Source organism: Bradyrhizobium sp. KB893862 SZCCT0404 (genome assembly GCF_018130885.1).
In the GTDB taxonomy this organism is placed as follows: domain Bacteria; phylum Pseudomonadota; class Alphaproteobacteria; order Rhizobiales; family Xanthobacteraceae; genus Bradyrhizobium; species Bradyrhizobium stylosanthis.
In genome coordinates this window covers 509,334-621,755 of sequence record NZ_JAFCLT010000002.1, presented here as the reverse complement: position 1 = coordinate 621,755, position 112,422 = coordinate 509,334, and the positions used below count along the sequence as shown (strand labels likewise).

Genomic DNA, 112,422 nt, shown 5'->3' with positions numbered 1-112,422 from the left:
GGACTCGCCCTATCACGACAAGACGCTGGCCAGGGACAAGACCGTGATCCTCTATTGCGCGTCCGGCGGCCGTTCTGCGCTCGCCGGCAAGCTGCTTCAGGACATGGGCTACGGCCATGTCTACAACGTCGGCGGCTTCAAGGACTGGGTCGATGCCGGAGGCGCGACCGAGAAGACGTAGCAAGGGCGGCGGATGGGGGAAGGCCTAGCGCTGGCCGATCTTCTCCCACAGCCACTTCGCCACGGCATCCGGCGACGAATTCGCGTCGTTGCCGCTGGCGCGCAAATTCGCCTCGCGCATGGTGGCGATGTCGATCTTGCCGAGCAGCGGTTGCAGCGCCGACTTGAGGCGCTCGTCGCCGGCGCGCTTCGGCGCCAGCAGCAGGATAGCGTCGTAGGGCGGGATCGCGTGCTTGGGATCGTCGAGCGCTGTGAGATCGTATTTCGCAATCAGGCCGTCGCTGGTATAGCCGGCGATGACGTCGACCTCGCCGCTGGCGACCGCCGCATACATGAAATCCGGCTGCATCTGGCGCTGGGCACGGAATTGCAGCCCATAGGCCTTCTGCAGCGCCGCCCATTCGGGGCGTGAGAAGAATTCGTAGTCGCCGGCAATCGAGAGCGTCGATGCATGCGCGGCGAGATCGGCGATGCTGCGGATGCCGAGCGCCTCCGCGCGCTTCCTCGGGATCACCAGCGCATAGGCATTCTCGAAGCCGAGCTCGCCGAGCAGGGTGATGTTGTCCCTGGCGAGCGCCGTCTTCAATTCCGCCACCAGCTCCGCGCGCGGCTTGATGTCGGTCCGATGCAGCTGGTTGGCCCAGAGCGTGCCGGAATAATCGACATAGAGATCGATGTCGCCGGCCTTCAGCGCCTCGAAGATCACGCTGGAGCCGAGACCGGACCGCGCCGTGGCCGAGAGGCCCGCCGCCTGCAGGCGGTCCCTCATCAACGCCGACAGCACATATTGCTCGGCAAACGTCTTGGCGCCGACCACATAGCCCGACGACGAGCGCGCCATGGTCGGCACCAGCGTGGCCGCCACCAGCGCTGCGATCCCGACGCCGCCGAGCGCCGTGCGCAAGCGGCTGCGGCGACGCAGGCCGCTCTCGATCAGGCCGAGCAGCTGATCGACGGCGAGCGCGAGCAAGGCCGAGGCAGCGCAGCCGAACAGCACGAACACCCAGTTCTGGGTCTGCAATCCCGCGAAGATGTAGTTGCCGAGGCTGGTCTGCCCGATCGGCGTCGAGAGCGTCGCGGTGCCGATCACCCACACGGCAGCGGTGCGGATGCCGGCCATCATCACCGGCAGCGCCAGCGGCAGCTCGACCATCACAAGCGACTGCCGCGGCGTCATGCCGACGCCCTTGGCGGCTTCGATCAGGGCGGGATCAATGCCGTTGAGACCGGTGATGCCGTTGCGCAGCACCGGCAGCATCGAATACAGCGCCAGTGCCAGCATCGCCGGCAGGAAACCGAAGGCGGAGAAGGAAACGCCGAACCAGGCGAGCGTGACGGAGGCGGCCAGCAGCAGCAGCGGATAGAACAGCGCGAGCAGCGCCAGCCCGGGCACGGTCTGCACGATGCTGGCGAGCGCAAGCAGGAGGGCGCGCGGAACCGGACGGTTGCGCGTCAGGATCGCCAGCGGCAGGCTGACGGCGAGGCCGATCGCGAGCGCGGCGAGGCTCACCCGCACATGGCTGCCGAGATAATCGGGCAGATGCGACAGCGCCTCGCCCCAGCGCGGATCGGAGAGCAGGCTCATGCCGCACCGCTCGCCGGCAGAAGCGCGTTCAATCGCTCGACCTGGCGCCGCGGCGTGCGCAGCAGCTCCAGCACATAGGCCTCGCTGCTGTTCGACAGCTCCGCCGGCGTTCCCTGGGCGAGCAGCCGTCCGCCGCGCATCACCGCGATACGGTCGGCGAGCAGGATCGCCTCGGTCATGTCATGCGTGATCATCACGGTGGTCAGGCCGAGCTTGCGGTGAAGCGTGCGGTAATCGTCGCCGAGCGCATCGCGGGTGAGGGGATCGAGCGCCCCGAACGGCTCGTCCATCAGCACGATGCGGGGTTTTGCCGCGAGCGCCCGCGCCACGCCGACGCGCTGGCGTTGACCGCCCGAGAGGGCTTCCGGAAGCCGGTCGCGATGCGCGGTGCGGTCGAGCTGCACCAGCTCCAGCAGCTCGTCGACGCGCGCAGCGATCGCGTTTGCCGGCTCGCCCAGCAGTCTCGGCGTGATCCCGATATTGTCGGCCACGCTCAAATGCGGAAACAGGCCGCCGCTCTGGAAGACGTAGCCGATCCGGCGCCGCAGCGCGACCGGATCGACGTCCCGCACGTTTTCGCCCTCCACCGTGATGGTGCCGGCATCGGCCTCGATCAGGCGGTTGGCGAGCCGCAGCAGCGTGGTCTTGCCCGAACCGGAGCCGCCGACGATGGCCAGAAACTCGCCCTCGGCGACGTCGAGTGACACGTCGTCCACGGCCGTCAGGGAGCCGAAGCTTTTGGTGACCTTTTGGTAGCTGATCGCCAGTTTGGAGGGCATCGCGGGTGGGCTCGCTCTTTCTGACCCTCCCCCTCCGGGGGAGGGTCAGAGCACGGCAAGACCCCATGCGTAGCACGCTTGGCGCCTTGATTGAACTTGGCGGCGCGAGAGGCTAAGGCATCGAGCTGAGTTCGGAGGAAACACATGACAACGCCCACGGCAGTGGCGCTGGAAGATGCCAAGGTTGCGTTCCGCCTCGGAGACGGCCGGGTCTATACGGCGGTGGAGAAGGCTCATCTTGAGGTCGCGCAGGGCGAGTTCGTGGCCATTGTCGGTCCGACCGGCTGCGGGAAATCGACGCTGCTCAACGTCGCGGCCGGGCTGCTCAAGCCTGCCGCCGGCAGCGTCAGGATATTCGACCAGCCGCTCGCGGGGCTGAACCGGGATGCCGGCTATTTGTTCCAGGCCGACGCGCTCTTTCCCTGGAAGACCGCGCTCGACAACGTCGCGATCGGGCTCGAGATCAAGGGCACGCCGCGCGCCGAGGCGCTGCCGCGGGCGCAGAAATGGCTGACCTCCGTCGGCCTCGGCGCCTTCGCGGGGCGCTATCCGCACATGCTCTCCGGCGGCCAGCGCAAGCGCGTGGCTCTGGCGCAGGTGCTGATCCGCGACCCCAAAATCCTCCTCATGGACGAGCCGTTCGGGCCGCTCGATGCGCAGACGCGCCAGGTGATGGGCAACCTCCTGCTCGACTTGTGGAGCGCCGACCGCAAGGCGGTGCTGTTCGTCACCCACGATCTCGAAGAGGCGATCGCGCTCGCCGACCGCGTCGTGATCATGTCGGCCGGGCCCTCCTCGCGCATCATCGGCGACTGGAAGGTTACGCTGCCGCGGCCGCGCGACATCTTCGAGGTGCGGCTCGACAAGGAGTTCCACGCGCTTCATCGCGAGATCTGGAGCGTGCTGAAGGACGAGGTGATGAAGGGCTACGCGCAGTCCACCCACGCGGCGGAGGCGGTGTGATGTCGCGCCCGACGCTGTTTGCGCTGCAAGTGCTGGTCGCTGTGGTCTGCATCGTGCTGTGGCAGGTGCTGTCGACCGTCCCCGTGTTCGGCAAGATCCTGCTGCCGCCGTTCTTCTTCTCCAATCCGCTCGACGTGTTCAGCCAGATCGTGAAGTGGTTCGCCTCCGGCGTGATCTGGAAGCATCTCGGCATCACGCTGGCGGAATCGATCCTCGCCTTCGTCATCGGCTCGCTCGGCGGCGTGCTGGTCGGCTTCTGGTTCGCACGCCAGCCGATCGTTGCCGCGGTGTTCGACCCCTACGTGAAGATGGTCAACGCGTTGCCGCGCGTGGTGCTGGCGCCGATCTTCGCGCTGTGGCTCGGCCTCGGCATCTGGTCCAAGGTCGCGCTCGGCGTGACGCTGGTGTTCTTCATCGTGTTCTTCAACGTCTATCAGGGCGTGAAGGAAGTCAGTCGCACCGTGCTCGACAACGGCCGCATGCTCGGCATGAGCGAGCGGCAGCTGATGCAGCACGTCTATTGGCCGTCGGCGCTGTCCTGGATGTTCTCCTCGCTGCACACCTCGGTCGGCTTTGCCGTGGTGGGCGCGGTCGTCGGCGAGTATCTGGGATCGGCCGCGGGCCTCGGCTATCTGATCCAGCAGGCCGAGGGCGTGTTCGACGTCGCCGGCGTGTTCGCCGGCATGTTCGTGCTGTCGGCCTTCGTCATCCTGATCGACTACGGCGTGACGCTGGTCGAGCGGCGGCTATTGGTGTGGCGGCCGACCGCGTCGGATGGGCGCGGCTAGGGCGCATCAGTTTCTGATTGCGGGCCACAGAAAACGTGCACTCCCTCTCCCGCTTGCGGGGGAGGGCTGGGGTGGGGGTATCTCCACGAGCGAGAACCCCCAAGAGAGAGAACCCTCACCCGCGCCTTCGGCGCGACCTCTCCCGCAAGCGGGAGAGGTGAAGAGAGCTCAATCCAGCAGCTTGGTATCGTCAGGGGCCTGCGGCGGCGTCTTGATGGCGATCGCCTTGACCTGCCCGGAGATCGGCTTGGTGCCGCCATGCGGCGTGCCCTTCGGGATGATGACGAGGTCGCCGGGCTTCACCGTGACCTCCTTGTCGCCGAGCCAGATCGTCCCGGTCCCGTCCAGGATGTACTGGATCTCGTTGGTGTTGGGATGCATGTGCTTGGGCACATTGCCGACCTGGATCGAGATGGTGGCGCCGTCGGCGCTCGCGAACATTTTCGAGCGGTAGCCGACATTGTTGGCGGGCCCGAGCGCATCGCCCTCCATCTCGCCGGTGTGGATGATCTGCGCGGTGACGTTCTCGGCGGCCAGCGCCGGCCGGAGCAGCTGGTTGGCGCCGCATCCGGCGGCAAAGGCGGCGGCAATCGAAAGCCCGGCAACGAGGCGGTTCATGGTTGATTCTCCCCATCTGGAATTGTTCTTGTCCGGGCATGCTATTGCGCCAAAAGGCTGATGGCCAGCCCACTTAGGCAGCGCTTCTCAAGCCAGTCCCGCTGCTCTATGGTGCCGCCGGCCGAACGGAGGAAACCAATGAAGAACACGATTGCCAGGCTCGCCGGCGCGCTGCTCGCGCTGACGCTCACCACCGGTTTTGCCGCGGCGCAAAGCAAGGTCACCATCGCGGTCGGGGGCGGCTCCTGCCTGTGCTATCTGCCGACGGTGTTGGCCAAGCAGCTCGGCGAATACGAGAAGGCCGGTCTGAATGTCGAGCTGGTCGACCTCAAGGGTGGCTCGGACGCGCTCAAGGCCGTGCTCGGCGGCAGCGCCGACGTCGTCTCCGGCTATTTCGATCATTGCGTCAACCTCGCCGCCAAGAAGCAGGAGCTGCAGGCGTTCGTGGTCTATGACCGCTATCCCGGCCTCGTGCTGGTGGTCGCGCCCTCGCGCACCAACGACATCAAGTCGGTCAAGGACCTTGCCGGCAAGAAGGTCGGCGTCAGCGCCCCCGGCTCGTCCACGGACTTCTTCCTGAAATACATGCTCAAGAAGAACGGGCTCGACCCCACCAGCGCCGCCGTGATCGGCGTCGGCCTCGGCGCCACCGCGGTCGCCGCGATGGAGCAGGGGCAGATCGATGCGGCCGTGATGCTCGATCCCTCCGTCACCGTGCTTCAGGGCAGCCACAAGGACCTGCGCATCCTCAGCGACACCCGCACGCAGAAGGACACGCTCGAGACCTTCGGCGGCGAATATCCCGGCGGCGCGCTGTACTCGACGGTCGCTTGGATCAACGGTCACGAGAAGGAGACGCAGGCGCTCACCAATGCGATCCTGGCCACGCTCGCCTGGATCCATTCGCATACGCCTGAAGAGGTCATGGCGAAGATGCCGGAAGAGGTGGTCGGCAAGAACAAGGACCTCTATCTCGCCGCGCTGAAGAACACGATTCCCATGTTCTCCGAGACCGGCAAGATGGACCCGAAGGGCGCCGACGCCGTGCTCGCGGTGTTCAGCGTCGGTTCGCCCGAGGTTGCGAACGCCAAGATCGACGTCAGCAAGACCTTCACCAACAAGTACGTCGAGCAGGCCAAGAAGACCACGGGGAGCGCCAAATAGCTGACGCGAAGGCGTGGTAACCAGGCGTCATGACGTCACCGCTCATTCATCGCGTCACGACGCTTGATCTTGCCGTGCGGCCGGTCGTGTGGCCGTTCGCGGAGGAGCGGCGCGCCGAGATCACGGCGCATTTCGCCGAGAAGCAGCGCGAGCGGCCGAAGCTCTGGAACGGCCGCGTCCTGCTCGGGCGCGACGCGGTGTTCACCGGCGGCCATCTCTCCGCAACCTATTTCGAGACCGATTTCGCGAGCTTCCTCGCCTGGCGCGACTGGGGCTTTCCCGACAAGGCCGTATTCAACGGCTTTGGCATGGGCGCGCTACTTGCCTCCGACGGCGCATTCATCATGGGCGAGATGGCAGCCCATACCGCCAATGAGGGCCGCATCTATTTCCCGTCGGGCACGCCCGATCTCGACGACGTCGTCGACGGCACGCTCGACATTGCCGGCAGCGTCGTCCGCGAGCTCGGCGAGGAGACCGGGCTGACGGAAGCCGACTACCGGATCGAGCCGGGCTGGCATTGCGTCGTCACCGGCCCTACGCTTGCAATGCTGCAGGTCATCAACCTGGATATGCCGGGCGACGTGGCCCGCGCCCGGATCGAAGCCAATCTCGCACGCGAGACCGAGCCGGAGCTGTCGGCCATCCATATCGTGCGCGGGTTGAGTGATCTCACGCCGGCCATGCCGCGATTTGTCACGGCCTTCGTCGAGCAGCAGTTCACCTCGCGCTGATGCGCAAGGCTTGACATCGCCGCCCGCAGCCCATGTGATGGGCGAAAAAGCAAAAGCAAGAAGACTGCAATGCACAATCGTCCAGGGAGGTTTAGATGCGCCTGCGCATGGCTGCCCGCTTGGTACATGGGCTGTTGATCGCGATGTCAGCGACGGGCTTGGCGGCTTCGGCCGAGGCCCAAGAGAAGAAGATCAAGATCGGCGTCGTTTTCGATTTGACCGGGCCACTCGCGGGCGGCGGCTCCGAGCTGAACTATGTCGGCACGAAGATCATCCTCGACCATTTCGCCAAGTCCGGCGTCGAGGGCTACAAGATCGAGGCGGTCTACGCCGACGCGCAGAGCAAGCCCGACATCGCCATCAACGAATCCGTCCGCCTGCTCGAGCAGGAGAAGGTGGACATGGTGCTCGGCTTCTTCTCCTCCGCGCAATGCGTGCCGGTCGCCTCGCGCGTCGAGCAGCTCAAGAAGTTCATGTGGATGACGACCTGCATCTCGTCGGCCGTGTTCAACGAGAAGGGCTACAAATACGTCTTCCGCCCGCAGGCCAGCGGCGACCAGTTCGGCATGATGACGATGGACTTCATCGCGCAGAACGCCAAGGCGAAGCTCGGCAAGGAGCCGAGCGAGCTGCGCGTCGCCATCATCCACGAGGACGGCGCCTATGGCGTCGACGTCTCCAGGGGCAACGAGGCCGGGGCGAAGAAGGCCGGCTTCAACGTCGTGCTCAAGGAAGGCTATTCGGCGACCGCGCCGGACCTCTCTGCGCTGGTGACCAAGCTCAAGCGCGCCAAGCCCGACGTCATCTTCCACACCGGCTACAACCCCGACATCACGCTCCTGCTGCGGCAGGCCCGCGAGCAGGGCTTGAAATTCGGCGCGCTGATGGGGCACGGCGCCGGCTACGGCGTCTATGAGAAGCTGAAGGAGGGCATGGGCGCGGACGCGACCTACATCTTCAACACCGATCCGATCTCGATCTGGCTCTCCAACCAGAAGACCATGGATCCGAAGCTTCCGCCCGTCATCAAGATGGTCGGCGAGGAGTTCGACAAGATCAAGCCGGGCGTTGCCATCCGTTCGGCGCATGTCGGCATCGGCGCGTCCAACACCTATGTGTTCATGAGCGACGTGCTGCCGCGCGCGATCAAGAAGTATGGCGGGGTCGATCCGGAGGCGCTGCGCAAGGCGGCGCTCGACACCGACATTCCCGAGGGCGGCACCATGCTCGGCTTCGGCGTCAAGTTCTACGGCGAGGGCACGCCGATGGCGGGCCAGAACGAGCGCTCGTTCCCCGTGGTGATCCAGTATCTCGAAGACAAGTCCCATGTGGTGTGGCCCAAGAGTCAGGCGCAGCGCGAAGCCGTGCTGCCGCTGCCCAAGGGCACCACCTACAGCAACCAGTAGCGGAGCAGGCGGTGCTGGAAGTCAGCGGGCTGGTGAAGCGGTTCGGCGGCTTCACCGCCGTGAACAACGTGTCGTTCCGGGTCGACCAGGGCGAGATACTCGGCCTGATCGGCCCCAACGGCTCGGGCAAGAGCACGATCTTCAACATGCTCTCGGGCACGCTCGCCCCGACCGCCGGCTCGATCCTGTTCGGCGGCTCCGAGATCGCGGGCCTTGCGCCGCACCGGATCATCAACAGCGGCATCGGCCGGACCTTCCAGATCCCGCGGCCGTTCCGTCGCCTGACCATTTTCGAGAACGTCGCGCTCGCCGGCTTCTACGGCCAGGGCCGCCACAGCCGCGTCAAGGCGGAGGAGGCGGCCGAGCGCGCGCTGGCGATGGTCGGCCTGCCGACCGATCGCCACGCCAGCGTCGATGGTCTCGGCGCTGCGGGCCTGAAGAAGCTCGAGCTGGCCAAGGCGCTCGCCACAGCGCCAAAGCTGTTGCTCGCCGATGAAAGCCTCGGCGGCCTCGACGAGGCCGAGATGGACCAGGCCGCCGACATGCTGCGCAACATCCGCGACGAGCTCGGCATCACCATCATCTGGGTCGAGCACATCATGGGCGTCCTGATGCGCGTCGTCGACCGCGTCATGGTGCTCGATCACGGCGAGAAGATCTCGGAAGGCCTGCCGAGCGCGGTTGCCGGCGATCCGCGCGTCATCGAGGTCTATCTCGGCACCGATGCCGAGACCACGCAGGCCGCGGCCGCCGAAGCGCGCCGCCGCGCGGGAGGCCAGTGATGCTCGAACTTCGCGGCGTCAACGCCGGCTATGGCACTTTCCAGGCGCTGTTCGACGTCAATCTCGATGTGAAGGCGGGCGAAGCCGTCGGCGTCATCGGGCCGAACGGCGCGGGCAAGACCACCCTGATGCGCGTCATCTCCGGCCTGATCCGGCCCACGCGCGGCTCGATCACGATGGAGGGCGTCGACGTCGTGGCGACGCCGGCACACAAGATCGTCAGCCTCGGCATTGCGCATGTGCCGGAGAACCGGCGGCTGTTTCCGCAGCTCACGGTCGATGACAATCTCAAGATGGGCGCCTTCATGAAGGAGGCGCGCGGGCACTATGCCGAGCGGCTGGACGCCGTGTTCGACCTGTTCCCGCGCCTGAAGGAGCGCCGCCACCAGATGGCCGGTACCATGTCCGGCGGCGAGCAGCAGATGTGCGCGATCGGCCGCGCGATGATGTCCAATCCGAAGCTGCTGCTGCTGGACGAGCCGTCCGCCGGGCTGGCGCCGGTGGTGGTGCAGCAGGTGTTCGAGCTGGTGAAGCGGATCCGCGCCAGCGGGCTGACCGTGCTGATCGTCGAGCAGAACGTGCAGCAGGTGCTGAAGGTGGTGGACCGCGCCTATCTGATCGAGGCAGGCACGATCCGCGCCTCCGGCACCTCGGCCGAGATGCTGGCGAGCGACACGGTCAAGGAAGCGTATCTCGGGGTGTGATGGGCATGCAGGCGTTCCTGGACATTTTCGACATCTACCTGCTGGAGGCCGTGATCAACGGCATCCTGCTCGGCGGCGTGCTGGCGCTGCTCGCGCTCGGGCTGAACCTGATCTTCGGCGTCATCGACGTGACCTGGATCTGCTACGCCGAGCTCGTCATGATCGGCATGTACGCCATGTACTTCATGGTGCAGTATTACGGCGTCAGCTATTTCGTCGCCGCGCCGCTCACGATCCTGCTGGTCGCGATCCTCGGCGCGCTCCTGCATTATCTCGTGATCGCGCCGCTGCTCACGGCGCCGCCGATCAACCAGCTGCTCGCGACCGGCGGCGTGCTGTTCGTGCTGCAGAGCTTCGCCACCGTCGCCTTCGGCATCGACTTCCGCAATCTCGGCATCCGCCTGCCGGTGCTCGCCTTCGGCGACATGAATTTCAGCTACGCACGACTGTTGTCGTTTCTGGCTGCGCTGGTCGGCATGGTCGCGGTGTACCTGTTCATGACGCGCACCTTCACCGGCACCGCGATCCGCGCCATCTCGCAAGACCGGCAGATCATGGCGCTGATGGGCGTCGACACCAAGCGGATCTATATCATCACGTCCGCGCTCGGCGGCGCGCTGGCCGGGCTCGCGGCGTGCCTCTTGGTGCTGCAATACGACGTGCACCCCTTCGTCGGCCTCTCGTTCGGGCCGATCACCTTCCTGATCTGCGTGCTCGGCGGCCTCGGCAATTTCATCGGCGGCTTCATCGCGGCGTTCGTCTTCGCCGAGATCATCTCGCTCGGCGGCCTGTTCTCCGACCTCGAATGGGGCTACGTGCTGGCCTTCGCCTTCTTCATCGTCATGATGTTCATCCGGCCCGCGGGCCTGCTTGCGAGGCGCCGATGAATGGACAGGGACGTCTTGCGACCTGGGGCATCGGGCTGGCGGCGCTGGTCGCGCTGCCCTTCGTCTATCGCGACCCCTATCATCTGCACATCCTGGTGCTGATCCTGATCTGGTCGTTCGCCTATACGTCGTGGTCGATGATGGGGCGGTTCGGCCTGGTCTCGCTCGGACATGGCGGCTTCATGGGGATCGGCGCCTATGTCACCGCGCTCCTGTGGAATCACCTGGGGCTGTCGCCCTGGATCGGCATTCCCATCAGCATGGCCGCGGCCGGCGCGCTGGCGCTGATCGTCGGCTATCCCTGCTTCCGCTTCCGCATCACCGGGCACTATTTCGTGCTGGTGACGTTGGCGCTGTCGGGCATCGTGCTCCAGGTCATCACCGCGACGCGCGACTATACCGGCGGCTCGCTCGGCTACACGCCGAACCGCGCGACCGGCAACAAGCTGCTGGCGCTGCAATTCGACGACAAGATCACCTGGTACCTGATCGCGCTCGGGGTCTGGCTGTTCGGGATCGTGGTCTGGCACTGGGTGGACCGCAGCATGGCGCGCTATGCGCTGGAGGCGATCTCGGAGGACGAGGATGCCGCCGCTGCGGCCGGCGTCGACGTCACCGCCGAGAAGCTGAAGATCACCCTGCTCAGCGCGCTGATGACCGCGCTCGCGGGCGCGATTTACTGCCAGTACCAGATGTTCATCACGCCCGATACGGTCAGCGGCATCGCGGTGTCGCTGCAGATGGTGTTCGCGGCGATCGTCGGGGGCCTGTTCGTCTCGCTCGGGCCGACCGTGGGCGCCGTCATCACCATCCTGCTGGCGGAGACCCTGCGGATCGGCTTCGGCACCAAGGCGGTCGGCTGGGACAACCTCGTTTACGGCGTGCTGCTCGTGCTTTTCATCATATTCCTTCCCAAGGGCATCCTTGGTAGCTTGCTCGACCGACTGAAGCCGCAACGCAAGGTGCCCCGCGCTCATGAGCAAGAAGCCGTCCAAATCGCTCGCCCAGGAACTTGACCGCTACATCACGCCGTTCCGCTACGATGGCGCGGGCAAGTTTCACCTCAAGGAGCACAAGACCGACGAGAAGGGCGACCTCGACAAGGAGAAGGCGCAGGCGCTTCTCGATGCCAACAAGAAGCGGCTGATCGAGTTTCAGGAGAAGCTCTATGCCCAGGACCGCTGGTCGCTGCTGATCGTGTTCCAGGCCATGGACGCCGGCGGCAAGGATTCCGCGATCAAGGCGATCTTCGAGGGCATCAATCCGCAGGGCTGCGAGGTCACGGCCTTCAAGGCGCCGAGCAACAAGGAGCTCGACCACGACTTCCTGTGGCGCCATGTCGTCGCGCTGCCCGAGCGCGGCCATATCGGCATCTTCAACCGGTCGCATTACGAGGAATGCCTGGTGACGCGGGTGCATCCGGAGATTCTCGCCAAGGAGAAGCTGCCGCAAAAGCTCGTCACCAAGAACATCTGGAAGGAGCGGTTCGAGGACATCGCCGCCTTCGAGCGCTACCTCTGCCGCAACGGCACCGTGGTGCTGAAGTTCTTCCTCAACGTGTCCAGGGACGAGCAGCGCGAGCGCTTCCTCGACCGGCTGGAGGATCCGTCCAAGCAGTGGAAGTTCTCGATGGACGACATCAAGGAGCGCGCGCTGTGGCCGCGCTACCAGGCGGTCTATCAGGACATCGTACGGCACACGTCCACCTCGCACGCGCCGTGGTACGTCGTGCCCGCCGACCACAAATGGTTCGCCCGGGTCGTGATCGGATCGGTGATCAACGCGGCGCTCGAAAAGCTCGACCTGCGCTTTCCCCGCGCCGACAAGGCTTCGCTCGAGGAGTTCAAGGCCGTGCGCAGGGCGCTCGAGCGCGAGGGAAAGGGGAAGCGGTGATGTTGAAGCTTGTTCTCGCACTCGCTGTTCTCGTGATAAGCGCGCCGGCGCGGGCCCAGACCTACGCGCCGGGTGCGCCGGTCTGCCTGCACGTCTTCGGCGAGCTGGAGGGCGAGCGGATCGATTGCATCTTCGCCTCCTTCGCGCAGTGCCAGGCCGCAGCTTCGGGGCGGCCTGCGACGTGCGTGATGAATCCCTACGCGGCGCAGGCCCAGCCGGCGAGGGCGGGGCGCCGCGTCCGCTAGGTGCCGGCGGGCGGCAAAGCCCGCTGCGATACAAAAGTGCGAAAACAACCCCATGCACAGTAGCCGGCGACAATGGAATCAAGGGCTTGGCGTCGGGTGCGAGGCTCTTGCGGATTTTTCGAATCGATTTGACGCGTCGGGCAAAACAGGGGCGATGATGTCACCATCGCCGGAGGCTGCCGTCTTCAACATCCGGCCCTCATCAGCAGCGGACATCTGAAGCAGACATCAGCAACAGCGTCATCTCGTCGGCATCGGCGAGACGCGCGAGTGCAATTCGAGATTGGCGTTTCGCGCTTACGAGATCGAAGACGGAGCGGGACTCGCAGGCATAACGACCGCGCGCACGACGGGCATCTTGAGGTTGCGAGAAGGAACCGGATTACGCCTTGCGTTCCCGCATCAAATCTCGTGATTGCGTCGTCGTTCCTGCTTGACAGTTTTATGGCACAGGAGGACCATACCAACGGTCGCGAATACGCGACGCGCAACGTCCACCACATGAGCAAGGGGAGGTCTATGACACCACCTCCGCAGATCCAGCCGCGTTAAGTGCGATGGAGCTCGTTCGGACTATCGCATAGCGGCAGAAACCGCGAACGGCACGCCGGGCACAGGTCTAGTGGGCTGCATCAGTGAGGCATAGCCCCTACCTGCCCGGCGCTGTATTTTTCACGCGCTTCGCATTGCGCGGCCCTGCCGAGGTCGCGGCGTGCGGTTGCCCTCATGCTTCTCTCTTCTCCTCCTCGCCGTCATTCCGGCGTCAAAACCGGAATGACGGGAGAGGTTTTGGCGTGAGCATCGTGTTCCATCTGGGCACGATCGCCTGAGCCTGCTTCCTGCATTGCGGCAAATGCCAAGAGAATGTCGCCTGATCGGCCAACTTCCGACACAGCGCCGGGGCGAATAACGGCAATCCGACATGACGTACGTGCTTCGGCGGTGACGCTCCCGTCGCCGCCGGCGCATTCATTTTTGGGAACTCCGCGTGTCGCACAAGTCTGCTCCGGCGCTCGTCGCCGCGCTCTTCCTCGCAATCTTTTCGTTCTCCACAGCGCGCGCCGAGACGGCCGCGCCTGCGGCCAACCATGCGGCCACAGTATCGCCTGACGAGGCCAGACGCGCGCTGGATACCCTGCAGGACGACAAGAAGCGCGCGCAGATGATCGACACGCTGCGCGCCATCGCGAACGCGTCCGGCCCGCAGCAGCCCGCGCCCGAGCCGAAATCGCCGATCCCGCTGTCGGCCGACGGCCTCGGCGCGCAGCTCCTGCTCACGGTGTCCGAGCAGATCGGCGAGATCTCGGGCGAGATCGCCAGCATGGCGCGGACGCTCACGCACTTCCCGGCCTTCTACTACTGGATCATGCGCACCGCGAACGATCCGGCGGCCTACAATCTCCTGATCGAGATCGCCTGGAAGCTCGCGCTGGTGCTCGGCTGCGCGCTCGCGGCCGAATGGGTGATCTTCCGCCTGATCCGGCGTCCGGTCGCGTTCCTGGAAGGACGCGTGCCGCACAGCGCCCGCCTGCCGGTGCAGGCGCTGCCGATCGCCGATCCGCCGTCGTCGGTCGCCGACGTGACGCCGGCACCTGAACTGCAAAAGCGCCGCAATAGCCTCGCTCGGATCTGGCAGGTCATGCTGCGCCTGCCCTTCGTGCTCGGTCGTTTCGTGCTCGAGCTGCTTCCCGTGTTCGTCTTCGTCGGCATCGCCACCGCGTTGCTCGGAACGGAGATCGGCGAACCCACGACCGTTCGTCTCGTGATCCTCGCCGTCGTCAACGCCTATGCATTCTCGCGCGGGCTGATCTGCCTGGTGCGTGCGCTGGCCGGGCCGTTCGGCCTGTTTCCGGTGCGGGCCGAGACCGCGGCCTATATCGAGATCTGGGCGCGCCGTATCGTCGGCGTCGGCGTCACCGGCATCGCCTTTGCCAACGTGGCGCTGCTGCTCGGCCTGCATCGCGGCGGCTATGCCGCGCTGCTGCGCATGGTGATGCTGGTGGTGCATCTCTTCATCGTCGTCATCATCCTGCAATGCCGCCGCCAGGTCGCCGAAGCCATCCGCGCGCCGGGCGATCGGCAGGGCGTCGCGGCCGGCCTGCGCAACCGCATCGCCGGCGGCTGGCACTATCTCGCCATCGTGCTCGATCTCGCGCTGTGGGCGGTGTGGGCGCTGAACATCCGCAACGGCTATTCCCTGCTGCTGCAATATTTCGTCGGCACCGTCGTGGTGGCGCTGATCACGCGCGTCGCCATCATGCTGACGCTGGGCCTGATCGACCGCGGCTTCCGCATCAGGCCGGAGATCCTGCAACGCTTTCCGGGGCTGGAGGTCCGTGCCAACCGCTATCTGCCGCTGCTGCGCAAGATCGTGTCCGGCGTGATCGCCTTCATCGGCTTCGTGGCCGTGCTCGAGGTCTGGGGCGTGGATGCCATCGTCTGGTTCTACGGCGGCCAGATCGGCAGCCGGCTGATCTCGGCCGTGGTGACGATCGGCATCGCCGTGTTCGTTGCCGCCGCGATCTGGGAAATCAGCAACGCGCTGCTGGACCGCCAGATCAATACGCTGTCGCGGGACGGGCATTATGCCCGCGCCGCGCGCTTACGCACCTTCCAGCCGATGCTGCGCACCGCGCTGCTCTGCCTGATCGCCACCGTCGTCGGCCTCACGGCGCTCAGCGAGATCGGTGTCAATGTCGCGCCGCTGCTGGCGGGCGCCGGCATCGTCGGCATCGCCATCGGCTTCGGTTCGCAAAAGCTGGTGCAGGATCTCATCACCGGCCTGTTCCTGCTGCTGGAGAACACGGTGCAGGTCGGCGACAATGTCAGCGTCTCCGGGTTGACCGGCGTCGTCGAGAACGTCTCGATCCGCACGATCCGGCTTCGCGCGGGCGATGGCGCCGTCCACATCGTGCCGTTCAGCGCGGTCACGACCATCACCAATGCCAGCCGCGGTGCCGGCAACGCCTCGGTCAGCGTCAACGTCGCCTACAAGGAGGACACCGACCGTGCCGGCCAGATCCTCAAGGACATCGTCGACGAGATGCGGCGCGAAGCGGACTTCCGCGCACTGATCCGCGGCGATCTCGAACTCTGGGGCGTCGACAAGGTCGATGGCGCGATGGTGTCGATCGTCGGCCAGATCCGCTGCACCGAGGCCGGGCGCTGGCCGGTGCAGCGCGAATTCAACCGCCGCATGAAGCAGCGCTTCCAGCAACACGGGATCGAGGTCGCCTCCGCGACCCAGACCATCCTGATGCACGTGGTGCCGCCGGCCGATCACGCCGCGAACCTGACGCCGCGGCGCGCCGCCGGATAAAGGTCCGGTCAACTTACCGCTTGCCTCCAATCCTCCGGCAGCGTTCACTCCGGCCCCAGCCCGCGGACAACATGCGGGCGGCAAAAAGGGTGGGAGAGACCGATGCGGGGGCTGTGGGGCGGACTACGCGGTCATGTGATCGTCATCTGCGCGTTGATCGGATGTGCTGTGGGGGCGCCGCCGGCGAGCGCCCAGTCCTCGCGGCCCGTCACCCTGGTGGTGCCGTTCGCGGCGGGCGGCCCGACCGACACGCTGGCGCGGATCCTGTCCGAGCGGATCGCGGCCGAGCTCCACACCACGGTCGTGGTCGAAAACGTGGCGGGCGCCTCGGGCAGCATCGCGGGCGCCCGCGTCGCGCGCGCAACGCCCGACGGCACGACTATCACGATTGGTCATTGGGGCACGCATGTGCTCAACGGCGCGATCTTCAAGCTGCCCTACGACGTGCTCGCCGATTTCGAGCCGGTCGCGACCATCGCGATGGGCACGCAGCTCATCGTCGGCCGCAAGTCGCTCGAGGCCAACACTTTGAAAGACATGATCGCGTGGCTGAAGGCCAATCCCGGCAAGGCCACCGCGGGCACGGCCGGCGCGGGCACCGGGGCGCATGTCGCCGGCGTCTTCTTCAAGGAGAAGACCGGCACCGACTTCCAGTTCGTGCCCTATCGCGGCGCCGGGCCCGCCATGATCGATCTCGTGGCCGGACAGATCGACATCATGTTCGACCAGGCCTCGAACTCGCTGCCGCAATACAAGAACGGTGCGATCAAGGCGTTTGCAGTGACATCGCCGACACGGCTCGCATCCGCGCCCGACATTCCGACCGTGGACGAGGCGGGGCTGCCCGGGCTCTATATCTCCTACTGGCACGGTATCTGGGCCCCGAAGAACACGCCGAAGGACATCGTCGCAAAGCTCAATGCGGCCATCGTCACCGTGCTCGCCGATCCCGCCGTCAAGCAGCGCTTTGCCGAGCTCGGTCAGGAGATACCGCCCGTTGCCCAGCAAACGCCCGCGGCGCTCGCGGCCTTCCAGAAGGCCGAGACCGAGAAATGGTGGCCGATCGTGAAGGCCGCCGATATCAAGCCGGAATAGCTGCGCGGCACCACAAGCACTGCTCCTCATCCTGAGGAGGCCGCTTGCTCCGCCTCTCCCGCTTGCGGGAGAGGCCGACGCGCTCGTAGAGCGCGGCGGGTGAGGGTTCTCGCCGCGCAGGGGTATTCTCTGCAATCCTCACCAATCCCGACGCGGAGACACCCCCACCCCAGCCCTCCCCCGCAAGCGGGAGAGGGAGTCCAGTGCCGATGCCGCAGCATCGTGCACACCAAGTGCGATTGCCCGGCCTTCATGGATCGCCCGGCGATGCGCAGCATCGTCCGGAGACGGCGCTGCGCGCCTCCTCACCATGAGGGGTGAGAGTCTTGCGCCGTTAACCTCTTGTCGTTTGCAAAAATCTCGCTGCGGTGCGAGATCACAATCGCGGTCGGAATTTCTACGTCCTTGATCTCGGGGGAGCGCTGGCCGACAATGCGTGCCCTTCAATAAGAAACTCCCTGGGGGATTTCGTGAATAGACCTGCTCGGGTCAGCGACCATTCGACATCATCCGACACCGCACATGGCATGACGCTGCTGCGCGATCCCTTGCTCAACAAGGGCACCGCCTTCACGGAAGCGGAGCGCCAGGCGCTCGGCCTGCGCGGCCTGCTGCCGCCCTGCGTGCTGACCATGGAGACCCAGGTGGAGCGCGTGCTCACCAATCTGCGCACGCTGCCGACCGATCTCGAAAAATACGTCGCGCTGAATGCGTTGCATGACCGCAACGAGGCACTGTTCTTCCGCGTCGTCGTCGACAATATCGACGAGATCCAGCCGATCATCTACACGCCGACAGTCGGGCTTGCCTGCCAGAAATACGGCCTGATCTTCCAGCGGCCGCGCGGCATGTTCATCTCCTCGCGCGATCGCGGCCAGATCGCGGAGATCCTGAAGAACTGGCCCTATCCGGCCAAGCTGATCGTCGTCACCGACGGCGAGCGCATTCTGGGTCTCGGCGATCTCGGCGCCAACGGCATGGGCATCCCCGTCGGCAAGCTCTCGCTCTATTCGGCCTGCGCCGGCGTGCATCCCGAGCACTGCCTGCCTGTCGTGCTCGACGTCGGCACCAACAACGAAGAGCTCCTGAACGATCCCTATTATCTCGGCCTGCGCGAGCGCCGGCTGACGGGCGAGGCCTATGACAGCTTCGTCGACGAATTCATGCAGGCGGCGCGCAAGACGTTCCCGGGCGTGCTGATCCAGTTCGAGGATTTCGCCAATCACTCCGCGTTCAAGCTGCTGCACAAATACCGGGACGAGACCTGCGTCTTCAACGATGACATCCAGGGCACCGCGGCGGTCGCGCTCGCCGGCCTGTTCTCGGCGCTGCGCATCAGCGGCGGCAAGCTGAAGGACCAGAAGATCCTGTTCCTCGGCGCGGGCGAGGCGGCGACCGGCATCGCCGATCTCGTGGTTTCCGCCATGATGGCCGAGGGCGCCACGGAGGCCGAGGCGCTCCGCCGCAACTGGCTGGTGGATTCCCGCGGCCTCGTCGTCGGCGGCCGCGAGGGCCTTCACGGCCACAAGCTGCGTTACGCTCACGCCGATCAGGCGCCGATCGCCGACTTCCTCACCGCGATCAAGACGTTGAAGCCGACGGCGATCATCGGCGTTGCCGCGGTCGGCGGTGCCTTCACGCCCGAGGTGCTGAAGACGATGGCCGAGCTCAACGCGCAGCCGATCGTGTTCGCGCTCTCCAATCCGACCTCGAAGGCCGAATGCTCGGCGGAGGACGCCTATCGCTACACCGAGGGCCGCGCGCTGTTCGCCTGCGGCAGCCCGTATGACCCGGTCACGCTCAACGGCCGCACCTTCGTGCCGCGCCAGGGCAACAATTCCTACATCTTCCCCGGCGTCGGCCTCGGCGTCATCGCCAGCCGCTCCAGGCTGGTGACCGACGAGATGTTCATGGCTGCCGCGCACACGCTCGCCAACAGCGTCGGGAAGGAAGATCTCGCGCAGGGCAGCCTCTATCCGGCGCTGCCCCGCATCCGCGAGGTCTCGGCCAGCATCGCCGCCGCCGTGGCGGATGTTGCCTATCAGCGCGGGCTCGCGGACGGACCGGCGCCTAACGACGTCAGGGCCCTGGTCCAGTCGCAGATGTACGAGCCGAAGTACTGAAGTACCCACCCGACATGACACTGCCTGTCCCGATTCAGGACAGGCCAGTGTGGTGGAATCGTCACAGCTGATGCGCAAACGCAGGCGGCCCCAGGGCCGCTTTTGTTCCGACAAGGTTCTGCCCTCATTGACCGCCGAAAATCCCGGCAGTTCGGAGGGCGCATCATGTCTTGCATTGCACGTGCCGAAACTGCCCGGATGTCGCTGGCAACCTCGAGCCGGTTGCTGCTCGCAATCATCGGTGCCGCATCGCTCGCCGCGTGCGCCCAGTCGCCGGTCGGCCGTCAGAAGGCCGATCTCGCCGGCACAAGCCGGCAGGCCGCCGTCGAGCGGCCGTACCGCGTGGCGGCGCTGCATCCGCGGCCGATCAGCCGGGCGCGCATTCCCGACGGTGAGGCGAAGCGAACCGCCTCGCATGGCCTTGCCAGCTTCTACTCGGACACCGAGACCGCGAGCGGCGAGAAGTTCGACAAGAACGAGCTGACTGCAGCGCATCCCACGCTGCCGTTCGGCACCAAGCTCCGCGTCACCGACGTATCATCCGGCCGCTTCGTCACGGTGAGGGTCAACGATCGCGGCCCGTTCGTTCGCGGGCGCGTGGTCGACATCTCGCCGTCCGCGGCCGAGGCGCTCGGCATGGTCGACAAGGGCCTCGCCAATGTCCGGCTCGACGTCGTGCGATAAAGCGCGCAGCGGTTTTCGGAAGGGATCATGCTCAGACGATCAAGCCGCGTTTCGTCGAGCTGAAGCTCTGCGCTTAACCGGCTGTTAGGCGCTTCTCAAGCACCATGACTGCCCAAACAATTCGGGGCTCCTGTCGGGTCCTTGCGGAGGCGGCGCTTGAACACGATCCAGTATCTCGAAGATCAGGCCGCACGCGCCGAGCGGCTCGCCAAACGGATCACGGATACGCTGACGATCGAAAAGCTCCTGACCTTTGCCGGCGAACGCCGCCGCGAGATCGAGGTCATCGCCGGCAGGTACCCGCGCGCATAACGTTTCCAAACCATGCACTGAACGCATCCGGCCTCGTCTCCGGACGCGGAACTTCTTCTCGCCTGCTGCGTCATCTGGGCAGTGAATGAGGAGGAGGACATCATGGGCTTTGGACGAGGTGCTTTGCTTTGGCTGCTTGGCGTGCCGCTGCCGATCATTCTGCTGCTGGCATTGTTCTGGCACCACTAGAGCATGATCCGGAAAAGTGTAGAGCGGCTTTCCGATAGGATCATGCTCAAACGCTAGAGTTCGACCAGCGAAAAGCGCCGCGGAAGCGGCGCTTTTTTATTGTCCGGGATTTGAAACGTTCGGGGCGCGATTGCGCGCTCAGCTATGGCTCTCGACGAAATCGCTGAGATAGTCGGGCAGCGTCACGCCGTCGATGTCGCAGCGGGCGCGGATCTCGCCGGCGACATCGGTCGAGATGTCCTTCATCCAGTGCTCGAGCGTGTTGAACGAGATCACCTTGATCGGATCGTTGAAGCAGCCGGCAACGAGCTCGCCGATGGTCGTTTCGAGATCGCTCCGCTCGATGCGGATTTCGGTCGCCTTGTCGCGGCGATCGATCACCACGAACAAGGTCTGGTCTGCGCCATAGGGCACGACGGGGGAAGGTACGCCAGCTTCAAGCATTGTCGTCACTCACGCCTTGGCATCCGATCCCCGTTAACGGGAAAAACCGGAAGAAGGTTCCTGCCAGGATGAGAAGCTTGTCGCGCGCGTGCAGCCGGCGCCTCTGCACGCAATCAGAGAAATTCGCGCCAGCGCGAGAGCTCGGTGACGTGCTCAGGCGAGAGGATATCCGTGACCAGCGGCGGCTGTGCCGCCGTGCGGATCTCATAGAGGTGGCGGGTTGCCGCCGGCTTCTTCATGAAGGCCGAGATGCACTCGTCGAGCGTGCCCTCGCTCACCTGGTAGGGCTCGCGATCCGGCCTGCGCTGGTTGGCCAACGACGGCCATTTACGCAGCGCCGCAAGTGCGCCGAAATCGACTTTTGACTCAACGACAACGTCCCCCATGGTCCCGCCTCACGCAAACAAGAACCCCAGCGCGCGAATCTGCGCACCGGGGCCCATTACCTATCGCTGCATCTCAATGCCACGCCACCTCAACGCAGCAGCCGGGAAAAGGTTCCCGGCTGCGGTGCTGTGGTCAGCTCGCGGCCGCCGCGATCTTGTGCCCCGGGCTGGTGTGGCCCTGGCTGTGTTCGTCACCGCGGCTGACCTCCGGCGGCAGCCCGGCAAAGCGCCGCAAGGCTTCGGCCATCTGCACGCGGCCCTGCACACCGGTGATCACCACGTCCACCATCGTGAAGGACGAGTGGAAATGGCCGTGCGCCTTCAACTGTTCGACCGGGACGCCCGCCGCCGCCATGGCCTCGGCATAGGCGATGCCTTCGTCGCGCAGCGGATCGAACTCGCAGGTGGCGACGAAAGCCGGCGGCAGCTTCTCGACCTTGCCGCGCAATGGCGAGACGCGCGGATCGGTGCGGTCGGCCGGCGAGCAATAGAGGTCCCAGAACCAGTACATCAGCGACCGCGTCAGGAAATAGCCGGTCGCATTGTCGTTGTAGGAGGGACGGTCGAAGGTGCAGTCGGTGACGGGACAGATCAGGAGCTGGCCCGCAATCTCGGGTCCGCCCCGGTCGCGCGCGAGCTGGCAGGTGACGGCGGCGATGTTGCCGCCGGCGCTCCAGCCGGCGACCAGCACGGGGCCGGGCTTGCCGCCGAGCTCGGCGGCGTGCTCGGCGATCCAGCGCGTTGCCGCATAGCCGTCTTCCGCCGCGGCCGGGAAACGGTGCTCGGGGGCGTGGCGATAACCGACGCTGACGAACATCATGCCGGTCCTGCGCACCATGTCGCGGCAGAACGGCTCGTCCGACTGCTCGTCGCCGAGCACCCAGCCGCCACCGTGGAAGTAGACCACGACCGGATGCGGGCCGGGCGTTGCAGGCTTGAAGACACGATAGGGCAGCGGGCCGTCGGTGCCGGGCAGGGTGCCGTCGACGATCTCGCCGATCAAGCGTCCGGCGGGGCGGCCCTTGTTGAACTCGTTGACGAACGCGCGCGCGCCCGCCGCGCCCATCGACTCGATCGGCGGCAGGTTGAGCGTGGCCAAGAGGTTCAGCACCAGCCGCACGTCCGGCTGCAGGCGCACCACCTCGCCGTCATTGCACTGCGCGGCACCGCCGGGACCGGTGAGCTTGAAGCCGAGCATGCCGCGGCTCGTCACCTCGTCGCAGATGCTGCGATAGGGGCCGACGCCGCCGGTATAGGGCATCAGGCCCTGCACCTTGCCGGGCACGTTGGCGCCCGTGTACCAGGTGTTGGCGAGCCGGTGCAGCGTCAGCATCGAGCAGTCGGCCATGTGCCTGTTCCAGCCGGCCTGCGCCATTTCGGTCGGCTCGATCGTGGTGAAGCCGGCATCGCGCAGCGCGGCGAGGCGATCGACGACCCAGTCGACATGCTGCTCGATCGAGACCGCCATGTTCGACAGCACCGATGGACTGCCGGGTCCGGTGATCATGAAGAAGTTCGGGAAGCCTTCCACCGTGAGCCCGAGATAGGTCTGCGGACCGTGGGCCCAGACATCGGTGAGCGACTTGCCGCCGCGCCCCGTGATCGGATGCACGGCGCGGATCGCGCCGGTCATGGCGTCGAAGCCGGTCGCGAACACGATGACGTCGACGTCGACGTTGCGGCCGTTCGTGGAGATGCCGCTCGCGGTGATGGCCTTGATCGGCTCCTGGCGCAGATTGACCAGCGTGACGTTCGGCCGGTTGTAGGTGGCGTAGTAATTGGTGTCGAGGCAGGGACGCTTGGCGCCGAAGGGATGATCGTGCGGTGTGAGCGCGGCGGCGGTCTCGGGATCCCTGACGGCGGCGCGGATCTTCTCGCGGATCAGGTCCTGGACGATCTTGTTGCCGTCGACGTCGACGGCCTGGTCGGCCCATAGTTGCGTGAGAATGTGGACGAGGTCGCCGGCAGCCCAGGCACGCTCGAACCGCTCGCGACGCTCGGCATCGCTCAATTGCCAGCTCACCACCGTCTGCTGCGGATAGGGCACGCCGGCCATCGACTGGCGCGCCTGCTCGCGATAGGCCGCGCGATCGGTTTCAAAGAAGGTCTTGCGATCCTCCGGCGCCGGACCATTCCCCGCCGGCAACGCGAAATTCGGCGTGCGCTGGAACACGGTGAGATGCGCGGCCTGCTCGGCGATCAGCGGGATCGACTGGATCGCCGACGAGCCGGTGCCGATCACGGCGACGCGCTTGCCGGCGAGGTTGACGCCCTCATGCGGCCAGCGCCCAGTGAAATAGACCTGGCCCTTGAAGTCCTTGACGCCGTCGATCTCCGGCGGCTTCGGCGCCGAAAGGCAGCCTGTGGCCATGATGTAGTGACGGCAAGAGACCGGCGCGCCGTTGTCGGTGGTGAGCTGCCAACGCTCGGCCGCCTCGTCCCACCTGGCTTCGGTCACCTTGGTCCTGAAGCGGATGTCGCGGCGCAGATCATAGCGGTCGGCGACGAAGCCGAGATAGCGCAGGATCTCGGGCTGGGTCGCGTATTTCTCCGACCAGGTCCAGGCCGTATCGAGCTCGGGATCGAAGGTGTAGCTGTAGTCGATGGTCTGGATGTCGCAACGCGCGCCGGGGTAGCGGTTCCAATACCAGGTTCCGCCGACATCGCCGGCCTCTTCGAGGGCGACGGTCGAGAAGCCCGCCTTGCGCAGGCGATGGAGGAGATAGAGGCCGGCAAATCCGGCGCCGACCACGGCGACGTCGACCAGCTGGGCAGATTTGGGGGCGGTATCAGAGGCGCGCGCAGCGACCATTGCTTCAGGCATGGTATTTCCTCCCGTGCATTTTGTTTTGCCGGCAGGCTAATCCTGCAGGCTCGGCTTGTCATCAGAGCAAGTGCAATCTTCGGTAGTCGTTTACGGCTTCACCGTGGCAGCGCGAAGCTTGCTCCAATGCACGCATCGCGATGCACCATGGCCGTGATTACCCGGGCTAATCATGGACGATCCGTCTGTGTATGCTTGCGGTTACAAGCCACGCGTATGACCGGGCGTCATGACTGAGTTGAGTGAGCGAACCAAAGCCAACATGGACGTCGTCCTGGAGGAGACGTGCCGCCAATTGCCGCATGGCGGCGACCATGACAGCCGCAGGTTCATCGCCGAGCGCCTGATCGAGGCGGCGCAGGCGGGGCACGCCACGCTCGGCGAGCTCGGCATCATCGCGCGCCGCGCGCTGGCGGAGATCGTCGCGAAGGGCGGTTAGGCGCCGGCCGCGAGGCTTGCCTCGCCGGCGGCCCTGGACATAACCTTGCAGACAACCTGTCCGCGCATCGAGATGCCAAGAGATGCGGTTCCTGCTTGCGCTCATTGCGGCTTCCGCATGTCTTTGCTCGACCGGCCCGGCCGCGGCCCAGCAGGTCGGACAGTTTCCGTTTGCGCTGACGCGCGAAGGCCAGATGCTCGGCGCCGTCGAGGGCGAGGTGGCGTCGTTCAAGGGCATGGCCTACGCGGCGCCGCCGGTCGGTCCGCTGCGCTGGCGTCCGCCGCAGCTCACGCCTGAGAAAAGTTCGGAGATGCGCACGGCCTATGAATATGCTGCGCCATGCCCTCAGCCGTCGGTGTCCGGGACGAGCGAGGATTGCCTCACGCTGAACGTGTTTCGTCCCTTCGGCGTCGACGGTCCGCTGCCGGTGATGGTGTTCATCCATGGCGGCGGCTTCGTCCGCGGCACCGCCAACGATCCGCTGTTCGACGGCGCCAGGCTCGCGCAGGCCGGGCTCATCGTGGTGACGGTGAATTATCGCCTGGGCATGCTCGGCTGGCTCGGTCATCCCGCGTTGTCGGACGGCGGCTCCGGCAATTACGGCCTGATGGATCAGGTCGCGGCGCTGCGTTGGGTCCACGACAACATCGCGGCATTCGGCGGCGATCCGCGCAACGTCACGCTGTTCGGCACCGGCGCGGGCGCGACCTCGATCGCGCTGCTGATGCTGTGCGGCGAGGCGCGCGAGCTGTTCCAGAAAGCGATCCTGCAATCGGTGCCGGGCCGCGTGCGGCTGCGCTCTCGCCCGGACGCGGAAGCCTCGGGGCTGCAATTCGCCGCGACGCTCGGGAAGGATGGCGCGGACCTGCGCGCGGTCTCGGTGACGCGGCTGCTTGCCGCCGAAGGCAAGCTGCTCGCGAAATCCCCGCAGGCTTTTGCGCCTTCCATCGACGGAAGCCTCGTGACGGAAGATATCGCCGCGGGCTTTGCCGCCGGACATGAAGGCCGGATTCCGCTGATCGTCGGTGCCAATGATGACGAGACCGGTTTCGACAGTGAGCCTGACATCGCGGAGGCGCTGGCCTCGTCAGGCGCGACAGCCGAGCAACTCTATCCCGACCTCGCCAAGTCCACGGACGTTGCAGCGCGCTTCTATACGGACAAGGTGTTCTCCGAACCGGTGCGGCTGCTCGCGCGCCTGCACGCCGCAAGCGGCGCGCCGACCTATCGCTATCGCTTCGGCTATGTGCCGGAGGCGCGGCGCGCCAATCCCGAGGGCGGCCAGGGGCGGGAGCTGCAATTCATCTTCGGCGCGGAAGGCGTGCCCGGTGCCGGCATCCTGTCGCGGCGCGACCGCGAGGTCGCCGGCCGCATGCGCGCCTACTGGATCAATTTCGCCAGGAGCGGCGATCCCAACGGTCCCGAGCTGCCGCGCTGGGACGCGGCGGCGGGCAGCGACCGCCTGCTGCTGATCACGAACGACGGCATCGCGAGCGGCGACGATCCCCTCGCGAAGCGTCTCGACCGGCTCGCGCGCTAGCGCGACGAAGATGAAATCGGTGCTAGGCGGCGAGCTCGACGCGGGGGGCCGGGCTCAGCCGGTCTTCCTCGAGATAGTCCATCGCGCCGTCCTTCTCGACGGCATAGAACTGCTGGCCTTCGCGTGACCTGTAGGCGGCGCGAACGACGCCGCGGCGGCCCTTGTCACTGTTGACGACGTCCCCCAGCGAAAACTTCCTCATCTCACGTCCTCGTCTTCTGGCCGACTGCTTCGGCCAATGCGGGGATTTTGGAAGGCAAATCGTTAACGACTTGCTAACCATACGGCTTTGCCTATGCTCGGCCTCGCGCGGGCCGTTCGCACGCGCCGGTCAACGAGACAAAACCCCATGACGCGATTTCCGACCCTGTTCCTGTCGCATGGCGGCGGCCCCTGGCCGTTCATGGAGGACAGGCGGGTGCAATATGCGAAGACCGCCGCGGAGTTTGCCCGGCTGCCGCAGCTTCTGCCCGAGCGGCCGAAGGCCGTGCTCGTCATAACCGGGCATTGGGAGGCGGACGCCTTCACCGTGTCGACCTCGGCCCATCCGCCGATGGTGTACGACTATTACGGTTTCCCCGAGCATACCTACCGCCTGAAATATCCGGCGCCGGGCAGGCCCGAGCTTGCCGCGGAGGTGAGGGCGCTGCTCAAGCATGCCGGCCTCGATTGCCGCGAAGATCCCAACCAGGGCTTCGATCACGGCACCTTCGTGCCGCTCGGACTGATGTATCCGAACGCCGACATGCCGATCGTGCTGCTGTCGCTGAAGTCCGCTTACGATCCGGCCGAGCACATCAGGGCCGGGCAGGCGATCGCATCGCTGCGCGACGAGGGCATCCTGATCGTCGGCAGCGGGCTGACCTATCACAACATGCGCGGCTTCAACCGTCCGGAGTCCAAGCCGGTCTCGTATGATTTCGAGGCCTATCTGAACGAAGCGATCAGCAACCCCGATGCGGCGCGGCGCAACGCCATGCTGGTCGACTGGGAGAATGCACCGAGCGCGCGCCTGGCGCATCCGCGCGAGGACCATCTGCTGCCGCTGATGGTGGCCGCCGGCGCCGCCGGCAGCGACACGGGTCACCGCGTGTTCGTGGACGAGGTCGCGAGCGTTGCGATGGCGTCGTATAAGTTTGGGTAATTGTAGGGTGGATTAGCCCGCGCGAAGCGCGGTGCGCTGGCATAATCCACCATCTCGCGCGGGGAGAGTTGGTGGATTACGCCTTCGGCTAATCCACCCTACGCACCTCCCGCAAAGAGGAGAGGCACTACCCGTAGCGTAGCTTCATCACCAGGATGCCGCCGGCGAGCAGCATGGTGACGGCGTTCGACGCGATCAGCGGCGCATCGCCCGAGAGCAGGCCGTAGATCAGCCAGAGCGCGAGGCCCAGCACCATCACCAGGAACATGCCGAGCGAGATGTCGCCGGTGGAGCGGGTCTTCCACACCTTGATGGCCTGCGGCGCGTAGGCCACGGTGGTGCAGGTGGCGGCGGCAAAGCCGATCAGCTTGATCACGAGAGGGTCCATGCCGGCTCTATAGCATGGATTCGACGCCGGTCATGCCTTCGGCCGGGGGCATCGGACGGGACGTCTCGGCGGCAGTTTGCGCGCGCCTCGTCCTACGAGACGGCGCTTACGCGCCTCCTCAGGATGAGGCTGAGCAGCACCGTGCTGCCGGAATTGTTGCCGCATACTCCGCCCTCATCCTCAGAAGCCCGCGGAGCTGGCGTCTCGAAGGATGGGCCGCAGCGAGGCTGCTATCCAGCTACGATAGCCCTGCTGCCTCACGCGCGCGAAGCCATGAGATCGCGATAGAGCGCGGCATAGTCGCCGGCACGGTTGCGCCAGGAGACGTCGGTCGCAAGGCCGCTCAGTTGCAGGCGGCGCCAGGTCGGCTTGTCGTGGAAGGCGGCGTTCGCCTTGCGCAGCGCGCCGGCGAAGGCATCCGCGGTGACTGGGCCGAACTTGAAGCCGGTCGCATCGCGGCCCGATGTGCCGGCCTCGCCGATATCGACGATGGTGTCTTCGAGGCCGCCGACGCGCGCGACGATCGGCACGGCGCCATAGCGCAGCGCGCAAAGCTGGGTCAGCCCGCATGGCTCGAACCGCGACGGCACCAGCAGCGCGTCCGAGCCGGCCTGGATCAGATGCGCCAGGATCTCGTCATAGCCGATCATCACTCCGATCCGGCCGGGATTGGCGCGGGCGACGGCCTTGTAGCGGTCCTGGAGATCGCGGTCGCCGCTGCCGAGCAGCGCGAGCTGCATGCCTTCGGCGAGAATGGTCGGGATAGCTTCGAGCAGCAGGTCGAGGCCCTTCTGCCAGGACAGCCGGCTGATGACGCCGAGGAGCGGCGCTTCGTCCGATGAATCGAGATTGAACTGCTGCTGCAGCACCGCCTTGTTGGCGGCCCGGAACGTGAGGTCCTGCGCGCCGAAGCGATAGGCGATATGCGGATCGGTCTGCGGATTCCACACCTCGATGTCGATGCCGTTGAGGATGCCGCTCAGCACGCCCGCGCGTTCGCGCAGCAGGCCGCCGAGCCCCATGCCGCCTTCGTCGCTCTGGATCTCGTGCGCGTAGGTCGGCGACACCGTCGTGATGCGATCGGCAAGCTGCAGCCCGGCCTTGAGGAAGCTGATGCCGCCGAAATATTCGAGGCCATGGACGTCGAACGACGATTCCCAGGGCAGGCCGATCGCGCCGGTCAGCTCGCGCGCGAACTTGCCCTGATAGGCCATGTTGTGGATCGTCATCACGGTGCCGGGCCGCGGACGGTTGTCGTAGTGCAGATAGGCGGGGGCGAGCCCGGCCTGCCAGTCATGCGCATGCACGACATCGGGCACGAAGGCCGGCACGAGACCGTGACCGATGTCGGCGGCGATGCGCGATAACGCCGCAAAGCGCACGCCGTTGTCGGGCCAGTCGACACCGTCGGCCGTGACGTAAGGATTTCCCGGCCGGTCGTAGAGATGCGGCACGTCGAGCACGAACAGGTCGAGCCCGTCATGCGAGCCGGCGAGCAACCGGCCCGGTCCGCCGAAATAATCCGGCCAGCGTCGGATTTCGGTCGCGCCCGCGAGCAGCCGCATCACGTCGGGGTAGCCCGGCATCAGGGTGCGCATCTCGACGCCATGCGCCTTGAGCGCAAGCGGCAGCGCGCCGGCGACATCCGCGAGGCCGCCGGTCTTGACGATGGGATAGACTTCGGAGGCGACCGCGAGGACGCGAACAGGCTTCATTTATCGAGCCTGTCGAGCATGGTCTGGGTGATGAGCGAAATGCCCTGCTCGGTGGTGCGGAAACGCTGGGCATCGTGGGCCGGATCCTCGCCGACGACGAGACCTTCGGGGATATCGACACCGCGGTCGATCACGACGTTCTTCAGCCGCGCGCCGCGACCGACAGTCACGTAGGGCATGATCACGGCGTTCTCGACATTGGCGTAGGAGTTGATGCGCACGCCGGTGAACAGCAGCGAGCGGCGCAGCGAGGCGCCGGAGATGATGCAGCCGCCCGAGACCAGCGAGCTCACGGCCTGGCCGCGCCGGCTCTCCTCGTCATGGACGAATTTCGCAGGCGGTGTGATCTCGGCATAGGACCAGATCGGCCAGGCGCGATCGAACAGATCGAGCTCCGGCACCACGTCGGTGAGGTCGATATTGGCGGCCCAATAGGCATCGACCGTGCCGACATCGCGCCAATAGGAGCGGGGGTCGTCGCCGGAGCGGACGCAGGAGCTCGAGAACTGGTGCGCGATGGCGCGGCCGTTCTTGACGATATAGGGAATGATGTCCTTGCCGAAATCGTGGTTGGAGCTCGGGTCCGCGGCGTCGCGCTTGAGCTCCTCGTAGAGGAATTTGGCGTCGAACACGTAGATGCCCATGCTGGCGAGCGAGACGTCAGGCTTGCCGGGCATCGGCGGCGGATCCTTGGGCTTCTCCAGGAACTCCTGGATCCAGCCGTTCTCGTCGATATGCATGATGCCGAAGCCCGAGGATTCCACGCGCGGCATTTCGAGGCAGCCGACCGTGACGTCGGCGCCGCTGTCGACGTGCTGGCGCAGCATCACCTCGTAATCCATCTTGTAGATGTGGTCGCCCGCGAGCACCACGATGAAGCGGGCGTTGTGGGACTCGATGATGTCGATGTTCTGGTACACGGCATCCGCCGTGCCGACATACCACATGTTCTCCGAGACGCGCTGGCTCGCGGGCAGGATGTCGAAGCTCTCGTTGCGCTCGGGGCGGAAGAAATTCCAGCCCATCTGCAGATGTCGGATCAGGCTGTGCGCCTTGTACTGGGTTGCGACCGCGATGCGGCGGATGCCGGAGTTCACCGCGTTCGACAGCGCGAAATCGATGATGCGCGACTTGCCGCCGAAATAGACGGCCGGCTTGGCGCGGCGGTCGGTCAGCTCCAGCAGCCGGCTGCCGCGTCCGCCGGCGAGGACGAAGGCAAGCGCCTGGCGGGCAAGCGGCTCGGGTCTCGCACTCATGTCGTCCTCCCAAAACTCCAGCGCTTGGCGAGATGCCTCCCGGCCGCGCCCCATTGGAACCGATAGTAGCGGTACGAATAGTAAATCAGGAAGACGGTTGTTGGTTGCGAACGCGCGGGAAGCTTAATGCTTTGCCGTGAGGACCGGCCTTGAGTGTCGCGTGTCTGTCACACCGGCGGGGGTGCCGGTGACCCAGGAATAGGCAGGCACGACCAGGCAGGCATGGGAATAGGCAGGCATGGGCCCTCTTGTGCGCCGCACGCAAAATCGAGGCTTTGAATTAACGCAACGATGCCCGATCATATGCCTGCAATCCATTTTCCAAGCGAAACGTCAGACAGGGAGCAAGTCGATGAGGATCTGGACAACGGCAATTGCCTGTTCACTGGCGGGCGCGGTCATGGTCGGCCAAATCGGGCAGACCGCAGCAGCCCCGCTGCCGACCAATGTCGCGACCATGAAGGCTGCGGTCGGCGACGACGTCACTCAGGTGCATTGGCGCGGCGGCGGATGGGGCTGGGGTCTCGGCGGCCTCGCAGCCGGCGCGATCATCGGCGGCGCCATCGCCAGCAGCGCGCCGTATGGCTACGGCTACTATGGCGGCGGCCCGTACTATGGCGGTTATGGATATCCCGGCTACGGCTATGGTTATGCCCCGGCCTATTATGGCGGCGGCTACGGGCCGGGTTACGGCGGCTACTACGTACGGCCCCGCTATTACGGCTATCGGGCGTATCGTCCTTACTACGGCTACTACCGGCCTCGCGCGTACTATCGGCCCTACTACCGCGGATATTGGTGAAGACCTCGCCGAGCTAGAGCGAGAGCCACACCATCAGGCTCATGCATGCGAAATGCGCGAGCACGATCACGGCGAGATGCAGCGGGCCGGCGTCGAGGCGGGGCGTATGCATCTTGCTGCTCTCTTTCGAGTGTGAGCGACTGAAGCCGAATTGCGTTCGGTCAACAGCAGTGCTCTCTCCGTTCCCTCCCCCCTTGCGGGGGAGGGGCAGGGAGAGGGGTGCCCCACGGGGATTCTTTCCATCGCGCACCTGTCCTCGCTGCATGATCAACGACAGTCACCCTTTCCTGGGCTACCCCTCTCCCTAGCCCTCCCCCGCAAGGGGGGAGGGAACACACTGTCGCTGAGGCGTGCAGAGAGCTTCTAATTCGCTAATTCGACCCCGCGGCCGCCGCCGTAAAGCTGCGGTCGACGGCTTTGCTGACGTCGAGCGTCTTCGGCAGGATGCCGTAGCGCGTCGAGCGGTCCGAGGCGGCCTGGATTTCCTTCACGACGCTCTCGTCGATCACGATCGGGCTGGTGCGCTGTGCGGTGTAGGCCGAGAGCAGCACGTCCTCCGGCAGCTTGGTCAGCTCGGCCGAGCTCTTGGCATATTCGCCGAGGTGATCGAGCGACCACAGCCGCGCCTTGTTCAGCCGCTGCACGAGGTCCTGCACCGCCGCACGCTTGGTGGCAATGGCGTTGTCGGAGGCGACGATGAAGGTGATGGTCGGCGTCAGGCCTTCGCCGTCGGCGATCACGCGCGCCTTGTCCTTCAGCGTCGCGAACGAGACGTAGGGCTCCCACACCGCCCAGGCGTCGATCGAACCCGCGACCAGCGCGATCTTGGCGTCGACCGGGCCGAGCGGCGCGAAGGTCGCATCCTCCAGCTTGATCTGTGCCTTCTCCAAGGTCGCGTCGATCAGGAACTGCCCCCAGCCGCCGCGCGTGCCGGCGAGGCGCTTGCCCCTGAGGTCGGCCGCCGACTTGATCGGCGAATCCTGGCGCACGAGGATGGCCTGCGTCTTCGCATCCGAACGCGTGCCGCCGATCGCCTTGATCGGCGCGCCCGCTGCATAGACCGAGAGGAAGGAGAGGTCGCCGGTGTAGCCGACGTCGAGCGCCCCGGCATTGAGTGCTTCGAGGATTGGTGCTGCCGCAGGAAATTCCGACCATTCGATCTTGTAGGGCAGGTCCTTCGCGAAGCCCGAGATGTCGAGCAGCGAGCGGTTGCCGCCCTTCTGGTCGCCGACGCGCAGCACGACGGTGTCGGCGGCGAACGAGGCCGCAGCCGTCGACAGCGTGATGGCGGCGGCCAGCAGGGATGCGGCGAGCCGGCGGGTGATGGGATGGTCGTGGGAGTTGATGCTCATTGGCCTGTCTTGTTGCTTTGCTCACGGCGCGTGAGCGAACGATGCAGCGAGACGGTCAAGTCTATGAGCGCGTGATGCGCAGTCAATGAAATGGCCGTTCGTATTGCGCACGCATCGGGCAAGGACGTTTTCGCGAAGCCATGCTTTCGAGAACGAGCGACGTTCGCGGCCGAAGATGCGCAAGGATGAGGCAGGAGATGGAGTCGCGGGTATCGCTGCGAGGCGATGCATCGACGAAAATCGTTTCATCGCTACACGGCGCGCCGATGGAGAGATTGACCTCGCTTCACGCCACATTCGAAATTCCATTTCATTGACGATGCGACACGCGCGCCGCATGATTTGCGCATCGCATCAAAGCGGCGCGTGAGGCGCCGACGAAAAACATTCTCTCAACGCAGCTCCATACGGAACATGCGCAGCGCGGAGCGCTGCGCGAACGGCGGAGCTGTGCCAACTTCAGGAGTGGGGCTGATGGACAACAAGAACAAGAACGGCGGATCGGGCATCGACCGGCGTCATCTGCTCCAGGCGGGGTTGGCCGCGGCGTTCGCTGCGCCGCTTGGTGCCTTCGGTGCGGCCCAGGCGTTTGCGCCGCAGGCGATCGCGCCCGGCGTCGATCTCTCGGAGTTTCCGCTGTGCCGGACGGCATCCGATGCGCCCGCGCTGACGGGCGCGCCGCGCAAGCTGAAGCTGTCGTGGAATGCCGGTGCGGTGTGCCTTGCGCCGGTGCCAGTCGCCATCGAGCACGGCTTCTTCCAGAAGCACAATCTCGATATCGAGCTCATCAACTATTCCGGCTCGACCGACCAGCTGCTCGAGGCGATCGCGACGGGCAAGAGTGATGCCGGCCTCGGCATGGCGCTGCGCTGGCTGAAGCCGCTCGAGCAGGGCTTCGACGTCAAGATCGCCGCCGGCACCCATGGCGGCTGCATGCGCGTTCTGACCCGCGCGGACTCCAGTGTCAGCAAGCTCGCCGACCTCAAGGGCAAGATCGTCGCGGTCGGAGATCTCGGCGGCCCCGACAAGAACTTCTTCTCGATCCAGCTCTCCAAGCTCGGCATCGATCCCATCAAGGACGTCGACTGGCGCGCCTATCCCGGCAACCTCCTCAACGTCGCGGTGGAGAAGGGCGAAGTGCAGGCGTTCCTGTCGTCCGATCCGCTCGGCTATCTCTGGCTCAAGGACAGCCAGTACAAGGAAGTCGCCTCCAATCTCGACGGCGAATACCGCGACAAGAGCTGCTGCATCCTCGGCCTGCGCGGCTCGCTGGTGCGCGAAGAACCTCAAGTCGCGCGCGCCCTCACGCAGGCGCTGCTCGATGCCGCGATGTTCACCGCGCAGAACCCGGTCGTGACGGCAAAGTCGTTCCAGCCCTACGCGCCGAAGACGGCCACGCTCGCCGACATCGAGGGCATGGTGCGCTACCACACCCATCATCATCATCCCGTCGGCGAAGTCCTGAAGCGCGAGCTGAAGGGTTATGCCGACGACCTCAAGAGCGTGCAGGTCTTCAAGCAGAGCACCGACACGGCCAAATTCGCGGAGCGCATCTATGTCGACGTATTCGCTGTCTGACGGCCTCGCCTCGGGCGCGCCGCGGAGTGCGCCCGTATTCGCAGGCTGGGTGCGCGATTCCGGTGTCGGCGTTTTTGCCAGCGTCACGTGGATCGCCTTCGGCCTGTCCTGCCTGTGGTGGGAGGATGTCGGCGACTGGTCGCGCACGCATTCGCTCGGCATCGCCGCCTTCATCATCGCGGCGGTGGCGCTGTTCGGCACCGTCGGTGCCGATTATCTCGGCTCGGCCGGAAAAGCCCTGCGTCAGCGCGCGCCCTGGCTCGTCGCGCTCGGCGCCTTCCTGACGGTGTGGGAAGTGGCCACCGCAAAATTCGCCTGGCTGCCGCTGCCGTTCTTCCCGCCGCCGCAATCGATCATCGAGGTCTATACCGACGACCTGCCGAAGCTGCTCGATAGCGTGTTTGCCTCGGTCAAGCTGCAACTCGGCGGCTATCTGATCGGCGCAACGGTCGGCTTCCTCACCGGCGTCTCGATCGGCTGGTCGCGCGCGGTCGGCTATTGGGTGCATCCGGTGCTGCGCTTCATCGGCCCGCTGCCGGCCACCGCCTGGCTACCGATCGCCTTCTTCACCTTCCCGTCGAGCTGGAGTGCCTCGACCTTCCTGATTGCGCTGGCGACCGGCTTTCCCGTCACCGTGCTGACCTGGTCGGGCGTCGCGAGCGTCAGCAACGCCTATTACGACGTCGCGCGCACGCTCGGGGCCAAGCCTTCATTCCTGGTGCTGAAGGTGGCAATCCCGGCGGCGCTGCCGCACGTCTTCGTCGGCCTGTTCATGGGGCTCGGCTCGTCCTTTGCCGTGCTCGTCGTCGCCGAGATGATCGGCGTCAAGGCGGGCCTCGGCTGGTACCTGCAATGGGCGCAGGGCTGGGCCGCCTACGCCAACATGTATGCGGCGCTGATCGTGATGTCGCTGCTCTGCTCGGGCGCGATCACGCTGCTGTTTGCGATCCGCGACCGCCTGCTGGTCTGGCAGAAGGGGACCGTGAAATGGTAGCTGCAACTGCACTGGCCGAAGCCGCCGCTCCATCCGCGGCAGGCGCCGCGCTCGATATCGAGCAGGTCAGCCACGGCTTCGACATCGACGGGACCGAGCTTCCGGTGCTCAGCGACGTCAGCATCTCGGTCGCATCAGGCGAGTTCGTCGCGCTGCTCGGCCCCTCCGGCTGCGGCAAGTCGACCTTGTTGCGGCTGGTCGCCGGGCTCGACAAGCCCAAGGCGGGAACCCTGCGCGAGGACGAGGCGCGCATCACCCGCCCGCATCCCTCGCGCGTGGTCGTGTTCCAGGATCCGACCCTGTTTCCGTGGCGGTCGGTCTGGGACAACGTCGCCCTGGGCCTCGAGGCCCAGGGCATTCTAAAAAGCCAGCGCCACCGCGTCGACGACGCGCTCGATCTCGTCGGGCTGGCCTCGTTCCGCAATGCCTATCCGCACCAGCTCTCCGGCGGCATGGCGCAGCGCGTCGCGCTGGCGCGGGCGCTGGTCAACGATCCCAAGATCCTCATTCTTGACGAGCCCCTGGGAAAGCTGGACTCGCTCACCCGCATCACCATGCAGGCCGAGCTGGTCTCGCTATGGCAGCGCAAGGGCTTTACCACCCTGCTGGTGACGCATGACGCCGAGGAGGCGCTGGTGCTCGCCAACCGGGTCATCGTGTTCAGCGATCGCCCCGCGCGCGTGAAGGCTGACATCCGCGTCGACCGGCCCTATCCGCGCCATCGCGGCGATCCGTATCTGGCCGATCTGCGCAGGCAGATCCTCGGCCTGTTGGGATTGGATGCCACATGGTGACCTCCGTAGCGAAGGGACGCACGGTCCACAGCGAGCCCGATTACATCGCGCGTGCCGAGGCCCTTGCCGAAAGGTTTGCGGCACGGGCCGGGGAGCACGACCGCACCGCCAGCTTCCCGTTCGACAATTTTCGCGAGCTCTCCGAGGCCGGGCTGCTGTCGCTGACGGTGCCTGCCGCCTTCGGCGGTGCCGGCGCCGGTGCGAGATATGCGGCGCGCGTTCTCGGCATCGTCGGCAAGGCCTGCGCGTCGACGGCGTTGGTGCTGTCGATGCACTACATCAATCATCTCGTCATGGCGCGCAGCCAGACCTGGCCGGCGCGGCTGTCGCGGAAGCTCGCGCAGGAGACCGTCGAGGGCCTCGCGCTGATCAACGCGCTCCGCGTCGAGCCCGAGCTCGGCTCGCCCGCGCGCGGCGGCCTGCCGGCGACCATCGCGCGCCGCACCGAAACCGGTTGGCGGCTGTCCGGCCACAAGATCTATTCGACGGGATCGCCGATCCTGAAATGGTACCTGGTGTGGGCGCGGACCGACGAGGCCGAGCCGCGCGTCGGTCAGTTCCTGGTGCCGGCGGGTCTGCCGGGCACGCGCATCGTCGAGACCTGGGACCATCACGGCCTGCGCGCGAGCGGCAGCCACGACGTGATCTTCGACGACGTCGTGATCCCGCTCGATGCCGAGGTGGATGTCCGCAAGCCCGCCGACTGGCGCACGCCGGATCCGGCGCAGGCGACCGTCCACACCATCTTCGTCGCGGCGATCTACGACGGCATCGCCCGTGCGGCACGGGACTGGCTCGTCACCTTCCTGAAGTCGCGGGTGCCGGCCAATCTGGGCGCGCCGTTGGCGAGCTTGCCGCGCGCGCAAGAGATTCTCGGCGGCATCGAGGCGCGGCTCGCGGTCAATGCGCGCCTGATCGACAGCTTCGCCGCCGATTTCGACGACGGCCTGCCGCTGAGCGCGATCGAGTCCAACATCGTCAAGCTCACGGTGACCAACAACGCCGTGGCCGCCGTGGAAGACGCCTTGTCGCTGACCAGCAATCACGGCCTGTCGCGAAAAAATCCGCTGGAGCGGCATTACCGCGACGTGCTGTGCGGCCGCGTCCACACCCCCCAGGACGACACCACCAAGATCATCGCCGGGCGCACCGCCCTGGGCCTCTGACCTTTCACCTCAAGGAGTTCTAGATGTCGGTCGAGTTCATCGGCTTTATCGCCAACAGCAATGCTTCCGAGACCATCGTGCGCCAGGGACCGGTGCTCGATCCCGCCTATATCGAGACGGTCGCCAAAGCGCATGAGCTCGCCGGCTTCGACCGCGCGCTGCTGGCCTTCCATTCGACGACGCCCGATGCGCTGCAGGTTGCCCAGCACGTGCTGACCATCACCAAGAAGCTCAAGGTGATGATCGCGCAGCGTCCGGGCTTCACGGCGCCGACATTGCTGGCGCGCCAGCTCGCCACGCTCGACCAGCTCTATGGCGGCCGCGTCTCGCTGCACGTCATCACCGGCGGCAACGCCATCGAGCTGCGCCAGGACGGCAACACGCTCGACGACAAGGACGAGCGCTACGCCCGCACCAGCGAGTTCCTCGACGTCGTGCAGCTGGAATGGACCAGCGAGAAGCCGTTCAACTACAGCGGCAAATACTACACCGTCGAGAACGGCTTTTCGCAGGTGAAGCCGCAGCAGGCGGGCGGCATCTACACCTTCGTCGGCGGCGGCTCCGATGCCGCGATCGAGGTCTCGGGCAAGCATGCCGACACCTTTGCGCTGTGGGGCGAATCCTATGCGCAGGTGCGCGACGTCACCGCGCGGGTGCGTGCGGCGGCCGCCAGGCATGGGAGGCCAAGCCCGCGCTTCAGCCTGTCGGTGCGGCCGATCCTCGCCGATACCGAGGAGAAGGCGTGGAAGAAGGCCGACGAGATCCTCGAACGCGCCACCGCGCTGCAGGACCAGACCGGCTACCGCCGGCCCAATCACGCGACCGACGGTGCCAAGCGCCTGCTGGCGCTCGCCGACCAGGGCGCGCGCATCGACAAGCGGCTGTGGACCGAGGTCGCAAAGCTCACCGGCGCCAACAGCAACAGCACGGCGCTGGTCGGCACGCCCGAACAGGTCGCCGAAGTGTTCGGCGACTACTACGACCTCGGCGTCAGCCACTTCCTGATCCGGGGTTTCGATCCGCTGCCCGATGCCATCGACTATGGCCGCGAGCTGATCCCGCTGACGCGCGAATTGATCGCCAGGCGCCAGGCCGTTCGCGGCGAGGCGGCGGAATGATCCGTCTCGTGCTGGCCGGCGCGCTGCTGTTTGCCTCATTTGGGCAGGCGTCGGCGCAAACCACGCTGCGCGTCGGCGACCAGAAGGGCAATTCGCAGGCCGTGATGGAAGCCGCCGGCGTGCTCAAGGATCTCCCGTACAAGATCGAGTGGAAGGAGTTTCCGGCAGCAGCGCCGCTGCTGGAGGCGCTCAGCGCCGGCGCGATCGAGACCGGGCTCGTGGGCGACGCGCCCTTCACCTTTGCCGCTGCGTCCGGTGCGCCGGTGAAGGCGATCGCCGCCATCCGCCAGACGCGCGAGGGGCTCGCGATCCTCGTGCCCGAGAATTCGCCGATCAAGAGCTTTGCAGATCTGCGCGGCAAGAAAATCGCGACTGGCCGCGGCTCGATCGGCCATCAGCTCATTCTCGCCGCGCTGGAGAAGAACGGCTGGGCGGCGTCCGACGTGCAGATCGCGTTCCTGGCGCCGTCGGATGCCAAGATCGCCTATACGCAAGGGTCGGTCGATGCGTGGTCGACCTGGGAGCCCTATGTCAGCCAGGAAGAGGTGCTGTTCAGGTCGAGGCGGATCATCACGTCGGAAGGGCTGACGCCGGGCCTGAGCTTCCAGGTGGCGCGGCCGGATGCCATCCGCGACAAGCGCGCGGAGCTGACGGATTTCGTGCGGCGGCTGACCGCCGCGCGGGCGTGGTCGCTGAACAATATCGACAGCTATGCCGCGACCTGGGGCAGGCTGATGAACATCCCGACCGCCGTGCCGCAGAACTGGCTGTCGCGCGCAAAGATCCGCATCGCGCCGATCGACGACGGCGTGGTCGCGGACGAGCAGGGCACGATCGATCTCTATTTCCGCTGGGGCCTGATCAAGCAGAAGCTCGATGCCGCCGAGATCGTCGACCGCTCGTTTGCAGACGCGATCGCGAGGGCGGGGCTGTAGAGCCTCTACGCACACTCTCGTGTCCCGGACGCGCTGCAGCGCGCAGCGCTGCTGCGCAGAGCCGGGACCCATAGCGTCCGGATTGCTCTCAGATGTGGGCCCCGGCTCTGCAGCGCACCACTGCGTGACGCGCTGCGTCCGGGGCACGAGACTTCACAAGGCTCTCAAGCAAGCGTGAAGCGGAGAGAGCGCTTTCCAATCCCGGTGCTCTCCCCGAAGCATTCCTTCTACTCCATGCGCGGGTTGCGATAGCTCCATTGCTATTTGCACTCCCTCCCTTGCGCGCCGCCGCATCCCCTCAAAAATCAATCCGACGACCACATCGGGAGACCGGCCATGGGCCTGCAAGAAACAAAAATCGAATCGCTTCCCTTCGTCACTGCCGAACTCAACTATCTCGCGCCTGTTACGGGCAAGCCGCGCACCTATGCCTTCGATCCGCCGCCGGGCGAGCCCAAGAGCACGTCGCTGCCGGAGCCGCATCAGGTGCCGGTGTTCGATGCCCGGCTGATTGCTGACAATTTCTCGCTCGATCGCGAAGGCTTTGCGCTGGTGCGGCATCCGACCCGGGTGAAGGACTTCTACAACGAGGAGGAAATCCGCGCCGTCTACTACCCCGCCGTCGAAGCGTTCCTGCGTGCGACGCTGAAGGCCGACCGCGTCGTCATTTTCGACCACACCGTCCGCAGGCGTGTCGAGGGCGCGCCGGATATCCGCGACGGTGGTCCGCGCCAGCCGGCGACGCGCGTCCATGTCGACCAGACAGATGTCTCCGGCGCCAATCGCGTGCGCGAGCACCTGCCTGACGAGGCCGAGGAGCTGCTGAAGGGGCGCGTGCAGGTGATCAATCTGTGGCGGCCGATCCGCGGACCTTTGCGCGATTCACCGCTGGCCATGGCCGACGGCACGACGGTTAAGCCCGATGATCTCGTCGCCTCCGACCTGATCTATCCCAACCGCCGCGGCGAGACCTATTCGGTGAAATACAATCCGAACCACCGCTGGTTCTATTTCCCGGAGATGACGCCCGACGAGGCGCTGCTGCTCAAGTGCTACGATTCCGCAACCGACGGCCGCACCCGTTTCGGGCCGCATACCGCGTTCGTCGATCCGACCACGCCTGCCGATGCGCCGCCGCGCGAAAGCATCGAGGTCCGCACGCTGGTGTTCCACAAGTCGTAACAAAGTGTGATGGCCCTGCCGGGTCCTTCCCGGCAGGGTTCCTGGAACCGCGGGGAACAAAACCGCGTTTGCAGCGCCGGGCAGGGCCAACCGGGAGCGGTGCCGTGCGAGCGCAAACGATAGTCGTGCTTTGTTTGACCACTTCATCTCTCGCCTTCATCTCCGTTGCAAATGCCGAAAGCGGGCTGGCCTCCTATTACGGATATGGACGGGCCGGCAAAGGCGGTGAGCTGACCTGCGCGCATCGCACGCGTCCGTTCGGCACTGTCCTGAGAGTGTCCTACAGCGGGCGCACGATCCAATGCCGCGTGAACGATCGCGGTCCGTTCATCCGCGGCCGCATCGTCGATCTCTCGGTGCCCGCGGCCCGCGCGCTCGGCATGATGAGCGCCGGCGTGGTGCGGGTCTCGGTGGATTAGGCCTGCGAGCGCGCTATAGTGCCGCCCAAAGCAGGGGGGCACTATGGCCAGGATCAGGGTGGGACTCGTCGGCTGCGGCTTCGTGTCGGAGCTGCACATGTATGCATTCCGGCGCGTCTACGGCGTGGACGTCGAGGTCGCGGCGGTCGCCGCGCGCGGCGACAAGGTCGTCGAATTTGCCCGGCATCACAATATTCCGAGGGTCTATCGCAGCTTCGCGGAAATCATCGCCGACCGCGAGCTCGACGTCATCGACATCTGCACGCCGCCCAACCTCCATGCGGAGATGATCGTCGCCAGCATGCAGGCCGGCAAGCACGTGATCTGCGAAAAGCCGTTCGCCGGCTATTTCGGTCGGGACGGGGACAAGCTGCCGATCGGCAAGCACGTGCCGAAGGCGCTGATGTACGAGCGCGTGATCGAGGAGATGGACAGGACGCGGGCCGCGATCGAGCGGACCGGGAAACTGTTCATGTATGCCGAGGACTGGATCTACGCGCCGGCGGTGACCAAGACCGCGGAGATCATCAGGGCCACCAGGGACAAGATCCTGTTCATGAAGGGCGAGGAAAGCCATTCCGGCTCGCACGCCGCGCATGCGGCGCAATGGGCGATGACCGGCGGCGGTTCGCTGATCCGCATGGGCTGCCATCCGCTCTCGGCCGTGCTCTATCTGAAGCAGGTCGAGGCCAAGGCGCGCGGCGAAAACATCCGCGTCGCCAGCGTCACCGGTGATGTCGGCAACGTCACCGCCGTGCTCAAGCCCGAGGAGCGCGGCTACATCAAGGCCAATCCCGTGGACGTTGAGGACTGGGGCACGCTGACCGCGACGTTCTCCGACGGCACCAAGGCAACCGTCTTCTCCGGCGACATGATCATGGGCGGCGTGCGCAATCTGATCGAGACCTACACGTCCGGCGGCTCGCTGTTCGCCAACATCACGCCGAACACGCACCTGATGAGCTACCAGACCAGCGAGGAAAAGCTCGCCAGCGTCTACATCACCGAGAAGGTCGACCGTAAAACCGGCTGGCAATATGTCTGCCTGGAGGAGGAGTGGACGCGCGGCTATCTCCAGGAGATCCAGGACTTCATGGAATGCGCCGCGACCGGCCGCCAGCCGCTGTCGGACCTCGCGCTGGCCTACGAGACGATCAAGGTGAACTATGCCGGCTACTGGGCTGCGGAGGAGGGGCGGCGCGTGGTGTTGTAAAATGCCACCACGCGCTTGATGCTGGGCGAACTTGTCGCCTACCAGGTCCCGATAGCCATCATGATGACAATGGTCATGCACGAAAGGCAGGCAACCGATACGGTATAGAATTCAGGTGTGCTCATTATTGCCTCCTGAAAAATGCCCCCTTCGTGAAATGCTGCTGACGACGGGTGAAGCGTCTATTTCTTGACGCGCTTCAGTGCCGGGTCGTGCGGTTCATCCGTTCCGTCGACATCGCCGGAATCGGTGGGGTCATTGTCCGCCGCGAAGAGTTCGGCATGCTTGCCCGTCAGCAAAAGCTGCTTGCGCATCTCGGCAAGGCGGGCGCGGCAAAACTCCTTGTAGAGCAATTCGAATATGGCGGGCATTGGCACCCCCATCGCTGGAATTCACGTTCTGAAAATTTCCGATGTCTGCCGGATGGCTCCGCAATGCGAGCTGCATCCTGTAAATGCGATCATCGGACAAGAATCGAATTATGGCGTGAAATCAGCGTGAAACGAAATCGCGATGGGGTAAGAGAGCACCGGACGCGGGGAAAAAATAGACGAGAGGTTCGCGCGTCGCGTGAACCTCTCGTCGGCTTCTCCGATCTCGCGAGCCAATCACCACTATAGGGTGAGGCGCGCAGTCATTGCGCTACGCGCCGTAGGTCGAGCCCTTCGGCAGCGGAAACACCGGGTCCTGCGTGCGGATGTTGGTCGGCCACACCACCGAGATGCGTTCGCCTGCGTTCTGCATCACGACGGGAGTCGAGCGTTCGTTCTGCCCCGACATCGGCGTGCCCGGCGGAAAGAATTTGACGCCATAACCCTGAACGGTGCCGCCCGCGGGAATGTCGACGTCGAGTGCAGCCTTGCGGACCGCCTCGGGTTCGAAGCTGCCATACTTCTCCTTGGCCACCGGCAGCACGTTGTTGAGCAACAGCCAGGTCTGGTTGAAGCCCATCGAGCAGTGCGGCGGCACTTCGGTGGCGCCGGTCGCGGCCTTGTAGCGCGTGACCATGGCCTTGGTCAGATCGCCGATGCCCGGCGCGAGTTTTGCGGGATCGAGCAATTGCGCCGGCACCGGATCGATGTTGCAGAAATTGTCGATGTCGGCGCCGAACGTGGCGCGCAGCTTGTCGAGCTGGCTGTAGCCGGCACCTGCCCCGAACAGCATCTTGAAGCGCAGCCCGCTCTCGCGCGCCTGGCGCAGGAACAGGGTGATGTCGGGGTTGTAGCCGGCATGCGAGATCACATCGACCTTGGCGCGCTTGAGCTTGGTGACGAGCACCGAGAGATCGGGCGCAGACGCCGAATACCCCTCGCGCATCACCACCTGGATGCCGGCCTCCTTGGCATAAGCCTCGTCCGCCGCGGCGACGCCGACGCCGTACGGACCGTCCTCATGGATCAGCGCGACCTTGACCTCCTTGGGCTCCATGCCGAGCTTGGCTTTCGCATGCTCGGCGAGGAAGCCGGCGAAGGCCTGGCCGTATTGATCCGAATGGATCTGCGCGCGAAACACGTATTGCAGGTTCTTGTCCTTGAACACAGCGGTCGAGACCGCGGTCGTGATCCAGAGGATCTTCTTCTGCTGCTCGACCTTCGCGGCCATCGGCACCGCGTGCGCGCTGGAATAGACGCCGTTGATGATGTCGATCTTTTCCTGGTTGATCAGGCGTTCGGCCTCGTTGATCGCAACATCGGCCTTGCTCTGGGAGTCCGCGGCGACGGGCACGATCTTGGTCTTGCCGCCGATGCCGCCCTTCTCGTTGACGAGATCGATGGCGATCTGCGCGCCGACCGAGGAGGCAACCGAGCCGCCGGCCGCGAACGGGCCGGTGAGGTCGTAGATCAGCCCGATGCGTAAACTCTCGGCTTGCGCCTGGGCCCGTGTCCAATCGAGGCTGAGTGCAGCGGCGGCAGCCGCCGAGCCCTTCAGCAGCTGCCTGCGAGAAGTCGGCATCCTATCCTCCCTCAAAACCCGTCTGTTTGATTGGTCTTGTTATTTTTTTGCGAATTATGGCGAGCGGGGTTGCGGAAAGTCAACAAGGCGAAAGTCGGGGGCGGCCCTCCCAGGGAGCCTCAGTGCGAGCGCGATCGTCGGTCCCTCCCGCGTCATGGCCGGGCTTGTCCCGGCCATCCACGCCTTGCCCACGCGGCACACAACGTGGATGCCCGGGACAAGCCCGGGCATGACGGCCTCCGTGACGTTCGAACGCTATCGACGCCCCGGACGCAAATGCGAAATGATCGACGATGAGAACGGACGCTATTGCTCCAGGCGGCGGGCGAGATAGCGCGCCGTCTTCCCACCGGCCTTGCCGCCGCTCCTGGCGACCTGATGCGGCGTTCCCGACGCGACGATATGGCCGCCTTCGTCACCGGCACCGGGACCGAGATCGATGATCCAGTCGCTGTGGCAGATGACGTCCATGTCATGCTCGACCACGACCACGCTGTTGCCGGCGTCCACGATCCGGTCGAGTTGGGCGATCAGGCGCTCGACGTCGCGCGGGTGAAGACCGGTGGTCGGCTCGTCCAGAACATAGAGCGTGTGTCCGCGTTGCGGACGCATCAGCTCGGTCGCCAGCTTGATGCGCTGCGCTTCGCCGCCGGACAATTCGGTGGCGGACTGGCCGAGGCGGATATAGCCGAGGCCGACTTCGCGGACGACCGACAGCGACCGGTTCAGCGCGGCATCGCCCTCGAAGAAGTCGAAGGCCTCGTCGACCCGCATGGCCAGCACGTCCGCGATGGATTTTTCGCGTATCTTCACCTCGAGCGTCTTGTCGTTGTAGCGCGCGCCCTTGCAGGTCGGGCAGGGCGCATAGACGCTGGGCAGGAACAGCAGCTCGACACAGACGAACCCTTCGCCCTCGCAGGTCGCGCAGCGGCCCTTCGTGACATTGAACGAGAAGCGCCCGGCGTCGTAGCGGCGGGCCTTGGCCTGGGGCGTTGCCGCGAACAGTTTCCGCACGTGGTCGAACAGGCCGGTATAGGTCGCAAGGTTGGATCGCGGCGTGCGGCCGATCGGCTTTTGATCGACGACAACGAGGCGATCGACCTTGTCGAGGCCGGCGACGATCCTGCCGCCCAATGTCTCGACGGTGGGGGCCAGGCTGTCGTCCTCGGACTCGGCGGCAAGCGCGTGGCCGAGATGTTCGGCCACGGCCTCGACGAGGAACTGGCTGACGAGGCTCGACTTACCGGAGCCCGATACGCCGGTGACGCTGGCGATCACGCCCAAGGGAATATCGACGTCGAGGCCGCGCAGATTGTTGCGGACCACGCCCCTGATCTTCAGATGCCCCTTCGGCTCGCGACGCGTCGTCGGCAGCTTCCGGCGCGGATGCGCGAGATAGGTCGCGGTTCGCGATTGCCCGATCTCGCCGAGCCCTGCCGGCGGCCCGCTATAGAGGATGCGTCCGCCGCCGTCGCCGGCATCGGGCCCGACATCCACCAGCCAGTCGGCGTGCCTGATCACCTCGATCTCGTGCTCGACCACGAAGATCGAATTGCCGGCGTGTTTCAGGCGATCCAGCGCCCGCAGCAGCGCCTCGGTATCGGCGGGATGCAGGCCGGCGGACGGCTCGTCCAGCACGTAGACCACGCCGAACAGGTTGGAGCGAACCTGCGTCGCCAGCCGCAGGCGCTGCAGCTCGCCCGGTGACAGCGTCGGCGTGCTGCGCTCGCAGGCGAGATAGCCGAGGCCGAGGTCGAGCAGGACGGCGAGGCGCGCCGACAGATCCTCGCAGATGCGCCGGGCGACGACGGTCTTCTCCGACTTGTCCGGGGATGGCTTTGCAAACGGCTTGATCAGCTCGTGCAGCTGCTTGAGCGGCAGATGCGACATCTCGGCGATGTTGAGCCCTGCGAACTTTACCTTCAGCGCCTCGGGCTTCAGCCGCGTGCCATGACAGGTCGGGCAGTCCCGCGTGACCATGAATTGCGCGACGCGGCGCTTCATCATCGCACTCTCGGACTTGGCGTAGGTCTGCATCACGTAGCGCTTTGCGCCGGTGAACGTGCCCTGGTAGCTCGGCTCCTCCTTGCGGCGCAGGGCGCGCTTGACCTCGGCGGCATCGTAGCCGGCATAGACCGGTACGGTCGGCTGCTCCTCGGTGAACAGGATCCAGTCGCGGTCCTTCTTGGGCAACTCGCGCCAGGGCTTGTCGACGTCGTAGCCGAGCGTGGTCAGGATGTCCCTGAGGTTCTGGCCCTGCCAGGCGCTCGGCCAGGCCGCGACGGCGCGCTCGCGGATCGTCCTGGTGTCGTCGGGCACCATGGATTTCTCGGTGACGTCGAGCATCCTGCCGATGCCGTGGCAGGTCGGGCAGGCACCCTCCGGCGTGTTCGGCGAGAACGCCTCCGCATAGAGCATCGGTTGTCCCCGCGGATAGTCGCCGGCGCGGGAATAGAGCATCCGAAGCAGGTTGGAGATGGTCGTCACGCTGCCGACGGACGACCGTGTCGTCGGCGCGCCGCGCTGCTGCTGCAGCGCCACGGCGGGCGGCAAGCCCTCGATGTCGTCCACTTCAGGGATCTGCATCTGGTGGAAAAGGCGCCGGGCATAGGGCGACACCGATTCCAGATAGCGCCGCTGGGCCTCGGCATAGATCGTCCCGAAGGCGAGCGAGGATTTGCCGGAGCCCGAGACGCCGGTGAACACGACGAGGGCATTCCGCGGAATCCTGACGTCGACGTTCTTGAGGTTGTGCTCGCGCGCGCCCCGGACCCGGACGAAGCCGTCGTCCTGCATCAGGCCGTCAGTTTGCTTTGGTCGATCGTCCATCCGGCGCCTCCACCCCGATTTGGGGATTAACGGCAAGATCGCAGGATGGGTCCTGTCAGGCCAGCGCCCCAGTTCCGTTCTGCACAAAACAGAAAGGTCCGCCGCTTGGCAGCGGCGGGCCTTGCAAGGACGATGACGCTGTCCGGCTACGAGCCGGTTACTGCGACAGCTTCACGAAGTTCGGAAACTTCATCTTGCCTTCGGCGATCTTCTCCGGCCAGACCACGACCTGCTTCTGATCCTGCCACTGGAAGACGAGGCCCGTCACCGTACCCGGGCCGGACTTGATGCCGTGGGTGAACTCGTCGTTCTTGCCGTAGAACTGGATCTGGCCGATCGTGCCCTCGTAGTCGGTCTTCTCGAGCTCGGCCACCATCTTGTCGGGGTCGGTCGAGCCGGCGCGCTTGATCGCGTCGGTGATGATGTAGACCTCGTCATAGGCGGTGTAGCCGGTATAGGCCGGCGGCGTGCCGAACTTGGCCTTGAAGGCGGCCGCGAATGGCTTCGTCTTCGAGGTCACGGAGACATCGGGGGTTGCCACCGCGAGCGACGGGATGCCGTCGGCGGCGCCGTTGGTGTCCTTCCAGAAGGTCGGGCTCAGCGCCTGCGCGCTGATGCCGAACATCGGGATCGGCACCTGCTGGTTCTTCCACTGCACCGTCGGCTGCACGCCGACATGCGAGATGCCCGTCACGATCACGTCGGGCTTCTTAGCTTCGATGTTGTTGAAGATCGGCGTGAAGTCGGTGGTGTCGGGCGAGAAGCGCACATGCTCGACCACCTTGAGCCCGGCCTTGGGCAGGCAGGCTTCGTAGCCGACGTCGAGCGGCTTGGTCCAGGCGGCGTCCTCGCTCATGATCGCGACCGTCTTGAACTTGAGCTTGTCGACCAGCAGCTCCTTGGCGGCGTCGCAGACGAGCTGGGCCTGGGCTGCCGAGGTCAAATAGCCGTGGAAGGTGTACTTGTTCTTCTCATAGTCGTTGTGGATCGCCTTGGTGATCTCGTTCGAGGCCGCTCCCGGCGTGATCAGCGGCATCTTCAGCCGCGCCGCCCAGGGCTCCAGCGCCAGCACGACCTCGGAGATGTAGCTCGCGATCACGGCGGAGACCTTGTCCTCGCTCACCGCGCGCTGGAAGGCGCGCACCGAGTCGGCCGAGGAGCTCTTGTTGTCATAGGTGACGATCTCGACCTTGCGGCCGAGGATGCCGCCCTTGGCATTGATCTCGTCGGCGGCGATCTGCGCGCCGCCCGGGGTCGCCGCACCCGCGATCGACTGCACCTCGGCAATGACGCCGATCTTGATCGGATCGTTCGACTGCGCGTAGGCCGGCGCGGCAAGGCAGAGCGCCAGTGCCGAGGCGATGAAGCTGCCGCTGAGAACTGAAGTTCGCATGGTCGTTTCCCTTTCTATGCTTTTTGTTGATGTCGACGGGCTTACAGAAAATCGGCGCCGGCTTCGCTCGCGAAGCGGGCGGGATCGCCCTCCCAGACGATCCTCGCATGCTCCAGCACATAGACGCGATCGGCGTGCGGCAGGGCGAAGGTGACGTTCTGCTCGCCGAGCAGCACCGTGATCGCCGTGGTCTGCCGCAGCCTGGTCAGCGCCTTGGACAATTGCTCGAGGATGACGGGAGCAAGGCCCAGCGTCGGCTCGTCCAGGATCAGGATCTGCGGCTGCATCATCAGCGCGCGGCCGATCGCGAGCATCTGCTGCTCGCCGCCCGAGAGCGTCTGCGCCATCTGGCCCTGGCGCTCCCTCAGGATCGGAAACAGCTCGAACAGCCAGGCGAGCTGCGCGGCGCGCTTGTCGTCGGCGAGATGCTGCCCGCCGAGATCGAGGTTTTCCCGCACGCTCATCTCGCCGAACAGCTCGCGCGACTCAGGGCATTGCACGAGGCCGCTGCGCGCGATCTTCGCAGGACTCGTGCCGCGCAGCTTCTCGCCGCCGCGCACGATCTCGCCGCTATAGGGCAGGAAGCCGGAGATGGTGTTGAACAGCGTGGTCTTGCCGGCGCCGTTGAGGCCGACCACGGAGACGAACTCGCCCTCGTGGACGTGGATCGAGACGTTCTCCAGCGCCTGGGCCTTGCCGTAGAACACGCTGACATTCTCGACCTGGAGCAGCGGCACCTTGTCCTTGAAGCTGGTCTCGGGCCGCGCATGGGTCTCGATGGCGCCGCCGAGATAGACCCGGCGGACGGTCTCGTTCTTCATGACGTCTTCGGCCTTGCCGGTGACGATCTCCTCGCCGAGATACATCGCGAGCACGCGGTCGACCAGCGCGGCGACGCTCTTGACGTTGTGGTCCACCAGCATCACCGCGCGGCCCTCGTCGCGGAAGCTGCGGATCAGGTCGGAGAAGATGTCGACCTCGGCCCGCGTCAGCCCGGCAAACGGCTCGTCCACCAGCACGACCTTGGGATCGCGTGCGATCGCCTTGGCGAGCTCGAGCCGGCGCAAATCGGCGAAAGGCAGCGTCGGCGGTCGGCGGTTCATGACGCTGCCGAGCCCGACGCGCTCGGCGATCCACTTGGCGCGCTCGACCAGCGCCTTGTCCGGAAACAGCATGAACAGGCTATCCGGCAGCAGCGCGACCAGGATGTTCTCCAGCACCGTCTGCCGGTTCAACGGCCGGGAGTGCTGGAACACCATGCCAAACCCCTTGCGCGCGATCTTGTGCGCGGGCAGGCCGGCGACGTTCTCGCCTTCGAAGATGACGTCGCCCGCGGTCGGGCGCTCGATCCCCATCACGCTCTTCATCGCGGTCGACTTGCCCGAGCCGTTCGGCCCGATCAGGCCGAAGATCTCGCCGCTGTTGACCTCGAAGCCGAGGTTCTTCACCGCGGTCAGTCCGCCGAAGCGCTTGGTCAGGCCGCGGACTTCGAGCACGGCGCGGTTTGAAAGCCTCATATCCATCACGAACGAGCCTCGCGCGAGAGGGCCGCCCCGAGGAAGCCGCCGGGGAAGAACAGCACGACGAGAAGCGCGACCGCCGAGACGATGAAGGTCGCGAGCTCGCCGGTCGGCCGCAGGAACTCGCCGGCCACGATCAGGAAGATCGCGCCCAGCGCCGCGCCGAGCACGGTGCGCCGGCCGCCGAGCACGGCCGAGACGATCACGTTGACGCCGACCGCGACGTCCACGACGGTGCCGACCGAGGCGGTGCCGAAGTAGAACACGAGGAGCGCGCCCGAGAGCCCCGAGAAGAACGCCGAGACGATGAAGGCGGCGAGCTTGTGCTTGACGATGTTGAAGCCGAGCGCGCCGGCCTGCACCGGGTCCTGGCCGCTCGCCTGCAGCACGAGGCCGATCGGCGATTGCGACAGGCCGTAGAGGATCGCCGCCGAGATCGTCATGAAGCCGAGCGCGATCCAGTAATTGGTGCCGGCATTGATGCTGATGACGTCGGGGATGGTGAGGCCGATCTCACCGCCGGTGAGGTCGGCGAACACAACGATGAAGTTCTGCAGCATCAACACGGCGACCAGCGTGGTCAGGCCGAAATAGGGGCCGCGCACCCTGAGCGCCGGCAGCGCTAGCACGAGGCCGGCAACGACGGAGGCGCTCGCGCCGAGAACGATGCAGAGATACACCGACCAGCCGAACTGGGCATTCAGGATGCCGGCCGTGTAGGCGCCGACGCCGATCAGGAAGGTCGGGCCGAAATTCACCTCGCCGGCGAAGCCGAACAGCAGGTCCCAGGCCATCGCGAACACGCCGAAATAGAACGCGACGGTGAGCAGGCCCAGCACGTAGCCGGAGACGTAGAAGGGCAGCGTCGCCGCGAGCACGACCAGCACAAGCGAGATGAAGAACAATCGCGAGGAGAAGAAGGTGGACATCTCAGCGCCTCCCCAGAAGGCCCTGGGGCCGGATGTACATCACGAAGACGAGCAGCAGCAGCGCCGGAATGGTGCGGTAGGCCGGCGAGACCAGGTAGGCGGTGAGCGTTTCGAGATAGCCGACCACGAAGGCGGCGATCAGCGAGCCGGAGACGCTGCCGAGGCCGCCGAGCACGACGATCGAGAACGCGCTCGCGGTCAGCGGTCCGACGCTGTAGGAGCTGACGCCCAGGAACATGCCGAGCAGCACGCCGGCGATGCCGGCGAGGATGCCGTAGATCGCCCAGACCACGATGTAGATATTGGTGAGCTCGAGCCCGAGCAGCGTCACGCCGCGCGGGTTCATCGAGGCCGCCAGCACCGCCTTGCCGGTGCGGGTGCGGTTCACCAGCAGCCACAGCAGTGCGATGACGAGGCAGCACACGATGGCGGTGAAGATCTCGTTCTTCGGCGTGCGCACGCCGAGGATCTCGACCACGCCCTCGACGATCGGCAGCACGGTCTTGGCGTTGTTGGTGAAGAAATAGGCGATCAGCTCCTGGATCATGATGCCCCAGAGCAGCGTGCCCGTGAGGACGAAGATCTCCTTCTCCTCGTTCGGAATGCGCCGGGAGTCCTGAATGGGCTTCACCACTGCGAAATAGGTGGCAAAGGCGGTGAGGAGCGCGACGCCGACACCGATCAGCGCGCCGGCATAAGTGCCGACATTGAGCACGCTGGCGGCGGCCCAGGCTGCGACCGCTGCGGCCACCATGATGGCACCGTGGGAGAGGTTGAGCACGCCCGAGACACCGAAGATCAGTGTGAAGCCGGTGGCACCGAGGGCGTAGAGGGCGCTGATGGCAAAGCCATCGATCAATATCTGGAAAGCTCGCATCTATGATTGGCCGGATGGCAGCCGGGCTGCCGCTTTGAGGGAAGGTGCTGCGCCAGGACGCATGTGGAAGCTCCCGGGAGGTCGTCCCGGGAGCATGTCCTCGCTAGTTGCTGAGCTTGATGAAGCTCGGGAACTTGACGTCCACCTTGGCGACGTCCTTGGGCCAGACCGCGCTCTGCTTGCCGTCCTGCCATTGCAGCATCAGCCCGGTGATCAGGCCCTTGCCGTATTTGATCGAGTGGGTGAACTGATCGTCCTTGCCGTAGAACTGGACGCGGCCGATCGTGCCTTCCCAGTCGGTCGCCTCCAGTGCCGTGACGAGCTTGTCGGCCTCGGTCGAGCCCGCACGCTTCACCGCATCGGCGATGTAATAGACCTCGTCATAGGCGGTGTAGCCGGCATAGGACGGATAGTTGCCGAACTTCTTCTTGAAGGCTTCGGCGAACGGCACCGACTTCGGCGTCACGGCGACGCCCGGTCCGGAGACGCCCTGGTAGAGCACGCCTTCGGCGGCCTGGTTGGTATCCTTGCCGAAGGTCTCGTTGGTCGCCTGCGAGGAGATGCCGAACATCGGAATCGGCACCTGCTGGTTCTTCCACTGCACCGTCGGCTGCACGCCGACATGAGAGATGCCGGTGATGATGACGTCGGGCTTGGAGCCCTCGATCTTGTTGAAGATCGGCGTGAAGTCCGTGGTATCGGGCGAGAAGCGGATGTGGTCGAGGACCTTCAGCCCGATCTTGGGCAGGCATTCCTCGTAGCCGATGTCGAGCGGCTTGGTCCAGGCGGCGTCCTCGCTCATGATCACCGCCGACTTCATGTGCATCCTGTCGACGAGCAGATCCTTGGCGGCGTCGCAGACCGAGAGCGCGAGCGCGGCCGAGGTCAGATAGCCGTGGAAGGTGTACTTGTTCTTCTCGTAATCGGCATGAACGCTCTTGCTGATCTCGTTGGAGGCAGCACCGGGCGTCACGAACGGCGTCTTCAGACGAGAGGCCCACGGCTCCAGCGCCAGCACGACCTCGCTGATGTAGCTGGCGATGACCGCGTTGACCTTGTCCTCGTTCACCGCGCGCTGGAATGCGCGCACCGAATCCGCCGAGGAGGAATGATTGTCGTAGGAGATGATCTCGATCTTGCGGCCGTCGACGCCGCCTTTGGCGTTGATCTCGTCGGCGGCGAGTTGCGCCGCCTGTGGAATGGATGCACCGGCAATCGCCTGCGCTTCCGCGATCACGCCGATCCGAAGCGGATCGGCTGCAAGTGCCGCGCCCGATGCCGTCATCAGCACACCGGCGGCGGCCGTACCGAGTGCTATTCGCAACGCAACAGAGAGTCGTTTTTTCATGTTGTTCTCTCCCTTTGAACAGGCCTCTTGTGAGCCATTATGTCGCGACTATACCGGCCGAGGCCTTCTCGGCAAGTGAAACCGCGTTCAGGATTGTGAGAAGAACTAAAGTCTAGAGCATGCGCAAATCGCAGGCAGACAAGATGCGAGACACGCATCGCGAACGCAGGCATGCAGATTCCGCCGACAGGCATGCGTGAGTATCAACGGCCTCAAGCAATCGACGGTTGACGATCCGCGATGCCGTCGAGCGGTTCGAAGTGCGTGCATCTCCCGTAGCCGGATGGAGCGAAGCGCAATCCGGGGTCTTTACATGCAGCGCACTCAGTCCCGGATTACGCTGCGCTCCATCCGGGCTACGAAAGCAACGCTGGATCGAGCGGCCTCAGCCGCGCAGGATCGAACGGCGCGAGATCCACCTCGCGCGTTGCGCCGTCGGCGATCAACTCGGCCAGCGCTTCGCCGGTGGCGGGTGCATTGAGGATGCCCCAGACATTGTGTCCGGTCGCAACATAGAGGCCTTCGCTGTGCGGCACCCTGCCGATCAGCGGCAGGCCGTCCTGCGTCACCGGCCGGAAGCAGGCCTGCTGCGCGATGATCCTCTCGGGGCGGAAGAGCGGCGACATCCGTTCGGACATGGCTTGCAGCCGCGCGATCGCATCGAGGTCCGGCGTCACGGCGGCGGGATCGAGCGGCAGCGGCGCGATGTCGGAGAGGGCCGTGATGTGGGTGCTGCCATCCGCGCGCGGAAAGACCTCGATCGAAACCGCGCTGCCGTCCTCTTCATACTCCAGGAACAGCGCGTCGGCCGGCACGTCCGCGGCGGTGTCGTAGACGATGCTCGGACTGCGCTGGCCGTAGACGGCGGGCAGGCTCATCCATTGCGCCGCCAGCAGCGACCATGGCCCCATCGCGATCACGACGGCATCGGCCGCGATGACGCTGCCTTCGACCTCGACACCCCCAGCACAATCGCCATCGCGCGCGATGCCGGTGACGCGGCCGGAACGAAGCTCGGCGCCGAGCGCGAGGGCGGCGTCCATCACGGCCGCCGTGAACTTGCGGGGATGGACGATCGCAGTCGTCTTCGCCGTGCCGATGCGCTGCGTGATCACGACGCCGTCATTGAGCCAGCCGAGCGCGGACGGCGTGTCCCGGCGCGCATCGCCGTCGGGCGCAACGAAGCCGCTATAGGCACTCATCGGCCGGTGGCCCCAGTCGCCCGCGATCTCGCCGGGCAGTTGCGCATGAAGCGCAAAGCTGCGCCGGGCCAAGGCATCGAGCGGCGAGCCGGCGCACCAGTCCTGGGCCAGGAAACCGCCGGCCTTGCCGGACGCGGCGGCTGCGACCTCGGTGCGTTCCACGACCGTCACGTCGATGCCGCGGCGGCGCAGGAAATAAGCGGTGCAGGCTCCGATCACGCCGCCGCCGCAGACTACAACGCGCATGATGTCTTCCTGGCTCGCTTCACGTCCCGGGGCACCTTGCTCCCGCGCGGAGACAACCTAGCTCGCGTAGCCCCGTTCCAGCGATTGCCGCTGCCGGTGCCGGTCCAGCGCGAGATCGACGAGGCGGGTCAGCAGCTCGCCATAGGGCACGCCCGAGGCCTCCATCATCTTGGGATACATGCTGATGGAGGTGAAGCCGGGCAGGGTGTTGATCTCGTTGAAGCAGAACGCGCCGCTCTGCCGGTCGAGGAAGAAGTCGACGCGGGCGAAGCCGCTGCATTCGAGCGCGGCGAACACTTGTGTCGCCAGCGACCGCACGCGTTCCATCTGCGCGGCATCGAGCCTCGCGGGCAGGTCGACCCGTGCGCCGTCGGGATCGAGATACTTTGCCTCGTACGAATAGAACTCGTGATGGGCATTGGGATTGAGCTCGCTGGCGAGGCTGGCGAACAGCGTCTCGCCCTCGAGCACGGCGACCTCGATCTCGCGCGCGTCGATGCCTTGCTCGACCAGCACCTTGACGTCATAGCGAAACGCATCGTCGAGCGCAGCTCCAAGAGCATCCCAGGACTTCACCTTGTGAATGCCGACGCTGGAGCCCATGTTGCACGGCTTGACGAAGACCGGCAGGCTCAAGCCCTCGGCCGCCTTCGCGAGCGAGGTGGCGCGATCCTGTGTGAATGCCTTGCGCGTGAGCACGCGATAGGGCGCGATCGGAACCCCGGCGAATTCGGCGAGCCGCTTGGCGACGTCCTTGTCCATGCTGACGGCGGAGGCGAGAACGCCCGATCCGACATAGGCGATTTCGGCGAGTTCAAGCAGGCCCTGCATGGTGCCGTCCTCGCAGAGCGGACCATGGATCACGGGAAAGACGACGTCGATTTCGAGCGGCTGCATCGTGCCGGCGGACATCGGCACGAGAGAGACGCGTCCATCGACGTCTCGGGCGAGCCGTGTCTCGGGCGCGTCGGGCAGGATCGGCAAGGACGCCGTCTGCGCCAGGTCGAGAGCACCGAGGTCGTTCCATTGCCAGCGGCCGGCCTTGTCGATGGAGACCGGGATCACCTCGAAGCGGGTGCGGTCGAGATGCCTGAACACCGAGGCTGCCGATTTCAGCGAGACCTCATGCTCACCCGACCTGCCGCCATAGAGGACAACGACGCGAATTTTTTCTGCCATGGCTCAATTATCACGCGCCCGGTCCGGAAGTCACCTCCGTTGCCCCCGGTCGGCACGCGGGCCAAAACAGTTCGGCGCCGGCGAGGCCCGCCGGCGCCGTGTCGTGATAACACCTGCCGCGCTTCAGCCCGGCCCTGCGCCTTGCGTGGCCGTGTACACCGCGTAGAGCGACTGGCTCGCGGCCATGAACAGGCGGTTGCGTTTGGGGCCGCCGAACGTGATGTTGCCGCAGACTTCCGGCAGGCGGATGCGGCCGAGCAGCTTGCCGTCCGGTGACCACACCGTGACGCCGCTATAGCCGACGGCGCGGCCGGCGTTGCTGGAGGCCCAGACATTGCCGTTGACGTCGCAGCGTAGCCCATCGGGCCCGCACTTCACGCCGTCGATCACGCAATCGCTGAACTTCTTTGGGTTCGAGAGCTTGTTGTCCGTGCCGACGTCGAACACGAAGATCTCGCCCTTGCCGCCGGGCCCGGTGTCGCCCGGTCCCTTGCCGGTCGAGGCGATGTAGAGCTTCTTGTAGTCGGGCGAGAAGCACAGCCCGTTCGGATCCGGCACCTGGTCCTCGGTGACGACGAGGTCGATGCGGCCGGAGGGATCGATGCGATAGCAATTGGTCGGCAGCTCGCGCTTGCCCGGCACGAAGCCCGCGGGCTGGCCGATCCGCGGATTGAGCTTGCCGCCCGCATTGCTCGGGCCGCCCGCGACGTCGGGCTCGCCTTCGTAGAGCTGGCCGCCATAGGGCGGATCGGTGAACCAGTAGCTGCCGTCGGGATGCGCCGCGATGTCGTTCGGCGAGTTCAGCCGCTTGTCCTGGTATTTGTCGGCCAGCACGGTGGCGGTGCCGTCGTGCTCATAGCGCGTGACACGCCGGGTCAGATGTTCGCAGGAGAGCTGGCGGCCCTGGAAGTCGAACGAGTTGCCGTTGGAATTGTTGGAGGGCGTGCGGAAGACGCTGACGCGCCCGTCGTCCTCGGTCCAGCGCATTTGCCGGTTGTTGGGAATGTCGCTCCACAGGAGATAGCGGCCTTGCGCGCTCCAGGCCGGACCCTCGGCCCACAACAGGCCGGTATAGAGGCGCTTGATCGCGGTGTTGGGCTGGGCGAGGTCGTTGAAGGACGGATCGACCGCGATGATATCGGGGTCCCAGAAATAGGTGGTCGGCGCGCCGTTGGGGCTGAAATCGCGCGGCGGCGTGGTGATCGTGGTCGGCGGTGCGGCAGGCCCGGTCTGGGCCAGCGCGGGGCCGGCGACGGTGGCGGCGGCGCCGAGCGCCAGTCCCCGGACAAGCGTACGTCGTGAAAGCGCAGCATCGTGCTCATGCGGCTCGTGGTCACGAGCCTCCTTGAGTGTCATCGCGTCCTCCCGGTCATGTTTGGCTGGCCGGTTGATCCGGCCGAGCGCAAGAAGGTTAGTCCGGTCTGATGACGGTTGCGAGGGGGAGATACGCAGCCTCCGCGTGATGTCGCGAGATCGCCGCACCATTGCCGCATTGCGCTTGTGCGCAGCGACAATTCGTCCTGTGCATGAGCGCGAGACCGGAGCTGGTTTTGAAGCCTGTCAAGCCTTGACCTCGCGCGCCATGCTGGCAGAACGGTGCCGGGGGAGAAGAGGCCTGAACTTATGGCGGTAGCTGTCGTCGTCCTGATCATGTTGCTCGCGATCGCATTTGCGGCGGGCTATTTCACGCGCGACTACCTCTCCCGCAAACGACGGGAGCAGGCGCGCCGCTGGCGCGGCTACACCGGGCCGAGCTGGCTCGCCTCTGAGCCCGCCAACACCAACGAGGTCGCGAACACCAACGCGGCCGTGCCGGTGCCCCCCGGCGAGCTCGGCCAGATGCTGGACCGCTGGGAGACCAGGGCGCGCGCCCGCCGGGCCGGCTAGCCGCAGGCCGCCACGCGGGCTCCATAGGTCACCTATGCTGACCATCTTTTGGCGTTGCAGTTGCGCCCGTTTCTCGTCTAGAAACGGCCCTATCGGGCCTCCCAGCAACCAACCGTCAACGGTTTTCGCCGAGGATTTGGGGCTCAAAAGGGTCTGGCAATGCTGATTCGCGGCCAAATCGATGGGATTTCGGGGGAGGTGGCTCTGGCCGCCGCCACGATCCCGGCCGCGCTGCTGCCCACCCTCCTTATTGGCGGCCTCCTTCTTACTTGCCCCTGAGGGCCGGCTGGGCGCCATGCGCCTGGGCGCTCAGGGGTTGGTCGAGATCACCGGACACCTCAAGCGCCCAGCACACTGACGGCGCAAAAGCTCAAAAGGAAATTTGCAATGGCCCCCGCGAACAAGTCCGACAAGGACCGCGTCATCATTTTCGACACCACTTTGCGCGACGGCGAGCAGTGCCCCGGCGCCACCATGACCTTCGAGGAGAAGCTCGAGGTCGCCGAGCTGCTGGACGATATGGGCGTCGACGTCATCGAGGCCGGCTTCCCGATCACCTCGCAGGGTGACTTCGAAGCGGTGAGCGAGATCGCCCGCCGCTCCAAGAACTCCGTCATCGCCGGCCTGTCCCGCGCCCATCCCGCCGACATCGACCGCTGCGCCGAAGCGGTGAAATTCGCCAAGCGCGGCCGCGTCCACACCGTGATCGCGACCTCGCCGTTGCACATGCGGGTGAAGTTGAACAAGACGCCGGAAGAAGTGCTCGAGACCTCGGTCGCCATGGTCGCGCGCGCCCGCAACCAGATCGACGATGTCGAATGGTCGGCGGAGGACGGCACCCGCAGCGAGATGGATTTCCTCTGCCGGATCGTCGAGGCCGTCATCAAGGCCGGCGCCACCACGGTGAACATCCCCGACACCGTCGGCTACACGGTGCCGGAGGAATACACCCACTTCATGAAGACGCTGATCGAGCGCGTGCCGAACTCGGACAAGGCCGTGTTCTCCGTGCATTGCCACAACGACCTCGGCATGGCCGTGGCGAACTCGCTGGCCGGCATCGTCGGCGGCGCGCGCCAGGTCGAGTGCACCATCAACGGCATCGGCGAGCGCGCCGGCAACGCCGCGCTCGAAGAGATCGTGATGGCGATCAACGTGCGCAACGACAAATTCCCGTACTGGAACAAGATCGACACCACGCAGCTGACCCGCGCCTCGAAGGTGGTGTCGGCGGCGACCTCGTTCCCGGTCCAGTACAACAAGGCCATCGTCGGCCGGAACGCGTTCGCGCATGAGAGCGGCATCCACCAGGACGGCGTGCTGAAGGACGCCTCCACCTACGAGATCATGCGGCCCGAGATGGTCGGCTTGAAGCAGTCCTCGCTGGTGCTGGGCAAGCATTCCGGCCGTCACGCCTTCGTGCACAAGCTGGAGGAGATGGGCTACAAGCTCGGCCCGAACCAGCTGGAAGATGCGTTCACGCGGATGAAGGCGCTCGCCGACCGCAAGAAGGACATCTACGACGAGGACATCGAGGCCCTGGTCGACGAGGAGATGGCGGCGTCGCACGACCGCATCAAGCTGACCTCGCTGACCGTGATCGCCGGCACCCATGGTCCGCAGCGCGCGACCATGAAGCTGGACGTCGACGGCCAGATCAAGATCGAGGAGGCCGAGGGCAACGGTCCGGTGGATGCGGTATTCAACTGCATCAAGCGCCTGGTGCCGCATGAAGCCAAGCTCGAGCTGTACCAGGTCCACGCCGTGACCGAAGGCACCGATGCGCAGGCGGAAGTCTCGGTTCGCCTGTCGCAGGACGGTCGTTCGATGACGGCGCGCGCGGCGGACCCGGACACGCTGGTGGCCTCGGCCAAGGCCTATCTGGGCGCGCTCAACAAGATCGTCATGAAGCGCCAGCGCGACAATGTGACGACGGCGGCGGCGAGCTGAGAAGCACCGCTGCGAGTTGTTGCACCTCTCCCGCTTGCGGGAGAGGTCGACGCGAAGCGGCGGGTGAGGGTTCTCTCCTCTGGGGGAATGTCCCGTTGCGGAGACACCCTCTCCACAACCCTCTCCCGCAAGCGGGAGAGGGGGCGCAGCGCCATTCATGATGAATAGCTGCCCTGCTAACGGCCAATAGCACCTGCCCCTGCTTCCCTATAAAGCTGCCTCCCAAGAAATGAAGGCTTGGGGCCGGCGGTCCGCGCCCCACAAAAACGTACTGGAGGAAGCATGCGGAAACTGATTTGGGCTGCGGCATCGATTGCGGCTTTGGCGCTGACCGGGTCGGCATCGGCGCAGTCGCCGATCATCATCAAGTTCAGCCACGTCGTCGCCACCGACACGCCGAAGGGCAAGGCCTCGGAGAAGTTCAAGGAGCTCGCGGAGAAATACACCGGCGGCAAGGTCAAGATCGAGGTCTACCCGAACTCGACGCTCTACAAGGACAAGGAAGAGCTCGAGGCGCTGCAGCTCGGCAGCGTGCAGATGCTGGCGCCGTCGAACTCCAAGTTCGGTCCGCTCGGCATCCGCGAGTTCGAGGTGTTCGATCTGCCCTACATCCTTCCCGATTTGAAGACGCTGCGGAAAGTGACGGAAGGCCCGCTCGGCGCGCGCCTGCTCAAGCTGCTCGAGCCCAAGGGCATCACCGGTCTCGCCTACTGGGACAACGGCTTCAAGCAGATGAGTGCCAACAGGAAGCTCGTCACACCTGCCGACTACCAGGGCGTCAAGTTCCGCATCCAGTCCTCGCGCGTGCTGCAGGCGCAGTTCAAGGCGCTCGGCTCGCTGCCGCAGGTGATGGCGTTCTCCGAAGTCTACCAGGCGCTGCAGACCGGCGTGGTCGACGGGCAGGAGAACACCTGGTCGAACATCTATACCCAGAAGATGCACGAGGTGCAGAAGTACATCACCGAGACCAACCACGGCTACATCGGCTACGTCGTGATCGTGAACAAGAAGTTCTGGGATGATCTGCCGGCGGATATCCGCGAGCAGCTCTCGAAGGCGATGAAGGAAGCGACCGACTTCAACAACGCGCAGTCCCAGAAGGAGAACGACGACGCGCTGGCGGAGATCAAGAAGAGCGGCAAGAGCGAGATCATCAAGCTAACGGCGGAGCAGGACGCTGCGATGCGCAAGGCGATGGAGCCGGTCTACAAGGACGCCGCGAGCCGCGTCGGCCAGCCGCTGATCGACGAATTCCAGAAGGAAGCCAAGGGCGCGACGAACTGATCGTCACGACGAACTGCTCACGCCCTGCGCGGAAAAATAATGCATGAACGAAGGGCTTCCGTGCACTGCACGGAAGCCCTTTTGTTGCAAATCGTTTCAGTATGCATCTGAATGGACATTCACGGCAGTTACATCTCTGTAAGAACGCCCTCCCTGTCCAAGTTGTAAGTTGCGCGTCAGCCTGCGCGCGCTCATCCTCACGTCCATCCTTCCAGAGGAGGTACGTCATGAGGAAGTTCACCATCGCCGCCATCGCCGTGCTCAGCATCGCCGGCTCGGGCGCGGTCTATGCCCAGTATCATCGCCCGTGGATGGAGCACTTCCGCCACATCCGCATGAACCCGGAGGATCGCGCCGCGTTCGTCGACGCGCGCATCGCCGCCGTCCATGCCGGGCTGAAGCTCAACGCCGACCAGGAGAAGCTCTGGCCGCCGGTCGAGGCCGCAGTGCGCGACTTCGCCAAGCTGCGTCTCGATCGCGCCAACGCGCGCATGAACGCCAGCCCCGGCGATGCCGCCAGCGCCGACAAGCCGGATGATCCGATCGCCCGCCTGCGCCAGCGCGCCGAGGACATGGGGGCGTCCTCCGCCGCCCTGAAGAAGATCGCCGATGCCGCCGACCCGCTCTACAAGACCCTGGACGAGGGCCAGAAGCGGCGCCTCGCCGTGCTGACCCGTCACCGCGGCCCGTTTGGCGGCGGCGAGGACGGCCCGCCCCGCCACTTCATGGAACGGGGCATGGACCGCATGATGGAGCGGGGCATGGAGCACTTCCGCCGCGACCATTTCGACCGCGACGGCGGCCCGGACCGGGATCGCGAGGGCCGTCTCTGAAACACCCGGGATTTCCCGGGGGAATTAACCCTGGCGAAGCCGCTGGAATCCAGCGGCTTTTCGCATTTCCGGGGCTGTGGAAGAACATTGGAAAACATGCGCCGCATCGCTTGCCAGACCCGGATCGCTTTGCTAAACGACCGGCCTCGCAAGGCTTTGACCGGCCTTCGGGCGCATAGCTCAGTTGGTAGAGCAGCTGACTCTTAATCAGCGGGTCCCAGGTTCGAGCCCTGGTGCGCCCACCATTTCAAAGCCCTGCTGCTGCGGGGCTTTTCAATTCCAGGCAGAAGCAAAGAGCGTTCCGTGCAACGCTTTTCGCCGTGCGGGCGGGCGACCTTTTTCTTTGCTTCTGCAGCTCGACCCATTCGATAGAGCGCGCAGATGCGATGGTACGGGTCGATCATGTCCCCGTCGCAGAACGGGACACCAAGGCGAGCAAGACTGTGAACGTGTGATCGAACACCCCTGCGTTGATCATTGGGGGCACTCCCTCTCCATGATCGCGCGAGCCAGCTCCGACGGATTTTCGACAGCTGAGAAGTGGCCGGTCTTCTTGAGCGTCACCATCCGTGATGCAGGAATCAGCGATCGTGTGCGTTCGCGTTCGTCCGGCCGAGACCAATCGCTGTCGCCATAAATGAGCGTCACGGGCGCTGAGATCTGCTGATAGTAATCGCGTGCCTTGCTCCAGGATCGCCAGCCTGCCAGTACCTTGCGGGCGCCCCGCTTGTATCCGGGGCGACGAGCTACTTCATCGAACTCGGCAAGCAAATCCGCCGGCAGTTTGCGTGGGTCGTGATATCCGCCGCCCATGATCTTGCCGAGGACGATCTTGTTTTCAAGCGAAGCATTGATCGCGCCGAGCACCGGGATCTGCAGGCTTCCGATGATGAAATTCGCGAACCGGTTGCCACGTCGAATGCCGTCGCCGTAGCGGGTCTCGTAGTCGTACGGGTTGATTGCAACGACCCGCTGCACCCGCTGCGGAAGCGATGCCGCTACGGTGAGGACCAATGCGCCCCCGATCGATTCGCCAACGAGCGTCACGTTGGAAAGGTCCAGCTCCTCGATGAAGCGTATGACGGCTCGCCTGAAGTAGGGTTCATCGAAGCTCGCGCTTGGATCGATGGGTGAGTGTCCGTGACCCGGAAGGTCAATGGCGTACACCGTGTGCGATCCGGCGAGGAGGGGCGCAAGAGCGCGGAAATATTCGAGCTGAGTCCGGATCGTATGTATGAGGAGCAACGGAGGCCCGCTGCCGGTCTTTTGAAAACGTACGCTCAACCTATCCGATATCTTCAGCAAACTTGTTTGGGCTTCGGTCATACCGAGCATTCGATCTCTCCGTGCTTCGAGGGCGCACGCTTTCAAGCGGCAGTGACGCCGCGAACCTGTTCGGCCGCTGCATCCAAAAGGGCCTGAGCCAGATCAGGGTCGTTGACGACGCGCGATAGCGTCACCGCGCCGACCATCGTCGCGAGAATGGCCATGGCTTTGCCGCGCGAGACTTCGTCGGTCCCGGCGATGAAGCGGCCGATCACGTCGAGATGCGCTTTGATTCCCGCTTCGAATTCCGCCTTCACGTCAGGCCCCTGTCGGGCCGCATCTGCGCCGAGTGCCACGATCGGGCAGCCGTCCATCTTCTCTCCGCGATGGCCGTCACTGAGGTAGAACCCAATCACCGCGCCGAGCGGATCGTCTGGATGTGCCGCGGCTGCGTCTGACCATCGTCCTGATGCGCTCTCCAACGCGCGCTTGGACGCCTCTACCGCCAGATCCTCTTTTGATGCGAACTGCTTGTAGAAGGCGCCTTGGGTCAGCCCGGCACCCTTCATCAGGTCCTTGAGGCCGATGCCATCGAAGCCGCGCTCCCTGAAGAGGCGGCTTGCCACATTGATCACGGTTTGGCGGTTCTCGGCCGCCTGAGTGCGACTGACTCGCATCGCGGATCTCCATTTGGATTTCGTTCGACTTCTATATTGCATATAGAGTTCGAATGCAATCTATCAATCCCTAAGGCTGGAGTGCGGCGCCTGGACCAATGGGCATTGGGATCACGTTCCCGTTAGCCTCAGAAAATAGATTGCGATCGACATCTAAAATGAATATAGAGGTCATACGAAATCTAAAATCCAGAGGAGATGGGTCATGATGAGGGGAATTGCGGTGCTTGCAAGTATCTTGGTGCCGGCGGGAGTGGCGACCTTCGTTGCTCTTGCGATTCCTGCTCATGAAGCCTCTGCGGTCAGCGACCCAAGGCAGGAGCCCCCGATGGTTCGTCTGGTCACGGCTGCCCGAGTCGGCGGATCTGAGCGCGGTTTCACCGGGATCATCGGCGCCAGAGTGGAAAGCAATCTCGGCTTTCGCGTCGCCGGGAAGATCGTCGAACGATTGGTGAATGTCGGTGAGCAGGTCAGATCCGGCCAACCGTTGATGCGGATCGACGAAACCGACCTGCGCCTTGCGGTGACAGCAAAGCGCAACGCCGTCGCAGCTGCGCGTGCCGTTGTCGTTCAGACCGACGCCGACGAGAGGCGCTACGCCAATCTGGTGAACGACGGATGGACTTCCAAACAGCGCTACGAGCAGGCGAAGGCCGCATCGGATACCGCAAAAGCGCAGCTCGCCGCAGCCGAAGCCGAAGCAGGGGTCGCCGAGAACCAGGCGACCTATTCTGTCCTGGTGGCGGATGCGGATGGAACGGTCACCCAGACGCTTGGCGAGCCCGGCCAAGTCGTCGCCGCCGGCCAGGCGGTGGTTCGGCTGGCACAGTCCGGTCCTCGCGAAGCTGTGGTGGCGCTTCCCGAAACGACCCGGCCGGCGATCGGATCGCTCGCCGACGCGAGCCTGTATGGGAGCGACCGGCGCCGCTTTAGCGCGCATCTGCGCCAGTTGTCGGATTCCGCCGATCCCCAGACCCGCACTTACGAGGCCCGCTATGTGCTCGATGGCGACGCCGCGGCGGCGCCGCTGGGCGCAACGGTCACCATTCGGCTTGCAAGCCAGGATCATCAGCCGGAAGTCCAGGTGCCGCTGGGAGCCGTGCTCGATGACGGCAGAACGACAGGCGTTTGGGTCTTCGAGAACGCGACCTCGACCGTACGGCTCCAGCCCGTCAAGCTTCTGCGTGTGACCAGCGAGACGGCGGTTATTTCAGGATCGAACTCCGGTGACCAGATCGTTTCCCTCGGCGCTCACCTCCTGCATGAGGGCGCGCGTGTCAGGATTGCCTCTGAAGCCAGGAGCAACTGATGAGCTTCAATCTTTCCGCGCTCGCCGTTCGCGAGCGGGCCGTCACCCTGTTCTTCATCCTCTTGCTGGCGGCCGCGGGCGTCTACGCCTTCATCATGCTCGGACGGGCCGAGGACCCGTCCTTCACCATCAAGACCCTGACGGTCACCACTGTGTGGCCGGGCGCGACCGCACGCGAGATGCAGGACCAGGTCGCCGAACCCCTGGAGAAGCGGATTCAGGAACTGACCTGGTATGACCGGGTGGAGACGACGACGCGGCCCGGTTATGCGTACATGACGGTGACGCTGAAGGACAGCACACCGCCGTCGAGCGTGCAGGAGGAGTTCTACCAGGCCCGCAAGAAACTCGGAGATGAAGCGCGCAAGCTGCCCTCCGGCGTGCTCGGCCCCTTCGTCAACGACGAATATTCGGACGTGAGCTTCGCTCTCTATGCCCTCAAGGCCAGGGGCATGCCGATGCGCGAGCTCGCCAGGCAGGCCGAGGTCATCCGTCAGGACCTCCTGCATGTGCCCGGCGTCAAGAAGATCAATATCCTCGGCGAGCGTCCCGAACAGATCTTCGTCGAGTTTTCCTATGCCAAGCTGGCAACCCTCGGCGTATCGGCTACGGATATCGTCGCCGCCCTGCAGCGGCAGAACACGGTGACACCGGCAGGCTCGATCGACACCAAGGGGCCGCAGGTCTTCATCCGGGTCGATGGCGCCTATGACAGCGTCCAGGCGATCGCCGACACGCCGATTGTCGCTGCCGGGCGAACGCTGAAGCTGTCCGACATTGCCGAGGTCCGCCGCGGCTACGAGGATCCTCCCACCAACATCATCCGGCACCAGGGCGAGCCCACCATCATGCTCGCGGCGGTGATGCAGGAGGGCTGGAATGGTCTCGCCCTCGGCAAGGCGCTGGAGGAGAGGTCGGCAGCGATCGCGCGCACACTGCCACTCGGGATGACACTGGCCAAGGTCAGCGACCAGGCCGTCAACATCACCTCGGCAGTTGACGAGTTCATGATGAAGTTCGCGATGGCGCTCGGCGTGGTGCTGCTGGTGAGCCTGCTCAGCCTCGGCTGGCGCGTCGGCATCGTCGTCGCGGCGGCCGTGCCCCTGACGCTCGCCGTCGTGTTCCTGATCATGCTCGAAACCGGCAGGTTCTTCGACCGCATCACGCTCGGCGCCCTCATCCTGGCGCTCGGTCTCCTCGTCGACGACGCCATCATCGCGATCGAGGTGATGGTGGTGAAAATGGAGGAGGGCATGGACCGCATCAGCGCGGCGGCCTACGCGTGGAGCCATACTGCGGCGCCGATGCTGTCCGGAACGCTCGTGACGATCGCAGGCTTCCTGCCGGTTGGCTTCGCGCGCTCGACCGCCGGGGAATATGCCGGCAACATCTTCTGGGTCGTGGGGTTCGCCCTCATCGTCTCCTGGATCGTCGCGGTGATCTTCACGCCCTATCTGGGCGTCAAGATGCTGCCCGCGATCAAGCCGGTCGAAGGCGGTCATCATGCGATTTACGGCACGCCCAACTATCAGCGTCTGCGCGGACTCATCACCTTCGCCGTCCGCCACAAGTTCCTGACCTGCAGCATCGTCGCCGTCGCCTTCGCGCTTTCCGTCGTCGGCATGGGTGGCGTCAAGCAGCAGTTCTTCCCGACCTCCGATCGCCCGGAAGTGCTGGTGGAAGTCCGCCTGCCGGAAGGCACCAGCATCGAGACGACGACGGCCACCGTCGAGAAGCTCGAGGGTTGGCTGCACGATCAACCCGAGGCCAAGATCATCACAAGCTATGTCGGTCAGGGTGCGCCGCGCTTCTTCTTCGCGATGGCGCCCGAACTGCCCGATCCGGCCTTCGCGAAGATTGTCGTCCTGACGCCTGATGCAGAGGCGCGCGAAGCCTTGAAGCATCGGCTCCGACAGACCGTGTCGCAGGGCTTTGCACCCGAGGCCAATGTGCGCGTCACCCAGCTTGTGTTCGGACCTTACACGCCTTTCCCGGTGGAGTTCCGGATCATGGGGCCGGATCCCGCTCAATTGTACGCCATCTCTCAGAAGGCTCTCGAGGTCATGCGCGGCGTTCATGACGCGCGGCAGGCAAATCGGGATTGGGGCGATCGCACGCCCGTGCTCCGCTTCATCCCGGATCAGGACCGGCTGAACCTGATCGGCCTGTCGCCGGCCGAGGTGGGGCGGCAACTCCAGTTCCTGCTCACCGGCATCGCCGTGACGCAGGTTCGCGAGGACATCCGCAATGTCCCGATCGTGGCACGCAGCGCCGGTGGCGAGCGGCTCGATCCGGCGCGTCTGGCCGATTTTTCGTTGATGAGCCGGGACGGCCGCTCGATTCCGCTCGACCAGGTCGGCCATTCGGAAATCCGACTCGAAGAGCCAATCATGAAGCGGCGCGATCGCACCCCCGTCATCACGATACGCTCGGATATCAACGAGGCAACCCAACCTCCGGAGGTCTCCAAGGAGATCAAGACGGCCCTCCAGCCGCTTATCGCATCCCTACCGGCCGGTTATCGTATCGACCTGGGCGGATCGATCGAGGAAGCAACCAAGGCCAACGACGCGTTGGCGACGATCTTCCCCGCCATGATCGCCGCGATGCTGATCGTCGTCATGCTGCAGGTGCGGTCCTTCTCGACGATGGCGATGGTCGTCCTGACGGGACCACTTGGCCTCGTCGGCGTCGTGCCGATGTTGCTGATCTTTCACCAGCCCTTCGGATTCAACGCGATTTTGGGCCTGATTGGACTGGCGGGCATCCTGATGCGCAACACTCTCATCTTGACTGAACAAATCAAGGAGAACCTTGCCGCCGGCCTTGATGGCTATCACGCCGTCATCGAGGCCACGGTGCAACGCACGAGGCCTGTGATCCTGACCGCATTGGCTGCCGTCTTGGCCTTCATTCCGCTCACGCATTCCGTTTTCTGGGGATCGATGGCCTACACGTTGATCGGCGGCACCGCGGTCGGAACGGTACTGATCCTGCTGTTCCTACCTGCGCTTTATGCCGCGTGGTTCCGGATCAAGCCGACTGAGATCCATCGGCATTCGACGGCGGAGCCTGAATTAGGTTCAGCCATGGCCGCCGAGTAGCGCCATAGCCGGTGCGGACAGCAGCGCGATCAGGCCGCCGCCGGCGCACCGGTCAATCCGTCAAGGCATTCGTTCGATGTGGGCCCGGATCGCGGCTTGCTCGGAATCGATCCAGCCGTGCTCGCGCGCCTTGGCCACCATCTCGGCGTAATGCCGATCCCAGGCCGCATCGTCGGGGCGACCCGCGAGCGTGGGGACCAGGTCGATCGATACCAGTGCGTTGCGCTCGTCCAGCAACGTGATTCCCTTCCACTGCATCGTCGGCGATGTCGTCGGGTGAAGAACCAGCTTGAATTTGCGGAAGTCGGACGGTTCCGACAGCCGGACCTCGCCGCCGTCGAAGCATTCGATGATCACGATATCGGTCCTTCCCAGAGTCCGGCCTGTTGCGATGGAGCGCGTCGTGCCGATCGCAAGGCGATCATACCTGCGGCAGGGCGCGTAGAGCACCCTGGAAGTTGACCAGCGGATCGCCGTTGCCGCCGCGCGTCGCCACGATCCTGCCGATGAAGAGACCGTGCGTGCCGACGACCTGGTGATGATGCAACACGCATTCCAGCGCGCCGATCGCGGGCTCCAGCAGCGGCACGTCGAGGACGCCTTGCGCCCACGGCGCCGTCGCGAAGCGCTCGACGCCCTTGATGCCGCCGGCAAACCGCAGCGCCAGGTCCTCCTGCCCCCTGCCGAGCAGGCTGACCCCGAAACGCCCATTGGCGAGGATCGCGGCGTGCGTCTCGGAGCTTGAATTGACGCCGACGAGAAGGCAGGGCGGATCCATGCACAGCGAGGTGACGGAGCTGACCGTCAGGCCTCGCCGGGTGGTTTGCGTTCCCGTCGCCACGATGGCGACGCCGCTCGCGAGGTTGCGCATGGCCAGCCGGAATTCGGCGGCTTCGACCGACCGGACATCGGTCATCTGAGACATCTGGCATCCCATGACGTGCCTCCGAACCTCGCCTCGCCGGGTGCGCCTACGCCGACACCGCTTCGCCCGCGACCTTGCCGCGGCCGGATCTCAGCTCCTTGCGGATCGCCGGAATGATCCTGCTGCCCCACAATTCGATCTGCTTCAGCATCGTGCGCTGGTCGAAATCGCCGAGCTGGGTCTGCAGCGCGATGTGGCTCGGCTTGAGAATGCTGATCTCCTCCAGCATGCGGTCGATCACCTGGTTGACGCTGCCGACGGGCAGGTTGCTGCGCATCGTCTCCAGGCTCATGTCGTTCGGTCCGGCCTCTTCCTTGATCAGATAGCCGTCGTCGCTCTGGGCGCGGCGGAACTTCAGGCTTTCGGAGAGCCGGCGCTGGAAACGCGCATTGTCGAGATAGGACTGGATCTCGCTGTCGTTGTCGCTGGCATAGGCGCAGCGCAGGAAGCCGACATGCGTGTCGTCGATGGAGCGGCCTTCCTTCGCAGCGATCCCTTCGAGACGTTCGCGCAGGGCCTTGATGGCGTCGAGGCCGTTCAGGAGCGCGGTGACGAAGAGATTGTGGTTGTCTCGAATGGCGCGGCCAAGCGTCTCGCCGTGGCCGGACGTGACCCAGATCGGCGGCATCGGCTTCTGCACCGTGCGCACCGCGATCGCCGTCGGCGGCATCTTCAGGTGCTCGCCGTCATAGGAGAAGATGCGCTCGCGCATGCCGGCCTCGAGCACGTCGTAGAACTCGGCGAACAGCGCATGCGAATGGTCGAGGTCGACGCCGAAACGGTCGAACTCGAATTTCTGGTAGCCCGAGCCGATGCCGAGATCGAGGCGGCCGTTCGAGACGGTGTCGGCAAAGCCGATCTCGCCGAGCAGCCGCGCCGGATTGTACAGCGGCAGCACGCAGACCGCAGTGCCGAGGCGGATGCGCCGGGTGAGGCCGGCGCAATGCGCGACCATCATCAGCGGCGAGGGGCAGAGGCTGTAATTGTTGAAGTGATGCTCGGCGTACCAGGCCGTATCGAAGCCGGCCTGCTCGGCGATCACGGTCTGCTCGACGGCGTTGTTGATGACCTGCTGCGAGCTCTGATGATAGCCGCGCTGCTGCGCCAGAATGAATACGCCGAATTCCATCGATTGCTTCCTCCGCCTCGCGGTCGCATTTGCGATCCGCTGGTCGCTCTTGCGACGCGTTCTCATGACGTTAGGGGCTTGAGCATTTTCGAACAATTGACGTAATCTGATCATGTCCTTTGCAAAATCTGAAAAGATCGATGAATCGCCTCCAGGCCATGGAATTGTTCGTCAGCGCCGTCCGCGAGGGCAGCTTTTCGGCCGCCGGGCGCCGCGTCGGGCTCTCGCCGGCCTCGGTGTCGCGCTATATCGGCGAGCTCGAGGCGCAGCTCGGCGTGCAGCTGCTGAACCGCAGCACGCGCCATCTCGGATTGACCGATGCCGGCAAGATCTTCTTCCAGCGCACCGAGCAGGTGCTGCACGGCATCGAGGATGCCGAAGCCGCCGCGCTTTCGTTGCAGACCGCGCCGCGCGGCACGTTGCGGGTGCATTCGCGCACGCTGTTCGGCATCAAGGTGCTCACGCCGCTGATACCGGGCTTCCAGAAGCTCTATCCGGAGCTGAAGGTGGAGCTGCGCCTGTCGGAGCGGCGTCCCCAGCTTCGCGAAGGCGAATTCGATGTCGACTTCCAGATCCAGGCGCCCACGGACCCCGGCCTGATGCAGCGAAGGCTGCTGCGGAGCGAGCGGATTCTCGTAGCCTCGCCCGACTATGTCGGCCGGATGCCGAAACTGCGCGAGCCGGAGGATATCACCCGCCACAATTGCCTGACCTACTGGATGGGTCCCGACGATGTGGTCTGGAAGTTCATGCGCAGGAACAAGCTGCGCGAGATCGTGGTGCCGTCGTCCTTCAGCAGCAACAACGGCGTGGTGCTATGCGATCTCGCCGTCACCGGGCACGGCATCGCCCTGCTCGACGACTACACCGTGGCGGAGGAGGTGAAGAGCAGGCGGCTCGTTCGCCTGCTGCCGGGCTTCCGCGTGACGAACTCCACCTTCGACGAGGGCATTTACGCGACGTTTCTCCAGAGCAGCTATCGGCCGGAGAAGATCAGGGTGTTCGTCGATTACATGGCGGAGAACGTGCCCAAGCAGGTCAAGCGGTCGGCGCAATAGCCGGGCGGCCGGTCAGGGCGCGCCAAACCTGTGCGCCGGCAAGCCGCGCACGCCGAGGCCCTCGACGGCGAACAGGCCGCCGGCATCCGGATGATCGTCGGCGAGCGCGTGGCTGCGCGAGATCGACGTCACGTAGAGCACGTCGAGATCGGGCCCGCCGAACGTCACGCTGGTGGGGTGACGGACCGGCATGTCGATCGTCCGTACGATCCTGCCATCGGGCGAAAACCGCGCGATCTTGCCGATGCGCACCAGCACGGACCAGAGGTGACCCTCAGCATCGACCGTGGCGCCGTCGCATCCGGATCCTTGCGCTTCCGTGTCGGCGAAGATTCGTTTGCTGGCGAGCGGGCCGTCCGCCCTGTAATCATAGGCCCAGATGATCCGCCTTGCACTGTCGGCGAGGTAGAAGGTGCGTCCGTCCGGGCTGAAGCAGGGGCCGTTGCTCACGGCGAGGTCGCTCTCCAGCAATTGCAGCGCGCCTGAGACGTCCAGCCGATAAAGACCGCCGAGTGGCGCCTCGTCCGCTGCGCGGTCGCCATGCATGGTGCCTGCGAGGAAGTTGCCGTGGGGATCGGCCTTGCCGTCGTTGAGCCGCACCTTCGGGTGATCGAGCCCGATCGAGGGGCCGTGCGTCAGGGCCCGCCTGTCGAAATCGTAAGTCGCAAATCCGTTGCGCAAGGCGAGGACCGCGCCGCTGTCGCCTCGCAATGCCAGCGAGCCGATCGGGGCGGGCGCGCTGAACTGCTCGGCCGCGCCGGTCGCGGGATCGAGCACGTGAATCAATCCGGCCAGGGCGTCGATCCAGAACAGGCGCTGCCCGCGCTCGTCCCACACCGGGCTCTCGCCGAGCTGGTCCCTGGTTGCGCCGATGCGCCTGGTGCGGATTGCGCTCATGGTTCCTTCCGCGGGATTCGCCGGGCTTGACCGATCGGTCGGTGAAAACCTAGGTTCATTCTAAAGACTCGCTGGCTGATGAATGGATTGCGGAGTTCATGACTGAACTGTCAACGATGAAGGATGGCGTTGCGAACCAGGCCGAGGCCTCGGACCGCGTGCTGCAGATCCTCGCCGAGGCCGGCAGGCTGTTCGCCAGCAAGGGTTTCGAGGGCACCTCGATGCGCGACATCGCGCTCGCCTGCGGCATATCCAAGTCGCTGCTCTATCATCACTTCTCCAACAAGGACGAGATCTACGCGCGCGTGGCGGTCGGCTCCACGCTCGAGCTCTATCTGTTCGTGCGCGACCGCATTCCCGATGGGCCGCCGTCGCAGAAGATCCGCGCCTTCATGGTCGCCACCGCGGAATATTTCCGCCGCTACCGCTGGGCCTGGATCGCCTCGACCACCGCGTTCTGGAACGATCCCGATCGAAGCAGGCACAAGGAGCGGTTGACGCGTCGCGACCGTTTCGAGAATTTCCTGCGCGGCCTGATCCAGGAAGCCATCGATGCCGGCGAAATCCGCAAGGTCGATGTGCCCATGACCGGGCGGCTGATCCTGTCCTCGCTCAACTGGATGCATCGCTGGTACAATCCCAACAAGTCCGCGACGCCCGAGCAGATCGCCGACGTCTTCTTCGACATGATCTTCAATGGCCTGCGCAGCGGCGAGCTGGTCGCGCTTCCCGGGGCGGAGCCGCCCAAGGCCGGCCGGCGCAAGTCGCGCTGACCGGCGGGCGGCGCCGCGCACGTCGCCTCATTCCAGAACGATGTTTTGCGCCTTGATCACCGGCCCCCAGAGCGCGGCGTCCTTGGTCAATTGGGCGTCGAGCCGTTCCGGCGCGCCGGTATCGACCATCAGGCCGTCGGTCTCGAGCTGCTTTGCGATCTCCGGCTTCTGCATCGCCGCGTTTGCTGCCGCATTCAGACGCGCGATGACGTCGCGCGGCGTGCCCGCGGGCGCGTGCAGCGCGGTCCAGAACGAGGCCGTCAGATCAGGATAGCCGGATTCGGCCAGCGTCGGGATCTCGGGAAGCGTCGCCATGCGCTTGTCCGATGAGACCGCGAGGATGCGGAGCTGGCCGCCGCGCGCGTGCTCGATCACGGCGGCAGGCGTTGCGAAATTGAGATCGCACTCTCCCGACAGCGTCTCCATGATGGAGGCCGGGTTGTTGCGATAGGCAACCTCGGTGACGGCAAATCCCATCGACTTGCCCATCATGATCCCGAACAGATGCGTGACGCTGCCGGGCCCGAGCGTTGCATAGAACAGCGGCTTGTCGCGGCCCTTGGCGTAGGCGACGAAGCTCTTGACGTCGGTGGCGGGCGTGCGCGCGTTGACGGTCAGCGACAGCGGCCCGTTGCAGAGCATGGCGACGGAGGCGAAGTCCTCGAGCTTGTAGGGCAGGTTCTTGCGCAGCAGCACGTTCAGCGAAATCGGCCCGGTGCCGCCCGCCAGCAGGACCGATCCGTCCTTCGGCGCGCGCGCCACATATTGCGAGCCGACGATGCCGTTGGCGCCGGGCTTGTTGTCGACCAGCACCGGCTGGTCGAGGCTTTCCGCCATGACCTTCGCGATCGAGCGCATCAGGCTGTCGATCGAGCCGCCGGGCGCATAGGGCACGATGATGAAGATCTGCGATCCGCGCGCCCTGACGATCGCGGGTGCGCCAAGCGGTGCGGCGAGAGCGCCGGCGATCAGAGCTGTCGCCTGGCGTCGGCTGATCCTGGGCATGGGAATCCTCCTCAAAGGTCGTTCTTGCTTGCCGCGGAAACTAACGGCTGACCGATCGGTCGGTCAATAGGACTACGAGAGGATATTGCAAGCGGCCATGGTTGGTGTTATCAGCACGAAAAGCTGACCGATCGGTCAGGCGTCGCGATGCGACCACAAGCAAGACGAACAGAAACCAGGAGGAAGCCCATGTCAGGAGATATCGTCACCCTCGAAGTGTCCGACAACATTGCGCTGGTGACGCTGAACCGGCCTCCGGTGAACGCGCTCGATCGCGCCATGCGCGACCGCATCGTGGCGGTGTTCGACGAGATCTCCGAGCGCCAGGACGTCAGGGTCGCGATCCTGACCGGCGCCGGAAAGGTGTTCTGCAGCGGCGCGGATCTGAAGGACCGCCCGGACCCGACCAAGGTCGGCGCGTTTCACAGCCATAACCGCATCACGCGCGAGACAGGCAACTGCATTCGCGAATGTTCGAAGCCGGTGATTGCCGCGATCAACGGCGTCGCGCTCGGAGCAGGCGTCGGCCTGATGGCCTCCTGCGACATCTTCTACGCCTGCGAGGAAGCCGTGTTCGGCATGCCCGAGATCAATGTCGGGCTCGCCGGCGGCGCTGCGATGCTGAACACGTTGTTCGGCCGCTCCCTGATGCGCCGGATGTTCTTCACCGGCTATCGCGTGCCGGCCGCCGAGCTCTATCGTCTCGGCATCATCGAGGCCTGCACCACCAAGGAGAACCTGCTTCCCGAGGCGATGAAGCTTGCGCGCGAGATCGCCTCGAAGAGCCCGATCGCGATGGAATACGCCAAGAACGCGGCGAACATGGTCGAGCTGATGCCGCCGCGCGATGCCTACCGCTTCGAGCAGAACATCACGATGGCGTTGTCCAAGACCGAAGACGCCAAGGAGGCGCGCATGGCGTTCCTGGAGAAGCGCGCACCGGTGTTCAAGGGGCGCTGAGATGCGGCCGGGAGAAGGGCTCGATGCGCTGATGTCGCCGCGTTCGATCGCGGTCATCGGCGCCTCGCAGGAAGCGACCAAGATCGGCGGCCGGCCGGTCGATCTGCTGCGCCGGCACGGCTATGCGGGCCGGATCTATCCGGTCAACCCGAAGGCCGCGACGGTGCAGGGGCTCAAGGCCTATGCGTCCGTCACCGAGCTGCCGGAAGCGCCTGACCTCGCCATCATCGCGGTCGATGCGGAGCGCGCAGGCGAGGCCGTGGAGCAGTGCGCCGCCCGCGGCGTCCGCAGCGTCGTCGTGTTCTCGTCGGGCTTTGCCGAGCTCGGCGAGCAGGGCTGCGCGATGCAGGACCGGCTGCGCGTTGCCGCTCAGAAGAGCGGCATGCGCCTCCTGGGTCCGAACTGTCTCGGTGCGGTCAGCATCGCCGAGAAGAGCATCGCGACCTTTTCGATCGTGCTCGAGCACGGCATGCCGGCCGCGGGCTCGCTCGGCATCGTCTCGCAAAGCGGCAATCTCGGCAGCTACACCATGCGCCTCGCCAGCGAGCGCGGCGTCGGCGTCAGCCGCTTCATCACCACCGGCAACGAGTGCGACATCGATATCGCCGACGGCATTGCCTGGATGGCGCGCGATCCCGCGACGAAGGTCATTCTCTGTGCTCTCGAAACCTGTCGCGACGCCGGCCGGCTGATCACCGCGCTCGAAGAGGCGCGCGATGCGGGTAAGCCCGTCATCGCCATCAAGATCGGAACATCCGAGGCCGGGCAGGCTGCCGCCGCCTCGCACACCGGAGCGATGGCGGGGTCGGACGCCGTGTTCGACGCGCTGTTTGCCCGTTGCGGCGCGGTGCGCGTGCGCAGCCTCGACGAGCTGATCGATCTCGGCCACGCTGCATCGATCCTGCTGCCGGACCGGTTGCCGAAGGGGCCGGGCATTGCGATCCTCACCGCATCGGGCGGCTTTGGCGTGCTGCTCGCGGACGCCGCGCAGTCGGTCGGGCTGACATTGCCGGAGCTCGGCGCGGAGACGCAGCGAAAAATCCTCGAGCTCGTGCCGTTTGCATCGGCCCGAAACCCCGTCGACGCCACCGCGCAGATGTCGAGCCGTCCCGATCTCTTGGAGAAGATCATGACCGCCGTCGTGGCGGACGAGCGGACCGATACGGTGATCCTGCCGCTGCCGTTCTCGCTGCATCTGCCGCGCCTGCGTTCCATCTACATGGACACGCTGCGCAACATGCGTGCGCAGTTTCCCCACCGTCCGATCGTCCTGTGCGTCGACGGCCCGCCCGATGCGCTGACCGAGCTGCATGCCCTGGGCTTTCCGACCATCGCCAGCTTCGACGGCTGCTGCGCCACCGTCGCCGCGCTGGTGCGGTTGCACGCCGCGGCGCAGCGACCGCAGGACAGGCCGGCGGCCGTCGCGCAAGGGGCGCCGCTTTCGGCCGATGCCTTCCGCCACGAGCTCGGCGCCAAGCAGGCGCTTGCCGACGCAGGCGTGCCGGTGCTCGCCGAGCGTCTCGTGCAGGATGCGGACGCCGCCGCGCGTGCCGCCACCGAGATCGGCTATCCCGTGGTGCTGAAGATCGCCTCGCCCGATCTGCCGCACAAGACGGAGGTTGGCGGGGTGATCGTTGGCCTCGGCTCCGAAGCCGAAGTCCGCCGCGCCTATGCGCAGATGCGCGACCGCGTCGCCAGCAATGCCCCGAACGCTGCGATCGACGGCGTGATCGTGGCGCCGATGGCCAAGGGCGTCGCCGAGCTGATCCTCGGCAGCCGTATCGATCCCGTGTTCGGCCCGGTGGTGATGGTCGGTCTCGGCGGCATCTTTGCCGAGATCCTGCAGGACTCCGCCGTGCAGATGGCACCGGTCAGCGAGGCTCAGGCCATGGAGATGCTGACATCGCTCAAGGCGTTCGCCGTGCTCGACGGCGCGCGGGGGCGGCCGCGCGCCGACCTCGACGCCGCGGCCCGGGCCGTCGCCGCATTGTCTCGCTTCGCCGCCGCCAATGCCGGCACGGTTGCCGAGATCGATGTCAACCCGCTGCTGCTCCGCGCCAGGGGCGAGGGCGCCGTGGCGCTCGATGCGCTGCTGATCCCGCATGGCGCGCGGCCGGCCCAGGGCCACTGAAACCAACGACAAGAGGCCGCACAAGCGGACCCAGAGGAAACGCAAAGGAAGCAGGAGGATAGGATGATGAGATCGGTGATCGCGGCGCTCGGCATGATGGCCCTGCTGCTGACGAACGCGCCCCTGGCCGCGCAGGGCATCACGGGCGACGTGGTCAAAATCGGCATCATGAACGACCAGAACGGCCCCTATGCCGACAATTGCGGGCTTGGTTCGGTCGCGGCCGCCAAGCTCGCGATTGCCGATTTCGGCGGCATGGTTGCCGGCAAGAAGATCGAGCTCGTCATCGCCGACGACCAGAACAAGCCCGACGTCGGCGTCGCCATTGCCATGCGCTGGCTCGACAATGAGGGCGTCGATGCCATCGTCGGCTGCTCGGCCTCCTCGATCGCGCTGGCCGTGCAGGAGATCACGAAGAACCGCAGGAAGCCCTACATGCTGGCCGGCACGGCGGGCTCGTTCTTCACCAACGACAAATGCTCGCCGATGACCACGCAATGGGTGGTCGACACCTATGCGCAGCCCAAGGCCACGGTGAAGGCGCTGCTCGCACAGGGCGTCAACAGCTGGTTCTTCCTGACCGTCGACTATGCCTTCGGCAAGGCCTGGCAGTCGGATGCGACCAAGTTCATCGAAGCGGGCGGCGGCAAGGTGGTCGGCTCGGTGCTGCATCCCCTGAATGCGTCGGATCTGTCCTCGTTCCTGCTGACGGCGCAGGCCAGCGGCGCCAAGGCGATTGCGCTCGCCAATTCGGGCTCCGATTTCGCAAATTCGATCAAGCAGGCGCAGGAATTCGGCCTGACCAAGTCGCAGCTGCTCGTTCCGCTCGGCCTCATGATCAGCCAGACCCACGGGATTGGTCTGAAGGACCTCCAGAACGTGCGGCTGACGACGCCCTTCTACTGGGACATGACGCCGGAGAGCCGGGCCTTTGCCAAGCGCTTTGCCGACGCCACCAACGGCCAGCTCCTCAACGAAGGCAAGTCGGCCACCTACAGCGCCATCTCGCACTACCTGAAGGCGGTCGCTGCCGCCGGTTCCGACGATGGCGATGCCGTGATGCGGCAGATGAAGAACACGCCGGTCAATGATTTCGAGATGAAGAACGTCAGCATCCGCGCCGACGGCCAGGTGATGCGTCCGCTCTATGTCGCACGGATCAAGACCCCAGCGGAATCCAAATACACCTACGACTATTACGAGATCACCGGCACGATCGCGCCCGAGGATGCGTGGCGGCCGGCATCGGAGAGCGCCTGCGACCTCCTGAAGTCGCAGTGACGAACAGGCGGCGCGGCATGACGGCAAGTCTAGCGAAAGCGGGAAGCAGGCGATGAGTGTACTTCAGGCGGTATCGGCGCAATCCATCGTGAGCGAGAGCCTCGTGGGCGAGGCCTATCGCGATGCGATGCATCGCTGGCTAAATGCCAATCTGCCGGCCAGCTTCCGCAGCGACAGCGCCGCGTTCGCATCGCCGACGCTGCAGCAGTCGGTTGCCTGGGAGGCGGCGATGTACCGCGCCGGCCTCACCGGTATCACCTGGCCGCAGGCCTATGGCGGGCATGGCCGTTCCCTGCGCGAGCATCTCATCGCCAATCAGGAGATCGGCCGGCTCGCGATGCCGGAGAGCGTCAACTCGATCGGCAAGGAGCTTGCGGGCCCGATCATTCTCGCGGTCGGCACCGAGGAGCAGAAGCGGCGTTTCCTGCCGGCGATCCTCGAGATGCGCAACATCTGGTGCCAGGGCTTTTCCGAGCCCGAGGCCGGCTCCGATCTTGCGGGCCTGCGCACCCGCGCGACGCGCGACGGGGACGGTTGGCGGATCACCGGCCAGAAGATCTGGACCAGCGGCGCCTATCGCGCGCACCGCTGCCTGGTGCTCGCCCGCACCGGAGCGCTGGAGGACCGCCATCGCGGCCTCGCCATGTTCGCGGTGCCGCTCGATGCCAAGGGCGTGCGCGTGCGCACCATCAAGTCGATCGACGGCCGCGAGAGTTTTTGCGAGGTGTTCTTCGACGAGGTCGAGGTCGCCCAGGCTGACGCGATCGGCGCGCCCGACGAGGGTTGGGCCGCGGCTATCCGCGTGCTGGAGATCGAGCGCGCGACCAACCGCATGTACCGCGCCTGGCGCTTCGAGAACGAGCTGCGTCACCTGATTTCGGCCTGCAAGGCCGACACAGCGCTGTCGGCGATGGTGGCGGACCGGCACTACGCGGTCAGGCTCGGCGAGGTCGCCGTCGAGATCGAGGTGCTGAAGGCGCATGTCGAGACCGCCGTCGAGGCGCTCGCCAGGGGTGACAAGATCGGCGCGCGCGGCAGCCTCGCCAAGCTCTATTGGAGCGAAGCGCATCAGCGCTTTGCCGCGCTCGCGATCGAGTTGTTGTCGCAGGCCTCGCTGCCGCAGACCCAGGCGATCAAGGTGGCGCGGCGGCGGTTCGAAGCCATTTACCTGCAGGCGCGTGCCGAGACCATCTATGCTGGAACGACCGAGATCCAGCTCGGCATCATCGCCGACCGGATCCTCCAGCTCTCGCGAGGCAAATGATGGTCGCGGGCCTGCTGCACGATCGTCTCGTCGTGGTGACCGGCGCGGGCCAGGGGATCGGCCGTGCCATCGCGCTCGGTGTCGCCGCTGCCGGCGCGAAGGTGGTCGTAACCGATCTGCAGCAGGCGCGAGCCGATGCCGCGGCGCGCGAGATCAGGGATGGCGGCAGGGAGGCGGCCGCCTATGGCCTCGATGTGACGGATGCGCAAGCCTGTCGTGACGTGGCGAGCCGCGTGGACGAGGAGATCGGCCCCGCGGACGTCGTCGTCAACAATGCCGGCATCATCATCCGCGAGCCGATCGACAGCCCGCGCGCCCACGAGAACTGGCGCCAGGTGTTCGACGTCAATGTCAACGGCACCTTCAACGTCGTTCATGCCTTCATTCCCGCGCTACGCAAGTCGCGGGGATCCATCATCAACGTCGCGTCGGTCGCGGCCTTCGGCGGCATGAACGGTGCGCTCGGCTATTCGCCGTCCAAGGGCGCGGTCAGGCTGTTCACGCAGGCGCTTGCCCGCGATCTCGCGCCCGACGGCATCCGCGTCAATGCCGTCGCGCCCGGCATCATCGCGACCGAGATGAGCGAGAGCACGCGCGACAATCCGGCGAGGCTCTCCGGCCTGATGGCGCGGACGCCGATGAAGCGCGTGGGGCAGCCCGAGGAGATCGCGGGACCGGTGGTCTTTCTGGCGTCGGCGATGGCCTCCTACGTCAATGGCGTCATCCTGCCGGTCGACGGCGGTTATCTCGCCTAGTGAGCGATCGCAGGCGCAAGGCTTTTGGAGAGGACGATGATGAGCATGGCCGAAGGACTTCAGCCCGACGAGTTCGCGGCAACCGCGACACGCGCAGTGACCGCGTGTGCCGGCTTGAGCATACGCGAGCAGGCGAAAAACCTTGCCGGCGATGGCCTGCTCGGCGTCATCGCGGATGAGGATGTCGGTGGACTGGCGCTGCCGCTCGGTTTCGCGGTGCCGGTGATCGCCGCCGCCCATTCGGGATTGCTCGGCTTTCCGCTGCTTGAGACCATCCTCATCGGCCGGCTGCTGCAGTCGTCGCTGACGCGTCTTGCCGCCGCGATCGTGTCCGGCGAGAAGCTGGCGACGATCGCCTGGCAGGGCGAGGCTGCGGCCGAGCGGGACGGCGGCTTGCTGGTGCTGAACGGTGCGCTCGCGCGCGTACCGTGCGCGGCGTCGGCCGACCATCTTCTGGTGCGGATGAGCGGCGGTGCCGCGGCGCTGATTCCGGCCAATGCCAAGGGCGTCGTGATAGAGGACGCGGCGGGCCTCGATCTGACGGTGCCGGAACACGCGGTACGGCTGGAAGCGGTCGAGGTTCCCATCGGCTCCATTCTGCCGCCCGGCACCTGGGATCTGCTGAGCTCTGATGCCAATGTGCTGCGCGCCGCGGCCATCCTGGGATCGGCCGAAGCGTGCCTGGCGCTCGCGCAGGAGCATGCCTCGACGCGCCGCCAGTTCGGTCACGCCCTGTCCTACAACCAGGCCATCCGCCATGCACTGGCGCGCCAGAAGCTCGGCCTCGAGAGCATCCGTCATGCGATCACCCGCAGCCTGTCCGGGGACGGCGGGCCGGTGCAGCGCGATGCCGCGTTCCTGGCGGCCGCGACCTATGGCAGCTCGATCAGCGAAGGCGCGCTGCAGATCCATGGCGGCATGGGTTTCACGTGGGACGTGCCGGTGCATCGCCATCTGCGCCGCATCCGCACGCTGCAGGCACAGGGTGATGCCAGCGGCCTGATCGGCAGGTTCGGCCGCAATTACGTATCGGAAGTTGCTCCGTTTGCCGAGGCAGGAGCGTGAGGGAGACAGCCATGACCGAAACCAGGGATCAGACGCTCGCAGGCCGCGTCGCACTCGTCACCGGCGCCGGAAACGGTATCGGCCGCGCGACCGCGCTCAAGCTCGCCGCGCGCGGCGCCATCGTCGGCGTCAACGATTTGAAGCCGGAATTCGTCGACAGCACCGTGGAGGCGATCAAGGCGGCAGGCGGCAACGCCGTTGCCGTCACGCAGGACGTCGCCAGCCGCGACGGCATGCGGCAGGCCGTACTCGGACTGGCGGAGAGCCAGAGACGTTTCGACATCCTCGTCAACAATGCGGCGTGGGTGCGCTATCAATCCGTTCCGGACATCGCTCCGGAAACCATCGATCGCATGCTCAACATCGGTTTCAAGGCGATCATCTGGGGAATCCAGGCCGCCGCGGAGGTCATGGACGCGGAGCGTGGTGGCGCCATCGTCAATGTCGCTTCGGTCGCCGGCCTGATCTCGGCCAAGAACAGCATCGTCTACAGCGGCATCAAGGCCGGCGTCATGGGCATCACGCGGGCGGCCGCCGCCGAGCTCGGCGAACGCAACATCCGCGTCAATGCGGTGGCGCCCTCGGCGATCCCGACCGAAGGAACGATGCGCAACCGCAATGCCGAGCTCGACGCGCGCCGCGTCGCGCGGACGCCGCTCGGCCGGCTCGGCACGGTCGACGACATCGCCAAGGCGATCTGCTTCCTCGCCGGCGACGAGGCCGGCTTCATCTCGGCGCAGGTTCTCACCGTCGACGGCGGCATCACCCTGACCAACATTGCCTGACGGGACAAACGCGATGTCCGACCTGACGCCGGAACAGCAGGTGCTGAAGCAAGCCTATATCAAGGCGCGCGGCTATTGGCGGCCCTGGACCGAGGGGCTGCTGCGGTTCGATCCGGCGTTTCTGGAAGCTTACGGCAAATACGGCGGCTATTCCGCGGAGAACGGACCGCTGTCGGCCAAGATGCGCGAGCTGATCTACGTCGCGCTCGACGTATCGGCAACGCATCTGTTCCGCTCCGGCCTCGCGCTGCACCTTCGCCTCGCGCTGAAGGAGGGCGCCACGGCGCGGGAGATCGTCGACGTGTTTCGCCTCGCGACGATGCAGGGGCTGGACGGCTGCAACCTCGGCATCGGCATCCTTGCCGAGGAGCTGGCGAGCGCCGGTCTTCAGGCCGATCGTGCCGAGCTCACGAAAGAGCAGCACGCGTCGCGCGATGCCTACATCGCGCAATTCGGCGACTGGCCGGATTTCTGCGAGCAATGGCTGCGGTGCGATCCCGGTTATTTCGCCGTCCTGCTGGATCTCCTCGTCGACCGGCCCGGCGGCGACGGTCTCGACCGGCGCTCGCAATGCCTGATCTCGCTTGCGCTGAACGGCTGCTTCACCGCGCTCAACCCGCAAGGGCTGCGCGTGCAGATCAGGCGGGCCTTACGGCTCGGCATCGGCCAGCGGGACATCCGCCAGGTGCTGCAGATGACCGCGCATCTCGGCGTACACGCCTGCGCCCTCGGCGTGCCGGTTCTGATGGAGGCGCTCGGGGAGGGCTCCCCGAAGGATGAGGAGGGAGCACCGGAATGAAGGGATTGGCGATCCGCAATCACAGGGCCTTTGCCTCCGGCGCCCTGTTTCTCGCCTTTGCGATCTTCTTCTTCGTGACGGCGCTGCAATACCCCGCAGGCACGGCAGCGAAGATGGGGCCGGGCTATTTCCCGCGCCTGCTCGCGATCATCCTTGCGGCCATCGGACTTGTCGTGATGTTCGGCGCGATGACGCCGGCTGCGGGCCGCGAGGCGCTGCGCAAATGGGACTTCAAAGGTCTCGCCTGGATCACGGGATCCGTCATCCTGTTCGGTGCCCTCCTGTTTCCGCTCGGCCTGGTCGGCGCGCTGTTCGTCCTGATCATGGTGTCGAGCCGGGCCAGCCCCGAGTTCACCTGGGCGGGCGCGCTGGCCAATGCGGCGGTGCTCATCGTGCTGTGCCTTGCCGTCTTCGTCTATGGTCTCGGGCTGCCGTTGCCCGTCTGGCCGTCCCTTCTCAACTGAGCGAGCCGGTCGATGGATCTGTTCCACAATCTGGCGATCGGCTTTGCCACAGCAGCCCAGCCCGCCAATCTGTTCTACGCGTTTCTTGGCTGCCTGCTCGGCACCCTGATCGGCGTGCTTCCGGGCCTTGGCCCGCTCGCCACCATCGCGATGCTGCTGCCGATCACCTATGCGCTGCAGCCGGACGCCGCGCTGATCATGCTCGCCGGCATCTATTACGGCGCGCAATATGGCGGCTCGACCACGGCCATCGTGGTCAATCTGCCCGGCGAGTCCTCCTCCGTCGTAACCACGATCGACGGCTACCAGATGGCCAAGCAGGGCCGCGCCGGCGTCGCGCTCGCGACCGCCGCCATCGGCTCCTTCTTCGCCGGATGCGTCGCGACGCTTGCCCTTGCGGCTCTCGCGGGGCCGCTGACCGCAACCGCGCTTTTGTTCGGGCCGAAGGAGTTCTTCGCGCTGATGATCCTCGGCCTGATCCTCGCCTCGGTGCTGTCGAGCGGCCCCTTCATCGAGGGCATCGGCATGGTCGTGCTCGGCATGCTGCTGAGCCTCGTCGGCACCGACCTCAACAGCGGCAGCCAGCGTTTTGCCTTCGGCATCCCCCAGCTGTTCGACGGCCTCGATTTCGTGCCGCTGGCGATGGGCATCTTCGGCTTTGCGGAGATCGTCAAGAATCTCGAGCAGGACGACAAGCTGTCGCTGGTGACGCAGAAGATCACCAATCTGTTTCCGACCCGCGACGACGTCCGTCGCATGGTGCCGGCGATGCTGCGCGGTACGGCGCTAGGCACGCTGCTCGGCGTTCTGCCCGGCGGCGGAGCGGTACTGTCGTCCTTTGCGTCCTACACGCTGGAGAAGAAGCTGTCGCGGCATCCCGAGAAGTTCGGCAAGGGCGCGATCGAGGGCGTTGCGGGCCCGGAATCCGCCAACAATGCCGGCGCCCAGACCTCGTTCATTCCGCTGCTGACCCTGGGCGTGCCATCCAACGTCGTGATGGCGCTGATGGTCGGCGCCATGAACATCCACAACATCCATCCGGGCCCGGAGGTGATGACCAAGAACCCGACCCTGTTCTGGGGCCTGATCGCCTCGATGTGGGTCGGCAATCTGATGCTCTTGATCCTCAACCTTCCGCTGGTCGGCCTCTGGGTGAAGCTGCTCACCATTCCCTATCGCTATCTCTTCCCCGCGATCATGGTGTTCTGCTCGATCGGCGTCTATTCCATCAACAGCGGAACGTTCGAGGTCTATGAGGCCGCATTGTTCTGCGTGTTCGGCTACGTCCTGATCAAGCTGCAACTGCCGGCGGCGCCGCTGCTGCTGGGCCTGGTCCTGGGCCCGGCCATCGAGGAAAACTTCCGCCGCGCCATGGTGCTGTCGCGGGGCGATGCCACCGTGCTGCTGACCTCGCCGCTCTCGGCCAGCCTCCTGGCCGCGGCTGCCATCGCGATCATCCTGATCATGCTGCCGACGATCCGCGCGCGCCGCGAGGAGGCGCTCCAGGAATGAGGGACGTCGGAAGGCTCGTGCGGTGACCCATCAACCTGCCGCCTTCGAGGCCGTAACGGCGCCTGTGGCCGGTTTCGGGATAGAGAAGACGCGTCCCGCAACGGAAACGAAAGGGCCGCGCTTGCGCACGGCCCCGCCGATCCGTTCCGCTCGGTAGCCGTTCAGGCCGCGCTGGAAGCCTTCGCGTTGACGCCCTTGCGCAAGGCTACCGTGTTGAGCTTGGTGTTCGCGGCCTTCTCCTCGTTCAGATTGGTCGTGAGGAAGCGCACGATCTCGTCATGCCCAAGCTCCTCGGCCCAGGCGATCAGCGTGCCGTAGCGGCACATCTCGTAGTGCTCGACGGCCTGCGCGTTCGCGACGATCGCGGCGTCCAGCACGGCCTTGTCCTCGATCTCGCCCGCGGTCTCGTCGGCCTCCTTGATGATGCCGTCGATCGCCGGGCACTTCGTGCCGCCGGGCTCCTTGCCGAGCTTGGCGAATGCCTTCTCGAGCCGCTCGACCTGCTTGTTGGTCTCCTCGAGGTGGGTCTTCAGGCCGGTCACGAGGTCGCGGTTGGTCGCCTTGTCGATCATCTTCGGCAGCGCCTTCAGGATCTGCTGCTCCGCGTAATAGATGTCCTGCAGACCGTGGATGAGCAGGTCGTCCATCGATTTGATGTCCTTGGTGAACAGTCCCATATCGTCAATGTCTCCGTTGCCAAATAATGGGTTTGGAACGCGGGCATGCGCCCGCAGTTCCTATCCCTGGGGTATGAGAGTGAGGCTCGACATGGCGGACGAACGCTTTGCTTATCTGCTGGGGCAGGCTGCCATGGACGTCTGGGGTGATATGCCGCGCGACGTCCAGGAGGCGCTGTTCGAGACGGCGATGAAGGGGCATGCCTCGGAGCGGGAGGCGCTCGCGCGACTGCTGCACGATCGCCATCCGCGCACCGCGCATCCTGCCAAACCCGGTTGAGCGGGGTACGAGCGTCTCGATGATCGGGGCGTGCTGCGAGTGTTGACCATGGAGCCGATGGAAGCCGAATCCGTCACCGAGCTTCCCCGCGGCGGGCAATGGCAATACGAGCCGAAATGGGATGGTTTCCGTTGCCTGCTCGTTCGCGACGGCCGCGGTGTTCGCATGCAGTCGAAAGGTGGCCGCGACCTCGTCCGCTATTTTCCGGAGGTCGCTGCCGCCGCATCGGCTCTGTCCGCCGCGTCCTTCATGCTCGACGGGGAATTGGTCATCGAGCTCGACCAAGGCTACGCGTTCGACGCCTTGCTCCAGCGCATCCATCCGGCAGCCAGCCGGGTCAAGCGCCTTGCCCGGGAAACGCCCGCGCGCTTCATTGCCTTCGATCTGCTGCGATCGGCGGACGTGGACGTCGCAGCGCTGCCGCTGGCGAGGCGGCGGCCAGCGCTGGAAAAGTTCGCGCGACGCCATTTCAAGGGCAGCGAACTATTCGAGCTTTCGCCGGCGATCCGCAATTTTGCCGAGGCGAAACGGTGGCTCCAGCACATCGAGGACGGCCACGACGGCGTCGTGGCAAAGCGGCTGGACCTTGCCTATCGCAGCGGCACGCGCGACGGGATGCAGAAGATCAAGCTGCTGCGATCGGCCGATTGCGTGGTCGGCGGCTTCAGATATGGCGAGAAGAAGCAGGGCAGGCGCAAGGTGCTCGGCTCACTGCTGCTCGGACTCTACGACGAGGCAGGGCTGCTGCACCATGTCGGGTTCACCTCGGCGATCAAGGCGTCCGACAGGCCCGGCCTGACCGACAAGTTCGAGAAGATCATCAGCAAGAGCAGCTTCACCGGCAAGGCGCCGGGCGGGCCCAGCCGATGGTCGACCAGGCGATCCGCCGAATGGCAGCCGGTGCGTCCGGTTCATGTCGTCGAGGTCTGCTACGACCATGTCTCCGGCAACCGGTTTCGTCACGGCACCAGGATCCTGCGCTGGCGCCCCGACAAGAAGCCGTCGCAATGCCGCATGGATCAGCTCCGGCAGAAATCGGCCAACAGATAGCAGCGCGCGTCCGCCTGGAACGCGACCTCCCGGAACAACGTTGGAAGCATGAGCAACAAAGGGAGGAGACACATGACGGACTCGATGGAGGATCGCATCCGGACGCGCGCGCATCAGCTCTGGGAGCTGGCCGGCAGGCCGGAGGGGCGGGACGACGAGTTCTGGCGCGAAGCGGAACGGGAGCTGTCCGGCGATCCCACCATCAACGCCGACGAGGCATCGGACAAATTCACGGAATAGCGCGATCCGCGCGCAGTCGCCGCTCCTGCCTCGTTAGGAACGGGCGGGGTCTTTCGCGATTAGATCGGCACATCGCAAGATGGCGGACCCGGCTCCGCCAAACCCCAGCCGGTGAAAGCGAGGAAGGAGATTGTCATGCTTGGAAAATCAATGCTGGCCGGCGTCCTGCTGGCGCTCAGCTCGACCATTGCACTCGCCGGCCCCTGCAACACGGCCGATCGCGATGCGGGCTCCGGACCGGTGACGACAGGGAAGGCAGGTGAAACGACGGGCGTTGCATCATCGAATGCCAAGGAGCATCCGCCGACCTCGGCGATGAACAAAGCGACCGAGAGCACCGCCACCTCGTCGCAGGACGCCCAGCGTCAGATGCAAAGCCAGCCGACGGCTGCCGAACAATCGTCATCGTCCAAGACTGCCGCGGCCGACGACAAGGGCTGCTGACGCGCAGCTCGTCTTTCTCCAATGAAGAGGGGCGCCCCGTAACCGGAGGCGCCCCAATAGCAAGTCAAGTGCGAGCAAGTCGGTCTTGATCGCCGTCGTTCAAGGCATGGACGACGGCGTCTCGGCCGGGTAGCTCGACCAGCGGTTCGAATGTGTCATCCAGGAGGAGAGTGGCCGGCCATCTCTGTGCCGACCGCCTGCCGCGGCGCCCGCCCATGCGGCGACGGCTCCGAACAGCAACGCAGCGGCGGCCGAGAAAGCGAGGATGATGCTCGCCGCGCGCGCCTTGGAGATGGCGCTCTTGGCGTTCCCGATCGTCGCATCGACTCGCTTCTCCGCGTCCGGACCGGTGAGGCCGGTCAGCGCGGTGACCTGCTGGACAAGATAGGTCCGATCCTCAGGCGCGACCCCGTTGTGGCTCGATGACGTCATCAGCACGCGCGCAGCTTCGGCTCTTTCGGCGCTCAGATCGACGTTCGGCGGCCGACGCGGCGCGCGGAACAGATGATCGAGCTCGAAGCTCAGAACCGAGGGTTCAGACGAGGACGGCGGGTGCATCGTCGATGATGGCTTGCTCGCGGCCCATGCAACCAATGCCGTCAAAACCGCGCCGATCAGGACAGCGAGCGCCCAGGAGGCGACACCGTGCATCCCGTCGCGGGTTGCGACGTCCTCGTTGAGCGACGTGTAGGGCGCCCGGACACGTCCGGCAAAATAGCCGCCGCAACCAAAGCTGACGAGAGCCTGAAAGATCAGATAGATGCCCGAGAGCAGCCAAAGCGCAAACGATGTGTCTCGCCATGTCGGGGCAGCAGAGGCGACACCGAGTCCGAGTGAAGCTGCGAACGAAATCAGGATCAGCGAAAGAGCCGACGCTGCCAAGGCGCCGGCAATGATCGGCGTCCACTGCAGGCCCCAGGGCGGCACCCGCCCTTGCTCCCGCAGCGTCGCGTTTTCGGCCGTAACAAGCGTTTCCATCATCGTCACCGCAAGCCGAACAGCGACAGGATGAACATGACGATCACGATCAAGCCGACGAGATAGATGATCCCATCCATGGGAATTCCTCCGAATTTGTGCCCTGACAATTCGGTGTGCTCCCGGGGGTTCCTAATCAAAGGAACGAGGGCGATCGAAGATCGCCCGCCGTTTTCGCGGGGGAGCCGGCTTCGAGCTGGTTCCCCGCAGCCTGGTCCTAGCTAGGGCCAGACGATCGGCGTGAACTTCACCCCGCGCAGGGCAAGTTCGGCCTGCAGGCCCTTTGCCCGGTGCTCGGTGGCTTTGCCAACCAGACGGTATCTGCCGCCAAGTGCCCTGTCGGCTTCGACTTGTTGTCGAATGCCCTCATAGAGCCGCAACAGGCTGGAGTCGCTGAGATGATCGAAGCTGGACGTCATTGAAAAAGGGACTCGGACGCGCAATGCCGGCACGAGGTCCCGATATGGATGCGCGCCATCTCCTCGTCCCCGCCGGCAAAAGCTCTGGCTGTGCCAACGAAGCAGTCTGCCGCATGTTCCTGGAGCCCCCGGTGCCCCCGCGAAAGCGGCCGCGGGCCGCCCGAAAGGCCCTGCCCGAGGTGAGGAATCACCGCTATGAAAGCGCGACGAACGATGCGGGGCATCCGGCCATCGCCTCTGTTGAGACTGGAGTACTGCGATGACGCAAGCCGAGACCCGATTTCCGCTCGATGGCCGAACCCGGAAGATGTTCGTCGACGGTGCCTGGGTGGAGGCGCGTTCGGGGCAGGTCTTCGAGACGCGCAATCCCGCGACCGGCGAGATCATCGGCCGTGTCCCGCGCGGCGAGGCGGCCGACATCAACGTTGCGGTCGCGGCGGCCCGCCGGGCCTTTGCGGGGCCATGGAGCCGCTTCAAGCCGTTCGAGCGGCAGGCGCTGCTGCTGCGGATCGCCGACCTGTTCGAGAAGCACTGGGAAGAGATCAGCCAATCCGATACGGCCGATATGGGAATGCCGATCGCGCGGACGCGGGCGAACAAGCTTCGCGTGATCGGCATGCTCAGATACTACGCCGGCATGGCCACCGCGCTCCACGGCCACACCATCGACAATTCGCTTCCCGGCGACATCGTCTCGTTCACGCGCAAGGAGCCCATCGGCGTGGTGGGCGCCATCATCCCGTGGAATGCGCCGACGGCCGCATCGGTCTGGAAGATCGGACCCGCGCTCGCCACCGGATGCACGATCGTGCTGAAGCCGTCCGAAGAGGCGCCGCTGACGCCGCTGCTGATCGCGGATCTGATGAACGAGGCCGGCGTGCCGCCCGGCGTCGTCAACGTGGTGACGGGAACGGGGACGGAGGCCGGCGCGCCGCTTGCCGAACATCCCGGCGTCGACAAGATCGTCTTCACCGGCTCGACCGCGACCGGCCAGGCGATCATCCGCGCTTCGGCCGGCAACCTCAAGCGCGTGTCTCTCGAGCTCGGCGGGAAGTCGCCGGTCATCGTCTGCGCCGACGCGGATCTCGACAAGGCCGTGCCGATCGCCGCGATGGCCGCATTCGCCAATTCGGGCCAGATCTGCATCGCCGGCTCGCGGCTGTTCGTGGAGCGGGCCATTCATGACGAACTGGTCGAGCGGCTCGGGAAGTTTGCCGCAGCCCTGAAGATCGGCGACGGCGCGGATCCCGCGACGGAGATCGGGCCTCTCGTGTCCCAGCGCCAGCTCGACAAGGTCGAGGGCTTCCTGCAAAGCGGGCGCGCGGAGGGAGCGAAAGTCGTCGCCGGCGGCCGGCGCATCAGGGAAGGCAATCTCGCCAAGGGCAATTTCGTCGAGCCCACAGTGTTCGCCGGCGTCTCCGACGACATGCAGATCGCCCGCGACGAGATCTTCGGCCCGGTCATTTCCGCGCTGCCGTTCGACAACCTCGACGAAGCCGTGGAACGGGCCAACGCGACGCCGTACGGGCTCGCCGCGGGTGTCTTCACGCGCGACGTGAGCAAGGCCCACATCATCTCGCGCAGCTTGCGCGCGGGATCGGTGTGGGTGAACACCTATCATGCGCTGGATCCCGCCATGCCGTTCGGCGGCTACAAGATGAGCGGATATGGCCGCGAGGGCGGCACCGAGCACCTCGACGAATATCTGCAAACCAAGGGCGTCTGGATCAAGCTGGATTGACCCGGGACTCGCCGAGCGAGCCCGGGCTGGGTGTCCGCTATTGCCGCGCGGCGGTGGCGGTCATCTCGAGCCTGACGCCCGGGCCGAGGTCGGCCACGCCGATGGCGGCGCGCGCCGGCAGATGAGCTGCCGCGAAGTGCGCCTTCCAGGCGGCATTGAACGCGGCCTTCTCCTTCAGGTCGGTCATGAAGATCGTCACCTGCAGGACCCTGGAGATGTCGGACCCTTGCGACTTCAGCAGCTGCGCGAGCTGCTTGAGGACGTCGTTGGCCTGGCCCGCCATGTCGAGGCTGGTGTCCTCGGGGACGATCCCGCCGATGTAGAGCACACCATTATGCTCGACCACCTCGTGGAGCAGTCCTTCGTAGGGCAAGACGCGATTTATCATGATGAGACCGATGCTGCTGTGGAACGGGCGGCATATCGCACATTTCCATGCCGCTGTCGTTTGAAGAGATGCTGCGCGGGCGAACCGAAGGATGGATCGTGGCGGCCCCGTAATGCATTGGTAATACGCGAGAAAAAGGCTTCGCTCGCCGTCGCGCGTTGCATCGATGTTGTCCTTGCGCGCAGGAGCCCAGCATTTCCGCTGGCCCTGATCGCGACGACATCGGGTTATGGATCGGTATACTGCCACCCCCGATCGCGGTGGGCACGACTCAGCGTCCGGCACCGGAACAAGGATCAGACGATGGACGATACGATTGGCTTCCCCGACCCCGGCCTCGACCTGTCCGACGGCTTCAGGCCGCACACCTCGCATTGGGGCGTGTTTTCCGCGCGTCAGGGCAAGGCCGGTCTCGAGGTCAGGGCCTATGCGGGCGATCCCGATCCGAACGGCATCATCGACAATTTCCCCGGCGCGCTGCGCCACCAGGCGCGCATTGCCCAGCCGGCGATCCGGCGCGGCTGGCTCGAGCGCGGGCCCGGTCCGGACGATCGCCGCGGTCGCGACGAATTCGTCTCCGTGAGCTGGGAGAAGGCGCTCGACCTGCTCGGCGACGAGCTCGGCCGCATCCGCGACACGCGCGGTCCCGGCGCCGTGTTCGGCGGCTCCTATGGCTGGTCCAGCGCGGGCCGCTTCCATCACGCCCAGAGCCAGGTGCATCGCTTCCTCAACATCGCGATGGGCGGCTATGTGCGCTCGGTGAACACCTACTCCTCCGGCGCGTCCTCGGTGCTGCTGCCGCAGATCCTTTGCGGCTATGAGGACATCACCAAGCGCAACGTCACCTGGGAGCAGATCGCGGGTCATACCGACATCGTGCTGGCGTTCGGCGGCATGGCGCTGAAGAACTCGATGGTGGCCGGCGGCTCGATCAGCAAGCATGTCGAGCGCGGCGCCATGGAAGCGGCGCGCCGGCGCGGCTGCGAGTTCATCCTGGTCAGCCCGCTGCGCGACGATCTTCCCGTCGAGGCCGGCGCCGAATGGATGACCTGCCTGCCCGGCACCGACACCGCCCTGATGCTCGGCATCGTCCACACGCTGGTCGCGGAAAACCTGCACGACCAGGCCTTCCTCGATCGCTACACCGAAGGCTGGCCCGTCTTCCTGCGCTATCTGAACGGGGAGAGCGACGGGCAAGCGAAGCACGCCGAATGGGCCGCCGCGATTTGCGGCGTCGCGGCGGAGACGATCCGCAAGCTTGCGCGCCGTGCCGCCGGCAAGCGCGCGCTGATCACCGTCTCGCATTCGCTCCAGCGCGCCGAACATGGCGAGCAGCCGGTATGGATGGGCATGGTGCTCGCGGCGGCGCTCGGCCAGATCGGTCTTCCCGGCGGCGGCTACGCCTATTCGCTCGGCGCGATCGGCTATTACGGTCGCCGCGTCAACGACGTGCCGGGACCGACGCTGGGGCAGGGCCGCAACGGCGTCGCCGATTTCATCCCGGTGGCGCGCATCGCCGACATGCTGCTCAATCCCGGCACCACCTATCGCTACAATGGCGAGACGCGCACCTATCCGGACATTCGCCTCGTCTACTGGGCCGGCGGCAATCCCTTCCATCACCACCAGGACATCAACCGCCTGCGCAAGGCCTTCGCGCAGCTCGACACCTTCGTCGTGCACGAGCTCGCCTGGACCGCGACGGCGCGGCATGCCGACATCGTGCTGCCCTCGACCATGACGCTGGAGCGCGAGGACATCGGCTATTCCACCAACGATCCCCTGATGGTCGCGATGCACCAGATCGCCGAGCCGTTCGGCCTGTCGCGCGACGATTACGACATCTTTGCCGATCTCGCCGAGCGTCTCGGCGCGCGCGAGCCCTTCACCGAAGGACGCACGTCGCGGCAGTGGCTGGAGCATCTCTACGAGCCGACCCGCGCCTCGCTTGCGAAGCGCGGCCTGGAGGCGCCGAGCTTCGACGAATTCTGGCGCCGCGGCAGCCTGGTGGTGCCGCAGCAGCCCGACGACGGCGGCCGGCTGCGCCGCTTCCGCGAGGATCCGGTCGATCACGCGCTGCCGACGCCGAGCGGCCGCATCGAGATTTTCTCACAGAAGATCGCAGGCCATGGCGATGCGGATTGTCCCGGCCATCCGGTTTGGCTGGACAAGACCGACATGCCCAAGCCCGGCGCGCCGTGCTTCCTCGTCGCCAACCAGCCGGTGACGCGCCTGCACAGCCAGCTCGATTTCGGCGGACATTCGCTCGGCGCAAAGCATCGCGGCCGCGAGGTCGCGCGCATGAACCCGGTTGATGCCGACGCGCGGGGCATCAAGGACGGCGACATCATCCGCCTGTTCAACGCGCGCGGCGCCTGCCTTGCCGCCGTCCACGTCACCGACGGGATTGCGGCCGGTGTCGTGCAATTGCCGACCGGCGCCTGGTACGATCCGATGGACCCCGAAGACGACGCCCCACTCTGCGTCCACGGCAATCCCAACGTGCTCACCCGCGACATCGGCACCTCGTCGTTTGCGCAGGGCTGCACGGGCCAGCTGACGGCGGTGGAGGTGGAGAAGTTCACCGGCAATCTGCCGCCGATCCGGGCGTTCGATCCTGTGTAGGGGCGTTTGCCCCTTGCTCCGTCATTGCGGGTGCGCCCCCCGTCAACAGCCAAGAAAAAGGGCCGCCCTGTGTGGGAGCAGGACGGCCCCGAGTGGCTCGGAGGCCCGGGAGGACAAGGGCGCGAGCCGGCGCATGTGGCAGGGCACTTGCGCCGAAGGCGAGACGAACGAGTTGCGTAGTCCGTAGTCCATTCCTTCCGCGCGAGACGACAGGCTATGCCGCCGCGCTTGCGGCCCAGTCCCTGTCCGCAGCAGGCCGGCGCCGCGGCTGTGCCTCGATCTCAAAGGGCTCTCTCTTGCTTGTGAGCCGCCACCGCGCCGGCGACTGGGCGGTGATGCGCTTGAAGACGGTCGAAAAATGCGCCTGCGTGCTGAAGCCGACGGCGAGGGCGATTTCGGCCAGCGGCCGCCCGGTCGTCGCCAGCAGCGTCTTTGCATGCTCGATCCGGTAGTTCAGCAGAAATTCGCGCGGACGATAGCCGGTCGCGGCACGGAACTGCGCCGCAAAGTGCATCCTGGAAAGACCGGCGACGCTCGCGAGCTCGGACAGGCTGATGCTGCGGTCGAAATGATCGGCGATGTGCTGCTCGACGCGCCGCAGCCGCCATTTCGGCAAGGCGTTGACCCGCGCGCGCGGCGGCTCCAGCCGCGCAAGATGCATCGCCAGCGTCTGGCCGATGCAGCGCGCGAACTGACGGTCGGCGGCATCGCCATGATCGGTCAGCGCCTTGGCGAGCTCGGCGGCCAGCGGGTCGCGCAGCAGGACGAGGTCGCCGAGGAGATCGCGAAGCCCGTCGCCTGCAACCGACTGCGCCGGCAAATGGTCGGCGGAGATGTGGAAGTGCAGGAAGGCGCAGGGCGCCTGGAATTGGGCACTGAGGGATTTCGACGGCGCGCTGACATAGAGCGTGCCCGCGGGCATCGTCCCGTCGAAGATGACCTGGCGGTCACGCGTCAATTTCGCGCGGGTGGTCTTCAGGGCAATGCCGACGAAATAGCGGTCCTCGGGCGTCGTGGCCTGATGCGACGAGGAATCCCTCAAATCCTCCCATCGCGAAATCGTGATGTCCTCGATCGCGGCATCCAGGTCGCCCTCGAGCCGCCGCCATCCGTTCTCCTTGTGGATCGCCTGTGCCTGACGGATCTGGTGATCCCGCGGGCCCGCCTGAAGACCAATCCAGGCATGTGCCACCTGCAAGTCGGTAAACATCGCTCGTCCTCTCTGCATCACGGTCGCTGGTGGCGACCGGCAAACCCCCAAAACCCAAAGCCGTCGACAAAGGCTTTCGAGAAGGCTCTCCATGCTCGAAGGATAGGCGCGCCCCCTGCAAGAAGCCCGTTAGTGATGATTAGGATGTGTTAGATTTTGTGCGAGCGCATATGGTGTGACAGCCCGCCGCAGGCGTCTGACTTCGTTAAACTTTTCAACTCCTTGCGTTGGCCGCAGCGGTGCGAGGAGGACGCGCGAGATGGCGTGTGATCAAGGCACCAATGCAGGGCTCGCGGCCTGCCTTCACTGGACCTCGCCTTGGTGCTGGCTATAGTCGCCGCGAATTTCGAGGATTTGGACGTGGTGGCAGGATGAGCGGGACGTGACCGGGCTCTCGGCAGGACATGGCTCCCGCAGCAATGCCACTGGAGCGAATCTCGATCTCGAGGCCGTCTCGTTCGGGCCGTTTTCCCTGAGGTCACGGCTGCTCGAGAAGGACGGCGCTCCCGTCAAGCTCGGCAGTCGCGCGATGGATATTCTGCGCCTGCTCGTCAGCCGCGCGGGCGAGGTGGTGCCGAAAAACGAGATCCTCAGCTACGCATGGTCGGGGCTTGCGGTCGAGGAGATCAGCCTGCGCGTCCATGTCGCCGAGCTGCGCAAGGTGCTCGGCGACGGCAAGGACGGCGCGCGCTACATCACCAACATCCCGAGCCGGGGCTATTGCTTCGTTGCGCCCGTGCAGCGCGGCGCGCCCGCAGCGGCGCCGGCGCCCGCGCCGAGCCCTGAACGCACGGCGCCGCCGCCATCTTTGCCGCATCGGCTGGACCGGATGATCGGACGGGACGATGTGCTGCCGGAACTGTCGGCGCGCCTGCTCAGCGACCGCTTCGTGACGCTGCGCGGGCCGGGCGGCATCGGCAAGACCACCGTTGCGACCGCGCTCGCCCACGACATGTGGCAGGCCTTCGAGGGCAACGTCCACTTCCTCGAATTCGGTCCGCTCAAGGACGCTGCGCTGGTCGCCAGCACGGTCGCGGCCGCGCTCGGCCTCGTGGTGCATCACGACGATCCCTCGGGCAGCATCGTCAACGTCCTGCGCGGACGGCGGCTGCTCCTGATCCTCGACAGTTGCGAGCACGTCATCGACGAGGTCGCGCGCCTCGCCGAGAGCATTTACCGCGAGGCCCCCGGCGTCGCCATCCTCGCCACCAGCCGCGAATCGCTGCTGGTGGAAGGCGAGCAGATCTTCGAGCTGGTTCCACTGCCGGGCCCGCCGCAAGGCGTCCGCCTCAGCGCCGGCGAGGTGATGGACTATCCCGCCGCGCAGCTGTTCGTCGATCGCGCCGCGGCCGCGGGGCACCGCGGCGACATCACGGATGAGGATGCCGAAATCCTCGCCGAGATCTGCGGCAAGCTCGACGGCATTGCGCTGGCGATCGAGCTCGCCGCCGTGCGCGTCGGCGTCTATGGATTGCGGGAGATGGCCGGGCTGCTCGACTCCAGGCTCAAGCTCGAATGGCGCGGGCGGCGGACGGCGCCGCCGCGGCAGCAGACGTTGGGGGCGACGCTCGACTGGAGCTTTGGCCTGATCGGCGAAAGCGAGCGCATCGTGTTCCAGCGGCTCGCCATCTTCGCCGGCCCCTTCACGCTCAACGGGGCGATCGCGATCGCGGCGGATGAAGGCGCAACGGCCGATCGCGTCGTCGAGGCACTGGAGCAGCTCGTCGCCAAATCGCTGGTGTCGGCGCAGCCGGATGGTGCGTCGCGCCGCTACCGCCTGCTCGATGCGACGCGCGCCTATGCGATGCAGAAGCTGACAGACACAGGCGAAATGGAGGCGATCGCGCGCCGTCACGCCGTCTATGTCCAGCGCACGCTCGAGGCCGGCATGATGGAGCAGGGGGCCGGCGACCAGGCGTCGCGCCTGCAGGAGCGTGCGAGCCTGCTCGCCGATGCCCGCGCGGCGCTGGAATGGTGCCATGCCGGGGATGACGGGGCCGCCCTGCGCGTGCCGCTCGCCGGCAGCTGCGCCAGACTGTTCGTCGAGCTCAATCTGCTCAACGAGGCGCGCATCTGGTCGGCTCGCGCACTCGCTGCGCTCGACGACGCCGGCCGCGGCGGCAGATGGGAGCTGGAGCTGCAGGCGACGCTCGGCCACGCCTTCATGTTCACGGCGCGCAACAGCGAGCAGGCCGAGGCCGCGCTGCGGCGCGGGCTCGAGATCGCGGAGGCGCTGGACGATCACGCCAACACGTTCAGGCTGCTGTCGCGGCTGAACATGTTTTACCGCCGCACCGGCGACTACAGGCATCTGGTGCCGACCGCGGTCCATGCCGAGCGGATCGCCCGGACGATCGGCGACACCGCGGGGATCGCGGGCAGCAAGGCCCTTCTCGGCGTCTCCTATCATCTTGCCGGCGACCAGGTCGCGGCGCAGGCCCATCTCGACGAGGGCGTGCGTGACTCTGCGGCGCTGCGCGGGACGCAGCCCGGACATTTCGCCTATTCGCGCACGCCGCAGATTCCGCTGGCGCGCGTGCTGTGGCTGCGCGGCTTTCCCGACCGCGCGCTCGACTGTGTCCGCCCGCTCGTCGGCGCGGCCGCACCGCGCGACGTGGTGATGCATTGCATCGCCCTGTGCTGGTCCGCTTCGGTGTTCGGCTGGGTCGGCGACTGGGCCGCCGTCGAGGCGATGACCGACCGCCTCGCGGCACATGCGAACATGCACGGTCTTGCTCCCTACGAAGCCGTCGCGACCGGCTTTCGTGCCCAGACCATGATCGCGCGCGGCGAGGCGGCGGGCGGCATCGATCTGCTGCGCACCGCGCTCGCCCGCCTGCACGCGGACCGCTACGAGCTCTACGCCTCGGCCTTTTCCGCGGATCTGGCGCATGGCCTCGCCGCCCTCGGACGCGTGACGGAGGGCGCTCAGGTCATTGGCGAAACCATTATCCGCGTCGAGCAGGGCGGCGGCGGCTTCGACGTGCCGGAGCTGCTGCGCCGGCGCGGCGAGCTCGAGGCGCGCGCCGGTGAGCTCGATGCGGCAGAGGCCAGCTTTGCCGCGTCGCTGGCTTTGGCTGAGCAGCAGGGCGCGCTGTCCTGGCGGCTGCGCACCGCGATGTCGCTGGTCCGATTGAAGCATCAACGCGGTGACAGGAAGCCGCTCGGCGAACTCGCCGCAACCTATGAGCTGTTCACGGAGGGATTCGAGACGGCGGATCTGACGGCGGCGCGGCTCATGCTGGGCAAGCCGCCGACTTAAGAAAGCTCAGTCGAATCGAAGCTCCGAGAGATCGACCGACACCATCAGCTCCTCGCGCAGCGGCATCAGATCCGCGTCGCGCAGATAGATCCGCCGGCGCGTCGGCAGCGTAAGGCCGGCGACGGTGACGGGCTCGGACGCATAATGCGCCGCCGGAAAGTTGCCGGCGATCTCGACCCGGTAGTCATGCCGGCGGATCAGCATGTCGGGGCCGAAATAGAAATCCTGCTCCAGGCTGTGGCTCGCGATCTCCGCCGGAAACCTCGCCCGCAATCCGCGCCAGACTTCCGTACCTTCCTGCCAGGGCTCGATCTCGCGGATTTCAAATCCGTCCGTCGCCAGCAGGAAGGGCGTGGTCATGGAGGTCCACAGCGCGCAACCCTCGAAATAGGCGCGGTGCAGCGGGTCCCAATGTGTCCGCATGTCGTGCCGCGCAAACGCGGCGCGCGGATTATTGCGCATCGCGACGATCCGTCCGTCCGCGGCGATGATTGCGACCCGCCCGGGGTTGAACGTGGCGCGCTGACCGGACTTGCCGAACGGCTCGACCGAGGCCCGCTCGCGATGGAGTTCGATCCCGATCGTGCGCGGCGCCTGATCCTGGTCGATGCCCTTCAGGGCCCATAAATCTCCTCCCGTCACCATCGTGCCGGTGAGGCGCCGGTGTGCATTCCATCGACCGAGGCCGCCATGCGCCTCGATCGCACTCGCCAGCAGCGGAAGCATCCGGCATCTCCATGGGATTTGTCGTCCCATGGAGATAGTCCACGACGGCGGCGAGGGCCCGTTAAGCCTTGTTAAGTGCCGTTTGTCCCGTTCAGCCCTTGTGCCCGTCGACCCGGGCAAGGAAGTCGCGCACGAGCGCGGCGATCTCGTCGGTCGCCTCGTCCAGCGCGAAGTGCCCGGCTTCGAGCAGGTGCACCTCCGCCTCCGGCACGTCGTCGCGATAGGCGGTGGCGCCCGCGACGGTGAAGGACGGATCGTATTTGCCCCACACCACCAGCGTCGGCGGTTTCGTCCTGCGCAGCCAGTCCTGCCACTTCGGATAGGACGCGACATTGGTCCGGTAGTCCAGAAACAGGGTGGTCTGGATCTCGGCCTGGCCGGGGCGCGTCAGGAACGCGTATTCGTCGGTCCATGTGTCGGGGTCGTAACGCTCTGGATGTGGCGTCGAGCCGAGATGCCGCTGACGCGTCGCGTCGAACGAGGTGAAGTTGGCCTTGAGCGCCTCGAGCTCACGCGCCGGATCGGCCCAGTATTTGCGGCGCGCCTCCCAGAGCGGGCTGAGGCCCTGTTCGTGCGAGACCGCGTTCTGGATGATGACGGCACGGACGCGTTCGGGATGCGCCAGCGCCATGCGGAAGCCGACCGGACCGCCATAGTCCTGCATCAACAGCACGTAGCTGGTGACGCCCAGCTTCTCGGTGAGCTCGCCGATCACGCCGGCGATGTTGTCGAACGTATAGGTGAAGTCGGACGGCGCCGGCGCGCTGCTGTTGCCGAAGCCGGGATAGTCCGGCGCGATCAGATGATATTTGTCGGCGAGCAGGGGCAGCAGCGGTTCCCACATTCGCGAGGATGAGGGAAAGCCGTGCAGCAGAAGCACGGCGGGCGCGTCTGCCCGGCCGGCTTCGCGATAGAATATCTTCAGGCCCCGGATCTCGACGCTGTGATAGCGGATCGAGCTGCGGCTCGATCGCAGCTCCTGCGCCGAGGCTTGTAGGGTTGCGCAGGCGAGGGCGGCCGAAACGGCGAGAGTGGCTGTCATGTTCATGTCATCGCTCCGTCGAGAGGCGCCATCACCGGCGCCTCTCGAATCTGACCGCATCGGGAATCTACGAGGCCTTCGCCAGCGGCTTGCCCTTGAGCGCAGCGAGCAGGGCCTGCGCAGCCGGGCCCGACGAGTGCGGGTTCTGGCCGGTGATCAGGAGCCCGTCGCTGACGACATGAGGAACCCAGTTGGCTTTCTTCGAGAAGGTCGCGCCGAGCCTGAGCATCTCGTCCTCGACCAGGAACGGCACCACCTTGGTGAGGCCGACCTCCTCCTCCTCGCCATTGGTGAAGCCGGTGAGCTCCTTGCCCTGCACCAGCGGCTTGCCGTCCGCCGTCTTGACGTGGCGCAGCGCGGCCGGGGAGTGGCAGACGATCGCGACATGCTTGCCGGCGGCGAAGAAGGATTCGATCAGCTTGACCGAGTTCGGGTCTTCGGCGAGGTCCCACATCGGTCCGTGACCGCCGGGATAGAACAGCGTGTCGAAATCCTCCTGCCTGACACTGTCGAGGCGGACGGTCTTGTCGAGCTGGGCTTCCGCGCCGGCGTCCGCCTCGAAGCGCAGCGTGAGGTCGGTGCGGAACTCGGGCTCGTTGCTCTTGGGGTCGAGCGGCGGACGGCCCCCCTTGGGCGAAGCAAGCGTGATCTCCGCGCCGGAATCCCTGAAGACATAATAGGGAGCGGCGAGCTCTTCGAGCCAGAAGCCGGTCTTGCGTCCGGTGTTGCCGAGCTGATCGTGCGAGGTGAGGACCATGAGGATCTTCATGACGGTCTCCTTGAGTGCGTCTGTTGCAATGACGCACTCCGATCTCACGGAGATGCGCCGGGCTTGTCTCGTTGCGGCCTCGAAACTCGTTCGTTGCCCGCAACACCAATCTGCGCCCAAGCCCGGCCGCCCGCTCGTTATGTATTGTTAGTCCTTGAGAGTGGAGAGCGCCCGTCCGGCGCTCGCGCAACCGTCACTCGAAGACGGCGTCGAAGATCTCGACATCCATCAGCACGGGCTTGGCGACCACGGTTCCGTCGGGCTGCAGCGCCTGCGCGCGCCGCAGCGTCGGCACCACGATGCCGCCGAAACTGTCATGGGCCCAGGAGTGATGAGCGACCTTGATTCCGAACAAGTCGTGATCCGTTCGCCGTTGCAGCGCGTTCTCGTCGAAATAGAAGATCTGCTCCGGCGCGAGCGTGATCAGGTTCGAGGGGAATTGCGCGCGCAGCCGCCGCCAGGTTTCGGCGTTCTCCTGCCAGGGCGGCAGTTCCTCGATCACGACATCGGGATGCGCGAGCAGGAACGGGCTGGCCAGGTAATTCCAGATCGCGGCGCCGCAGAAGAAGACGAGGTGCAGCTCGTCCGCGAGCAGGTCGGAGCCGGCATCGGGGAAGGCGAGGCTCGGATTGCGCCAGGTGCGCAGCACCTCACCGTCAACGCTCTCGATCGTGATCGCATCCGGTTGAAAGGAGCCGGAGTATTCGCCGCCGGTGATGCCGGTGAAGCGGACGGATTGCGTCCGGGTCGAGCCTTCCGCGGTGACATCCTTGAATTCCCTGGCATGCCCGGCGCTGGAGAACAATGTGCCGCCGACGGAAAGGTGGAGCGTGAACCGGTTCAAGCTATTCCAGCGGGCCAAACCGCCGCTGGCATCGAGTACGTCGTCAAGAAGAGCCATGTCCCGCCAAATCCACCTTGGAGCGCCATCACCATGGCGGGGCGCAGGCGGCTTGGCATGTTAGAAGTTGTTAGGAGTTGCGAGCAGGAATTTTGGCGGTATCCCGTTGAACACGCTGTCAATTCAGCGTGCCGAGCAGCTCCCTGGCGGCCACCAGATCGCGGGTCTCGAGGCCTTCCTGATAGCGTGCGACGAGCGGGGCGAGCAGCGTGCGTGCGTCGTCCCGTCGTCCGGCCTGATGCCAGACCCGGCCGAGGCTGATCGCGCCCCGCAATTCCCAGCCAAGCGCGCTCTGCCGCCGCGACAGGTCGAGCGATTTGCGCAGCCAGCTTTCGGCCTCCGGCACATTGCCCGACCGGGCCAGGATGTCGCCCTTGACCCTCAGCATCTCCGGCATGTCGAAGGATTCGCCGTGGTCAGGGACCTCCGCGATCGCCTCATCGATCGTGCGCAGGGCCTCGGCGGGCTGGTTCTGTGCCACGAGCCCTTCCGCGAGCGCCGTCGCAAACACCGTCGTCATGATCCGGTGACGCGACGCATAGAGCGTGGCCTGGCTGCTGCGAAGATGCTCGATGCCGCCGGCAAGGTCGCCGCGGCGCAGCATCAGCTCGCCTTTCTGGCCGATGCCGACGGCGTGATAGGGGCCGAGGAAGTGCCGCGCCGAATGATCGATCAGCCGGTCGATCAGGATCTCGGCATTGGCCCAGTCGCCGACCCAGAGGAACACGTAGATGGTCCAGATCAGGGAAATGCCGAGCGTGAGCGGCTGTTCGAGCAGCTCGGCCTCGCGCACCGTGTATCTGGCCGCCTCGATCGCGCGATCGGGCCGGCCGGTGAGCCAGAGCCCGCGCGCCAGCGCCACCAGCGCGACGATGCGGTCGTCATAGCCGAGATGCCCGATGTTCAGCCGCTGCGAGCCGGGATTGTGCACCATCGCGCTCTCGCAGAACTGCACGGCCTTGTCCTGGTTGCCGATCAGATGGTGGGCGACGCCCAGCATCCACTCCACGTTCAGCGCGGCAGCGCCATCGTTCAGCTTACGTGCAACGCTTTCGCCGTCGGTGCCGGTCCCGAGCGCGCCGTGGAAATCTCCGACCCTGGTCAAATAGATGTGCAGGCCGCGCAGCAGCCAGAGCTGCCAGTGCAGATCCTCGAGCTCGCGGGCAAGCTGGAGGCTGCGCGTGAAGGCGGCGCGGACCGCCTCCGTATTGCCTTGCGTGAACATCACGGAGACGCCGAGCGCGGCCTGCAGCGTCATCTCCTGGCGGCTGTCCAATGTGCCCGTTTCGGAAGCGGTCAGCGCCTGCTGGGTCCAGCGAAGACACTCCGTCAGCAGGGTCAGCTCGAGGAAGAATTGCGCGGCCGAGGCTGCGAGATCGACACCGAGCGTCCGGTCGCCGCCGTCCTGGAAGCTCCAGCTCAGCGCGGCCCGGACATTGGGCAGATGGTCGGCATAGGGCAGGAAGCCGCCCGCGCTCTGCAGGCCTGAGGATTTGAGCGCGATGTCGCGCAGCACATCGCGGAAATATTCGGCATGCGCGCGCGCCACGCGGGCCGCTTCGCCGTGCTCGGCGAGCTTGCCGCCGGCAAAGGCTCGCGTGGTGTCGAGCAGGCGGTAGCGCAGCCGTCGCTCCGCCGGCGAGGTTGCGATCAGCGATTTGGAGAGCAGGTTCGAGATGGCCTCGACCGCCTCGGATTCGCCGATGCCCTGGCTGGATGCGACCGCGAGCGCGGCTTCCAGGGTGAACGGCCCGACGAACACCGACAATCCGCGCAGCGTCGCGCTTTCCGCAGCCGGCAGCAGATCGTAGCTCCAGGCGAGCGCGGCGCTCAGGGTCTGGTGCCGCGGGATGGCGGTGCGCCGGCCCCGCCACAGCAGCGAGAAGCGATTGTCGAGCAGCGAGGCGGTTCCGGCGATGCCATAGGCGTTGACGCGGCCGGCCGCGAGTTCGATCGCAAGCGCGATGCCGTCCAGTCGCCGGCAGATCTCGGCGACGAGCGGAGCATCCTCCTCGCTGAGCTCGAACTCGCTCAGGCTTTCGGCAATGCGTTCCACGAAGAGCTGGCTTGCGGGATAAGCAAGGATGTCGGCAATGCCGAGGCCATCGCGCTCCGGCGGGCAATCCAGCGGAAACAGCCGGTGGACCCGCTCACCTTCGGCGCGGAAGGATTCGCGGCTGGTGGCCAGGACATGCAGCGCACTTGCCTCCTGGACGATGCGCTCGGCCAGTGGGGCGAGGTCGTCGAGGATGTGCTCGCAACTGTCGAACACCAAAAGCGTCCGCCGGCTGCGCAGGAACGTCAGCAAGCCCGGGATCGGGTCGTCGGAATTCACGGTCAGGCCGAGGGCGGCCGCGATGGTTCCAGGAATCAGCCGTGCATCCGTCAGCGCGCCGAAATCGACGAACCAAACCTGGCCGCCGAAGGCCTCCAGCTCGCGATGCGCGACGGCAAGCGCGACCGAGGTCTTGCCGATCCCGCCGGGGCCGACGACGGTGACGAAGCGATGCTGGGCGAGCTCGGCGACGATCTTCTCGACGGCGTCGTCCCGCCCGATCATGCGCGCCAAGGGCGAAGGCAGCGCGTGCGGCGAAGCGACAGGCGTGCCGGTCCGGCTCTCCGCGGCAGCAGCGCGAAGCAGCGGGGCGGCAAAGCAATAGCCGCGTCCGGGCACGTTGACGACATAGCGCGAGGCTTCACCGGCGTCGCCGAGCGCCTTGCGCAGGGTCGTGATGTGGAAGCGCAGGCTGCCTTCGTCGACGTTGACGTCGGACCACACCCGCTTGATCAACTCCCGCTTGTCCACGACCTCGCCGGCGCGCTCGGCGAGAAAAATCAGGATGTCGAGCGCGCGTCCGCCGAGGTGGAGCGGAGCGCCGTCCTTCTCCAGCAACCGCGACTTTGCGAACAGCCGGAATGGTCCGAAGGAAATGGCCGAATCCTGGTCGCTCGTGTCCGGCACGGGCCAATGGCTCCAATGAAAAGGGCGACGATCTGGTCTAGCAGAACGCGACTGTGAGTAAACTAATCGAAAGTGGCGAAATCGGGTGACGCGCGCGGCGCATCAGGGGGAGTAAGCCTCGCAAATTTTGCTTAAACGCGAACAGCTTGTCACTCGCCCGCGACAATTCGTCAGTGTGCTTGACCGTCGCATCAACAGGCTCTGCCGCAGCAGGCTGCGTGGCGCCGATCATAACAAAATCTTGCAACGTCTAACGGGCGGAACCGGCGCGACGCAGCCAGTATAGGGCTCGAGTTAGGTCCTATCCCAACGGGAGGCTGTCATGTCCGCCATCGGCTCCATGCCGAACGGCAGTGCCGTTCGATCTCAGTTCATCGCAGGTCTCGACGATCAGTCGGGTGATTGGGAGCTTGTGCTGCGGGAATCCCATCACCGCATGAAGAACACGCTGACGCTGCTGGGTGCGTCAGTCCGCCGCGACTTTACGCGGGCGGGCACCAGTGACGTCTCGCAGGCAGTGGACCGGTTCGAGCGCCGCATCGTCGCCTTCGGCAGGCTCTATCAGCTGCTGTCGGACAACGACGATCCGGTGCCGGTCGCGGTCGCGCCCTTCTTCGAGAATCTGTGCGGCGCGATCTCGGAGGCCGTGCTGGAGCCGGCGGGGATCCGCTGCGAGGCCGCGATCGAGAGCGGCACGCTGTCGGCATCGCAATGTCACAGGCTCGCGCTGATGCTGACGGAGCTGGTCACGAACGCGGCGAAGCATGCCTTCCCGAACAAGAAGGGTGCACTGATCCGCGTCGACGTCGTGCGCCGCGACGGCGCCTGGGTCTGCACCGTCGCCGACAACGGCATCGGCGCGACCGGTCCGCTCCAGGGCACCGGCAGCCGCATCCTCGAAGGGCTCGCCCGCAGCATTCATGCGCGGCTGCAAGGCGAGGCCGGGCAGGGCGGCACGCAAGTGAGCATCGTAATGCCAACCACCGCCTGAAATCACAGCCGCAACTCACAGCACGGGAGTTTCACATGGCCACACTCGAAATCGATCGCGACGCAGCAGCGAAGCCATCGGCCTCGCGCAGCGTCGATCTCAAGCTCGAAGTCGTCGTCATTCCGGTGTCCGACGTCGACCGCGCCAAGGCGTTCTATGCGCGCCTCGGCTGGCGGCTGGATGCCGACTTTGCCTCGGGTGACGGCTGGCGCGTGATCCAGTTCACGCCGCCGGGCTCGGCCTGCTCCGTGATCTTCGGCAGCAACGTCACGGCGGCAGCGCCGGGTTCGGCGCGCGGCCTGTATCTGATCGTCTCCGATCTGGAGGCCGCACGAAAGGATCTGCTCGGCCGCGGTATTGCCGTCAGCGAGCCGTTCCACGGTGGCGGCGATGTTCATGCAGGTCCCGATGAGCCGTATCTGTTCGGCAGCGTCCGGGCCGGCGGCGCCGATCCGAAGCGCGGCAGCTACAGCTCGTTCGCCTCGTTCAGCGACCCCGACGGCAATGGCTGGCTGTTCCAGGAAGTCACGACGCGACTGCCTGGCCGCATCGAGGCGGACGTCACGGCATTCGCATCGCAGACCGATCTCGCCGCGGCGCTGCGCCGCGCCTCAGTGGCACATGGCGAGCACGAGAAGCGGACCGGCGGTCACGACGAGAACTGGGCGGACTGGTACGCCGACTACATCGTGCGCGAGCAGGCCGGTCAGACGCTGCCGTTGTGAAAATTCCTGCTGTCCTGAATCACGGCGCGCGATGACCTGGTCGTCGCGCGCCGTTCTGCGTTGGACCGCGCGCATCGACGATCATGCTTGCTGATTGCAATCGCGCGGGACTCGCAACGGCTAACGCGCCCTAACAAGCCATAACGAGCCAATTGCCGTTGCCTGCATCAATCTCCCTCCACGACGAACCGACGCTTCGGGTTCGAACGCGGACAACGGCACAGGCCAAAGCAAGGGAGACCCACGATGACCACGCAAGCACGCAACGACATCCTCAACCCCGACCGCCGTCAATTGCTCGGCCAGGCCGCGATGACGGCTGTGGCCGCCAGCGTATCCAGCCTGCTGCCGCTGCGTCCGGCCAAGGCGGCTGCGAGCGGTGCGATCCGCCCGTTCAGCGTCAATATCCCCGAGGAGGATCTGCTCGATCTGCGCCGGCGCCTCGCGGCGACGCGCTGGCCGGATCGCGAGATCGTCGCCGATCAGTCGCAGGGCGTACAGCTCACGACCGTGCAGCAGCTCGTCCGCTACTGGCAGAACGACTACGACTGGCGCAGGATCGAGGCGCGGCTGAACAGCTTTCCGCAATTCGTCACCGAGATCGACGGCGTCGACATCCATTTCATTCACGTGCGTTCCCGCCATGAGAACGCGCTGCCGATGATCGTCACGCACGGCTGGCCCGGCTCGATCATCGAGCAGATCAAGATCGTGGGACCGCTCACCGATCCCACCGCGCATGGCGCGAAGGCGGCCGACGCGTTCGATCTCGTGATCCCCTCGCTTCCCGGTCACGGCTTCTCCGGCAAGCCCGCCGCGCTCGGCTGGGATCCCCAGCGCATTGCTCGCGCCTGGATCGTGCTGATGAAGCGGCTCGGCTACAACCGCTACGTCGCGCAAGGCGGCGATTGGGGCAATGCCGTCACCGAGCAGATGGCGCTGATCGCGCCGCCCGAGCTGCTCGGCATCCACACCAACATGCCCGCGACCGTGCCCGATGACATCGCCACGGCGCTTCAGCCCGGCGGGGCGCGGCCGTCGAACCTCTCGGGCGACGAGAAGATCGCCTACGACCAGCTCGACGACTTCTACAAGCACGGTCTCGGCTATGCGATCGAGATGTCGAACCGGCCGCAGACGCTCTATGGCCTCGTCGACTCGCCCGCGGGCCTTGCGTCCTGGATGCTCGATCACGACGCACGCAGCGCCGCGATGATCGCGCGGGTGTTCGACGGCAAGACCGAAGGGCTGTCGCGCGACGACGTGGTCGACAACATCACGCTCTATTGGCTCACCAACACCGCGGTGTCGTCGGCGCGGCTCTATTGGGAGAACAAGCTGGTGTTCTTCGCGCCGAAGCACGTGAAGATCCCGGTCGCCGTCAGCGTCTTTCCCGACGAGATCTATGCCGCGCCGCGGAGCTGGGCCGAGAAGGCCTATCCGAAGCTGATGCACTACAACCGCCTCGACAGAGGCGGCCACTTCGCCGCCTGGGAGCAGCCCGCGCTGTTCTCCGCGGAGATGCGCACCGCGTTCCGCCCGCTGCGCCAGTCGATCTGAAACCAGTACATAACAGGAGTGAAACCATGAACCGTTCAGAACGCACTTTCACCGCCGGCGACATCCGTCTCGAACGCCGCCTGCCGTCCTATTGGCGCGTCACCTTCAACATGCCGCCGGTGAACATCTTCGGCCCAAAACACCTTCCGCTGCTCAACGACGTCGTCACGGCGATCGAAACCGATCCGCAGGTGAAGGTCGTCGTGTTCGACAGCGCCGTCGAAGGCTTCTTCATCACGCATTACGACTTCCTCGCGCCGCTCGAAGACTCCCTCAAGGTCCCGCCGGGACCGACCGGTCTGCAGTCGCTGCCTGACACATTGGTCCGTCTCAGCCGTGCGCCTGTCGTCTCCATCGCCTCGATCCGGGGCCGCGCGACCGGCGTCGGCAGCGAGCTTGCGCTGGCCAGCGACATGCGCTTTGCCAGCCGCGAGAAGGCGATCCTGTCGCAATGGGAGGTCGGCGCCGGCCTCGTGCCCGGCGGCGGACCGATGGCGCGGCTGCCGCGCCTGATGGGCCGCGGCCGTGCGCTCGAGGTGCTGCTCAGCGCCGACGACATTCATGGCGATCTCGCCGAGCGCTATGGCTACGTCAACCGGTCGCTGCCGGATGCCGAGCTCGACGGCTTTGTCGAGGCGCTCGCGATGCGCATCGCCTCGTTCGACAAGGAAGCCATCGCCGAGACCAAGCGGCTCGTCGATATCGCAAGCCTGCCGCCGGACGCCGAGATCAAGCCGGAGTGGGACGCGTTTCTGGGCGCGCTCGGCCGCCCCGCGAGCCAGACGCGTATCAAGGCGTTGATGGCGCGCGGCTTCCACCGTGCCGGCGATGTCGAAAACCGGCTCGGCTTCCACGTTGGACAGATTGGTAGCTAAAGCGTTTTCAAGCGAAGTGGATACCGGTTCGCGTGAAGAAAACGCGTCAGGACAAGAAATCTGACCTCCGTTCCGATTCATCGGAACGGAGGTCAGGAACCGCTGCGGCGATCGGCCGGTTGGAACGGCGACAGGCGGTCGCGCCAATGTCGCTTTCCTCCGGTACCGAGCGCCGGTGCTTGAAATCAAACAAGGAGAACTAAGATGATCCGCAAGGCAACAGCAGTCTGGAAGGGCACCGGTCGCGATGGCACGGGCCACCTGTCGAGCGAGTCCGGCGTCCTGGCCCAGACGCCCTATTCGTTCAAGACCCGTTTCGAGAACGAGAAGGGCACCAATCCCGAGGAATTGATCGCCGCTGCCCATGCCGGCTGCTTTACCATGGCGCTGGCCTTCGGCCTGCAGATGGCAGGCTTCACGCCGGACGAGCTGTCGACCGAAGCCGCCGTCACGCTCGAGCCCGAGGGCAAGGGTTTCAAGATCAGCAAATCCGCGCTGACCCTGCGCGCCAAGGTGCCCAACCTCGACGACGCCGGCTTTGCGAAGATCGCCGGCGACGCCGAGAAGAACTGTCCGATATCCAAGGCGCTCAACGCGACGATCACGCTCGACGCCAAATTGGGCTGAGCCAGCACAGGAAACGCCGCCATGCCCCGCGCGCATCAGCCGGACGAAGACAGGTTTCGGGCCATCCTGCCCGAGGACGTCGCATGGCAGCCGTTTCCCGCCTTTCCGCCGGGCGCGCGGCTGGCCGTGATGGTCGGCCACCCCAGCGAACCCGGACCTTACGTGGTCCGGGTGAAGGTGCCCGGCGGCACCAGGCTGATGCCGCACAAGCATCCGGAGGATCGGATCTACACGGTGATGTCGGGTGTCTTCTACATCGGGCTCGGCGAGCAGTTCGACGGCGACAAGGTCAAGGCCTATCCGCCCGGCAGCGTCATCGTGCTGCCGGGCGAGACCTGGCATTTTCACTGGGCCAAATCCGGAGAATATGTCACGCAGGTCTCCGCCATCGGCCCGCTGGGCCTCGAATATCACGACGCGCATGATGATCCGCGCTTGCATCCGGGCGCGGACAAGCGCTGACTATGGCGACGAAAACGAATGGAGCATCAGATGACGACTGAGCGCGCAGTTCTGGCGGGGGGCTGTTTCTGGGGCATGCAGGATCTCATCCGCAAGCAGCCGGGCGTGATCTCGACCCGCGTCGGCTACACCGGCGGCCACGTGAAGAACGCCACCTACCGCAATCACGAGGGCCACGCCGAAGCGATCGAGATCATCTTCAATCCCGCAAAGACGAGCTTCCGCACCATGCTGGAGTTCTTCTTCCAGATTCATGATCCGACGACGCTCAACCGTCAGGGCAACGATCGCGGCACGAGTTACCGCTCCGCGATCTTCTACACCAGCGACGAGCAGAAGCGGATCGCCGAGGACACCATCGCCGACGTCGAGGCCTCCGGCCTGTGGCCCGGCAAGGTCGTCACCGAGGTCGCACCTGTAGCCGAGTTCTGGGAAGCCGAGCCCGAGCATCAGGATTATCTCGAGCGCTATCCTGACGGCTACACCTGTCACTTCATCCGGCCGGACTGGAAGCTGCCGCGCCGCGCGGCTGCCGCGGGAGGCTAGAGCGTTTTCGAGCGAAGCGGATCCGGTTCGCGTCAAGAAGACGCGTCAAAACAAGAATCCGGAGCTTCGGTTCTGATTCAATCAGAACCGAAGCTCTAGCGCGTCTCAGCTCCGCAGCTGCGCGATGAGATCGCGCGCACTGCGCAGGTCGGCGATGTCGGCGCCTTCGGTAAACGATCCCGAGACGTTCTCCAGAAGCGTCAGAGCGTCCGCGCTCTGGCCCGCGCCGGCCATGAAGCGCGCGAGGCTGGTTGCGCAACGCAACTCCCAGAACCGCGCGCCTTGCCGGGCGGCAATGGCCATCGCTTCGCGGAAGTGCGCTTCGGCTTCGCCTGCATGCCGCGGGCTCCTGAGCGTCAACTCGCCCTTGATGCGGGTCAGCTCCGGCAGATACCAGAGCTCCTGGCGGTCGTTGCAGCGGGTCAGGACGTCCTCGATGACGTCGAGGCCGCGGTCGATCTGGTCGGCCTCGAGGAAGCCCGCCGCGAGCTCACCGAGCAGGGGCAGGAAGCGCGGCAGGAAGCGCGCATCGCCGGCACGATTGAGCTCTTCGCGCAGCAGCGGCAGGCCGACCGCGATGTCGCCGCGCTTGGCGGCGACGGATGCGTTGAAGGCCCTTGCCCACAACCCCCACAGCCGGATCGCGTGCCGCTCGGTGTGCTCGAGCAGCTCGCTGCCGTGACGCTCCGCGGCCTCGAGATCGCCGGACCAGAAGGCGATCGGGCAGGCGGCCTGTCCCAGCACGCTGCAGAAGGTCAGGGCGTGGCCGTTGGCGCGGCCTTCCTCGATGTTTCTTGCCGCCAGCGCCTGGGCCTGGTCGGCGAGACCCTGCAGCCACAGGATGCGCGCGCGGAAATATTGCGTCGAGATCCTGAGATCGAGCGGGAAGATCTTCGGCTTCTCCGCCAGCACGTGCAGCGATGCGTTGACGCGGTCGATGCGCTGCCGGGCGTCGTCCTGGTCGCCGAGATAGTGCAGCGCGACGGCCATCAGCCGGTCGGCCAGCATGAGATCGGTCCTGTCGGGAGAATTTGCCGCGGCGGTCGCGAAGCGATCAGCGAATGCGCGGGCCTTGCCGAACTGTCCGTTGTTGAACTGGTCGATGCACAGGCCCCACAGCGCGCGCAGGCGGAAATCCTTGTCGTCGAGCCGCTCGGCGATTTCGAGCGTCGTCTCCAGGATCGGGCGCGCCTCGCGCGCGCGGCCCTCGCCATACATCAGCGACCAGCCGAGCGCGGACAAGAGCTGCATGCGGACGTGGTCGTCGCCGCCGGTGTCGTCGAGCGCGGCCAGCGCCGTCCTGGTGCGCTCGCGGCATTCGGCGAACAGCGACAGGCGCACCCACAGCGTGACCGCGGCCGCGGTCAGCGCGATTCCGAGCGCGGTGTCGCCGTCGGGGCCGAAGGCCCAGTCCAGCGCCACGCGCACATTGTCGAGCTCGGCGCCATAGATGACGAGCCATTCCGGCAGCGGCGTCGAAATGTCGGCTTCGGCGCGCGCGAAGAAATCGCGAAAATGCTCGGCGTGGCGCCGCGCGAACTGCCTGGTCTCGCCGAGCTCGTTGAGCTTGCCGTGCGCGTAGGTGCGCGTGGTGTCGAGCAGGCGATAACGCAGCGTCCGCGAGCCCGAGGGCGAGATCAGCGATTTGGTGACGAGGCTGTCGATCGCCTCCAGCGTTTCCGATGCGCTGAGGCCGTCGCCGGCCGCGACGATGGCGGCCGCTTCCGGCGCGAACGGTCCGGCGAACACCGACAGCCGCCGCAAGGTGGCGCTTTCGGCCGCGGGCAGCAGGTCGTAGCTCCAGTCGAGGGCGGCGGCGAGCGTCTGGTGCCGCGGCACGGCCGTGCGCCGGCCGCGCCATTGCAGCGAGAAACGGCTGTCGAGCAGCGAGGCCGTGCCGGCGATGCCATAGGCGTTGACGCGCCCCGCCGCGAGCTCGATCGCGAGGGCAATGCCGTCGAGGCGCCGGCAGATGCTGGCGACCAGCGGGGCCTCTTCCGCGCTGAGCTGGAACGCACCCGAGCTCTGGGCGATGCGCTCGACGAAGAGCTGGGCCGCAGGGTAGGCGAGCACGTCGTCCACACCCAGCCCCTCCCGCTCCGGCGGGCAATCCAGCGGGAACAGCCGGAAGATCCGCTCGCCCTCGCTGCGGAACGATTCGCGGCTGGTTGCGAGAACGCGAAGCTGCGGGGCT

General features: G+C 65.7%; 102 protein-coding genes and 1 tRNA gene (2 of these 103 running past the window's edge). 63 read left to right on the top strand and 40 right to left on the bottom strand.

Annotation, left to right across the window (positions count from 1 at the left end; translation table 11 throughout):
- A protein-coding gene (locus tag JQ617_RS11735; RefSeq protein ID WP_212026442.1) for a rhodanese-like domain-containing protein crosses the window boundary here: on the top strand, positions 1–181 show its 3' portion. 197 nt of this gene lie to the left of the window's left edge; only the last 181 of its 378 coding nucleotides appear in the window; its start codon lies off the left edge, out of view; it ends in the stop codon at positions 179–181.
- A gap of 24 nt (positions 182–205) precedes the next feature.
- Here JQ617_RS11735 and JQ617_RS11730 read toward each other — a convergent pair whose 3' ends face one another.
- Positions 206–1,765, bottom strand: coding sequence for a glycine betaine ABC transporter substrate-binding protein (locus tag JQ617_RS11730; protein ID WP_212026441.1), 1,560 nt, complete (start codon positions 1,763–1,765; stop codon positions 206–208).
- Positions 1,762–2,544 carry an ATP-binding cassette domain-containing protein gene (locus tag JQ617_RS11725; RefSeq protein ID WP_212026440.1) on the bottom strand — a complete coding sequence of 261 codons (783 nt, stop codon included), beginning with the start codon at positions 2,542–2,544 and terminating at the stop codon, positions 1,762–1,764. Before JQ617_RS11725 ends, JQ617_RS11730 begins: the two co-directional genes overlap by 4 nt.
- A 144-nt stretch (positions 2,545–2,688) precedes the next feature.
- On the opposite strand from JQ617_RS11725, the gene JQ617_RS11720 reads away from it, so the two are divergent.
- Both JQ617_RS11720 and JQ617_RS11715 read left to right on the top strand, forming a co-directional pair.
- Positions 2,689–3,507, top strand: coding sequence for an ABC transporter ATP-binding protein (locus JQ617_RS11720; protein ID WP_212026439.1), 819 nt, complete (start codon positions 2,689–2,691; stop codon positions 3,505–3,507).
- Positions 3,507–4,295 carry an ABC transporter permease gene (locus JQ617_RS11715; RefSeq protein WP_063689012.1) on the top strand — a complete coding sequence of 263 codons (789 nt, stop codon included), beginning with the start codon at positions 3,507–3,509 and terminating at the stop codon, positions 4,293–4,295. Before JQ617_RS11720 ends, JQ617_RS11715 begins: the two co-directional genes overlap by 1 nt.
- A 168-nt stretch (positions 4,296–4,463) precedes the next feature.
- On the opposite strand, the gene JQ617_RS11710 is transcribed toward JQ617_RS11715, so the two are convergent.
- Complete coding sequence (locus JQ617_RS11710; RefSeq protein WP_212026438.1) at positions 4,464–4,913, bottom strand: cupin domain-containing protein; 450 nt, start codon at positions 4,911–4,913, stop codon at positions 4,464–4,466.
- Positions 4,914–5,051: 138 nt separating this feature from the next.
- On the opposite strand from JQ617_RS11710, the gene JQ617_RS11705 reads away from it, so the two are divergent.
- The 14 genes from JQ617_RS11705 (at position 5,052) to JQ617_RS11640 (ending at position 20,261) form a co-directional block, all read left to right on the top strand.
- Positions 5,052–6,077, top strand: coding sequence for an ABC transporter substrate-binding protein (locus tag JQ617_RS11705; protein ID WP_212026437.1), 1,026 nt, complete (start codon positions 5,052–5,054; stop codon positions 6,075–6,077).
- 29 nt (positions 6,078–6,106) lie between these two features.
- On the top strand, positions 6,107–6,811 hold the full coding sequence (locus JQ617_RS11700) for an NUDIX hydrolase (protein ID WP_212026436.1): 705 nt from the start codon (positions 6,107–6,109) through the stop codon (positions 6,809–6,811).
- Between the two features lie 95 nt (positions 6,812–6,906).
- Positions 6,907–8,217: an ABC transporter substrate-binding protein gene (locus JQ617_RS11695; RefSeq protein WP_212026435.1), complete on the top strand. Its 1,311-nt coding sequence runs from the start codon at positions 6,907–6,909 to the stop codon at positions 8,215–8,217.
- Between the two features lie 11 nt (positions 8,218–8,228).
- The gene (locus JQ617_RS11690) at positions 8,229–8,999 is read left to right on the top strand and encodes an ABC transporter ATP-binding protein (protein WP_145664285.1); all 771 of its coding nucleotides are present in this window, start codon (positions 8,229–8,231) and stop codon (positions 8,997–8,999) included.
- Positions 8,999–9,703, top strand: coding sequence for an ABC transporter ATP-binding protein (locus tag JQ617_RS11685; protein ID WP_212026434.1), 705 nt, complete (start codon positions 8,999–9,001; stop codon positions 9,701–9,703). Before JQ617_RS11690 ends, JQ617_RS11685 begins: the two co-directional genes overlap by 1 nt.
- 5 nt (positions 9,704–9,708) lie before the next feature.
- Complete coding sequence (locus tag JQ617_RS11680) at positions 9,709–10,590, top strand: branched-chain amino acid ABC transporter permease (RefSeq protein WP_063690716.1); 882 nt, start codon at positions 9,709–9,711, stop codon at positions 10,588–10,590.
- Entirely contained in the window at positions 10,587–11,606 is a 1,020-nt protein-coding gene (locus tag JQ617_RS11675) for a branched-chain amino acid ABC transporter permease (RefSeq protein ID WP_212026433.1), read from the top strand. The genes JQ617_RS11680 and JQ617_RS11675 overlap by 4 nt, the downstream gene beginning before the upstream one ends.
- On the top strand, positions 11,566–12,483 hold the full coding sequence (locus tag JQ617_RS11670) for a polyphosphate kinase 2 family protein (RefSeq protein ID WP_212026432.1): 918 nt from the start codon (positions 11,566–11,568) through the stop codon (positions 12,481–12,483). Before JQ617_RS11675 ends, JQ617_RS11670 begins: the two co-directional genes overlap by 41 nt.
- Positions 12,483–12,728, top strand: coding sequence for a DUF3551 domain-containing protein (locus JQ617_RS11665; protein WP_212026431.1), 246 nt, complete (start codon positions 12,483–12,485; stop codon positions 12,726–12,728). Before JQ617_RS11670 ends, JQ617_RS11665 begins: the two co-directional genes overlap by 1 nt.
- Before the next feature lie 988 nt (positions 12,729–13,716).
- Positions 13,717–16,047: a mechanosensitive ion channel domain-containing protein gene (locus JQ617_RS11660; RefSeq protein ID WP_212026430.1), complete on the top strand. Its 2,331-nt coding sequence runs from the start codon at positions 13,717–13,719 to the stop codon at positions 16,045–16,047.
- Between the two features lie 102 nt (positions 16,048–16,149).
- Positions 16,150–17,142 (top strand): Bug family tripartite tricarboxylate transporter substrate binding protein, encoded by a 993-nt coding sequence (locus tag JQ617_RS11655; protein WP_212026429.1) that lies wholly within the window; start codon positions 16,150–16,152, stop codon positions 17,140–17,142.
- Positions 17,143–17,612: 470 nt separating this feature from the next.
- Complete coding sequence (locus tag JQ617_RS11650; RefSeq protein ID WP_212026428.1) at positions 17,613–19,265, top strand: NAD-dependent malic enzyme; 1,653 nt, start codon at positions 17,613–17,615, stop codon at positions 19,263–19,265.
- A 165-nt stretch (positions 19,266–19,430) separates the two neighbouring features.
- Positions 19,431–19,949 (top strand): septal ring lytic transglycosylase RlpA family protein, encoded by a 519-nt coding sequence (locus tag JQ617_RS11645; protein WP_212026427.1) that lies wholly within the window; start codon positions 19,431–19,433, stop codon positions 19,947–19,949.
- A gap of 156 nt (positions 19,950–20,105) precedes the next feature.
- Complete coding sequence (locus tag JQ617_RS11640; RefSeq protein WP_212026426.1) at positions 20,106–20,261, top strand: hypothetical protein; 156 nt, start codon at positions 20,106–20,108, stop codon at positions 20,259–20,261.
- A 327-nt stretch (positions 20,262–20,588) separates the two neighbouring features.
- Here JQ617_RS11640 and JQ617_RS11635 read toward each other — a convergent pair whose 3' ends face one another.
- From JQ617_RS11635 to JQ617_RS11625, 3 genes are all read right to left on the bottom strand, one after another.
- Positions 20,589–20,894, bottom strand: a complete 306-nt coding sequence (locus JQ617_RS11635) for a hypothetical protein (protein WP_063688958.1) — start codon at positions 20,892–20,894, stop codon at positions 20,589–20,591.
- Positions 20,895–21,007: 113 nt separating this feature from the next.
- Positions 21,008–21,280, bottom strand: coding sequence for a hypothetical protein (locus tag JQ617_RS11630; protein WP_212026425.1), 273 nt, complete (start codon positions 21,278–21,280; stop codon positions 21,008–21,010).
- Between the two features lie 133 nt (positions 21,281–21,413).
- Positions 21,414–24,104: a flavin-containing monooxygenase gene (locus tag JQ617_RS11625; RefSeq protein ID WP_212026424.1), complete on the bottom strand. Its 2,691-nt coding sequence runs from the start codon at positions 24,102–24,104 to the stop codon at positions 21,414–21,416.
- Between the two features lie 229 nt (positions 24,105–24,333).
- Between JQ617_RS11625 and JQ617_RS11620 the strand changes: the two genes are divergently transcribed.
- Together JQ617_RS11620 and JQ617_RS11615 are read left to right on the top strand one after the other, a co-directional pair.
- The gene (locus tag JQ617_RS11620) at positions 24,334–24,543 is read left to right on the top strand and encodes a hypothetical protein (protein WP_063688952.1); all 210 of its coding nucleotides are present in this window, start codon (positions 24,334–24,336) and stop codon (positions 24,541–24,543) included.
- Positions 24,544–24,625: 82 nt separating this feature from the next.
- Positions 24,626–26,083 (top strand): carboxylesterase/lipase family protein, encoded by a 1,458-nt coding sequence (locus tag JQ617_RS11615; protein WP_212026423.1) that lies wholly within the window; start codon positions 24,626–24,628, stop codon positions 26,081–26,083.
- A gap of 22 nt (positions 26,084–26,105) precedes the next feature.
- Here the strand turns inward: JQ617_RS11615 and JQ617_RS11610 are convergent, their stop codons facing one another.
- Complete coding sequence (locus JQ617_RS11610) at positions 26,106–26,285, bottom strand: hypothetical protein (RefSeq protein WP_063688946.1); 180 nt, start codon at positions 26,283–26,285, stop codon at positions 26,106–26,108.
- A 147-nt stretch (positions 26,286–26,432) separates the two neighbouring features.
- Between JQ617_RS11610 and JQ617_RS11605 the strand changes: the two genes are divergently transcribed.
- A complete protein-coding gene (locus tag JQ617_RS11605; RefSeq protein WP_212026422.1) occupies positions 26,433–27,227 on the top strand; it encodes a DODA-type extradiol aromatic ring-opening family dioxygenase in 795 nt (264 codons plus the stop codon).
- Between the two features lie 127 nt (positions 27,228–27,354).
- Here the strand turns inward: JQ617_RS11605 and JQ617_RS11600 are convergent, their stop codons facing one another.
- The 3 genes from JQ617_RS11600 to glgC all read right to left on the bottom strand — a co-directional run bounded on the left by JQ617_RS11600 (position 27,355) and on the right by glgC (position 30,586).
- A complete protein-coding gene (locus JQ617_RS11600; RefSeq protein ID WP_212026421.1) occupies positions 27,355–27,615 on the bottom strand; it encodes a SemiSWEET transporter in 261 nt (86 codons plus the stop codon).
- A gap of 257 nt (positions 27,616–27,872) precedes the next feature.
- Complete coding sequence (gene glgA, locus JQ617_RS11595; protein ID WP_212026420.1) at positions 27,873–29,330, bottom strand: glycogen synthase GlgA; 1,458 nt, start codon at positions 29,328–29,330, stop codon at positions 27,873–27,875.
- Positions 29,327–30,586, bottom strand: coding sequence for a glucose-1-phosphate adenylyltransferase (glgC, locus tag JQ617_RS11590; RefSeq protein ID WP_212026419.1), 1,260 nt, complete (start codon positions 30,584–30,586; stop codon positions 29,327–29,329). Before glgC ends, glgA begins: the two co-directional genes overlap by 4 nt.
- 352 nt (positions 30,587–30,938) lie before the next feature.
- On the opposite strand from glgC, the gene JQ617_RS11585 reads away from it, so the two are divergent.
- Positions 30,939–31,388 carry a hypothetical protein gene (locus JQ617_RS11585; RefSeq protein ID WP_212026418.1) on the top strand — a complete coding sequence of 150 codons (450 nt, stop codon included), beginning with the start codon at positions 30,939–30,941 and terminating at the stop codon, positions 31,386–31,388.
- 371 nt (positions 31,389–31,759) lie between these two features.
- On the opposite strand, the gene JQ617_RS11580 is transcribed toward JQ617_RS11585, so the two are convergent.
- A complete protein-coding gene (locus JQ617_RS11580; RefSeq protein ID WP_212026417.1) occupies positions 31,760–32,740 on the bottom strand; it encodes an ABC transporter substrate-binding protein in 981 nt (326 codons plus the stop codon).
- A gap of 474 nt (positions 32,741–33,214) precedes the next feature.
- Between JQ617_RS11580 and JQ617_RS11575 the strand changes: the two genes are divergently transcribed.
- The 9 genes from JQ617_RS11575 to JQ617_RS11535 all read left to right on the top strand — a co-directional run bounded on the left by JQ617_RS11575 (position 33,215) and on the right by JQ617_RS11535 (position 42,139).
- On the top strand, positions 33,215–34,318 hold the full coding sequence (locus JQ617_RS11575) for an ABC transporter substrate-binding protein (protein WP_212026416.1): 1,104 nt from the start codon (positions 33,215–33,217) through the stop codon (positions 34,316–34,318).
- A complete protein-coding gene (locus tag JQ617_RS11570) occupies positions 34,296–35,312 on the top strand; it encodes an ABC transporter permease (protein WP_212026415.1) in 1,017 nt (338 codons plus the stop codon). Before JQ617_RS11575 ends, JQ617_RS11570 begins: the two co-directional genes overlap by 23 nt.
- Positions 35,306–36,106 carry an ABC transporter ATP-binding protein gene (locus tag JQ617_RS11565; protein WP_212026414.1) on the top strand — a complete coding sequence of 267 codons (801 nt, stop codon included), beginning with the start codon at positions 35,306–35,308 and terminating at the stop codon, positions 36,104–36,106. The genes JQ617_RS11570 and JQ617_RS11565 overlap by 7 nt, the downstream gene beginning before the upstream one ends.
- Positions 36,100–37,272, top strand: a complete 1,173-nt coding sequence (locus tag JQ617_RS11560) for an acyl-CoA dehydrogenase family protein (protein ID WP_212026413.1) — start codon at positions 36,100–36,102, stop codon at positions 37,270–37,272. Before JQ617_RS11565 ends, JQ617_RS11560 begins: the two co-directional genes overlap by 7 nt.
- A gap of 23 nt (positions 37,273–37,295) precedes the next feature.
- Positions 37,296–38,390, top strand: a complete 1,095-nt coding sequence (locus JQ617_RS11555) for an LLM class flavin-dependent oxidoreductase (RefSeq protein WP_212026412.1) — start codon at positions 37,296–37,298, stop codon at positions 38,388–38,390.
- Positions 38,387–39,325 carry an ABC transporter substrate-binding protein gene (locus JQ617_RS11550; protein WP_212026411.1) on the top strand — a complete coding sequence of 313 codons (939 nt, stop codon included), beginning with the start codon at positions 38,387–38,389 and terminating at the stop codon, positions 39,323–39,325. Before JQ617_RS11555 ends, JQ617_RS11550 begins: the two co-directional genes overlap by 4 nt.
- 336 nt (positions 39,326–39,661) lie before the next feature.
- The gene (locus tag JQ617_RS11545) at positions 39,662–40,507 is read left to right on the top strand and encodes a CmcJ/NvfI family oxidoreductase (protein ID WP_212026410.1); all 846 of its coding nucleotides are present in this window, start codon (positions 39,662–39,664) and stop codon (positions 40,505–40,507) included.
- Positions 40,508–40,611: 104 nt separating this feature from the next.
- Complete coding sequence (locus JQ617_RS11540) at positions 40,612–40,926, top strand: septal ring lytic transglycosylase RlpA family protein (protein WP_212026409.1); 315 nt, start codon at positions 40,612–40,614, stop codon at positions 40,924–40,926.
- 43 nt (positions 40,927–40,969) lie between these two features.
- Positions 40,970–42,139: a Gfo/Idh/MocA family protein gene (locus JQ617_RS11535; protein ID WP_212026408.1), complete on the top strand. Its 1,170-nt coding sequence runs from the start codon at positions 40,970–40,972 to the stop codon at positions 42,137–42,139.
- Between the two features lie 182 nt (positions 42,140–42,321).
- Here JQ617_RS11535 and JQ617_RS11530 read toward each other — a convergent pair whose 3' ends face one another.
- From JQ617_RS11530 to JQ617_RS11480, 11 genes are all read right to left on the bottom strand, one after another.
- Positions 42,322–42,522: a hypothetical protein gene (locus tag JQ617_RS11530; protein WP_145670289.1), complete on the bottom strand. Its 201-nt coding sequence runs from the start codon at positions 42,520–42,522 to the stop codon at positions 42,322–42,324.
- Between the two features lie 259 nt (positions 42,523–42,781).
- A complete protein-coding gene (locus JQ617_RS11525; RefSeq protein ID WP_145670290.1) occupies positions 42,782–44,092 on the bottom strand; it encodes an ABC transporter substrate-binding protein in 1,311 nt (436 codons plus the stop codon).
- 306 nt (positions 44,093–44,398) lie between these two features.
- Positions 44,399–46,921 (bottom strand): excinuclease ABC subunit UvrA, encoded by a 2,523-nt coding sequence (uvrA, locus tag JQ617_RS11520; RefSeq protein ID WP_212026407.1) that lies wholly within the window; start codon positions 46,919–46,921, stop codon positions 44,399–44,401.
- A gap of 157 nt (positions 46,922–47,078) precedes the next feature.
- Positions 47,079–48,314, bottom strand: coding sequence for an ABC transporter substrate-binding protein (locus JQ617_RS11515; RefSeq protein ID WP_145670292.1), 1,236 nt, complete (start codon positions 48,312–48,314; stop codon positions 47,079–47,081).
- Between the two features lie 41 nt (positions 48,315–48,355).
- Complete coding sequence (locus JQ617_RS11510; protein WP_212026811.1) at positions 48,356–49,837, bottom strand: ATP-binding cassette domain-containing protein; 1,482 nt, start codon at positions 49,835–49,837, stop codon at positions 48,356–48,358.
- Positions 49,837–50,763, bottom strand: coding sequence for a branched-chain amino acid ABC transporter permease (locus tag JQ617_RS11505; RefSeq protein ID WP_063688888.1), 927 nt, complete (start codon positions 50,761–50,763; stop codon positions 49,837–49,839). Before JQ617_RS11505 ends, JQ617_RS11510 begins: the two co-directional genes overlap by 1 nt.
- A gap of 1 nt (position 50,764) precedes the next feature.
- Positions 50,765–51,640 (bottom strand): branched-chain amino acid ABC transporter permease, encoded by an 876-nt coding sequence (locus tag JQ617_RS11500; protein ID WP_063688885.1) that lies wholly within the window; start codon positions 51,638–51,640, stop codon positions 50,765–50,767.
- A 103-nt stretch (positions 51,641–51,743) separates the two neighbouring features.
- The gene (locus JQ617_RS11495) at positions 51,744–52,988 is read right to left on the bottom strand and encodes an ABC transporter substrate-binding protein (protein ID WP_145670295.1); all 1,245 of its coding nucleotides are present in this window, start codon (positions 52,986–52,988) and stop codon (positions 51,744–51,746) included.
- A gap of 356 nt (positions 52,989–53,344) precedes the next feature.
- A complete protein-coding gene (locus tag JQ617_RS11490) occupies positions 53,345–54,436 on the bottom strand; it encodes an NAD(P)/FAD-dependent oxidoreductase (RefSeq protein WP_212026406.1) in 1,092 nt (363 codons plus the stop codon).
- Positions 54,437–54,493: 57 nt separating this feature from the next.
- Positions 54,494–55,615 carry a D-alanine--D-alanine ligase family protein gene (locus JQ617_RS11485; RefSeq protein WP_212026405.1) on the bottom strand — a complete coding sequence of 374 codons (1,122 nt, stop codon included), beginning with the start codon at positions 55,613–55,615 and terminating at the stop codon, positions 54,494–54,496.
- A gap of 123 nt (positions 55,616–55,738) precedes the next feature.
- The gene (locus JQ617_RS11480) at positions 55,739–56,971 is read right to left on the bottom strand and encodes an SMP-30/gluconolactonase/LRE family protein (RefSeq protein ID WP_212026404.1); all 1,233 of its coding nucleotides are present in this window, start codon (positions 56,969–56,971) and stop codon (positions 55,739–55,741) included.
- A gap of 267 nt (positions 56,972–57,238) precedes the next feature.
- Between JQ617_RS11480 and JQ617_RS11475 the strand changes: the two genes are divergently transcribed.
- The 5 genes from JQ617_RS11475 to JQ617_RS11455 all read left to right on the top strand — a co-directional run bounded on the left by JQ617_RS11475 (position 57,239) and on the right by JQ617_RS11455 (position 61,814).
- Positions 57,239–57,502 carry a hypothetical protein gene (locus JQ617_RS11475; protein ID WP_063688869.1) on the top strand — a complete coding sequence of 88 codons (264 nt, stop codon included), beginning with the start codon at positions 57,239–57,241 and terminating at the stop codon, positions 57,500–57,502.
- Between the two features lie 387 nt (positions 57,503–57,889).
- Positions 57,890–59,452 carry a 2-isopropylmalate synthase gene (locus JQ617_RS11470; RefSeq protein ID WP_063688866.1) on the top strand — a complete coding sequence of 521 codons (1,563 nt, stop codon included), beginning with the start codon at positions 57,890–57,892 and terminating at the stop codon, positions 59,450–59,452.
- A 282-nt stretch (positions 59,453–59,734) separates the two neighbouring features.
- The gene (locus JQ617_RS11465) at positions 59,735–60,736 is read left to right on the top strand and encodes a TRAP transporter substrate-binding protein (protein WP_212026403.1); all 1,002 of its coding nucleotides are present in this window, start codon (positions 59,735–59,737) and stop codon (positions 60,734–60,736) included.
- Positions 60,737–60,963: 227 nt separating this feature from the next.
- Positions 60,964–61,569, top strand: a complete 606-nt coding sequence (locus tag JQ617_RS11460; protein WP_212026402.1) for a Spy/CpxP family protein refolding chaperone — start codon at positions 60,964–60,966, stop codon at positions 61,567–61,569.
- A gap of 169 nt (positions 61,570–61,738) precedes the next feature.
- Positions 61,739–61,814 (top strand) — tRNA-Lys (locus JQ617_RS11455).
- Between the two features lie 229 nt (positions 61,815–62,043).
- On the opposite strand, the gene JQ617_RS11450 is transcribed toward JQ617_RS11455, so the two are convergent.
- Together JQ617_RS11450 and JQ617_RS11445 are read right to left on the bottom strand one after the other, a co-directional pair.
- Entirely contained in the window at positions 62,044–62,904 is an 861-nt protein-coding gene (locus JQ617_RS11450; protein ID WP_212026401.1) for an alpha/beta fold hydrolase, read from the bottom strand.
- Positions 62,905–62,936: 32 nt separating this feature from the next.
- The gene (locus JQ617_RS11445; protein WP_212026400.1) at positions 62,937–63,512 is read right to left on the bottom strand and encodes a TetR/AcrR family transcriptional regulator; all 576 of its coding nucleotides are present in this window, start codon (positions 63,510–63,512) and stop codon (positions 62,937–62,939) included.
- Between the two features lie 205 nt (positions 63,513–63,717).
- On the opposite strand from JQ617_RS11445, the gene JQ617_RS11440 reads away from it, so the two are divergent.
- Both JQ617_RS11440 and JQ617_RS11435 read left to right on the top strand, forming a co-directional pair.
- A complete protein-coding gene (locus JQ617_RS11440; RefSeq protein WP_212026399.1) occupies positions 63,718–64,821 on the top strand; it encodes an efflux RND transporter periplasmic adaptor subunit in 1,104 nt (367 codons plus the stop codon).
- Complete coding sequence (locus JQ617_RS11435) at positions 64,821–67,925, top strand: efflux RND transporter permease subunit (protein WP_212026398.1); 3,105 nt, start codon at positions 64,821–64,823, stop codon at positions 67,923–67,925. The genes JQ617_RS11440 and JQ617_RS11435 overlap by 1 nt, the downstream gene beginning before the upstream one ends.
- Before the next feature lie 60 nt (positions 67,926–67,985).
- Here JQ617_RS11435 and JQ617_RS11430 read toward each other — a convergent pair whose 3' ends face one another.
- The 3 genes from JQ617_RS11430 to JQ617_RS11420 form a co-directional block, all read right to left on the bottom strand.
- Positions 67,986–68,282 carry a hypothetical protein gene (locus JQ617_RS11430; protein ID WP_212026397.1) on the bottom strand — a complete coding sequence of 99 codons (297 nt, stop codon included), beginning with the start codon at positions 68,280–68,282 and terminating at the stop codon, positions 67,986–67,988.
- 64 nt (positions 68,283–68,346) lie between these two features.
- Entirely contained in the window at positions 68,347–68,850 is a 504-nt protein-coding gene (locus JQ617_RS11425; RefSeq protein ID WP_249156952.1) for a flavin reductase family protein, read from the bottom strand.
- 46 nt (positions 68,851–68,896) lie between these two features.
- Positions 68,897–69,979: an LLM class flavin-dependent oxidoreductase gene (locus tag JQ617_RS11420; protein WP_212026396.1), complete on the bottom strand. Its 1,083-nt coding sequence runs from the start codon at positions 69,977–69,979 to the stop codon at positions 68,897–68,899.
- Between the two features lie 140 nt (positions 69,980–70,119).
- Between JQ617_RS11420 and JQ617_RS11415 the strand changes: the two genes are divergently transcribed.
- A complete protein-coding gene (locus JQ617_RS11415) occupies positions 70,120–71,037 on the top strand; it encodes a LysR family transcriptional regulator (RefSeq protein WP_063688754.1) in 918 nt (305 codons plus the stop codon).
- A gap of 12 nt (positions 71,038–71,049) precedes the next feature.
- Here the strand turns inward: JQ617_RS11415 and JQ617_RS11410 are convergent, their stop codons facing one another.
- Complete coding sequence (locus tag JQ617_RS11410) at positions 71,050–71,934, bottom strand: SMP-30/gluconolactonase/LRE family protein (RefSeq protein ID WP_212026395.1); 885 nt, start codon at positions 71,932–71,934, stop codon at positions 71,050–71,052.
- 98 nt (positions 71,935–72,032) lie between these two features.
- Here JQ617_RS11410 and JQ617_RS11405 point away from each other — a divergent pair, with 98 nt between their 5' ends.
- Positions 72,033–72,707, top strand: coding sequence for a TetR/AcrR family transcriptional regulator (locus JQ617_RS11405; protein ID WP_145662041.1), 675 nt, complete (start codon positions 72,033–72,035; stop codon positions 72,705–72,707).
- A 27-nt stretch (positions 72,708–72,734) separates the two neighbouring features.
- Here the strand turns inward: JQ617_RS11405 and JQ617_RS11400 are convergent, their stop codons facing one another.
- Positions 72,735–73,712, bottom strand: coding sequence for a tripartite tricarboxylate transporter substrate binding protein (locus JQ617_RS11400; protein WP_212026394.1), 978 nt, complete (start codon positions 73,710–73,712; stop codon positions 72,735–72,737).
- A gap of 189 nt (positions 73,713–73,901) precedes the next feature.
- Between JQ617_RS11400 and JQ617_RS11395 the strand changes: the two genes are divergently transcribed.
- From JQ617_RS11395 to JQ617_RS11350, 10 genes are all read left to right on the top strand, one after another.
- Entirely contained in the window at positions 73,902–74,672 is a 771-nt protein-coding gene (locus JQ617_RS11395; RefSeq protein ID WP_145662035.1) for an enoyl-CoA hydratase/isomerase family protein, read from the top strand.
- 1 nt (position 74,673) lies between these two features.
- The gene (locus JQ617_RS11390) at positions 74,674–76,803 is read left to right on the top strand and encodes an acetate--CoA ligase family protein (RefSeq protein ID WP_212026393.1); all 2,130 of its coding nucleotides are present in this window, start codon (positions 74,674–74,676) and stop codon (positions 76,801–76,803) included.
- Between the two features lie 63 nt (positions 76,804–76,866).
- Positions 76,867–78,084 carry an ABC transporter substrate-binding protein gene (locus tag JQ617_RS11385; protein ID WP_212026392.1) on the top strand — a complete coding sequence of 406 codons (1,218 nt, stop codon included), beginning with the start codon at positions 76,867–76,869 and terminating at the stop codon, positions 78,082–78,084.
- 52 nt (positions 78,085–78,136) lie between these two features.
- The gene (locus tag JQ617_RS11380) at positions 78,137–79,348 is read left to right on the top strand and encodes an acyl-CoA dehydrogenase (RefSeq protein WP_212026391.1); all 1,212 of its coding nucleotides are present in this window, start codon (positions 78,137–78,139) and stop codon (positions 79,346–79,348) included.
- Positions 79,345–80,103, top strand: coding sequence for an SDR family NAD(P)-dependent oxidoreductase (locus JQ617_RS11375; protein ID WP_212026390.1), 759 nt, complete (start codon positions 79,345–79,347; stop codon positions 80,101–80,103). The genes JQ617_RS11380 and JQ617_RS11375 overlap by 4 nt, the downstream gene beginning before the upstream one ends.
- A 36-nt stretch (positions 80,104–80,139) precedes the next feature.
- On the top strand, positions 80,140–81,168 hold the full coding sequence (locus JQ617_RS11370) for an acyl-CoA dehydrogenase family protein (protein WP_212026389.1): 1,029 nt from the start codon (positions 80,140–80,142) through the stop codon (positions 81,166–81,168).
- Between the two features lie 11 nt (positions 81,169–81,179).
- Positions 81,180–81,953, top strand: a complete 774-nt coding sequence (locus JQ617_RS11365) for an SDR family NAD(P)-dependent oxidoreductase (RefSeq protein ID WP_212026388.1) — start codon at positions 81,180–81,182, stop codon at positions 81,951–81,953.
- Positions 81,954–81,966: 13 nt separating this feature from the next.
- A complete protein-coding gene (locus JQ617_RS11360; protein WP_212026387.1) occupies positions 81,967–82,752 on the top strand; it encodes a carboxymuconolactone decarboxylase family protein in 786 nt (261 codons plus the stop codon).
- Positions 82,749–83,216 carry a tripartite tricarboxylate transporter TctB family protein gene (locus JQ617_RS11355; protein WP_212026386.1) on the top strand — a complete coding sequence of 156 codons (468 nt, stop codon included), beginning with the start codon at positions 82,749–82,751 and terminating at the stop codon, positions 83,214–83,216. Before JQ617_RS11360 ends, JQ617_RS11355 begins: the two co-directional genes overlap by 4 nt.
- 12 nt (positions 83,217–83,228) lie before the next feature.
- Positions 83,229–84,728 (top strand): tripartite tricarboxylate transporter permease, encoded by a 1,500-nt coding sequence (locus tag JQ617_RS11350; RefSeq protein ID WP_212026385.1) that lies wholly within the window; start codon positions 83,229–83,231, stop codon positions 84,726–84,728.
- Positions 84,729–84,889: 161 nt separating this feature from the next.
- Here the strand turns inward: JQ617_RS11350 and JQ617_RS11345 are convergent, their stop codons facing one another.
- The gene (locus JQ617_RS11345) at positions 84,890–85,405 is read right to left on the bottom strand and encodes a YciE/YciF ferroxidase family protein (protein ID WP_212026384.1); all 516 of its coding nucleotides are present in this window, start codon (positions 85,403–85,405) and stop codon (positions 84,890–84,892) included.
- A 91-nt stretch (positions 85,406–85,496) separates the two neighbouring features.
- Here JQ617_RS11345 and JQ617_RS11340 point away from each other — a divergent pair, with 91 nt between their 5' ends.
- The 4 genes from JQ617_RS11340 to JQ617_RS11325 all read left to right on the top strand — a co-directional run bounded on the left by JQ617_RS11340 (position 85,497) and on the right by JQ617_RS11325 (position 87,419).
- Positions 85,497–85,685 carry a hypothetical protein gene (locus tag JQ617_RS11340; RefSeq protein ID WP_212026383.1) on the top strand — a complete coding sequence of 63 codons (189 nt, stop codon included), beginning with the start codon at positions 85,497–85,499 and terminating at the stop codon, positions 85,683–85,685.
- A gap of 57 nt (positions 85,686–85,742) precedes the next feature.
- A complete protein-coding gene (locus tag JQ617_RS11335) occupies positions 85,743–86,735 on the top strand; it encodes an ATP-dependent DNA ligase (protein WP_212026809.1) in 993 nt (330 codons plus the stop codon).
- 72 nt (positions 86,736–86,807) lie between these two features.
- Positions 86,808–86,975: a DUF2934 domain-containing protein gene (locus JQ617_RS11330; protein WP_212026382.1), complete on the top strand. Its 168-nt coding sequence runs from the start codon at positions 86,808–86,810 to the stop codon at positions 86,973–86,975.
- 135 nt (positions 86,976–87,110) lie between these two features.
- Positions 87,111–87,419: a hypothetical protein gene (locus JQ617_RS11325; RefSeq protein ID WP_212026381.1), complete on the top strand. Its 309-nt coding sequence runs from the start codon at positions 87,111–87,113 to the stop codon at positions 87,417–87,419.
- A 99-nt stretch (positions 87,420–87,518) separates the two neighbouring features.
- Here JQ617_RS11325 and JQ617_RS11320 read toward each other — a convergent pair whose 3' ends face one another.
- Both JQ617_RS11320 and JQ617_RS11315 read right to left on the bottom strand, forming a co-directional pair.
- The gene (locus JQ617_RS11320) at positions 87,519–88,397 is read right to left on the bottom strand and encodes a hypothetical protein (protein WP_212026808.1); all 879 of its coding nucleotides are present in this window, start codon (positions 88,395–88,397) and stop codon (positions 87,519–87,521) included.
- Positions 88,398–88,618: 221 nt separating this feature from the next.
- Positions 88,619–88,816 (bottom strand): hypothetical protein, encoded by a 198-nt coding sequence (locus JQ617_RS11315; protein ID WP_212026831.1) that lies wholly within the window; start codon positions 88,814–88,816, stop codon positions 88,619–88,621.
- Between the two features lie 259 nt (positions 88,817–89,075).
- Between JQ617_RS11315 and JQ617_RS11310 the strand changes: the two genes are divergently transcribed.
- On the top strand, positions 89,076–90,557 hold the full coding sequence (locus JQ617_RS11310) for an aldehyde dehydrogenase family protein (RefSeq protein WP_212026380.1): 1,482 nt from the start codon (positions 89,076–89,078) through the stop codon (positions 90,555–90,557).
- A gap of 37 nt (positions 90,558–90,594) precedes the next feature.
- Here the strand turns inward: JQ617_RS11310 and JQ617_RS11305 are convergent, their stop codons facing one another.
- Positions 90,595–90,945 carry a Rid family hydrolase gene (locus JQ617_RS11305; RefSeq protein ID WP_145662002.1) on the bottom strand — a complete coding sequence of 117 codons (351 nt, stop codon included), beginning with the start codon at positions 90,943–90,945 and terminating at the stop codon, positions 90,595–90,597.
- Between the two features lie 303 nt (positions 90,946–91,248).
- Here JQ617_RS11305 and JQ617_RS11300 point away from each other — a divergent pair, with 303 nt between their 5' ends.
- A complete protein-coding gene (locus JQ617_RS11300; RefSeq protein WP_212026379.1) occupies positions 91,249–93,570 on the top strand; it encodes a molybdopterin guanine dinucleotide-containing S/N-oxide reductase in 2,322 nt (773 codons plus the stop codon).
- A 214-nt stretch (positions 93,571–93,784) separates the two neighbouring features.
- Here the strand turns inward: JQ617_RS11300 and JQ617_RS11295 are convergent, their stop codons facing one another.
- Complete coding sequence (locus JQ617_RS11295; RefSeq protein ID WP_212026378.1) at positions 93,785–94,780, bottom strand: helix-turn-helix domain-containing protein; 996 nt, start codon at positions 94,778–94,780, stop codon at positions 93,785–93,787.
- 382 nt (positions 94,781–95,162) lie between these two features.
- Between JQ617_RS11295 and JQ617_RS11290 the strand changes: the two genes are divergently transcribed.
- Positions 95,163–98,042: an ATP-binding protein gene (locus tag JQ617_RS11290; RefSeq protein ID WP_212026377.1), complete on the top strand. Its 2,880-nt coding sequence runs from the start codon at positions 95,163–95,165 to the stop codon at positions 98,040–98,042.
- A gap of 6 nt (positions 98,043–98,048) precedes the next feature.
- Here JQ617_RS11290 and JQ617_RS11285 read toward each other — a convergent pair whose 3' ends face one another.
- From JQ617_RS11285 to JQ617_RS11265, 5 genes are all read right to left on the bottom strand, one after another.
- A complete protein-coding gene (locus tag JQ617_RS11285) occupies positions 98,049–98,768 on the bottom strand; it encodes a hypothetical protein (RefSeq protein ID WP_212026376.1) in 720 nt (239 codons plus the stop codon).
- A 91-nt stretch (positions 98,769–98,859) separates the two neighbouring features.
- The gene (locus JQ617_RS11280; RefSeq protein ID WP_212026375.1) at positions 98,860–99,816 is read right to left on the bottom strand and encodes an alpha/beta fold hydrolase; all 957 of its coding nucleotides are present in this window, start codon (positions 99,814–99,816) and stop codon (positions 98,860–98,862) included.
- Between the two features lie 61 nt (positions 99,817–99,877).
- Entirely contained in the window at positions 99,878–100,579 is a 702-nt protein-coding gene (locus JQ617_RS11275) for a type 1 glutamine amidotransferase domain-containing protein (protein WP_212026374.1), read from the bottom strand.
- A gap of 193 nt (positions 100,580–100,772) precedes the next feature.
- The gene (locus JQ617_RS11270; RefSeq protein WP_212026373.1) at positions 100,773–101,480 is read right to left on the bottom strand and encodes a hypothetical protein; all 708 of its coding nucleotides are present in this window, start codon (positions 101,478–101,480) and stop codon (positions 100,773–100,775) included.
- Positions 101,481–101,598: 118 nt separating this feature from the next.
- Positions 101,599–104,442 carry an ATP-binding protein gene (locus JQ617_RS11265; RefSeq protein ID WP_212026372.1) on the bottom strand — a complete coding sequence of 948 codons (2,844 nt, stop codon included), beginning with the start codon at positions 104,440–104,442 and terminating at the stop codon, positions 101,599–101,601.
- Between the two features lie 322 nt (positions 104,443–104,764).
- On the opposite strand from JQ617_RS11265, the gene JQ617_RS11260 reads away from it, so the two are divergent.
- The 7 genes from JQ617_RS11260 (at position 104,765) to msrA (ending at position 110,228) form a co-directional block, all read left to right on the top strand.
- Positions 104,765–105,433: a sensor histidine kinase gene (locus JQ617_RS11260; protein ID WP_212026371.1), complete on the top strand. Its 669-nt coding sequence runs from the start codon at positions 104,765–104,767 to the stop codon at positions 105,431–105,433.
- A gap of 35 nt (positions 105,434–105,468) precedes the next feature.
- Positions 105,469–106,158, top strand: a complete 690-nt coding sequence (locus tag JQ617_RS11255; RefSeq protein ID WP_212026370.1) for a VOC family protein — start codon at positions 105,469–105,471, stop codon at positions 106,156–106,158.
- Positions 106,159–106,404: 246 nt separating this feature from the next.
- Complete coding sequence (locus tag JQ617_RS11250; RefSeq protein WP_212026369.1) at positions 106,405–107,718, top strand: epoxide hydrolase family protein; 1,314 nt, start codon at positions 106,405–106,407, stop codon at positions 107,716–107,718.
- 26 nt (positions 107,719–107,744) lie between these two features.
- On the top strand, positions 107,745–108,593 hold the full coding sequence (locus JQ617_RS11245; protein WP_212026368.1) for an enoyl-CoA hydratase/isomerase family protein: 849 nt from the start codon (positions 107,745–107,747) through the stop codon (positions 108,591–108,593).
- Between the two features lie 204 nt (positions 108,594–108,797).
- Positions 108,798–109,220, top strand: coding sequence for an OsmC family protein (locus JQ617_RS11240; RefSeq protein WP_212026367.1), 423 nt, complete (start codon positions 108,798–108,800; stop codon positions 109,218–109,220).
- Between the two features lie 21 nt (positions 109,221–109,241).
- Entirely contained in the window at positions 109,242–109,682 is a 441-nt protein-coding gene (locus JQ617_RS11235; RefSeq protein ID WP_212026366.1) for a cupin domain-containing protein, read from the top strand.
- 30 nt (positions 109,683–109,712) lie between these two features.
- Positions 109,713–110,228 (top strand): peptide-methionine (S)-S-oxide reductase MsrA, encoded by a 516-nt coding sequence (gene msrA / locus JQ617_RS11230; RefSeq protein ID WP_212026365.1) that lies wholly within the window; start codon positions 109,713–109,715, stop codon positions 110,226–110,228.
- 105 nt (positions 110,229–110,333) lie between these two features.
- Here msrA and JQ617_RS11225 read toward each other — a convergent pair whose 3' ends face one another.
- A protein-coding gene (locus tag JQ617_RS11225; RefSeq protein ID WP_212026364.1) for an ATP-binding protein crosses the window boundary here: on the bottom strand, positions 110,334–112,422 show its 3' portion. The gene runs 755 nt beyond the window's last position; the window shows 2,089 of its 2,844 coding nt (coding positions 756–2,844); the start codon falls outside the window, past its right edge; the stop codon is at positions 110,334–110,336.

What these genes read in the sequence shown, in the direction of transcription:
- JQ617_RS11500 (WP_063688885.1), bottom strand. Translation starts at nt 51,640, where the DNA reads ATGCGAGCTTTCCAGATATTGATCGATGGCTTTGCCATCAGCGCCCTC.
- JQ617_RS11585 (WP_212026418.1), top strand. Translation starts at nt 30,939, where the DNA reads ATGAGGATCTGGACAACGGCAATTGCCTGTTCACTGGCGGGCGCGGTC.
- JQ617_RS11420 (WP_212026396.1), bottom strand. Translation starts at nt 69,979, where the DNA reads ATGGAATTCGGCGTATTCATTCTGGCGCAGCAGCGCGGCTATCATCAG.
- JQ617_RS11570 (WP_212026415.1), top strand. Translation starts at nt 34,296, where the DNA reads ATGTCGACGTATTCGCTGTCTGACGGCCTCGCCTCGGGCGCGCCGCGG.
- JQ617_RS11630 (WP_212026425.1), bottom strand. Translation starts at nt 21,280, where the DNA reads ATGGGGGACGTTGTCGTTGAGTCAAAAGTCGATTTCGGCGCACTTGCG.
- JQ617_RS11675 (WP_212026433.1), top strand. Translation starts at nt 10,587, where the DNA reads ATGAATGGACAGGGACGTCTTGCGACCTGGGGCATCGGGCTGGCGGCG.
- JQ617_RS11580 (WP_212026417.1), bottom strand. Translation starts at nt 32,740, where the DNA reads ATGAGCATCAACTCCCACGACCATCCCATCACCCGCCGGCTCGCCGCA.
- JQ617_RS11725 (WP_212026440.1), bottom strand. Translation starts at nt 2,544, where the DNA reads ATGCCCTCCAAACTGGCGATCAGCTACCAAAAGGTCACCAAAAGCTTC.
- JQ617_RS11415 (WP_063688754.1), top strand. Translation starts at nt 70,120, where the DNA reads ATGAATCGCCTCCAGGCCATGGAATTGTTCGTCAGCGCCGTCCGCGAG.
- JQ617_RS11470 (WP_063688866.1), top strand. Translation starts at nt 57,890, where the DNA reads ATGGCCCCCGCGAACAAGTCCGACAAGGACCGCGTCATCATTTTCGAC.
- glgA (WP_212026420.1), bottom strand. Translation starts at nt 29,330, where the DNA reads ATGAAGCCTGTTCGCGTCCTCGCGGTCGCCTCCGAAGTCTATCCCATC.
- JQ617_RS11510 (WP_212026811.1), bottom strand. Translation starts at nt 49,837, where the DNA reads ATGGATATGAGGCTTTCAAACCGCGCCGTGCTCGAAGTCCGCGGCCTG.
- JQ617_RS11720 (WP_212026439.1), top strand. Translation starts at nt 2,689, where the DNA reads ATGACAACGCCCACGGCAGTGGCGCTGGAAGATGCCAAGGTTGCGTTC.
- JQ617_RS11250 (WP_212026369.1), top strand. Translation starts at nt 106,405, where the DNA reads ATGACCACGCAAGCACGCAACGACATCCTCAACCCCGACCGCCGTCAA.
- JQ617_RS11465 (WP_212026403.1), top strand. Translation starts at nt 59,735, where the DNA reads ATGCGGAAACTGATTTGGGCTGCGGCATCGATTGCGGCTTTGGCGCTG.
- msrA (WP_212026365.1), top strand. Translation starts at nt 109,713, where the DNA reads ATGACGACTGAGCGCGCAGTTCTGGCGGGGGGCTGTTTCTGGGGCATG.
- JQ617_RS11615 (WP_212026423.1), top strand. Translation starts at nt 24,626, where the DNA reads ATGCGGTTCCTGCTTGCGCTCATTGCGGCTTCCGCATGTCTTTGCTCG.
- JQ617_RS11350 (WP_212026385.1), top strand. Translation starts at nt 83,229, where the DNA reads ATGGATCTGTTCCACAATCTGGCGATCGGCTTTGCCACAGCAGCCCAG.
- JQ617_RS11305 (WP_145662002.1), bottom strand. Translation starts at nt 90,945, where the DNA reads ATGATAAATCGCGTCTTGCCCTACGAAGGACTGCTCCACGAGGTGGTC.
- JQ617_RS11440 (WP_212026399.1), top strand. Translation starts at nt 63,718, where the DNA reads ATGATGAGGGGAATTGCGGTGCTTGCAAGTATCTTGGTGCCGGCGGGA.
- JQ617_RS11385 (WP_212026392.1), top strand. Translation starts at nt 76,867, where the DNA reads ATGATGAGATCGGTGATCGCGGCGCTCGGCATGATGGCCCTGCTGCTG.
- JQ617_RS11245 (WP_212026368.1), top strand. Translation starts at nt 107,745, where the DNA reads ATGAACCGTTCAGAACGCACTTTCACCGCCGGCGACATCCGTCTCGAA.
- JQ617_RS11260 (WP_212026371.1), top strand. Translation starts at nt 104,765, where the DNA reads ATGTCCGCCATCGGCTCCATGCCGAACGGCAGTGCCGTTCGATCTCAG.
- JQ617_RS11655 (WP_212026429.1), top strand. Translation starts at nt 16,150, where the DNA reads ATGCGGGGGCTGTGGGGCGGACTACGCGGTCATGTGATCGTCATCTGC.
- JQ617_RS11705 (WP_212026437.1), top strand. Translation starts at nt 5,052, where the DNA reads ATGAAGAACACGATTGCCAGGCTCGCCGGCGCGCTGCTCGCGCTGACG.
- JQ617_RS11530 (WP_145670289.1), bottom strand. Translation starts at nt 42,522, where the DNA reads ATGGGGGTGCCAATGCCCGCCATATTCGAATTGCTCTACAAGGAGTTT.
- JQ617_RS11695 (WP_212026435.1), top strand. Translation starts at nt 6,907, where the DNA reads ATGCGCCTGCGCATGGCTGCCCGCTTGGTACATGGGCTGTTGATCGCG.
- JQ617_RS11300 (WP_212026379.1), top strand. Translation starts at nt 91,249, where the DNA reads ATGGACGATACGATTGGCTTCCCCGACCCCGGCCTCGACCTGTCCGAC.
- JQ617_RS11565 (WP_212026414.1), top strand. Translation starts at nt 35,306, where the DNA reads ATGGTAGCTGCAACTGCACTGGCCGAAGCCGCCGCTCCATCCGCGGCA.
- JQ617_RS11645 (WP_212026427.1), top strand. Translation starts at nt 19,431, where the DNA reads ATGTCTTGCATTGCACGTGCCGAAACTGCCCGGATGTCGCTGGCAACC.
- JQ617_RS11360 (WP_212026387.1), top strand. Translation starts at nt 81,967, where the DNA reads ATGTCCGACCTGACGCCGGAACAGCAGGTGCTGAAGCAAGCCTATATC.
- JQ617_RS11550 (WP_212026411.1), top strand. Translation starts at nt 38,387, where the DNA reads ATGATCCGTCTCGTGCTGGCCGGCGCGCTGCTGTTTGCCTCATTTGGG.
- JQ617_RS11285 (WP_212026376.1), bottom strand. Translation starts at nt 98,768, where the DNA reads ATGCTTCCGCTGCTGGCGAGTGCGATCGAGGCGCATGGCGGCCTCGGT.
- JQ617_RS11355 (WP_212026386.1), top strand. Translation starts at nt 82,749, where the DNA reads ATGAAGGGATTGGCGATCCGCAATCACAGGGCCTTTGCCTCCGGCGCC.
- JQ617_RS11295 (WP_212026378.1), bottom strand. Translation starts at nt 94,780, where the DNA reads ATGTTTACCGACTTGCAGGTGGCACATGCCTGGATTGGTCTTCAGGCG.
- JQ617_RS11475 (WP_063688869.1), top strand. Translation starts at nt 57,239, where the DNA reads ATGGCGGTAGCTGTCGTCGTCCTGATCATGTTGCTCGCGATCGCATTT.
- JQ617_RS11335 (WP_212026809.1), top strand. Translation starts at nt 85,743, where the DNA reads ATGGAAGCCGAATCCGTCACCGAGCTTCCCCGCGGCGGGCAATGGCAA.
- JQ617_RS11390 (WP_212026393.1), top strand. Translation starts at nt 74,674, where the DNA reads ATGCGGCCGGGAGAAGGGCTCGATGCGCTGATGTCGCCGCGTTCGATC.
- uvrA (WP_212026407.1), bottom strand. Translation starts at nt 46,921, where the DNA reads ATGGACGATCGACCAAAGCAAACTGACGGCCTGATGCAGGACGACGGC.
- JQ617_RS11515 (WP_145670292.1), bottom strand. Translation starts at nt 48,314, where the DNA reads ATGCGAACTTCAGTTCTCAGCGGCAGCTTCATCGCCTCGGCACTGGCG.
- JQ617_RS11450 (WP_212026401.1), bottom strand. Translation starts at nt 62,904, where the DNA reads ATGCTCGGTATGACCGAAGCCCAAACAAGTTTGCTGAAGATATCGGAT.
- JQ617_RS11670 (WP_212026432.1), top strand. Translation starts at nt 11,566, where the DNA reads ATGAGCAAGAAGCCGTCCAAATCGCTCGCCCAGGAACTTGACCGCTAC.
- JQ617_RS11545 (WP_212026410.1), top strand. Translation starts at nt 39,662, where the DNA reads ATGGGCCTGCAAGAAACAAAAATCGAATCGCTTCCCTTCGTCACTGCC.
- JQ617_RS11555 (WP_212026412.1), top strand. Translation starts at nt 37,296, where the DNA reads ATGTCGGTCGAGTTCATCGGCTTTATCGCCAACAGCAATGCTTCCGAG.
- JQ617_RS11485 (WP_212026405.1), bottom strand. Translation starts at nt 55,615, where the DNA reads ATGGCAGAAAAAATTCGCGTCGTTGTCCTCTATGGCGGCAGGTCGGGT.
- JQ617_RS11435 (WP_212026398.1), top strand. Translation starts at nt 64,821, where the DNA reads ATGAGCTTCAATCTTTCCGCGCTCGCCGTTCGCGAGCGGGCCGTCACC.
- JQ617_RS11505 (WP_063688888.1), bottom strand. Translation starts at nt 50,763, where the DNA reads ATGTCCACCTTCTTCTCCTCGCGATTGTTCTTCATCTCGCTTGTGCTG.
- JQ617_RS11635 (WP_063688958.1), bottom strand. Translation starts at nt 20,894, where the DNA reads ATGCTTGAAGCTGGCGTACCTTCCCCCGTCGTGCCCTATGGCGCAGAC.
- JQ617_RS11370 (WP_212026389.1), top strand. Translation starts at nt 80,140, where the DNA reads ATGATGAGCATGGCCGAAGGACTTCAGCCCGACGAGTTCGCGGCAACC.
- JQ617_RS11375 (WP_212026390.1), top strand. Translation starts at nt 79,345, where the DNA reads ATGATGGTCGCGGGCCTGCTGCACGATCGTCTCGTCGTGGTGACCGGC.
- JQ617_RS11575 (WP_212026416.1), top strand. Translation starts at nt 33,215, where the DNA reads ATGGACAACAAGAACAAGAACGGCGGATCGGGCATCGACCGGCGTCAT.
- JQ617_RS11715 (WP_063689012.1), top strand. Translation starts at nt 3,507, where the DNA reads ATGTCGCGCCCGACGCTGTTTGCGCTGCAAGTGCTGGTCGCTGTGGTC.
- JQ617_RS11490 (WP_212026406.1), bottom strand. Translation starts at nt 54,436, where the DNA reads ATGCGCGTTGTAGTCTGCGGCGGCGGCGTGATCGGAGCCTGCACCGCT.
- JQ617_RS11605 (WP_212026422.1), top strand. Translation starts at nt 26,433, where the DNA reads ATGACGCGATTTCCGACCCTGTTCCTGTCGCATGGCGGCGGCCCCTGG.
- JQ617_RS11275 (WP_212026374.1), bottom strand. Translation starts at nt 100,579, where the DNA reads ATGAAGATCCTCATGGTCCTCACCTCGCACGATCAGCTCGGCAACACC.
- JQ617_RS11325 (WP_212026381.1), top strand. Translation starts at nt 87,111, where the DNA reads ATGCTTGGAAAATCAATGCTGGCCGGCGTCCTGCTGGCGCTCAGCTCG.
- JQ617_RS11460 (WP_212026402.1), top strand. Translation starts at nt 60,964, where the DNA reads ATGAGGAAGTTCACCATCGCCGCCATCGCCGTGCTCAGCATCGCCGGC.
- JQ617_RS11320 (WP_212026808.1), bottom strand. Translation starts at nt 88,397, where the DNA reads ATGGAAACGCTTGTTACGGCCGAAAACGCGACGCTGCGGGAGCAAGGG.
- JQ617_RS11560 (WP_212026413.1), top strand. Translation starts at nt 36,100, where the DNA reads ATGGTGACCTCCGTAGCGAAGGGACGCACGGTCCACAGCGAGCCCGAT.
- JQ617_RS11345 (WP_212026384.1), bottom strand. Translation starts at nt 85,405, where the DNA reads ATGGGACTGTTCACCAAGGACATCAAATCGATGGACGACCTGCTCATC.
- JQ617_RS11665 (WP_212026431.1), top strand. Translation starts at nt 12,483, where the DNA reads ATGTTGAAGCTTGTTCTCGCACTCGCTGTTCTCGTGATAAGCGCGCCG.
- JQ617_RS11240 (WP_212026367.1), top strand. Translation starts at nt 108,798, where the DNA reads ATGATCCGCAAGGCAACAGCAGTCTGGAAGGGCACCGGTCGCGATGGC.
- JQ617_RS11600 (WP_212026421.1), bottom strand. Translation starts at nt 27,615, where the DNA reads ATGGACCCTCTCGTGATCAAGCTGATCGGCTTTGCCGCCGCCACCTGC.
- JQ617_RS11405 (WP_145662041.1), top strand. Translation starts at nt 72,033, where the DNA reads ATGACTGAACTGTCAACGATGAAGGATGGCGTTGCGAACCAGGCCGAG.
- JQ617_RS11525 (WP_145670290.1), bottom strand. Translation starts at nt 44,092, where the DNA reads ATGCCGACTTCTCGCAGGCAGCTGCTGAAGGGCTCGGCGGCTGCCGCC.
- JQ617_RS11710 (WP_212026438.1), bottom strand. Translation starts at nt 4,913, where the DNA reads ATGAACCGCCTCGTTGCCGGGCTTTCGATTGCCGCCGCCTTTGCCGCC.
- glgC (WP_212026419.1), bottom strand. Translation starts at nt 30,586, where the DNA reads ATGAGTGCGAGACCCGAGCCGCTTGCCCGCCAGGCGCTTGCCTTCGTC.
- JQ617_RS11610 (WP_063688946.1), bottom strand. Translation starts at nt 26,285, where the DNA reads ATGAGGAAGTTTTCGCTGGGGGACGTCGTCAACAGTGACAAGGGCCGC.
- JQ617_RS11315 (WP_212026831.1), bottom strand. Translation starts at nt 88,816, where the DNA reads ATGACGTCCAGCTTCGATCATCTCAGCGACTCCAGCCTGTTGCGGCTC.
- JQ617_RS11330 (WP_212026382.1), top strand. Translation starts at nt 86,808, where the DNA reads ATGACGGACTCGATGGAGGATCGCATCCGGACGCGCGCGCATCAGCTC.
- JQ617_RS11425 (WP_249156952.1), bottom strand. Translation starts at nt 68,850, where the DNA reads ATGTCTCAGATGACCGATGTCCGGTCGGTCGAAGCCGCCGAATTCCGG.
- JQ617_RS11270 (WP_212026373.1), bottom strand. Translation starts at nt 101,480, where the DNA reads ATGGCTCTTCTTGACGACGTACTCGATGCCAGCGGCGGTTTGGCCCGC.
- JQ617_RS11280 (WP_212026375.1), bottom strand. Translation starts at nt 99,816, where the DNA reads ATGAACATGACAGCCACTCTCGCCGTTTCGGCCGCCCTCGCCTGCGCA.
- JQ617_RS11535 (WP_212026408.1), top strand. Translation starts at nt 40,970, where the DNA reads ATGGCCAGGATCAGGGTGGGACTCGTCGGCTGCGGCTTCGTGTCGGAG.
- JQ617_RS11395 (WP_145662035.1), top strand. Translation starts at nt 73,902, where the DNA reads ATGTCAGGAGATATCGTCACCCTCGAAGTGTCCGACAACATTGCGCTG.
- JQ617_RS11730 (WP_212026441.1), bottom strand. Translation starts at nt 1,765, where the DNA reads ATGAGCCTGCTCTCCGATCCGCGCTGGGGCGAGGCGCTGTCGCATCTG.
- JQ617_RS11340 (WP_212026383.1), top strand. Translation starts at nt 85,497, where the DNA reads ATGGCGGACGAACGCTTTGCTTATCTGCTGGGGCAGGCTGCCATGGAC.
- JQ617_RS11380 (WP_212026391.1), top strand. Translation starts at nt 78,137, where the DNA reads ATGAGTGTACTTCAGGCGGTATCGGCGCAATCCATCGTGAGCGAGAGC.
- JQ617_RS11255 (WP_212026370.1), top strand. Translation starts at nt 105,469, where the DNA reads ATGGCCACACTCGAAATCGATCGCGACGCAGCAGCGAAGCCATCGGCC.
- JQ617_RS11365 (WP_212026388.1), top strand. Translation starts at nt 81,180, where the DNA reads ATGACCGAAACCAGGGATCAGACGCTCGCAGGCCGCGTCGCACTCGTC.
- JQ617_RS11310 (WP_212026380.1), top strand. Translation starts at nt 89,076, where the DNA reads ATGACGCAAGCCGAGACCCGATTTCCGCTCGATGGCCGAACCCGGAAG.
- JQ617_RS11625 (WP_212026424.1), bottom strand. Translation starts at nt 24,104, where the DNA reads ATGCCTGAAGCAATGGTCGCTGCGCGCGCCTCTGATACCGCCCCCAAA.
- JQ617_RS11480 (WP_212026404.1), bottom strand. Translation starts at nt 56,971, where the DNA reads ATGACACTCAAGGAGGCTCGTGACCACGAGCCGCATGAGCACGATGCT.
- JQ617_RS11680 (WP_063690716.1), top strand. Translation starts at nt 9,709, where the DNA reads ATGCAGGCGTTCCTGGACATTTTCGACATCTACCTGCTGGAGGCCGTG.
- JQ617_RS11700 (WP_212026436.1), top strand. Translation starts at nt 6,107, where the DNA reads ATGACGTCACCGCTCATTCATCGCGTCACGACGCTTGATCTTGCCGTG.
- JQ617_RS11400 (WP_212026394.1), bottom strand. Translation starts at nt 73,712, where the DNA reads ATGCCCAGGATCAGCCGACGCCAGGCGACAGCTCTGATCGCCGGCGCT.
- JQ617_RS11235 (WP_212026366.1), top strand. Translation starts at nt 109,242, where the DNA reads ATGCCCCGCGCGCATCAGCCGGACGAAGACAGGTTTCGGGCCATCCTG.
- JQ617_RS11495 (WP_145670295.1), bottom strand. Translation starts at nt 52,988, where the DNA reads ATGAAAAAACGACTCTCTGTTGCGTTGCGAATAGCACTCGGTACGGCC.
- JQ617_RS11685 (WP_212026434.1), top strand. Translation starts at nt 8,999, where the DNA reads ATGCTCGAACTTCGCGGCGTCAACGCCGGCTATGGCACTTTCCAGGCG.
- JQ617_RS11620 (WP_063688952.1), top strand. Translation starts at nt 24,334, where the DNA reads ATGACTGAGTTGAGTGAGCGAACCAAAGCCAACATGGACGTCGTCCTG.
- JQ617_RS11410 (WP_212026395.1), bottom strand. Translation starts at nt 71,934, where the DNA reads ATGAGCGCAATCCGCACCAGGCGCATCGGCGCAACCAGGGACCAGCTC.
- JQ617_RS11445 (WP_212026400.1), bottom strand. Translation starts at nt 63,512, where the DNA reads ATGCGAGTCAGTCGCACTCAGGCGGCCGAGAACCGCCAAACCGTGATC.